The following is a 109,520-nucleotide window of genomic DNA, read 5'->3' as shown; positions in this document are numbered from 1 at the left end:
ATAGATGTCGGCATTGCCTTTCAGGCCCTCCGGGAACAGCAGGTTCGGCGGCACCTCGAACGGCAGGAACCAGCTCCAGATGCGTCCCGCCACCTGGATCGGCTCGCCAAGAAAAAAGGCGATCTGCTGGTTGCGCGACGCCAGGTGCCAGCCCACCAGGATGATCGCGAGCAGCACCAGTTGCCAGAAGCGCGCATTGCGTTCGTTCAGGCGCGGCATCATGCGGCCTTCCTCAGCTGCTGCGCATAGCCCTTGAGCACTTCGTCGCGCAGCACCTCCCAGATCTGGGTATGCAGCTCGACGAAGCGTGGCTGCGTGCGCACCTCGGCCACATCGCGTGGACGCGCCAGGTCGATGGCGAACTCGCCGATCGGATGCGTGGCCGGGCCGGCCGACAGCACGACCACGCGGTCGCTCATCGCAATCGCTTCGTCGAGATCGTGCGTGATGAAAAGCACCGCCTTCTTCTTTGCGCTCCAGAGTTCGAGCACCTCGTTTTCCATCAGCTGCCGCGTCTGGATGTCGAGCGCGCTGAAGGGTTCGTCCATGAGGATGATGTCGGGGTCGAGCACCAGCGTCTGCGCCAGCGCCACGCGCTTGCGCATGCCGCCCGAGAGCTGGTGCGGATAGCGGTCACCGAAACCGGAAAGGCCCACGCGCGAAAGCCAGGCCTCGGCCTGTTCGCGTGCATCGGCGTCAGGCACGCCGCGGTACTGCAGCCCCACCATCACGTTGTCGATGGCGCTGCGCCACGGCATCAGCGCTTCGGTCTGGAACATGTAGCCCGCGCGTGCGTTCACGCCCGCCAGTGTCTGGCCGAAGACCTTGATGGTGCCCGACGAAGGCGCGAGCAAGCCGGCGCCCACGTTCAGCAAGGTCGATTTGCCGCAACCCGTGGGGCCCACCACCGAGACGAACTCCCCTGCCCTCACGCGCAGCGTGGTGTCGGCCACCGCGGTGTAGCGCTGGCCCGGGTCGTCCTTCGAATGGAAGGTGCAGCTGATGGAGAGAAGTTCGAGTGCGTAGTCGGACATGTCTGGCAGGATTTCTGGCAACGGCCGCCACAAGAAAAAACCCGGCCGAGGCCGGGTCGCGGGGACGTTCGGAGTCAGGCTTTGAACCTGTCTTTCGCGCGCCTAGCAAAATCGTTGGTGTAGGTTTTCATGAGATCAATCTTGTCGGCCTTCACGGCCGTGTCGAAGCTCGAGATAGCGGTGAGCGCCGTCTTCGGACCGTCGGCCGGCACGAGGCCGTCGGTGGCGATCGATTCGCGCACCTTGTCGAAAGACGCAAGGTACAGCGCACGGTCGCCGAGCAGGTAGGTTTCGGGCACCGTCTTGATGATGTCGCCGGGCCCGGCCGTCTGCAGCCACTTGAGGCCGTGGACGATGGCATTGGCCAGCGCCTGGCAGGTGTTGGGGTTCTTCTGGATGAAGTCGACCGGCGCGTAGAGGCAGGCTGCGGGCATCGGTCCGCCAAACACCTGCTGCGTACCCTTGAGCGTGCGCGTGTCGCTGATGATCTTCACGTCGCCCTTCTGCTCGAGCATGGTCATGACGGGGTCGGTGTTGCTGATGGCGTCGATCTGGCCCGAGCGCAGCGCCGTGAGCGCGCCGGCCGCCACGCCCACGCCGATGTAGCTCACGTCGCTGGCCTTGAGGCCGCCGCGCGACAGCACGAGATTGGCCACCATGTTGGTCGAGGAGCCCGGCGCCGAGACACCGATCTTCTTGCCCTTGAGATCCGGAATGCCCGTGTAGCCCGCCATGTTCTTGGTCGACACACCCACCGCGATCTGCGGCGCGCGGCCCTGGAGCACGAAGGCCTGGAAGAACTGGTTCTTGGCCTGCAGGTTGATGGTGTGCTCGTAGGCACCGGAGCACACGTCCGCCGATCCGCCCACCACGGCCTGCAGCGCGCGTGCGCCGCCTGCGAAATCGGAGATCTCGACGTCGAGGCCTTCGGCCTTGAAATAACCGAGCTGTTCGGAAATGGTGAGCGGCAAATAGTAGAACGCCGCCTTGCCCCCCACCGCGATGGAAATCTTCGTCTTCTCGAGCTTGGCTTGCGCAAAGACCCGCGGCAACGCAATCGTTGCGGCAGCGACTGCGGAGACTGTCATGAGGGTTCTGCGGTGGAGCATGGAGCAATCCTGCGGGGCTCTTGATTCTGGTGAACTGAATCGAGCTTAGGGGTGCGCCCCTGTTGCCTGCATCGGGGTCATCCCGTGCGGGTTTCCACGTAAGCATGATGGCCTCCACGAGGCCTGTGTCGAACGGCCTGTTGCGCAGCGCCGCAGCGGCTGTTTGCGCTCTTATCGCGCGAGAAAAAGGATCGCGATATTGACCAGGAAACCGAGCGCCCAGACCGCGCTGCGCACGGAGCCGACGCCCTTGATGTAGACCGCGAGATAGATCACACGCAATACGACATAGGCCGCCGCCAGCATGTCGAGCCGCGCCTGATTGGCGCCGAGCTGATGCGCAATGATCACCGCGCCGATGAAGAACGGGAGGCCTTCGAAGCTGTTGGCTTGCGCGCTGTTGGCGCGCGCGCGCCAGCCGCTCTGCTTTGCGGCCCAGTCGCGCGGTTGCATGTTGTCGCGCGGGCCGAAACTGCCGGCCTTGGCGATCCATGCCGCGAGATACGGCAGGCCGCATGCGATGAACACGCACCAGTAGGCGACGGTGAGCAGGCAAAAAGTCATTTCGGGTTGTCTCCATCCGGCAGAGCGGCAGCAGCGGCCGCTGCTGCGCTATCGGCGGTCCACCAGGGCATGCGCGATGGTGCCGAGATCCACGTATTCGAGTTCGCTGCCGGCGGGCACGCCGCGCGCAAGGCGCGTCACGTTGAGGCCGCGCTGCCTGAGCGCTTCGCCGATCACGTGCGCGGTGGCTTCGCCCTCTGCCGTGAAGTTGGTGGCCAGGATGACTTCGCTCACGGTGCCGTCCAGGGCCCGGTCGAAGAGCTTCTGCAGGCCGATGTCCTTGGGCCCGATGCCGTCGAGCGGACTGAGCTTGCCCATCAGCACGAAGTAGTAGCCGCGGAAAACCCCGGTGCGCTCGAGCGCCGCCTGGTCGGCAGGCGTTTCGACCACGCAGAGCTTGCCTGCGTCACGGCGCGTGTCGAGGCACACGCTGCAGACCGGCGCTTCGGTGAAAGTGTTGCAGCGCTCGCAATGCCGCACGTTGCCGGCCGCCTGCTGCAAGGCGCGCGCGAGCAGCTGCGCGCCCTCGCGGTCGTGCTGCAGCAAATGGAACGCCATGCGCGAGGCCGACTTGACGCCGACACCGGGCAGGCGGCGCAAGGCATCGACCAACGCGTCGAGCGAACTGGCGTCGGCCATCAATGGCTCAGAACGGCAGCTTCATGCCGGGCGGGAGGCCCGGCATGCCGGCAGTGAGCTTGCCCATCTTCTGTTCGCTGGTTTCCTCGGCCTTGCGCACCGCGGCATTGAAGGCAGCGGCCACGAGGTCTTCGAGCATGTCCTTGTCGTCGGCCAGCAGGCTCGGGTCGATGGTGATGCGCTTCACGTCGTGCTTGCAGGTCATCACGACCTTGACCAGGCCTGCGCCCGACTCGCCTTCGACCTCGATGGTGGCCAGTTCTTCCTGGGCCTTCTTGAGGTTGTCCTGCATCGCCTGCGCCTGCTTCATGAGGCCGGCCAGTTGTCCTTTGTTGAACATCGTTGGTCCTGATTGGTTGGAAATGGGGGAAGGATAAGAGAGATGGCGGTCGATGCCGAATGCCGCAAGAGCCGGCACGGGTTTTCAGTGGCGTTCCGTCAGGCCGGCTTCAGTGTTCCAGGCACGATCTTCGCATCGAATTCCCGCATCAGCATCTGCACTTCGGGATCGCTGCGAATGGCCTCCTCAGCCAGGCGCTGGCGCTCGTCGGCAGCCTGCTTGTTGCGGCGCGCGGGGCTGTCGACCACGCCGCCGATTTCAATGGCGAGCTTCACGCCATGGCCCAGCGCGGCCAATGCATCGGTGAGCTTTTCGCGGGCAGAAGGCTGGTTGAGCAATTCGCGTTCCACGCGAAGTATCCACTGGTCGACATCGCGCGCCACCAGCTGCGACTGGAGCGCAAGTTCGCGCGCCAGGGCGTTGATGCTCTCGGCCGCGATCATCTGCGTGACCGTGGCGTGCCAGAAGTCGCCGTCCTCGCTGGGCGGAATGGGTGGCGCCGGACCGCGCTGCTCGTCGGATCGCGGCGCGTCCCGCTGGCTCGGCGGCGGCTGGACGCGCATGGGAACGGCAAGCACCCTGGGCGCCTCGGCAGCCGCCGAGGGCCCGGCCGCGGCAGAAGGCCTGGGCCCACCCGGCCGCACGGGCTCGCTGACCACGGCCAGACGCTGGCCTGCCGGCGCCGGGGTGGGTTGAGGCACCGGTGCGGCGACCGAAACCGAAGCCGGCGATGCGGGGATCTCCGTCGTGCCCCGGGCCGGCGCTGCGGCCACCGGGACCGAAACCGCCCTGGAGGCTTCATTCAGAGTTTTTTTTTCCGTGGAGGCCGGGGAGGCGGCCGCGTTGGAAGGCTTGAAGGCCAAAAGCCGCAACAGCACCATGGTCAGCGCGGCGTACTCATCGGGCGCCAGGCCCAGTTCGCCACGCCCGTGCAGGCACAGACTGTAGAGCAGGTGGGTTTCATCGGCAGGCATCAGCGACGCGAGGCGCGCCGTATCGGCCGCGTCGGGGTCGGTGGCGGAATCGGCCGACTCCACCCGCGAGGGCACCGCCTGCAGCACGGCCATGGCCTGCAGCACCGCCGTCATTTCTTCCAGCGTGGAAGCGGCCGACATGCCGTCGCGCCGCAGCGCCTCGGAGGTGTCGACCACCGTCTTGCCGTCGCCCTGCGCCAGCGCCTCTATCAGCTTGAACACATGGCCGCGGTCCACGCTGCCGAGCATCTGGCGCACGCCGGTTTCGAGCAGTTCGCCGTTGCCGAACGCAATGGCCTGGTCGGTGAGCGAGAGGGCGTCGCGCATCGAGCCGCGCGCCGCGCGCGCCAGCAAGCGCAGCGCCTGCGGTTCGGCCGGTACCTGTTCGGTCTGCAGCACGCTCGTGAGGTGCTCCAGCACCGTCTCGGGCGCCATCGGCCGCAGGTTGAACTGCAGGCAGCGCGACAGCACCGTGACCGGCACCTTCTGCGGATCGGTGGTGGCGAGAACGAACTTGAGGTATTCCGGCGGCTCTTCGAGCGTCTTCAGCATCGCGTTGAACGCGGTGTTGGTGAGCATGTGCACTTCGTCGATCATGAAGACCTTGAAGCGCCCCTGCACCGGCTTGTAGACCGCCTGCTCGAGCAGAGACTGCACCTCGTCCACGCCGCGGTTCGATGCCGCGTCCAGCTCGGTGTAGTCGACGAAGCGGCCCGAATCGATGTCCTTGCAGGCCTGGCACACCCCGCACGGCGTGGCAGTGATACCGCCCTGCCCGTCCGGGCCCTGGCAGTTGAGCGACTTGGCCAGAATGCGGGAGACGGTGGTCTTGCCCACGCCCCGCGTTCCGGTGAAAAGATAGGCGTGATGCAGGCGCTGCGTGGTCAGTGCGTTCTCGAGCGCCTGCACCACGTGCCCCTGACCGACCATCTCACCGAAGGTTTTCGGACGGAACTTGCGAGCGAGCACGAGATAAGACATTGCGGGCATTCTAAAAGGCGCGGCACCGGTCCTCGGCCCCACCCCGCAATCAAAAAAAGCCCTGTCTTTTTGCGGGATATCGCGGAACCGGCATTGCCGGGCCGCTGGTATCGCCCCCAGCAGGGGGGTGGGCGAAGCGACACGAAGTGCGCGCAGCCTGGGGGGTTACAATGCGGGCTGACGGGCCTCCCTGCATGGTGAAGTGGCCAACCGGGTCAGGTGGGGAACCAAGCAGCCCTAACTGCGTAGTCAGTGCCAGGGGTAAGGCTCGTCAACCTAACATCGAAAAGCCGTGAGTTCTCAAGAACTCACGCGCCAAAAATAGGGTCGCGAGCCTCACTTGCTTCCGGCACCGACCAGCATCTCGCATGGCCCGACGAAGCCTTCGCTGCTTTCGAACTGCCGCAGCGCCTCTTCGATCGCATCCCAGGTGCTCGCGCGCTCGGCCTCGTCAAGCCGGACCATCATCTGGTGCAGCGCTCCGAAGGACTCGCGTTCGAAGCGCACGCATTCGGCTGCGCTCGCCAGCCGCACCGGCGACGGCACCCGGCGCACCTCGATGTCACGCAAGCCGGCCTTGGCAAACGCGGCCTCGAGCGCGCCCTCGGCACCGAGCGAAAAGGGCCCGGGCTGGCCCGGCAGCGGCGCGGGAAGCTGGGCGCGTTCGCGGATGATCCTTACGGGGATCGAGAAAAAGGCATTGCGCTCGGGGGTCGAGTAGACGACCGCCGACACCCGCCCGCCCGGACGCAAGGCCCGCCGCATGCCGGCGAGCGCGCGCTGCTGGTCGGGAAAGTAGATCAGGCCCACGCGGCTGATTGCCGCGTCGAAGCTTTCGGCGGGCAGCGTGTCGAGCGCCTCGCCGTCGAGTTCAAGGGTCTCGAGGTTCGACAGCCCGACGGCCCTGGCATCCGCAGCAGCGCGCTCGAGCAGGGCCGGCGCGATGTCGGTCGCGAGCACGCGGCCGCTGGCGCCTGCGCGCCGCGCTGCACCGATCGACTGCTCGCCCGCGCCGGCTGCGACGTCGAGTACCCGGGAGCCTGGTCCGATGTGCGCCAGCTCGAACATCGTCTCCGTCGCATCGCCCAGCCAGCGGCCGAGAAACGGTCCCCAGCGATGCCAGGCCTCGGCGGCAGCCTGCCACTGCGCGCGGGTGGTGGTCTTGAAGGCGACGGCGTCGAATGCCGGCGCTGCTGTGGCTGTGGCTGTGGTCATGGTGTGTCTCCATCGAGTGAGGGGACGCCAAGGATGGCAGCGCGGCTACGGGTCCGCCAGTCCAGAATCTGTACTGGCCTCAATCCGCTCCAGGGACTAAATTGGCGCCATGATCGACTACGGCCAGTTCTGTACCGTGGCGCGCGGCGCCGAGGTGCTTTGCGAGCGCTGGACCCCCCTGGTGGTGCGCGAACTGTTGTGCGGCAGCACGCGCTTCAACGACATCCGGCGCGGCGTGCCGCGCATGTCGGGCTCGCTGCTGACGCAGCGCCTGCGCAAGCTCGAGGAAGCAGGTGTCGTCAAGCGGATACGGGGCGACGGCAGCACGGCCCAGTACCACCTGACCGCAGCAGGTGAAGAATTGCGCCCGATCGTGATGGCACTGGGCCACTGGGGTGCGCGCTGGATCGGCAGCCGCCTCAAGCGCGACCAGCTGGATGCCGGCTTCCTGATGTGGGACATCCGCCGTTTCATGCGGGTCGACGAGTGCCCGCTCGGGCGCTGCATCGTGATCCACTTCCGCTTCACCGATGCGCCTGAAGGCGAGCGGCGCTGGTGGCTGGTGGTCGACCATGGCAGCGCCGACCTCTGCCGCGACAATCCCGGCGAGGAGCCAACGCTGATTGTCGAATCGAACATGCTGACCCTGACGGAGATCTGGACCGGCGACCTCGATGCCGAGGCCGCGCTGCGCGAGCGGCGCCTGCGCGTCATCGGCGCGGCATCCGATATCCAGAACCTCTGGCGCTGGATGGGACGCAGCGCTTTCGCCGATGCCCGAACCGCAGCGCGGCTCTGAGGCATTCCCCGCCGCAGACACGCGAAACGGGCATTGCCTCGGCAGAACATCGAACGCCGCGGGGTCCCTCAGAGGCCCAGCTGCTTGATCGCGCCGCGCGCCGCGGCCGCCCCACTGGCCATCGACGCCGTCAGCAGGTAGCCGCCGGTCGGCGCCTCCCAATCGAGCATTTCCCCCGCAACGAACACGCCCGGCACCGCGCTCGCCATGAGCCGTTCGTCGAGCGCCTCGAAGCGCACACCGCCTGCGGTGCTGATGGCTTCGTCGACAGGCCGGGTTGCGACCAGCCGCAGCGGCACGGCCTTGATCGTCGCTGCCAACTGCGCGGGTTCTTGCATCGCTTCGCGGCTCAGCGTCTCGTGCAGCACGCCGGCCTTGATGCCTTCCAGCCCGAGCCGGCTCTTCAGGTGGCTGCTGAGCGACCGGGCGCCGCGCGGATGCTTGACGGCGGCCAGCACCTGCTCGGCGCTGCGGTCGGGCAGCAGATCGAGCAGCAGCGTCGCGCTGCCATGCGCGGCGATCTCGTCGCGCAGCAATGCCGAAGCGGCATAGATCAGGCTGCCCTCGATGCCGGTGGCGGTTGCAACGAATTCGCCCTTGCGCGCAAAGCGGCGCCCCTGGCTGTCGGTGAACGAAATCGCGACCGACTTGAACGGCTGGCCCGCAAAACGGCTCGCGAAATGCTCGCTCCACCCTGCCCCGTCGAAGCCGCAGTTGGCAGGCAGCAGCGGCGCGACATCGATACCGCACTCTTGCAGCCACGGCGCCCATGCGCCATCGGAGCCCAGCCGCGCCCAACTCGCCCCCCCCAATGCGAGCACCGCCGCATCGGCCTTCACGATGGCCTCGCCCGTCGGAGTGGCGAACCGCAACGAGGCGGCGCCGGGTGATGCGTTGCCAAGCCAGCGGTGGCGCATATGAAACTGCACGCCTGCCGCACGCAGCCGGTGCAGCCAGGCGCGCAGCAGCGGCGCGGCTTTCATGTCGGTCGGAAACACGCGGCCCGAAGTGCCCACGAAGGTCTCGATGCCGAGGCCCGCCGCCCATTCGCGCACCTGCTGCGGACCGAAGCGGGCGAGCATCGGTTCGAGCTGCGCACGGCGCTCGCCAAACCGGGTCATGAACACATCGAAGGGCTCCGAGTGCGTGAGGTTCAGCCCGCCGCGGCCGGCCAGCAGGAACTTGCGGCCCACCGAGGGCATGGCGTCGTAAACGTACACCTGCACGCCGGACGCACTCAGGACTTCAGCCGCCATGAGGCCGGCCGGTCCGCCGCCGATCACGGCGACGGTATGGGAAAGAGTCATTCGAGATTTACCAGTTCGCCCTGCCCGGTCAGGAACGCGACGCGCACCGAGGCACCGGGATAGGCATGTTGCACCGCCGCGCGGTAGCGCTGCATCTGTGCGATCAATTCCGCGTCCCGTTCGGGACGCGCAGCGGATTTGTAGTCGAGGATCCACCAGGCACCGCTGGCGCGCTCGCGCACCAGCCGGTCGATGCGCAGCGTCTCGCCTTCATGGACCAGCGTCACTTCGTTGCCGTGCCAGTCGATCATGCGCTCATCCCACGCCCATGCGCCGGCCCCCGCGCGAATGCGCTCGGCCAGCACGGCCGCGCCGCGCGCCTGTTGCGCGTCGAGCATGAACTCACGGGCCGCGGCGCGCACATGCGCGGGCGGCAGCGCCTCGCCCGGCAGGGCCCATTCGAGCAGCCGGTGCATCGCCTGGCCGAAGGCTGCAGCCCGCGCGTCGACGGTAGCGCCAGCAGCTTTCCTGATGGCTGGTGATTCCTTGGCCGCAGGTGCGAGGACGGGCATCTTCTTCATCGAGAAACTGCCGGCCCCGGTCTCCACCGGCAGCGCGAGCAGCGGCTCATCGGCTTCGACAGGCTCGCACATCGATTCGAGCCGCGACCACCAGCTGCCCTCGTTGGCCCGGGCCGGCTGCACCGACGACAGCACGAGGCGCTCGCGCGCCCGCGTGGTCGCGACGTAGAGGCCGTTGAGCTCCTCGCGATGGCGCGCGCGCTGCTCTTCCTCGAGCAGCGTAGCCGCACAGCCCGGCGGGGTCTTCTCGCTTGCCAGGAACACGAAGCGGGTGGGCGCGCTGTCGCTGCCTTTCCATTCGACCAGCACGCCCATGGTCTGGGCTCGCGGCGGTGGTGCGTCGCAGTCGAGCATGAGCACGGTGTCTGCCTCGAGGCCCTTGGCGCCGTGCACGGTCAGGAGCTGCACCGCATCGGGCACGGCGACGGATGGCGCCCTGACGCCGCCCGCACGCAGCGCGCGCACCAGCGCATAGGGCGTGACAAAGCGCGCACCCTCGATGTCGAGCGAGGCCGCCAGCAGCCCGCGCAGATTGGCCAGCGCGCTCTGGCGCATGGCGGAGGGCATGGCGGCGCCGAACCTGGCCAGCACATCGCCGTCGTGGAAGATCGCATCGAGCGCGTCGTGCGGCGGCAATGCGGCGAGCCAGCTCTGCCATTGCTTGAGCCTGGTGCCGGCCTGGACCAGTTCCGCCGGCAGGCCCTCGCCTTTCTGGATCAACGCGAACCAGCTCGACGAAGGTTGTTCGCGCTGGCGCAGCGCCAGTTGCACCAGCGCCTCATCGCCGATGCCGAACAGGGGCGACTTGAGCGCGCGCGCCAGCGAGAGGTCGTGCGCGGGGGACACCAGCGCATCGATCAACGCCACCACGTCCTGCACTTCGGGTGCATCGTGCAGCTCGTTCTTCTCGGGCTGCTGCACCGGGATGTGGCGCTGGCGCAGCGCGTCCTGCATGGCGGACAGCCGGCTGCGGCGGCGCGCCAGCACCATGATCTGGCGCGGCGGCGTGCCATCGGCAATGCGCTGCGCGACCCAGCGCGCGGCCTGCTCGCATTCCTTTTGCAGCAACTGCTCTTCGGGCAGCACCCGCGGGGTGACGAGGCTGTCGCGCCAGTGCAGCATGCCGTCGTCCGCGGGCGCGGCCTCCGCTGTCGTATCGATGGCGCCGCGATCGATGGGCGGGAGCTTGAGCAGCTCGCCTTCGTCGTTGCGCTCGGTGGTGTGCGCGCGGTAGCCGTCGAACTCGTCGGCATCCTGCGCGGCCAGCATCGCCTGGTTGACCAGGCCGACCACCGCGCGCGCGTTGCGGTGGGTGTGATCGCAATTGAGCAGCTCACCGCCCAGCCCTTCGCGCACGAATTTCTTCGCGGCGATGAACACCTGCGGCTCGGCGCGGCGGAAGCGGTAGATGCTCTGCTTCGGGTCGCCCACGATGAAGACGCGCGGTGCCTTGCCGCCCGCGCCGCTGTAGGCGCTGAGCCAGCCGTAGAGCGCCTGCCATTGCAGCGGATTGGTGTCCTGGAACTCGTCGATCAGCAGGTGCGCGATGCGTGCATCGAGCCGTTCCTGCACCCAGCCCGACAGCGCCGACTGGCCCAGCAGCAATTGCGCGGCCTGTTCGACGTCGTTCATGTCGACCCAGCCATGGGCGCGCTTGACCTCTGCGAAGGCGGAGATCAGGAGGCGCGTGAGGCGCGTCATGCGCTGCTGGTAGAGCCAGGCCGCGTGCTGGGCCTGCGCGGCGCAGAGCGTCTGGAGCTCGGCCTCGGCTTCTTGCGCGGCGGGATATTTCTGCAGGTTCTTGTTGAGGCGGTCTTCGGTGGCGACGAAGAAGTTCTTGCGCAGGTGCGCCAGCGCGGCAGCGAGCGACTCCTGCGGCGGTTCGCCAACACCGAACACGTCGATGATCGCCTCGGCCGCTTTCTGCGGCGTCTTGTTGGCTTCGCGGCCGAGTGCGGCGGCACGGTCCAGCCAGCGGCGCCGGACCTGCTCGCCGCGCAGTGCGCCGGTCGGTTCGTCCAGTCCCTCGAGCGAAGGATGAAGCACGCTGAAGTGCTGCACCGCCGACGCCGGGTCGGACAGCGAGAACTCGACCCGGCGCGTGAGCGCTTCGCCGAGAGCCTTGGCGGTCTGCGAACGGCCATAGGTGGCGACCACGGCGTAGTAGTCGGCCAGAGCCTCCTTGTCGGCCGTCACGGCCTCGAAGAAGGGGCGCCAGGTGCGCAGCCGCGCCTCGGCATCGTCTTCGAGAAGCTCATAGTTCGCGGGCAGGCCGAGTTCGCGCAGCACCGCCAGCGGCGCGTTGCGCAGCAGGCCCGCAAACCAGGCGTGGAAGGTGCGGAACTGCACCGGCCTGCCGCCTTCGAGCAAGCGCCTGTAGAGGCCTTGCAGGCGCGGCACGGCAGCGAGCGCGGCTGCGGGCTCGACACCGCGAACGACGAGTTCGCGCACCAGCTCCCCGGGGCTGCGCTCGGCGAACTGCTCGAGCCACTGGTCGAGCCGCTCGCGCATCTCGCCGGCGGCTTTCTTGGTGAAGGTGATGGCCAGGATCTCGTGCGGCTCGCACGCGGACTCGCCCTCTTCGAGCAGCGCGCGCAAGATGCGCGACACCAGCATCCAGGTCTTGCCCGCGCCGGCGCAGGCTTCGACGGCCACCGAGCGCCGCGGATCGCAGGCGACGGTGTAGAAGGCCTCGCGCGCGACGTGCCGGCCGTTGTGCTCGTAGGCGGCGCCGTTCATTGCGCAGGCCCTCCCTCGGTCGGAGACGAAAGTACAGGCTGTTCGATCTCCCAGAAATCTTTTCTGCAAAGCCCGCGCGCTGCGCAGTAGTCGCAGATAGCGCCCTCTCCCAGCGGCGGCAGCGCCGCACCCTGGGCGATGCGGGTGAAGTCGTCGAGGATGCCCGCCACCAGCGCATCGCGTGCCTCCACCACCACCGGCTGCTCGACGGTCTGCGTGCCGGACGATTTCTCGCCGACGTTGACGTAGGCCGCGCGCAGCGTGTCGTCGGCCACCAGCGCGGCATAGAAGGCAAGCTGCGTGTCCTCGGTCGGGTCTTTCACACGCTCCTTGGTCACGGCAGCCGATTCGGTCTTGTAGTCGATCACGAAGGCCTGGCCGTCCGGCATGCGGTCGATGCGGTCCAGCCGGCCGACCAGTTGCAGGCTGCCCAGCGGCTGCTCCATCCACGGTTCGGATTCGGCAAAGACGGCGCCGCTCGCCTCGTGTCCGGCAAGCCATTGAAGGTAGCCGTCTCGCACTGCTGGCCATGCCGCGGCGAACGGCAGGAACTCGGCATCGGACAATCCGAACTCGCGCGTGGCGCGCTCGGCCGCCGCGCTGATGTACGCCACGCGCTCGGCGACATCGCGGGTTGGCGCCCCTTTCAGCGCCTCGTGAAAATGGCCCAGCACGGCATGCAGCCAGTTGCCGAAGTCGCGCTTATCGACCTCGGCGTCGAGCTCGTCGGCACTGCGCAAGCCCAGTTGCCGCAGCGCGAAGAAACGGTAGGGGCAGCGGCGCAGGTCTTCGTAGACGCTGGTGGAGATGTTGCGCAGTGGCAGCAGCGCCCCAGACGGAGTCGGGTAGGCGGTCGGCTGCAGCGCCACCTCGCGCGCCGTGCGCGGGTCCGCCGCCATCTGCAAGGCGTGGTCGAGCTGCAGCGCCTGCACCAGCGGGCTGGGGCGCACCGGCTCGCCACTCGCATCGGACTGGCGCCACAGCACTTCGCAGCATGGATTGCACAAGGCCGCGGCCCAGGCCGAGCGTTGCGCGGCCTCGAGCGTTTCGCGCACGGGCAGGCCCAGCTCGGCGCGCTGGGCGGCGCTCCAGTTGCCGGGCGGCTCGGGCGACGCGGGCAGGCGCCGGTCGTCGCAACCGGGTATGACCACGGCGCCGAACGCGCGGCCCAGCAATTGATGCAGCGGCAGCACCACCACCTGCGGCGCCTCGCTGCCGGCGGGCGGCACGAAGCTCGCATCTTCGAGCACGTCGCGCACCCAGGCCGTGAACTCGGCCAGCGTGTGGCGTCCGCCGGGAAATTCATCGTCGTCGCCATGGGCATCGGCATCGAGCCACAACGCGCCGATCACCTTGGCGCCGGCCATGTCGGCTGCGAGCGGTTCCCATTGCTCCCCGGCCTCCAGCAATTCGCGCAGGGCGCGCAGCCAGTCGGCCAGGGGCCGCGAGCGGGCCATGGCCATGCGGCGGCCTTCGACGGCTTCGGTGAAAGGCAGCAGCGCGATGTCCTGCGGCTTTTCGCTGCGCGCGGCCTGGCCGCACCAGGCGGACCACTCGCGCACACCTTCGCGCCGCAGCCGGGCCTCGAGCGCCTGGGTGGCGAGCGCATCGCCGTCGGCGCCGCTCTTGAGCCATTCGAGCACCTGGTCGCTGCCGGCGTCGTGCGCACAGGCGCGCAATGCGCTCATCACGGCGGCGGCGGCGCGCGTGGTGGAAAGCTTCCAGCCGGTTTCGTCGTGCGCCGTGACACCCTGCGCCTGGAGCTGCGCGCCGATGCGCCGCGTGAGCGCCCGGTCGGTCGCGATCAGCGCCACCGGCGCGCGGCCTGCGGCCAGGTGCCGCAGCACGCAGGCGGCCGCCAGTTCCGCTTCGTCCTCGGGGTCGGCGGCGACATGCGCGCCTGCCGTGGTGGCCGCAGGGTTTGCGGGCACCAGAGAGAGATGGATGGCGCGATCGCCCCACAAGGTGCAGAGCGTCTGGGTGAGTGGATCGGCTTGGAAGCCTCCGAGCACGATCAGCGCATCGACCTGCGCACGCACGGCGTCGCGCAGCAGGACATCGGTGGCGTAGCCCGAATTGGCGGCCCAGGCCACCGCGACACGGATCAGCGCGCTTTCGATGCGGAACCATTCCGACTCGCTGCCCGCTTCGGCGACGTGGGCCGCCCGCTGTGCCCATTCGCTGCCGCGCACTTCAGGCAAGGCAGCAGCCGCGAGGGGGGCCAATTGGTAAGCCAGCTCGACCACGCGCCCGGCGAGCGCGAAGCGCTCCGCGGCAAAGCCGGCCTGCGACAGCAGCGCCTGGGCCGTGACCAGGTCGCGCGCCATGTCGAATGCGATGTCGTACCCCGTGGGCAGGAAGCCGCCCGCGCTGCGGGCCCAGTTGCGCGTGGTTTCGAAGCGCGGCGCGAAGCCCGGGCCGCCGCAGCGCGACCACATGTCGTGGGCCACACCCATCAATTGCGCATACGGCACCAGCACCACGGTGCGCGCCGCGTGCAGCCCGCGCTGCGCGATGGCGCCGGCGATGCGCGCGACGACGCCGTCGGCGGGGTCGCACCACAGGGCCTGGACGGGGTGGCCTTCGTTCATGTTCTATCGAGGGGTTGGAGAGCGGGGAGGCGCGACGCGCAAAGGGCTTTTGCTATCGGTGTCATAGCGTTCCCGCATGGCACCCCACCCCTTGGTTTCTGTCACAATGACCAGCACTTTAGCTGCACCGAAACTCTCTGCGCACAAGGACACATCACATGGCCAGCGACCTGATCAAACACATCTCCGATTCCTCCTTCGAAGCCGACGTGCTCAAGTCCAGCCAGCCGGTGCTGGTCGACTACTGGGCCGAATGGTGCGGCCCCTGCAAGATGATCGCACCCATCCTCGACGAAGTGTCGACCGCCTACGAAGGCAAGCTGCAGATCGCCAAGCTCAACGTCGACGAGAACCGCGACATCCCGGCCAAGTTCGGCATCCGCGGCATCCCCACGCTCATGCTGTTCAAGGACGGCCAGCTGGCCGCCACCAAGGTCGGCGCCATGAGCAAGGCGCAACTCACGGCCTTCATCGACCAGCAGCTCGCCTGAGGCATTTCAACCGGCCAGCGCGCAATGCGTTGGCCGGACGGTTTTTTGCTGTCATAATCTCCCACAGATCACCGGGCCCTTCGAGGTAACCGGTTCGAGTTCCCCGGTTTGTGAGGCAGCTCTCGCCTCACATCAAACCTCCCCCGTTTTTCCGATCGATTGCCCCGCAAGGGGTCATTCCATGCACTTAAACGAACTCAAGGCACTCCACGTGTCTGAAGTCCTCAAGCAGGCTGAAGCGCTTGAGATCGAAAACGTCGGCCGCATGCGCAAGCAGGAGCTGATGTTCGCGATCATCAAGAAGCGCGCCAAGGCCGGCGAACAGGTCTTTGCCGACGGTGTGCTCGAAATCCTGCCTGACGGCTTCGGCTTCCTGCGCAGTCCCGACACCAGCTTCACGGCCAGCACGGACGACATCTACATCTCGCCGAGCCAGGTGCGCCGCTTCAACCTGCACACCGGCGACATGATCGAAGGCGAAGTGCGCACGCCCAAGGACGGCGAGCGCTACTTCGCGCTGACCAAGCTCGACAAGGTCAACGACGGTCCGCCCGAGCAGAACAAGCACAAGGTGATGTTCGAGAACCTGACTCCGCTGTTCCCCAAGGAACAGATGAAGCTGGAACGCGACGGCGTCAAGAGCGACGAGAACATCACGGGCCGGATCATCGACATCATCGCCCCCATCGGCAAGGGCCAGCGCGCCCTGCTGGTGGCGCCGCCCAAGAGCGGCAAGACGGTGATGATGCAGCACATCGCCCACGCAATCAGCGCCAACTACCCCGAAGTGCACATGATGGTGCTGCTGGTGGACGAGCGGCCTGAAGAAGTGACCGAAATGCAGCGCACCGTGAAGGGCGAGGTCATTGCCTCGACCTTCGACGAGCCCGCGGCGCGCCACGTGCACGTGGCCGAAATGGTGATCGAGCGCGCCAAGCGACTGGTCGAGCTCAAGAAGGACGTGGTGATCCTGCTCGACTCGATCACCCGCCTCGCCCGTGCCTACAACAACGTCGTGCCCTCGTCGGGCAAGGTGCTGACTGGCGGCGTCGACTCCAACGCGCTGCAGCGCCCCAAGCGCTTCCTGGGCGCCGCGCGCAACGTGGAAGAAGGCGGTTCGCTGACCATCATCGGCACCGCGCTGATCGACACCGGCAGCCGCATGGACGAAGTGATCTTCGAAGAGTTCAAGGGCACCGGCAACTCCGAAATCCACCTCGACCGCCGCCTGTACGAAAAGCGCGTGTTCCCGTCGATCCAGCTCAACCGCAGCGGCACCCGCCGCGAAGAACTGCTGCTGGCGCCCGAGATCCTGCAGAAGACCCGCATCCTGCGCCAGCTCATGTACAACATGGACGAGATCGAGTCGATGGAGCTCATGCTCAAGAACATGAAGGCGACCAAGACCAATGTCGAGTTCTTCGACATGATGCGTCGCGGCGGCTGAGCACCACGCTCGCCGCAAAAGCGCGTTGGCCCTCGGGTCAACGCGCTTTTTTCATGGGCGTTCGACGATGCGGATCGCCCGGCCTTCGGCGGCGCTCTGCTGGCCGATGTCGAGCAGTTCCATCAGCGCGACGGCCTGCTCGGGAGGCACTGGGTTCGGACCGTTGCCCAGGATCGCATCCCGCACCGCGACGTAGTACTCGAGGTAGTTGCCGGCCCGCGTGGGCCATATCCGGCGCTGCGGCTCGCCGCCGTCGCTGCCGGGCACCACGAGTTCGCCGTCTTGCGGGTCGGCGCCCCACCCTGCAATCGGCGGCCGCTGGCCAGCGCGCAGCGCGTCTTCCTGCGGATCGACACCGTGCTTGATGTAGCTGCCGCGCGTGCCGTGCACGATGTAGCGCGGCGCGGCATGGGCCGCGAGCGTCGTGGCGTGCAGCACCACGCGCAGCGGCGCATGCGGGCCGCTTTCGTAGCGCAGCACGGCGTGAAAATAGTCTTCGACCTGCGCCCCGTCGCGCAAGGCCGCGGTGTCGAGCTGCAGCGTGTCGGGCATTCCGAACAGCTGGACCGCCTGGTCGACCAGATGGGAGCCCAGGTCGACCCAGAGGCCCGCGCCCGGGACCTTCTGTTCGCGCCAGCGGTCGCGCACCTCGGGGCGAAAACGGTCGAAATGCGACTCCAGGTACACCAGCCGGCCGAGTTCTCCACTGGCCAGTACGTCCTTGAGCGTGAGGTAATCGGCGTCGAAACGCCGGTTCTGATAGACGGCCAGCACGCGATTGTTGCGCCGAGCCAACAGTTCGAGTTCCCTGGCTTCGGCCACGTCGAGCGTGAACGGCTTGTCCACCACCACGTGCTTGCCGGCCTCCAGGGCCGCCTTGGCGACCGGATGGTGCTGGGCGTTGGGGGTGGCCACCACCACCAGGTCGATGTCCGACCGGCCTACGAGCGCGGCGGCGTCGGGCACCACCGCCACGCCGGGCCAGTCGGCGTGGACCTTGTGCGGACGGGAACTCGCCACGGCCGCCAGTTCGAGCCCCGGCACGGCCGAAAGCACCGGCGCATGGAAGGTCTGGCCGGCAAAGCCATAGCCGACGAGGCCGGCGCGCAAGGTTCTCGAAGTCATCTGGAGGGCCGTCCTTCGCTCAAAACGAGACAGTATGCGATAATCGACGGCTCCGCGAAAAGTGCAGCCGGGCGTCTTGCCCAGCGATTTCCTCACCGGAACGGCTTGCCCCTGTTGGGCACGCTTGTGGCTCTCGCATCGACCCCAAAGGAAAGACCATGGCAAAAGAAGGCATCCACCCGAATTACCGCGAAATTCTGTTCGTCGACATGTCGAACGGCTTCAAGTTCGTGACCCGTTCGTGCGCGAACACCAAGGAAATGGGCAAGACCGACGACGGCCGTGAACTGCCGCTGTTCAAGCTCGACACCACGAGCGAATCGCACCCGTTCTACACGGGCACGCAAAAGTCGGTCGACAACATGGGCGGTCGCGTCGAGAAGTTCCGCAACCGCTTCGGCAAGACCACCGGCGCTGCTTCCAAGTAAAGCACGCGCTTTCGCATCGAGGGCAGCCCGGTTTACCGCGCTGCCCTTTTTTTCTTTCCCAAGACCGACGCTCCTTCTCTCCCTGTGAATCAGCCCACTCCCGCGATCGTTGCCCAGAGCGCCGTGCGCCGATTGCCGCGCCTGGCACTGCTGCTGCTGTGCGCCGCCTACCTCCTGCCGGGCCTGATGGGGCGCGGCCCCTGGAAGAGCGCCGACATCACCTCCTTCGGCTACATGGCCGAACTGGCACGCAACACCGAAGGCATCGCTCGCTGGTTCGATCCCATGCTGCTGGGCCTGCGGCCCGAAACGCCGGCGCTCATTCCCTACTGGATCGGCGCCTGGGCCATCAAGATCGCACCGTCCTGGGTGCATCCCGACCTGGCGGTGCGCATTGTCTTTGCGCTGCTGCTCTGGGGCACTTTCACCGCCACGTGGTACGCCGTCTACTACCTCGCGCGCACCTCGCGGGCCCAGCCGGTGGCCTTCGCCTTCGGCGGCGAGGCACGGCCCACCGACTACGCCCGCGCCATCGCCGACGGCGGACTGCTGGCGCTGATCGCCTGCCTGGGCCTGGCCCAGCTGGGCCACGAAACCACGCCGGCGCTGGCGCAGCTGTATTTCGCATCGCATCTCTTCTATGGCGTGGCGGCATTGCCCTACCGCCGCGCCGGTCCGGTCATTGCATTGCTGGTCGGGACCATCGGCATGACCTTGAGCGGCGGTCCCACGGTCGGCCTGGCACTGGCGGTGGGCAGCGCGCTCTTCATCGCCTACGAGCGGCGCACCGCCGATGCCACGTCCGACGAAAGCCCCGGCTATACCCGGGGTGCGCTCGCCACGATGATCGCGGCCGCGCTGGTGGCCGCCGCGCTGGCCATCGGGCTGGGTTTGCTGCAGTGGAAGATCCAGTTGCCGGGCCATCATCCGAGCAGCACCTCGGTGCTGGGCGATCTACGCAGCCAGGCCAAGCTGCTGGTGTGGTTCACCTGGCCGGTCTGGCCGCTCGCGATCTGGACGCTGTGGCGCTGGCGCCGCCAGCTCACCGCGCGCCATGTGGCGCTGCCGTTCTGGTTCGCGCTGGTGCCGCTGGCCGCGACCTGGACCACCGACTATTCAGACCGTTCGCTGCTGCTGGCACTGCCCGCACTCGCCACGCTGGCCGCCTTTGCCCTGCCGACTTTCCGGCGTAGCGCGGCGGCGCTGATCGACTGGTTCAACGTGCTGTTCTTCAGCGGGCTGGCCGTGCTGGGATGGATCTACTGGATCGCGATGCAGACCGGCGTGCCGCCCAAGCCGGCGGCCAGCGTGGCGCGGCTGGTACCCGGGTTCGTGCCCGAGTTCTCGGCCATCCCGTTCGTCCTGGCGCTGGCTGCAACCATCACCTGGTGCTGGGTGGTGCGCTGGCGCACCGGGCGCCATAGGGCGGCGCTCTGGAAAACGCTGGTGCTGCCGGCCGGCGGCACCGCGCTGTGCTGGATGCTGCTGATGACGCTGTGGCTGCCTTCCATCGACTACGCGCGCAGCTATGCACCACAGGTGCGGGCGGTGGCCGAGCGGGTCGGGCAGCCGAGCTGCATTGCCGAGCTTGCGTTGAGCCGGGCGCACATCGCGGCACTGCGGCATCACGGCCAGTTCAACCTGCAGCCGCTGCTGCTCGGCACCGATTGCCCCTGGCTGCTGGTCAGCCCCGAAACCATCGAGCGGCTGCACACCATCATTCGCCTGGAGCACTGGCGTTTCAGCGGCACCCTGCGGCGGCCCAGCAGCGCGACCGACGACCTGTTGCTCTACCAGAAGATTGCGCCGTAGCAAGTGATCGGCGAACGAAGCCTGATTGCGCGGCACGCCGGCACGGTGCTGGTGGGCCAGCTGGCGGTGATGGCATTCGGCGTGACGGACACCATCGTGGCCGGCCGCTATTCCGAGAACGCGCTCGCCGCGCTGTCGGTGGGCGCGGCCGTCTTCATCAGCGTGTTCGTCTCGCTCATGGGCGTGCTGCAGGCGCTGCTGCCGGTCTGGGCAGAGCTGCACGGCGCGGACCGAAGAAGCGAAGTCGGCCGCTCCGTGCGGCAGTCGCTTTACCTGAGTGCCATCACCATCGCGATCGGCATGGCCGTGCTGCTGCTGCCGGGCGCGGTGCTGCGCTGGACCCAGGTGCCGCCCGCCATGCGCGGCGAAGTGGAAACGTACCTGGCGGTGCTCGCCTTCGCATTGCCGCCGGCCCTGCTGTTTCGCCTGTTCAGCACCCTGAACCAGAGCCTGGGCAAGCCGCAGGTCGTGACCTGGCTCCAGCTGGGCTCGCTGTGCGTGAAGCTGCCGTTGTCGATCTGGTTCGCCTTTGGCGGCGCCGGCTTGCCGGCCATGGGCCTGGTGGGTTGCGCCTGGGCCACGCTGTGCGTGAACTGGGCCATGCTGGCCTGCGCCGTGTGGCTGCTGCGCAGCAGCACCTTCTACCGCAACTACCGGCTCTGGGAACGCATCGAGGCGCCCGACTGGCGCCAGATCCGCCAGTTCGCGAGCCTGGGCATACCCGGCGGCCTGGCCGTGCTGGTCGAGGTGACCTCGTTCACCTTGATGGCACTGTTCATTGCGCGCCTCGGCACGGCCGCGGCCGCCGCGCACCAGATTGCCTCGAACCTGCTGGCGGTGGCCTACATGGTGCCGCTCTCGCTGGCCATTGCCACCAGCGCGCGCGTGAGCTTCTGGCTCGGCGCCGGGAATGCGGCCAAGGCCCGCCGCGCCTGCCGCATGGGCTTCGAACTCACCGCCCTTTGCGCATTGTTCTTCGCAGGTGTCATGGTGGCGCTGCGCTTCAGGCTGGCCCACGTGTATTCCGACAACCCGGCAGTGATAGCGCTCGCCGCGGCGCTGCTGCTGGTGGTGGCGACCTATCACTTTGCCGATGCGCTGCAGACGCTGTGCGTGTTCGTGCTGCGCAGCTACCGCGTCACGCTGGTGCCGCTGGTCGTCTATTGCACGCTGCTCTGGGGCTTTGGCCTTGGCGGCAGCTACCTGCTGGCCTACCGCGGCCTGGGGCCGTGGCCCGCAATGCAGTCGCCGCTGGCGTTCTGGCTCATGAGCGCGGGCGCGCTCGCGGTCACGGCCTTGCTGTTCGGCGCGCTGCTGCGCTGGACGATGCGCCGCTCGCTTCGCTAGCAGCCGCGCTCAGCCGCGCTTCCCGCACGCGGGTCGCCGGGAACACCAGTGCGAAACGCGAGCCCTTGCCCACCGTGCTCTCGATCCGCAGCTCGGTCCCATGCCGCTGCGCAATGTGCTTCACAATGGCCAGGCCCAGGCCGGTGCCGCCCGTTTCCCTGGAGCGGCTGCGATCGATGCGATAGAAGCGCTCGGTCAATCGCGGAATGTGCTCGGCGGCAATGCCGGGGCCGGTATCGCGCACCGCGTATTCGCCACGCCCGTCGGGCAGCAGACGCCAGCTCACCGCGACCTCGCCGCCGCCGGGCGTGTAGCGGATGGCGTTGCTCAGCAGGTTCGACATCGCGCTTTGCAACTCGGTCGGCGCGCCCGAAATCTCGGATTCGGCGTCGATGCTGAAGGAAAGGCGGTGGCCCTGCGGCGCGAGCCGGCCCGACAGCCCCCGTCCCTCGTCTTCACACTGCGCGAGCAGCGCACGGATGCGGATCCACTGGTTGCCCGATGGCGCCGCGCTGCCCTCGAGCCGCGAGAGCGTCAGCAGGTCGTTGACCAGGGTTTCCATGCGATGCGACTGCTGGCTCATGAGCGAGAGATAGCGCGCACGCTCGTCCGCATCGAGCGGCAGGTTTTGCAGGGTTTCGACAAAACCCGCCAGCACGGTGAGCGGCGTCCGGATCTCATGCGACACGTTGGCGACGAAGTCGCGCCGCATGGCTTCCGCCTGCTCGACCGCCGTGATGTCGCGCGTCAGCAGCATGCGGCGATTGCCCGCATAAGGATGCACCTGCACCGACAGGCGCACCGGATGGCTGCGCTGGTGTCCCTGCCCCGGGCCGGAGGCATCGATGACCACGTCGCGGCTGTAGTTCCACGACGCCAGGTAGGCCACGAAGGCGGGGTCGCGGACCAGGTTCGCAAGATGCTGCAGCAGATCCCGCTCGGCGTCGATGCCGAACTGGCTGGCCGCCGTCTGGTTGCACCACTCGATGCGGCCCTGCTCGTCGAGCAGGATCACGCCGTTGGGAGACGCCTGGATGGCGGCCAGGAATTCCTGCAGGCGGTCTTCGGCTTGCCGGGTCTGCTGTTCGCGGTCGCGCAGCAGCTTGCGAATGCGCTCCGAGAGCTCGCCCCACACGCCGGCGCCGCGTGTCGGCAGGCCCGCCGCATTGTTGCGCAGCACCTTGAGCAGGCGCTCGGCCCGCCACGCATCGAGCGCGAGCCACAGCACGGCGCCCAGCCAGGCGCCCAGCCATCCGAATTTCCAGCCGAAAATGGCTGCAGCGCCCGCTCCTATCGCAAGGGACGCTATTAGAAATGTAGCAATACGGAAAGGCATGGCGGGCGATTATCCGCGCCCGCGGCCCGTGAAAGCAGCGGGACTCAAACCGTGACTTGGGCCGTCAGGCGATAACCCGCGCCGCGCACCGTCTCGACCATCGGCGAGGCGGCACCCAGCGATTCGCGCAGGCGCTTGACGTGCACGTCGACCGTGCGTTCCTCGATGTAGACGTGGTCGCCCCAGACCTTGTCGAGCAGTTGCGCCCGGCTGTGCACGCGCTCCGCGTGCTGCATCAGGTAGGCCAGCAGCTTGAACTCGGTCGGCCCCACCTTGAGCGCGTTGCCCTGCCAGGTGACGCGGTGCGTGGCGGTGTCGAGCGCGAGCTCGCCGATTTCGACCCGTTCTGTGACCACCTCGGGCGCGCGGCGGCGCAGCACGGCGCGGATGCGCGCGAGCATTTCCTGGGTCGAGAACGGCTTGGTGATGTAGTCGTCGGCGCCCGCGTCGAGGCCGGCCACCTTGTCGGGCTCGTCGCCGCGCGCGGTGAGCATCAGGATCGGAACAGCCTTGGTACGCGGATCCTTGCGCCACTGGCGCGCGAGCTGCAGGCCGCTCTGGCCCGGCAGCATCCAGTCGAGCAGGATCAGGTCCGGCAGGAAGGCGTCGATCTCGCGTTGCGCTGCCGCGCCGTCTTCCGACCAGATCGGCTCGAAGCCGTTGTGGCGCAGGTTGACGGCGATCAGCTCGGCGATCGAGGACTCGTCTTCGACGATCAGGACTCGGGGTTTCTTCATGCTTTCTTGAGAGACTTGCGCTCGCTCTGTTACTGCAGCGCCGATTCGATCTCTTGCATCGAAGTGTGCCGCACATCGGCGCCCTTGACGATGTAGATGATGAACTCGGCGATGTTCTTGGCGTGGTCGCCGATGCGTTCGATGGCCTTGGCCAGGAACAGCAGGTCGAGGCTGGCCGAGATCGTGCGCGGGTCTTCCATCATGTAGGTGACCAGCTTGCGTACGAAGCCGTCGAACTCCTTGTCGATCAGGTCGTCGTCCTTCAGGATCGACAGCGCCGCGGCCGTGTCCAGCCGCGCGAAGGCGTCGAGCGCGGTGCGCAGCAGGCCCGAGGCCAGGTCGGCCGCGATGCGCAGCTCGTTCGAGGGCAGCGCGCGGGCCGAACCGCTCTCGATGATCGACTTGACCATGCGCGCGATCTTGTTGGCCTCGTCGCCCACGCGCTCGAGGTTGGCCGTGGTCTTGGAGATGGCGATCAGGAGGCGCAGGTCGCGCGCCGTCGGCTGGCGTCGCGCGATGATCGACGACAGCTCGCGGTCGATCTCGATCTCCATGGCATTGACGCGCGTCTCTGTTTCCATCACGCGGTCGGCAGCCTCGGGGTCGAACTGCAGCAGCGCGTAGACCGCCTGGTGGATCTGCGCCTCGACCATGCCGCCGAGCTCCATCACGCGCGACGAAACGCCGTTGAGTTCGCTGTCGAACTGGGTGGAGAGATGTTTTTCAGTCATGTGAGCTCCTTGGCATCAGCCGAAACGGCCGGTGATGTAGTCCTCGGTTTCCTTGCGCTGCGGCTTGAAGAACATCTGCTCCGTCGCGCCGAATTCGATCAGGTCGCCCAGGTACATGTACGCGGTGTAGTCGCTGCACCGTGCAGCCTGCTGCATGTTGTGCGTCACGATGACCACGGTGTACTCGTTTTTCAGCTCGGCAATCAACTCTTCGATCTTTGCGGTCGAGATCGGGTCGAGTGCGGAGCAGGGTTCGTCGAGCAGCAGCACTTCGGGCTTGATGGCAATGCCGCGTGCGATGCACAGGCGCTGCTGCTGGCCGCCCGAGAGGCCCGAGCCGCTTTGCTGCAGCTTGTCGCGCACTTCGGTCCACAGCGCCGCCTTCTTGAGCGCCCACTCCACGCGGTCGTCCATTTCGCTCGCGCTCAGATTCTCGAACAGCTTCACGCCGAAGGCAATGTTGTCGTAGATCGACATCGGGAACGGCGTGGGCTTCTGGAACACCATGCCGACCTTGGCGCGGATCAGCGCCACGTCCTGCTTGGACGTGAGCAGGTTCTCGCCGTCCAGCGCGATGGTGCCCTCGGCGCGCTGCTCGGGGTAGAGCTCGAACATGCGGTTGAAGGTGCGCAGCAGGGTCGACTTGCCGCAGCCCGACGGGCCGATGAAGGCCGTCACCTTGTTCTCGGGGATCTCGAGGTTGATGCCCTTGAGCGCATGGAACTTGCCATAGTAGAAGTTCAGGTCCTTGACCGAGATCTTCGAGCGCGACGGTTGTGCGACGGTGTTTGGCATGGTTGCTACTTCTTCTTGAATCAGAGTTTGTTGCGCGTGAGGACCCGCGCCAGGATGTTGAGGGCAAGCACGGCCACGGTGATCAGGAACACGCCGGCCCAGGCCAGCTGTTGCCAGTTTTCGTACGGGCTCATCGCGAACTTGAAGATCGTCACCGGCAGGCTGGCCATCGGTTGCGTGACATCGGAGGTCCAGAACTGGTTGCTCAGCGCCGTGAACAGCAGCGGCGCGGTTTCGCCCGCGATGCGTGCCACCGCCAGCAGGATGCCGGTCACCACACCCGCGCGTGCAGCCTTCAGCGTGATGCTGATGATGACTTTCCACTTCGGCGTGCCGAGCGCATAGGCCGCCTCACGCAGCCCCGGCGGCACCAGTTGCAGCATGTTCTCGGTCGTGCGGATCACCACCGGAATCACGATCAGCGCGAGCGACAGCGCGCCGGCCAGGCCCGAGAAGCTCTTGAACTGTGAGACCACCACCGCGTAGACGAACAACCCGATCACGATCGATGGTGCCGACAGCAGAATGTCGTTCACGAAACGCGTGATGCTCGAGAGCATTCCCTTCGGGTTGTACTCGGCCAGATAGATGCCGGCCATGATGCCGATGGGCGTGCCCACGAAGGTGGCCATGGCCACCATCACCAGCGAACCGAAGATCGCGTTGGCGATGCCGCCCGATTCGTTCGGCGGCGGTGTCATTTCGGTGAACGTGGCAATCGCCAATCCGCCAACGCCCAGGCGCAGGGTTTCCCACAGAATCCAGACAAGCCAGAACACGCCGAACGCCATGGCGGCGAGCGACAGAGTCAGCGCGATGATGTTCACGCGCTTGCGGCTCGCAAACTTGGCCGCCCGGGTTTCATCGAGCGCCTGGGCGCTCAGCAAACGTTCGGCAGTGGTCATGATTTCGTGCCCTCGCTCTTCTTCATCTTCGCCAGCAGGACCTTCGACAGCGACAGCACCACGAAGGTGATGAAGAACAGCACCAGGCCGAGATACATCAGCGACGCCTGGTGCAAGCCCTCGGCCGCTTCTGCGAACTCGTTGGCGAGAACCGAGGTAATGCTGTTGGCCGCCTCGAACATGGAGAGCGAGTTGAGCTGGTTGGTGTTGCCGATCACGAAGGTCACGGCCATCGTCTCGCCGAGCGCGCGGCCGAGGCCGAGCATGATTCCGCCGATCACGCCGGCCTTGGTGTACGGCAATACCACCTTGGAGACGACCTCCCAGGTGGTCGAGCCCAGGCCGTAGGCCGACTCCTTCAGCAGTGGCGGCGTGACCTCGAACACGTCGCGCATCACCGATGCGATGAACGGAATGATCATGATCGCGAGGATGATGCCGGCCGACAGGATGCCGATGCCCACCGGTGGGCCAGACACCAGCGCGCCCAGATAGGGCACGCCTTCAAACAGTTTTTGCAGCGGCTGCTGCACATAGGTCGACAGGATCGGGCCGAAAACGAGCAAGCCCCACATGCCGTAGACGATGGACGGCACCGCCGCGAGCAATTCGATGGCGGTGCCGAGCGGGCGCTTCAGCCACGCAGGCGACATTTCGGTCAGGAACAGCGCGATCCCGAAACTCACGGGCACCGCAATCACCAGCGCGATGATCGACGTGGCGATCGTGCCGTAGATCATGACAAGGCCGCCGTACTCGTTCTGCACCGGGTCCCAGACGCTGCTGGTGAGAAAACCGAGGCCGAACTTCGAGATGGCAGGCCAGGCGCCGGCCAGCAGCGACAGCAGGATGCCGACCAGAAGGCCCAGGGTCAACAACGCTGCCCCCATGGCAGCCCAGCCAAAGAGGCGATCGGTGCCCGCGCCGGTGCGAGGACGCTTCGCCGGCGGCGGATTGATGGACGCGCGAGCGCGCTCGACCGAGAGATCGAGCGCGGAATTGTTGGCGGGAAAGGTGGATGACACAGGTCGCTCCGTAGCCGTTTCAGCGGGCGCGCTGCCCAGTGGTGTGCTGCTCATGCGCGCCCTGCCGCTTTACTTGAATGCGACGGGCTTGCCCGAAGCGTCCTTGATCTCGCCCCACGCCTTGGCGATGGTGCCCTTGACGGTGTCGGGCATCGGCACGTAGTCGAGGTCGTCGGCGGTCTTGTCGCCGTTCTTGTAGGCCCAGTCGAAGAACTTGAGCGCGGCGGTTGCCTGGGCCGGCTTGTCTTGCGACTTGTGCATCATGATGAACGTTGCACCCGAAATCGGCCATGCGTCCTTGCCGGCCTGGTTCGTGAGAATCTGATAGAAGCTCTTGCTCCAATCGGCACCTGCGGCGGCGGCCTTGAACGCGACATCCTCGGGCGCAACGAAGTTGCCCGCGACGTTCTGCATCTGGGCGTACACCATCTTGTTCTGCTTCACGTAGGCGTACTCGACGTAGCCGATCGAATTGGGCAGGCGGTTCACGAAAGCTGCAACGCCTTCGTTGCCCTTGCCGCCGGCACCCGTGGGCCAGTTGACTGCAGTGCCCTCACCCGCCTTGGCTTTCCATTCGGGGCTGACCTTGCTCAGGTAGTTCGTGAAGATGAAGGTGGTGCCGGAGCCGTCGGCGCGGCGCACCGGAGAAATCGCGGCATCGGGCAGGCTCAGCGAACCGTTCAGCGCCTTGATCGCCGGATCGTTCCATTTCGTGATCTTGCCAAGGTAGATGTCGGCCAGCACGGTGCCATTGAGCTTGAGTTCGCCGGGCTTGATGCCGGGGACGTTGATCACCGGCACCACGCCGCCGATCACGGTCGGAAATTGCATCAGGCCCTTGGTCTGGAGTTCCTCGTCCTTCAGCGGCATGTCGGAAGCACCGAAATCGACCGTCTTGGAGTCGATCTGCTTGAGGCCGGCACCCGAGCCGACCGACTGGTAGTTGATCTTGACGCCTGTGGCCTTGTTGTAGTCACCCGCCCACTTGGCGTAGAGCGGCGCCGGGAAGGTCGCGCCAGCGCCGGTCACGTCTTGTGCGAAGGCGGGAACATGGGCGAAGGCTGCGGCCACGAGGCCGGCGGCTGCAAATTTGAACGTCGTTTTCATGAAAGCTTCCTTTAGAAGTAAGAAGTAGTCCCTTTCGGGCTTGGAACGGACTCTAGAAAGCTTGTGTGACATCGGTGTGACACTCCGCTGTCGAGGGAAAATGGCGCTGTTTCCCCCATGGCTTGTGTGACGTTGTCACACAACCGTCATTCGCCGCGCCTAGCCTTCCGAGCCTCGCCACCGGCGATTCGGGAGGCCGCGCGCCCGCCACGGCGCTACGATCAAAGACACCGCCTTCTTCACGACAACTACATGCAAAACGGCACCCGCCTCGCCGCAGTCGATCTCGGCTCGAACAGCTTCAGGCTGGAAATCGGACAGGTCGACCACGGCCAGATCCACCGCACCGAGTATCTGAAGGAAACGGTGCGCCAGGGCAACGGCCTCGACAGCGCCCGCAACCTCACGGCCGAGGCCATGCAGCGGGGTTGGGACGCGCTCGCGCGTTTCGGCGAACGGCTGGCCGGTTTCAAGCGCTCACAGGTGCGCGCCGTCGCCACCCAGACACTGCGCGAGGCACGCAACCGCGAAGAGTTCCTGCTGCGCGCGCGCACCATCCTGGGGTTTGGCATCGACGTGATCCCGGGCCGGGAAGAAGCCCGCCTCATCTACCAGGGCGTGTCGCACATGCTGCCGCACACCGACGCCTCCGACCGCGAACGCCGGCTGGTGGTCGACATCGGCGGGCGCTCCACCGAAATGATCATCGGCCGCGCACTGGACGCCGAGCTGATGGAGTCGTACCGCGTCGGCAGCGTCGCTTGGTCGATGAAACATTTTGCGGAAGGCCTCTTTACCCAGAGCGCGTTCCGCGCCGCCGAGGTGGCCGCCAAGGCGGTGCTCGACGACGCGCTGTCCAGCTACACCCGCGACCAGTGGGACGTGGCCTACGGCGCCTCCGGCACCATCGGCGCCGTGGGCGACGTGCTGGCCGCGGCGGGCGGCGAGCCGGGGCTCATCACCCGCGACGGCCTCGACTGGCTGGTCGACCGCCTCCTGAAGGCCGGCAGCACCGACAAGCTGCGCATCGACGGCATGCGCGAAGATCGCAAGCCCGTCATCGGCGGCGGCGTGAGCGTGCTGCGCGCGGTGTTCGACCTGCTCGACATCGAGGAAATGAGAGTCGCCCAGGGCGCGCTTCGCCACGGCGTGCTCTATGAACTGCTGGAGCGCGACGAGAGCGTGGCCGACATGCGCACGGCCACCGTGGCGCGGCTGGCGAGCCGGTTCGCGGTTGATGCGACGCAGGCCAGGCGGGTGGGCGAAACCGCGGCGGCCCTGTTCGTGCAGCTCACTCCCGCAGCGCGCGGCGGCAGCCCCGGCAGCCGCGCCGGGCGGGCGCTGCGCAAGCTCGGCTGGGCGGCCCAGCTGCACGAGATCGGCACGCTGGTCTCGCACAGCGACTATCACAAGCACGGCGCCTACATCCTCGACAACACCGACGCCCCCGGCTTTGCCGTCAACGAACTGCACGCGCTCGGCCAGCTGGTGCTGGGCCAGCGCGGAAAGCTGCGCAAGCTCGACGCCGCGCTCGAGGACGAGACCTTCGTGATGCAGCTGCTGTCGCTGCGCCTGGCGGTGATCCTGTGCCATGCGCGCCGCGATCCCGATCCGCGGGCGCTGCATCTTGCGGCGCTGGGCGCCAGGGCCTTCACGATCGCCTGCGCGCCCGACTGGGCCGAGGCCTATCCGCAGTCCGCGCACCTGCTGCGCGAGGAAGTGCTGGCCTGGCAGAAGACCAGCAGCTGGCGCGTGGAGCTCAGCGGGGCCTGAGCCGCGTCACTTCGCGTCGAGGCCGGCGGTCCGGGTGGTTTCCGCAGAGACCGTGCGTGGCTGGTCGCCCCCGAACATGCCGGCGTAGGCAGGCTGCACGACCCGGTCCAGCCCCTGCTTCAGCCCCTTGTGAGCCACCGCGGTGTCCTTGAGCAGGCCCTCGTAGCTGAAATAGGTGGGCTCGCTCACGTCGGCGGTATGGGCCGTCTGGTGCACGACGGACTGCCGCTCGTCCCTGAGCAGCTGCTCCACCGAGATGAAGGGCTTGAAGCTCGAGGTCGCATCGGCTGCGCCGTACGCCGTGGTGATCCGCAGGATCAAGGTGCTGTAGCCGGGCGTGGGCTGGAGTTCCGGCACCTTCATCTCGCTAGCCGCTCCGGTGGCGCGCATGAAAGGCGTCAGCTTCACTTCGCGGCCGCTCTCCCGCAGGCGCGCCGCCAGCTGCTCCGCGAACTGCCTGTTGAGTGCCATGGTCGCGCCGCTGTTTCTCACTGCGGCCGTGAACTCCTTGCTGCGCTGGTCGGTCCGGGCGGCCATCGTCATCCGGCTGTTGGTGTCGATGGTGAGAGCCAACAGTGCGCCAATGGGCCCCAGAAGCAGCCCGGCGAAGCCTGTCAGCCCCGAACCGCCGCCATCCGTGACGATCAGCTGGTCGTCCTCGTTGTAGATGAGTTCGACCTTCGCAGCCGACCGGGTGGCGTCCTGGCGGGCCTGCAGCGTGGGCTGGGACGTGTTTGCCGCGCACCCTGCCAGAAAGGCTGCAGCGACAAACAGGGGAGTCAGCTTTGTCAACGACGTGCGCGCGTCTTCGCGCAGCAGGTTCACGACGCTTCTTGGCAGCGGGTTGAGAAGTTTCATGCGTGTTCCCCAGTGATGTGGCCGATCGGCACCGCTTCTTTTCCCTCATCGGGCCAAGGCGTCTTGCCGTGGAGTCACTGTAGGAATCGAGCCGCCAGCGCACATGAGCGGTGCGCACTTTCTCCAGGGAGACAAGCGCCCCGCCGCCTCTGCCCGCGGCCATGACAAAGCGCCTGCCCGAAAGTGTCGGGTGCGGCTATCCGAGCCGCTTCACTTCGCGTCGAGGCCGGCGGTCCGGGTGGTTTCCGCACCGGCCAGGCGGGACGGCGCGTCTTCACCGAACATGCCGGCATAGGCCGGCTGGACGATCCGGAAAAGCCCTTGCCGCAGGCCGTCCTGGGCCTTCGCCGTGTCCTGCAGCAGGCCGTCGTATGCCAGGTAGGCCGGCTCCTCCAGGTCGGAGGTATGGGTGGTCTGGTGGAGAACGGCCTGCTGCTCGTCCCGGAGCGACTGCTCGATCGCCACGAAGGGCCTGAAGCTCGATGTCATGTCGGGCGCTCCGTAGGTCGTGGTGACCCGCACGATCAATGTGCTGTAGCCGGGGGTGGACTGAAATCCAGGTACCTGCATCCGGGCGAGCTCGCCGTCAACGCGCGCAGCGGGTGTCAGCTTCACTTCGCGGCCGCTGGTCCGCAGGCGCGCCGCCAGTTGCTCCGCGAATTGCCTGTTGAGCGGCATCGCCCCGCTGTTTTTCACGGCGGCCGTGAACTCCTTGCTGCGCCGCTCGATGCGGCTGGCCATCGTCACCCGGGTGCCGACCTCGACGCCAAGGGCCACCAGCGTGCCTACAGGTCCGAAAACCCCGGCCCAGCCCACGATGGCGGAGCCGCCGCCATCCATCACGGACAGCTGGTCCTGCGCGTTGTAGACGAGTTCGATCTTCGTGATCGACCGGGTGGCGTCGTGGCGAACCTGCGGCGCAGGCTCGGGCGTGTTCGTGGCGCATCCAGCCAGAAGGGCTGCAGCAGCCAGCAGGGAAACAAGCGTTTTCATGGGGCATCCGCGGTGAAGACGGCGGCAACAGCACCCGACACCCGTCGCCCGGAATTCCGCGGCACACAAGGCAACTTGCTGTGCAATCGCCTTGTGGTTGTAAGTTATCAATGCATTTGTGACCAAATGCATCTGGCGCAGCCATTGTGCCTACATATCGCAGCCGCGCCCCTCGGTTTACGTCAATTAGTTTACAAATCCGGGCAAATTTTCAACCCGGATCGCGCTTCAAAGAAGCTCGGGCGACTGCACCGTGACCACCACGGTCTGCACGTCGCCATCGCGTTCGCGCGTGCGGATCCACCAGAGCGAACCCTTGCGCACCGGACAGCTGTCCTGCTTCAGGCCAAGAAGGAGCGAAATCGCCTGCCCTACCGAAGGCTGGTGCCCGACCATCAGCACCACCGACTTGCCATTCGGCCAGCCGGCCGCGGCCAGCATCGCTTCGGCCGTGGTGTCGGGTGCGAGTTCGGCGCGCAGCTTGTATTTGCGGCCGAGCGCGAGCGCGGTCTGCTCGCAGCGCCGCGCGGGGCTGCAGATGATGCGCGTGCCGTCCGGCAGTTGCCGGTCGAGCCAGCTTGCCATGCGCTTGGCCTGCTTCTCGCCGCGCGCAGTGAGAGAACGCTGCAGGTCGTCGCAGCCTTCGGTCCAGTCCTCGGCTTCGGCATGGCGCCAGAAGATCAAGTCCATGGTTATCGTCTTTCGATCGTCAGTTGCTGGATGCATCGGGGTGATGGCCTCGCGATGCATATCGGTTCATGAGTGCGGCCTGCGCGCCGTGCGACTCGACGACGGGTGACGCGCCCGCGTCGCCGGAGTGGGTGTCATGGTCGACGCGCGTGTAGATGCCGTCGCCGCCCAGGTCCCAGGCGTCGCGGCCGTCGTGCAGGTAGGCGACCAGGCATTCGTCGATCAGGCGCTGGCGAAGGCTGGGGTCAGTCACCGGCCAGGCCAGCTCGATGCGCCGCATCATGTTGCGGTTCATCCAGTCGGCGCTCGACAGGTAGAGCGACTCTTCCTCGCCATTGCGAAAGTAGAAGACACGCGAGTGTTCGAGAAAGCGCCCGATCACCGACCGCACGCGGATGTGGTCCGTCAGGCCCGGCACCTGCGCGGGCAGCGTGCATGCGCCGCGCACGATGAGGTCGATCTTCACGCCGTTCTGGCCCGCGCGCATGAGCGCGGCGACCAGCTGTTCGTCGGTCAGCGCATTCATCTTGGCAACGATGCGCGCGGGCACGCCGGTGGCAGCGGCCAGGCTCAGCGCGTCGATCTGCGCGATGAGGTTCTTGTGCAGGTCGAACGGCGCCAGCCACATGCGATTGAGCTTGGGCAGCCGGCTCTGGCTTGCCAGATGCACGAACACCGCCTCCATGTCGGCCGTCAGCAGCGGGTCGGCCGTCAGGTGGCTGATGTCCGTGTAGAGCCTGGCGGTACGCGGGTTGTAGTTGCCGGTGGAGAGATGGCCGTAGCGGCGCATCTGCTTGCCCTCGCGGCGTGTCACCAGCAGCATCTTGGCGTGCGTCTTCAGGCCCACCACGCCATACACCACCTGCGCGCCGATCGACTCGAGCATTTCGGCCCAGTTGATGTTGGCCTCTTCGTCGAAGCGGGCCTTGAGCTCCACAACCACCGTCACTTCCTTGCCGCGGCGCACCGCTTCGCGCAGCAGGTCCATCAACTCCGAATCGGTGCCGGTGCGGTAGATGGTCTGCTTGATGGCCAGCACCTGCGGGTCCAGCACGGCCTCGCGCAGGAACGCGAGCACGCCGTCGAAGCTCTCGAAGGGCTGGTGGATCAGCACGTCGCCGAACTGCAGCCGCTCGAAAAACGACTGCGCCGGCGACAGCGTGACGGGATAAGAGGCAGCGTACGGCGGAAAAAGCAGCTGCGGCTCCTCCAGCAGATCGATCAGCTGGGTCAGGCGGGCCAGGTTGACGGGGCCGTGCACGCGGTAGAGCGCCTGCGCGGGCAGATTGAATTGCGCCAGCAGGAAGCTTGCGAGCGACTCGGCGCAGCTGGCCGAAACCTCGAGCCGCACGGCCTGTCCGTAGTGCCGGTGCTGCAGCCCCTGGCGCAATGCGGTGCGCAAGTTCTTGACGTCTTCCTCGTCGACCGCCAGATCGGAATGTCGCGTGACGCGGAACTGCGAGAAATCGCCCACCTCCCGCCCGGGGAACATGCCGGGCAGATGCGCCCGCACCACGCTCGAAAGCGCAACGAACAGCGTCTTGCCGTCGGACACCTTGGCCGGCATGCGGATCACGCGCGGCAGCACGCGCGGCACCTTCACGATCTGGATCGGGTTCTCGCGCCCGAAGGCATCCTTGCCACCGAGCCGCACGATGAAGTTGAGCGACTTGTTGGCCACCTGCGGAAACGGGTGCGCCGGGTCCAGCCCGACCGGAATCAGCAGCGGGCGCACTTCGCGCTCGAAATATTCGCTGACCCACTTGCGCTGCGCCGGATTGCGTTCGCCGTGCGAAATGATGTGGATGCCGTGCTTTGCAAAGGTCGGCATCAGCTCGTCGTTGTACAGCGCGTACTGGCGCGCCACCAACGTATGGGCGGCCTCGGCCAGCCGCTCGAACGATTCGATCGTGTAGCTGCCCTTCTGCTCGCCGGCGCTGCTGGCAATCAGGTGTGGCGCGGCACGGACTTCGAAGAACTCGTCGAGGTTCGACGAAACGATGCAAAGATACCGCAGGCGCTCGATCAGCGGCACTTCGGGCCTGCGGGCCCAGTCGAGCACGCGCTCATTGAAAGACAGGATGCTGTGATCGCGGTCGAGCAGCGCGGGTGCCGCGGCCGCAAGCGCCCGGTCAGCGGGGGCAGGTTGCATGGGCACTGATTCTGGAGCAAGCGGCACGGGAGCACATGAAGGCTGAAATATGACAGTGTCACCCTCATTTGTGACGCTTTCATGACGACTCTGTGACGCCCGAGGGCCGCCTTTTGTCGGCCCCGCCTCGGGCAATGAGGCGAATGGCCCGGCACCGGGCCGGGCGGCCGCCGGCTTCATGCGCCGAGGAAGTGCTTGCGGTAGCGCGCCGGCAGGTCGTCGATGCGCATCAGCATCGGCAGGTCCGCCGTGTTGAAGTCCGGGTCCCAGGCCGGAGCGCCCAGCACCTTGGCACCCAGGCGCAGGTAGCCCTTGATGAGCGCGGGCGGCTCCACGTCGAGTCCGCCGTCGAGCCGTTCGACCGGCAGCGGCAGGCGCGGCTGCACCTGGTATTGGATCGGCGCCATGTGACTGGCCGACAGCTGACGCCAGATGCTGGCCGCCGCATCGCCGCTGGTCACGCCGTTGTGCGACATGGGAATGCTCGCGCAGCCGATCATGGTGTCGAGCTTGTTGCGATGCATGAAGCCCGCCAGCGCGCCCCACAGCGCGAGGATCACGCCGCCCTGTCGATGGTCGGGATGCACGCAACTGCGGCCCAGCTCGACCATGCGCTCGCGCAGGTCGCGCAGCCGGGTCAGGTCGAACTCGGTGTCGCTGTAGGTGCTGCCCACACGCCGGGCCTGGGCCGGCGTGAGCACGCGGTACGTACCGATCACCTGCTGGGTCAGTTCCTCGCGCACCAGCAGGTGCTCGCAGAAGTCGTCGAACAGGTCGATGTCGTGGCCTGCCAGCGGCGTGCTCACGCGGGCGCCCATTTCGCCGACGAACACCTCGTGGCGCAAGCGCTGCGCGGCGCGCACGTCGTCCAGGTGGCGCGCCCAGCTCACGGTGATGCCTTGCCTGGCATCGACGACCGGCGGCACCAGCACGGCAGCGGGTGCCTCTGGCACCGACGCGGGCGCGGTTGCAGGGGTGGGCCACAGGGCGGCGCGCAGTCCGATCTGCGACAGCGGAAACGTCGGGTTGGGCAGTTCTTTCATGGAGACCCTTTCTGCTGAGGGAGTCTCTGCACCCGCGGTGAAACCGGTATGTCAGCGGCATTGCATTTGCATGACGGTGTTACCGCTTGTTTTGGGCCCGCCTGGATGTCTAATGCGATGGGTCCGCGACATGGAGCTTTCTCAAATGGCCACAGCCGCAAGCAGCAATTTCGACAACCGCCTTCACCAGACCTTTCCCGTCCTGAGCGATACGGAAATCGCGCGCATCGCGCATTTCGGAACGGTACAGCGCTTCGAACGCGGGGAGAGGCTGTTCACCGCAGGCGAAACAAGCCCCGGCATGTTCGTTCTGCTCAAGGGCGTGGTGGCGGTCACGCAGCGCGACGGCCTCGGGCACGTGGTGCCCATCGTGCGCCAGGGCCCGGGCGAGTTCCTTGCCGAAGTGGGCCAGTTGAGCGGCCGCCCTGCCCTCGTCGACGGCCATGCCGAGGAAGAAGTGGAAGCGCTGATCGTGCCGCCCGCGCAATTGCGCGCGCTTCTGGTGGCGGAAGCCGACCTTGGCGAGCGCATCACCCGCGCATTGATCCTGCGGCGCGTGGCGCTGATCGAATCCGGGGCCAGCGGGCCGGTGCTGATCGGCCGGCCAGAGGCGCCGGACATGGCGCGGCTGGAGAACTTCCTGCGCCGCAACGGGCATCCCTACCACCTGGTCGATGCGGCCGAAGATCCCGGCGCCGCCGCGCTGCTCGAGCAGTACGGCACCTGCAAGCTGCTTGCCGTGTGCCCCGACGGCTCGGTGCTGGTCAACCCCGCCGAAGATGCGCTGGCCCGCTGCCTGGGCATGGTCGACACCGCGGAGCACAACGAACTGTTCGACGTGGCGGTGGTCGGCGCCGGCCCTGCCGGCCTCGCGACCGCGGTGTATGCGGCCTCCGAGGGCCTGCGCGTGATCGTGCTCGACTGCCGCGCGTTTGGCGGGCAGGCCGGCGCGAGTGCGCGCATCGAGAACTACCTCGGTTTTCCCACCGGCATCTCGGGGCAGGCGCTTGCGGGCCGGGCCTTCGTGCAGGCCCAGAAGTTCGGCGTGGAAATGCTGATTCCGGCCAAGGTCACGTCGCTGGACTGCACGCGCGACAACCCCATGGGCAGCCTGCGCATCGCCCTTGCCGACGGCCGCGCCATCAATGCACGCACGGTGGTGATTGCAAGCGGCGCACGCTACCGGCGGCCCGACGTGCCGAGGCTGTCCGAGTTCGAGGGCCGCGGCATCTGGTACTGGGCATCGGCCATCGAGGCCAAGCTCTGCGCGCAGCAGGAGGTTGCGCTCGTCGGCGGCGGCAACTCGGCAGGCCAAGCCGCGGTGTTCCTGTCGCGCCATGCGGCCAAGGTCAACGTGCTGGTGCGCGGCCCGTCGCTGGCAGCCAGCATGTCGCGCTACCTGATCGACCGCATCGAGGCCACGCCCAACATCGAACTGCACCCCCATACGCAGTTGGTGAAGCTCAACGGCGATTCCGGCGAAGGACTGACGGGTGCAAGGTGGCGCTGCCAGACCACGGGCAACGAACACGACTGCGCCGCACGCAACATCTTCCTCTTCGTTGGCGCCGAGCCCGAGACCAGCTGGCTCGAGGGCTGCGGCGTCTCGGTCGACAAGCATGGTTTCGTGCGGACGGGCGATGCGGCCAGCAGCGGCTTTCCGGCGCGGCCAGCCACTGCGCTGGAATCCAGCGTGCAGGGCGTCTTTGCCGTGGGCGACGTGCGCTCGGGTTCGGTCAAGCGCGTGGGCGGTGCCATCGGCGAAGGCGCTGCCGTGGTCGCGCTGATCCACCAGCACCTGTCGTCCACCTCGGCCGTTGCGTGAGCGTGCTGCCGCAAGGCAGCGAGCGTGCGTAATTCCCGGCGCTGCACGCGTCCGGATGGCCGCGTATATGCTGCCTCCCTCGCATCACAACCCCCAACATCGGAGCCCGCGACATGCCTGCATCGCCCATCGAGGTCTATTCCTGGCCCACGCCCAACGGCCACAAGATTCACATCATGCTGGAGGAGTGCGGCCTGCCGTACAACGCCCGTCCGATCAACATCGGCAAGGGCGACCAGTTCGCGCCCGAGTTCCTGCAGATCAGCTCCAACAACAAGATTCCCGCCATCACCGACCCGGACGGTCCGGACGGCAAGCCGATCTCGCTCTTCGAATCGGGCGCCATCCTCGTCTACCTGGCAGGCAAGACCGGCAAGCTGCTGCCCGGGACCGACCGCGAACGCTACGACGTTCTGCAGTGGCTCATGTTCCAGATGGGCGGTGTCGGCCCCATGCTCGGCCAGGCCCATCACTTCCGCATCTATGCCCCTGAAAAAATCAGCTACGCCATCGAGCGCTACAGCAACGAAGCCAAGCGCCTCTACGGCGTGATCGACAAGCAGTTGTCGAAAAACAAATTCATTGCCGGCAAGACCTATTCGATTGCCGACATCGCGATCTTTCCGTGGCTGCGCAGCTGGGAAAACCAGGGCATCACGCTCACCGACTACCCGCACCTGAAAGCCTGGTTCGACGGCATCGCCGCACGCCCCGCGGTTCAGCGCGGCGTGAAAGTGCTGGCCGACCTGCGCCAGCCGATCACCGGCGACAAGGAGCGCGAGATCCTTTTCGGCAAGACCCAATACGAGAAGCGCTGAGCACCCAGTTATTCGGGCTAGAATAGAAGGCTTGTCGGGGTGTAGCGCAGCCTGGTAGCGCATCTGGTTTGGGACCAGAGGGTCGAAGGTTCGAATCCTTTCGCCCCGACCAAAGAAAATTGAATGCCTGCAATGACTGACGTCGTTGCAGGCATTTTGTTTTGGGCTCCGGATTTCCAAAGACGGTAGCCACTTACAAGTGCAGTACATGCGCCATCGACCGTGCGGGCATAGTGATCCGGCACCGTCGTTAGCGTCTCGTCAACTCGCTTCCGACTCCTGATCCATGCCACTCCTCGGCACTTGCCGAGTGATCCATCGGAGCACAGATCGTGTCGTTTGGTGTTTCTGGGCAATTGGCATCGGAGAACCGGTCCCCGCAGGCGGGCCCGGAAAGAAATTCGGGACACGGGAAAGTAATACTTTTTTGTTATTTTCTCGTAACAACGATGGATCACTGGCCGCACGGCGGCGCGTTCCGGCAACGTCATGAAGGGGCCCATCATGCCCACCCGTCACATCATCTGCGTGTTGTTGTGCGCCGCGGCCATGCCCGCCGTTTCCGAGGAGCGGCTGTCAGCCGATGATCGGGTATTTCTCGGCAAGGCTGAAATCGAGAAGACCTTGATTGGCAGGGCCATCGTTTCAAGCAATCTTGCGACCGGAATGGTTTCGCGCTGGCAATTCCATGCGGACGGCCGCGTGGACTTTGTCAACCAAAGCGGCCCCGGCAGAGCGTCCGGCACATGGTTCCTCGATGCCGATGGCTTGATGTGCGTGACGATGGCCTTGAGAACCGGCTGCCGTTACTGGTTCAGAAAAGACGGCGCCATCGCGAATGCAAATACCAGGGAGCCGAATGCCCCGACGGTGGCCGAAATAAGGTTCGAATAGTGCCGCGAGCCTTGCCTCCTCAGCCGAAAACGATCCCAGGGGCGGATTCATCGCGTACAGTCGAAATTCAACATTCACTGACGCAGGCTTGTCCGTGCCCTACTACGAACTGAAGATTGGCAACCAGACCGGCCTGGTCCAGGTCACCCAGGACCTCGTCTCCTACACGGCTACCTTGTACTGGATGCCCAATCGCCGAGCCCCGCGTGCCACGGATGAGGTCAACTCCACCCCGCTGGCGCACCACCAGACCTTCGGCCAATCGGAAACCGAGGCGCTTGGGTTGCTCCGCGCGTGGGCCATCGAGAACTTCGATCCGGTCAGCGACTTCGTGCAGATCTGATCGCCTCCCGGCGCTCGGGCCTCAGACGTGGATGTGGGTAGAATCCGGCCTTCCCGGTCAAAAGCAGAGGCGACCAAGTCGTTGATCTGCCTGGTATGTCTCCCTGCCTGGGGGCCCGAGGGTCGAAGGTTCAAACCCTTTCGCGCCAACCCGGTTTTCTTCTGTCCGGCCCGGAATCTGCCCGTAGCTCAGTTGGATAGAGCACCTGCCTTCTAAGCAGGTTGTCGGGGGTTCGATCCCCTCCGGGCAGGCCATTTCTTTGCTCCACGTTCCTCCACAAAGAACCGCAAGCAGCCATTTCCCCTCTGTAGAAGCCAGCGTTTTGCTCCATGAGCAACCACGATGAACCGCTGAAATTCGTCGAATTTGGGGGAACAAACGGGGGAACGGGTACAGTTTCCGCTCCAGTCGCCGAAATTGTTCCCCCATGCTCACCGACACCGCCTGCAAGAAGACCCTCTGCCCTGCCGACAAGCTGCGGTTGCGCCTCGCGTCCGACAGCGGGACGAGCAGACGATTGCCGCAGTCTCCGCACTTGATGCGCGGCTTCTCGCACACCCCGGTGCGCCACTCATTCGCGCAAGCCGGCGCGTAGCCCGACTTGCCGGTGGTCTTGCTCTCCCATCGGACGGGAAACACATCGGTACGACCGCGGAAGAGCCGTCGGAAGATAGCGACCTTCTCGTCAGTGGACAGTCTCGATGGCTCGACGGGCGATGGGGACGGCTGCTGCCGCGTCCGCCATTCGATGCCGTGCGATTCGAGCAGCGCGATCAGCCGGCTGTTCTCCGCGCGCAGCTTGGTGAGTTCATCGCGGTCCGCCATCGAATCCACGCTCGGCCAACAGGTCGTCCATGTTGTCGCCAACGCCGTATCCCAGGTTGTGGCCGAGGCGTCGGACAGCGTCCAGGCGAGCCAACAATGCGGACCTGCGTCCTTCGGGCAAAGCGTCCATGACTTTCAACGCCTGCCCGAACATCCGCACCAGGGCGTTGAAGTAGCCTTCGTCCTGCACGCCGAGATCGTTGCTGAAGCCCACCGCCCGCTCGCAGAAGAACACCATCAGCTCGGCCAGGCTCTCCGGCTGGTCGACGGCCTTCTTGTAATCCGCGATGGCCCTCTTGGCCTTCGTGACCGAGGTGTCCTGGTTCTTAAACACGTCGGGCCACAGCCAGCGGTCGATGGTTGCCTTGTACGGTTTCAGCACATCGTCGCCGAGCCCGAAGCGCGCGTGCAGGAAGGCTTGGTTATCCTTGCTGGCGGCGTAGAGGTCCTGCACCAGGCCGATCAAGCCCGGGCGGTCGAAGTCGGCAAGCTTGTCCTTGACGTCGCTCCAACTCAGCGCTTTCCTCGTACCCATGCTCACGCATTCTCCGGCTTCAGCAGTTCCTTGGCGGCATCCTCCAGCGCCAGCACGCGGCCTCGTTCTGCACAAGCAAATGGCGGTAAAAATCGGCGTCAAGCCAGCAACGCCGGGTTGCCGTCAAGCATGTCGTCAGAAAGAAGCGCTGCATTCTTCGCCGATCACTTTTGGAAGAGTCTTGCTGCCACAAGAAGCCCATATCTTTCAAACAACTTAAAGGTTTCGAGAAGCACCATTGATGTCGTGCTCCCGAATATCGAAGCTCGATCGAGTCATTGATCGATACAAATAATATCCTGCCCCCTCCCCGCCCGACGAAATCCTCCACTGCTGTCTGTCTTTCTGTCCCGTCCTGGGCAACCTGGCCACGGCATGGGCCCGGCAACGCGATGGGCGGTCTCGCCGTCATCTTTGAATCGCATCCGCCGAACGGAAACACGAAAGCCCATGCCCTCCTCAACCAGTTCAGAGGCCAGGATTTCGCCGAGATCACCGGAGCGCGCGCGCTTCGACTGAGGCAGCAGTGCCCTCAGATTTCGGAGGCGCCGTCGTATCCGAGGGCGGGCGACATCGCCAGCGATCCGGTCAGCCTGGTCGTAGTGCGTCCTGACGGCTTCGCCCAGCTGCGTAAGAACGGCTGCACGGCCGCCACCTTTTTCCAAGTACGTTCGGAATGTCTTCTTCTTGCTTTTGTCCTCGGTGCCAGCGCACCAAGCCTTGAACAAAGCCATGTCTCCTCCTCAGTTTCTTTGTGAGTTCCGGTCAGACTAGAGCCAATACTGTTTAGATAAACAATTCTGTGCGACAATCCGATCCCGTCTCCACTACGGACGGAATCGATGGCACGAACAAGGAAGGCGCTACCGGCTCGAGTTGACACGGCGCACCTGATCAGCGCCGGGGTACTTGCGGCGGTGTGTCCGCGCCCGCTGATCGACGAGGTGCTGGCCGAGACGGGCAAGGCCAGCCAGCGCGAGCGGCTGCTGCCGGCTGCGGCGGTGGTGTACTACGTGATGGCGCTGGCTCTGTGGCGCGAGGCGCCGCTGGAGGAAGTGCTGCGCGTGGTGTGCGAGGGTCTGCACTGGCTGGGCGGCGGGCAGGCCGAGGCCGTGCAGGCCAGCAAGTCCGCGATCTCGCAGGCGCGCACCCGCCTGGGACCCGAAGTGATGCGTCGCCTGGCGCAGCGCGTGCTGCGCCCGCTGGCCGCGCCCGGCGCACCTGGGGCGTGGTATCGCGAGCAGCGCGTGATGGCGCTGGACGGCAGTTGCCTGGACGTGGCCGACGAGCAGGCCAATGCGCAGTTCTTCGGCTACCCCACGGCCGTGCGTGGGCAAAGCGCTTTCCCGCAAGCGCGCGTGCTCGGGCTGGTCGAATGCGGCACGCACGCCGTCGTGGCGGCGGACATCGCCTCGTACGCGCGCAGCGAGAAAGCGATGGCCGCCGAGGTGCTGCCCGACTGGTTGCACAAGGACATGCTGCTGCTGGCGGATCGGGGCTTTTACAGTTTCAAGCTGTGGCAATTGGCCGCGGGCAGCGGGGCTGCACTGCTGTGGCGCGTGAGCGCCACGATCAAGCTGCCAGCACAGCAGGTGCTGGCCGACGGTTCGTACCTGAGCACCGTCTACGACAGTGCCGACAGCGCTCGGCGTCACGGCACGACCGTGCGCGTCATTGAGTACGCGCTGCAGAACTCGGCCACCCCCACCAAAGACAGCTACCGATTGATCACCACCCTGCTCAACGCCGATCGAGCACCGGGCCTGGAGCTGGCAGCGCTGTACCACGAGCGCTGGGAAATCGAGGGTGTGTTCGATGAGTTCAAGACGCACTTGCGGGGCGCCAGCACGGTGCTGCGCAGCAAGACACCGGACCTGGTGCAGCAGGAGCTTTGGGGGCTGCTGCTGGCGCACTTCGCCGTGCGCCAGCTCATGGCGCAAGCGGCTTGGCAGCAGGAGCTCGATCCGGACCGCTTGAGCTTCATGCACGCCGTACGCGTGATCAAGCGAAAATTGCCGCAAGCAGCGGCCGTTCCCCCCTGAGCGCCTCGAAAGTTGGCGCGACGCGCTGCTCGCCGAGATCGCCCGCGGCCGCTGCGTGAGCAGCCGCGGGCGCTACAACCCGCGAGGGGTCAAGCGCAAGATGAGCAACTTCAAAGTGCGCCGTCGCGGCGCCGAGCTCCACCGCAGGCATGAGCCGACGCCGGCGTTGCGCGTGCTCCGTATCTGAACAGTATTGAGACTAGAGCTGCCCACCGACCCGCTCCGCTTGACTTCTCGTCCGTCATCCCGCCGCCTGCGCAGGCAGTTCAATTTCGTATGCTTGGGCGATACGGGCTACCAATTCGGCGACGGCGACGTTGCCGAGCTGCAGCGTTTTCGGGTCGATGGACGTGTCCGCAGCAACGGCAGCAAGGAATCGCGTCATGTCGGCGCTGATCTTTTCATCGACCGCGATGCGTGTGGCGGGCGCGAGCAGTTGTGAAAGGCGCAGAACATCGTTGAGGTGCTTGCGCACGTCCTTGGCGTCCACCTTGGCGCCCTGCTCTTTTCGCGCCGTGAGTTCCAGCCACGCGACGGCCTTGAGCGGGATCAGGCGGTCTTCGCCGACCCAGGGCAGGCCATCGACTTCGCGGCGCCCAGCCATGATGAATGCGTAGTAGATCTCGTCCAGCAAGATGGCAGACAAGCTGGAGACGGCTTCGTCGAGTGGTATCGGTGTCAGCTGACTGCCATCAGCCGGTTGCAATCCGTCGGGGGCTCTCGCGAACAGCTCGACCATCGCCGGGTAGCGAGCATCAGCGGGCTTCTGGAACCGATAGAAGATTGGTTTTCCGGTGTCGCTGGCCTGGCGGATTTCATAGCCACCGTCCCCGACGAATTTCCAGAAGGCCTCGCCAAATGCCGGGGTCAGCGCCTCCACATGCAGGACGATGTCCAGGTCTTTGGTGGCGCGGAATTCCAGCCCGGCCTCCTCCATCGTCAAGGTCGCGGCCGTGCCGCCAATCAGGACGTACTGGTCGACGTATGCCGCAAACCGCTCCCGGAAAATGTCCAAGCCTCTCACCATGGAAGTTGTCCTTTCAGTTCATCCAGTGCGAGCTGGATTCGGTCGTCGGCGTTCTCCTGCAGGCTGAGCGTCAGCGAGAGCGGGTCCACCGTGGTGGCGTCTGGCACCAACGCCGGGCTGTAACTCCACAGCTGCCATTCCTGGGCGCTCGCTTCAGGTTCAGGCAGCTCGCGAACGCCGGCATCCGTCGCAGCCTTCCAGTCAGCGGCGGTCAACGCAAACACCGGCCATTTCGGCTCGGTCAGCATGGAATAGCGCGCGAGCGCGCTCAGACCCGCGAGGCGGCTGGGCCGGTGTGCAACGATGCCATGGGCGGCCACCCAGACCGTACGCCTGACCGGCGTCCGCAGTGCGGGCTTCGCACGCTCCCAGACCTGCTCCGGCGGGAGTTCCATTCGCAGCCAGCGCGAGCGGCCGGTTGTGTATGCCGTAGCCAGCCCGGCCGCAGTCAGTTCCTTGACTGCGCGTGACAGTGTCATGGGCGTGTAGCCCAAGGCGACTGCGACCTTGGAGGGCTGCCAATCGGATTGCCACGGCTGGCGCAGCAAGGCGGTGATCAGCATGGCTTGCGCGGAAGGGCTCAGCACTTCCGTGGCCGGCGCGCGCTGCCGAAAATACTCGCGCAGGTCCAGCCCCAGGTCCGGCAGATAGAGTTGGTTGCCCGGCACGATAAACGGGACTTTTTGCTCGATCAAGCGTCGACGGTCGTAGGAGGCCAGTGCATCGGTGACGTAGACCGCCGGCTGACCGGCCAGGGCCTGAACCTTGTCCAGCCAGGTCCGGACTTCGCTGAGGGACTGCTTAGCCTCCGCGCGCCCTATCGCCAGGACAATGGGCTGCCCCAGCAGTTCGAGCTCGCTGAACTGGAAGGCATCGCGAAGGAAGTACGGCAGTTCGTTGGCACGCGCCCACGGCTTCACGGCTGGCGCTTCAATGCCCAGGACCTCATGGAGGTAGCGCAGAACGGCGGTCGCGAGGGTTGGCAAGGCTCATCCTGAATAACTTTAGTTCCGCACGATAACACATTCACTGTTATCGTGCAAACTGGCGTTATCATGGCGCTCTTGACTGTTCCCGGCCCCATGCCGAGCCGTCCGAGAAACCAGACATGATCGGAACGAGGACTCGCTATTCCCTCGCACAATTCCTGGACCAGCGGTTGCGCGTGGCAAACGTGCGACATGACGACAGGCCTCAGATTTTGTCGGTATTTTTGTAGGCACCCAGTGCCATCAGAACCGCCAGAAGCGAGCGCCCATGCGGTCTCTCGCCGAATATTCGATCCCCTCCGGGATCATCCGGGAAACTGCACCACCGGGCCGCCAGGCTTGGTACCCGGCGGAACAAAAGCGGGCGCCGGGTCACCGCCGCGGCCGAGCGAGCGGGTGTAGGCGTAGATGGCCTTCAAGTCCGCGTCGGTCATCGGGCGCACGTTGAACCATGGCATGGGCGGGCGCGGTGTCATGGTGCGTGCATGCTTCACCCATTGCTGCTTGCTCATGTCAGCCATGAGCAAGCGCAGATTGACCGGATATGTAGTGCCCCACGGGCCAGACCAGCCCAGGGCATCGCCAGTCAACCACAGCTTCTCATCGACCTCACCGTTCTTTGTGGCGTAACCGGGCGTGTGGCAATCGTTGCAGCCCGCGATCATCACCAGGTAGCGGCCGCGCTGAATCTCGCCCTTGTTCGCCTTCTGGCTGCTGCCTGTTTGCGCCCCTGCCAAGGCTGAGGACAGGAGGACGGTCAACACGGCGGCGGTGCGCGCGACGCGGCGAATCAGGTGAGCCGTCAGAGCGGCATGTGGACTCATGCGATTCTTCATTGGCTGGCTCCCAGGTTTGGCGTTCATGTCGAAGTGGACACGGCACCACGGTAGCGATCGGTTCTGAACCGCGCATGGGCGCTTTGACCCATTTCTGCCTAGGCGTTTTGTCATGGGTAGCGCAGCGGCGAATACAGACACAGACGTTCGGTGGCGTGGACCGCGCCGGTAACACCAAGGCCTATGCCGAACGTGGAATCGATAGGCTGCATCGACTGAGGTATCTTCCGAACCCGACCGGCGCGCCGATGAGGCGCGCCTGTGTCGCCCAATCCACCTCTGGTCGGGAGTCGTAACGTGGCGCATACGCTTTTCAAGCAGATCCTGACGACGCGGCTGCCAACGCGGTTCTACAGTCCGTCTGAAATAGATCAGCTCAAGGACCTGCGAGATGCCGGATACATCAAGGTGGCGTTCTCGCCGCAGCAAGGCGCGATGCCGCCCTTCGCAACGGTGCACGAGATCACGAATCTGGGACGCGCTGCCGCACGCTACTTCGGATCGACCTACGCGCCACTTCCCGAACTGCCTTCGGTCGCTTTCGTGCTTCCTTCCCAGCACAACCCGGCCGGTTGATCTTCCGACCCGGTATTGGCCGCGTTCGCCTACAGCACCGCCTCCAGAAACTCGAACCCCATCGTCCGCGCGTGATGGTGCAGCCCGCCGTCCTGAACGATCAGGAAGCGTGCACCCTTCAGGCCCGCGTTGTGATGCGAGTGCGGCGCGCCTGGCGGCGTGACGAGGGTCGCCCATGGCGCCCATGGGCAATGCACTCCGGCAACCATCGAATGGCATGCCTCGCCCTGCACCACCAGCGTGACGGCCGCGGAATTGTGGCGGTGCGATCGTTGATGCGTACACGGCTCCAGGGTGTTGAAGCTCAAGGTCAGCGTGGGCGTCAGGTTCCGCGCCGGCTCCTGCCGGTCGGACGAAAAAATCAGCGCACGACCCGAGGTCGCGTCGCTCGTGGCCATGGAAAAGATCAGCGCAAACTGTCGCTCGATCTCGTCGGCGGGATAGTGCACTGCATCGATGAGCGCGTTCGACGCCGCCGGCGGCTGCGATCCGTCGAAGGCCAGCTGCGGCTCGTTGCCCACGGTCCACAAGAGAGCGCCCGCGGAACCGGCGACGAGCCGGTGGTCCCGTGCCGCGGGCAACAAGAAGACGTCGCCCGCGCCAAATGCAAAGCCGTCGGCTGCGCCGACAAGCTCGCCGTTCCCTGAAATCACGTACCAGACCGAGCCGGTGGCGTGCACGTCGAGCGGCAGCGCCTCGCCGGGCGCAACGCGCATGTAGCGCGCGAGCATGAGCGGCGTGGTGGCCGCAAATCCGCAGCCCAGCGCATCGGACTGGTCGCAGCCGAACACGCCGAACGCATCTTCGCGCGGTGGCATGAAAAGCTGCGCGGGAACTTCGGGCAGCTTCACGTTGAATGCATTGCCGGAGTTGAAGAAACGCGCGCGGGCCTGCGCCGCGTTTGCGGGCACTGCGGGCCGCTGCGCCGGCAGGTCCGCCATGTCGGTGACCGGCTCGTTCGTCTTCAAGCGCCCTCCTCCCGAGCCGCATAAGGCAGCAACACGCGCAGCAGCACGTCCGCACCGGCCGCCACATGCGCCGGCTCGGCCCACTCGTGCTCCGCATGGCTCACGCCGCCGCGGCAGGGAATGAAGATCATCGCGCTCGGGCACAGCGCCGCCACGTGGCGCGCGTCGTGGCCCGCGGCGGAAAGAATGGGCATGTGTGGCTCGCCCAGCTGCTCCGCCGCGGCAGCAATGGCCGCCTGCAGCGCGGGATCGAAACCGTTGGATGGCGCATCGACCAGCCGGGTCGCAGTGGCCTTGCAAGGCGCGGCATGCATGCCGCACAGTGCAACCAGCCGTTGGCCCAGCAGGTCGAGCACCTCGTTGTCGGGATGGCGCAGATCGATGCGCAGCGTGACGCGCTCGGGCACCACCGAGGGCGCATTCGGCTCGACCTGGAGCCGCCCGATGGTGAACTTCACCGCGTCGTCATGGCCGCCGACCTCGCTGTACAGCGCCGCCGCGATGCGCGCGAAGGCGGCGAGCGCGTCGCGCCGGCCGGCCATGTCGAGCGTGCCGGCATGGCCTCTTTCGCCATCGATCACGACGTCGAATGTCTTCTTGCCCTGGATGCCGGTGACGACGCCGATCACCCGGCCTTCCGCCTCGAGCATGGGGCCCTGTTCGATGTGCGCTTCCACGTAGGCCTTCAATGGAAAACCGAGCGGCCTGCGCCGCAGCGACGGGAATGCGGCATGCAGGGCATCGAGTGCCTCGGCCACCGGGATGCCATCGGCATCGCGCGCCGCGCGCACGGCCTCCAGGGTGCGGACGCCGGCGAAAGCTTCGGAGCCCATCATCCCGGGCGCGAATCGCGAGCCCTCTTCGTTCATCCATGCCACGCAGACGATGTCCATCGGCGGGCGCACGCCCTGCTCCGCGAGCACGGTCAGCACCTCGAGCGCCGCGAGCACTCCGTACACACCGTCGAAGCGGCCGCCGCCGGGCTGGCTGTCGAGGTGGCTGCCCGCGAGCACCGGCGGTGCCTCTCGATCGAGGCCGGGCAGCGCGATGAAGAGATTGCCCGCCGCATCGGTCGCGGGCTCCAGCCCCGCCGCCCCGGCCCAGCCGATCATGACGTGCCAGGACTCGATCTCTTCCACGCTGAGCGCCTGCCGATCGACGCCGCCGCCGGCGGTGGCGCCACAACGCGCAAGCGCCATGAGCCGGTGCCAGAGACGGTCGGCATTGACGCCGCACGCGGCCGGTGCGCACTGCGACATTGCCTGCGCCATCAGTCGGTCTTCATGATCTGGCTGGGCAGCGCGCGCGGATCGCGCGGCTTCCACTGGCCGGCCTCGACCTGCGCGAAGAACTCCGCCAGCAAGGCATTGAACGCGGCCGGCTCTTCCAGGTTGAGCGTGTGGCCGGTCTTCGGCATCACGGCCAGGCCGCAGGCCGGAATGGTCTTCTTGAGGAAGATGCCGGGCTGCAGGCAATGGTCGTCCTCGTCGCCGACCACCACCAGCGAAGGCGCGCCCATCACGCGCAGTTCGGCCTCCAGGTCGTAGATCGACGGACGCCGTGCCTGCACGCCGCGCATGGTGTTGGCCGCCCCGACCGCGTCGTGCTGGCCGAGCCAGGTCGCAAATTCCTGCCAACCGCGCGGGTCCTTGTTCTGGAATTGCACGCGGCTTGCGCCCAGCGAATAGGTGCGTGCGAAACGCTCCGCGCCCTGCAGTTCGAACTGCTTCGCCACCTCCAGCGAGACGCCTCGGAAATATTCCTCGTGTTCCTTCTCGGCGCCGTAGCCCGCGCCGGCAATCACCAGCGAAGCCGCGCGCCCGCTGTGGCGCAGGCCGAAGTGCAGCGTCGCGAAGCCGCCCATCGACAGGCCGACGATGTGCGCGCGCGGCAGTTGCAGCGCGTCCATCACGGCGGCGATGTCGTCCGCGGCAATGGCCTGCGAGTAGCGTTCCATGTCCTTCGGCACATCCGATGGCGGATAGCCGCGCGCGCCGAAAGTCACGCATTGGTGGCGGCGCGCAAAGTAGCGCATCTGCGGCTCCCAGCTGCGATGGTCGCCGCCGAACTCGTGCACGAACACGATGGGCGTGCCGCTGCCGGCGGTTTCGTAGTACAGGCGGATACCGTCCGCGGTGGTGGCGAAACTCATGGTCGTTCCTCAGAAAAGCGCCGCGGTGGCGGGCAGGCTGCGCGCACGCTCCACGGCTTGCGGCAGCACGTCGCACAGGGCCTGCGCCCAGGCCTTGGGCACGGTGGTCGAGATCTTCACGAAGCGATGGCCGAAGCGCGGCGTGTGGTACGTGCCTTGGCGCACCATGATGTCGTGCTCGCCCAGCGCGGTCACCAGCGCCTCGGGCGTCACGCCTGCGCCGCTGCACTCGACCACGATGAAGTTGGCCTGCGACGGGAACACCGGCACCTCGAAGCCGGGCAGTTCTGCGAAGGCCTCGACGATCATTCGCTGGTTCTCGCGCTGCTGCGCAATGACCTCGGCCATCCACTGATCCTTCACGGCAAGGCCTGCGATGGCTGCGCGCTGCGCGAGCACGCTGGCGCCCAGCGGCGCCTGCGAGTGCGGCAGGATGCGCGCGAGCAATTCAGGCGACGCAACGAGCGCGCCCAGCCGCAGTCCGGCCAGGCCCAGCCACTTCGAGAAGCTCACGATGGTCACCGTGCCTTCGGGATAGAAGCGCGAAGCCAGCGTGTGGCTGTCGGCGAAGTCGCGGTAGGTGCAGTCGTGGATCAGCACGGCACCGACTTCTCGGGCACGCATTGCGAAGGCACGGATCTCGTCTTCGGTGTAGGTGGTGCCGAGCGGGTTGTTCGGATCCACCAGGTAGATCACCGCGGTGTTCTCGTCGGTCGATGCAGCGAGCGCGTCGGCCGAGAGCTTGAAGCCGTACTCGGGCCCGTAGATCGGAATTTCGGTGACCACCGAGCCGGCCTTGGCCGCAAACTGCAGCGGCCACTTCCAGCCGGGGTCGGTGGTGACGAAGCCCTTGCCTTCCTTGCAGAAAGCACGGCAGGCCAGCGCCAGCGCAGACACCGCGCCGTCGGTCACCACCGCCGATTGATCCGGCACGCCCAGGTCGGCCACGATGGCCGCGCGCAGCGCTTCCATGCCCAGCGGCGGTGCGTAGGCGTGAAAGCTCTCGTCGTCGATGGCGTCGTGCAGCGCCTTGCGGACGGCAGGATGCAGCGGAAAGTGGTTGGTGTTCTGGCCCAGCCACATCAGGTCCGGGTTGGTGAAGAGGCGGTCGAAGTACTGGTTGCGGGTTTCGGCGTCGCTGGTCACGGAAGGCACGGCCGCCACGGGGTTCAGCGCCGCATTCATGCCGCGATCCTGCGGGCCTGCTCGGCCTCGATGACCTTCTTGCTGGTCTTGATGATCGAGCCGCGCGCCGCAATGCCGCCGTCGATGGTCACCACCGTGCCGGTGATGTAGCCCGCGCGCGGCGAAGCCAGGAACACCATCAGTTCCGCGACCTCCTCGGGTGTGGCCGGCCGGCCGCCGGGGTAGTTGTCGAACAGCTCCTCCCAGCGGCCTTCGTCTCCGTGGGTGTCGAGCGCGCGGCGCTTCATGAGCTTGACCATGCGGTCGGTCGCCACCGGGCCGGGGTTCACGCCCACCACGCGGATGCCGTCGTCCAGGCTCACGCCGCCGAGCGCGCGGGTGAAGGCCATGACGGCCGCATTGCCGGTGGAGCCGGCGATGTAGTTGGCGTCCCAGTTCTCGCCGGAGTTGCCGATGTCGTTGACGATGACGCCGCCGCCCGCGGCCTTCATGCGGGCGTAGTAGATCTGGCTCAGCTCCATGTAGCCCAGCACCTTGAGCTGGAAGCCGCGCCGCACGGCCGCGAAGTCGAGCGACTCGATCGGGCCCGAGGGAATGTCGCCCGCATTGTTCACGAGGATGTCGACGTGGCCCGCCGCCTCGGCAAGCAGGTTCATGGCGCCGGCCGCCGCCAGATCCATCGGATGGACCTTCACGTTGATCGGATAGATCTTCTCGATCTCTTCCTTCGCGGCCGCGAGTGCGACGCCGTCGCGCGCCGCCAGGTGCAGGTGGCAGCCTTCGGCGGCGAATGCGTGCGCGGCCGCAAGGCCAATGCCCTTGGAGGCGCCGGTGATGAGAACGGTCTTGCCTTCGAGTTCGAGTTTCATGGATTCGGGTCCTGGGATGCGATCAGAGAAATTGGTTGGGAAAATGGATCAGCTCGCGCCGGCGTCCTGCTCGGACAGCGCCGCGATCAGGTCGACGATGTCGTCCTCGAGCAGGCTCACGTGATCGATGGCGGCGTTGAAAGCGGCCTTCGGGTCGTTGCGGCGGATCGCGTCGAGGATGGCGCCGTGCTCGCCGATGGTGGCCGTCATGCGGCCGGGCTGGAAGGTCACGTAGCGCCGGTAGACGCGCACGCGCTTTCTCAGTGCGCGCGTCTGCTCGGCCAGGTAGTGGGTGTTGGAGGCCTCGTACAGCGCGTCGTGGAAATCCTGGTTCACGTCGTAGAAGCGCGAGTGGTCGCCCGAGGCAAGAATGCTCGTGAGCTCGTCGTGCAGCGCGCCCATGCGCGCCTTCTGCGCCTCGGTGGCGCGGCGCGCCGCGAACTTGGCGCACAGGCCTTCCATCACCGCCATCATCTGGAACATCTCGATCAGCATCGGCAGCGAGATGCGCGCCACGCACACGCCGCCCTGGCGGCTGCGCAGGTCTACCAGGCCAGTGGCGGCCAGCGCCTTGAGCGCCTCGCGCACCGGCGTGCGCGACACCTTGAAGCGCTCCGACAGCTCGGCCTCGTCGAGCCGTGTTCCGGGCTTGAGCACGCCGCTCACGATCAAGTCTTCGAGCGTGTCCTTGAGCTCGTCGGACAGCGTGGCGCCGCCCTTCACGCGCTGCCGGTCGCGGCCGCGCAGCGCCGCGGGCTGGGGGGTATCGGATTCGTCGGGTTCCATGCTTCTCATGTCTTCTTTCTTGTGGTTGTCGTCGGGAGAGGCCGCCGGACCGCTTGCCATCGCCGGCTTCAGAAGGGACGGTCGCCGGCCACGGTGGTGCGGTGCATCACGCGGCGGTAGGCCGTGTCGTCGTAGGGTGTGGCACGGTGCATGGTGCAGCGGTTGTCCCAGATCAGCAGGTCGCCGGCGAGCCACTTGTGGCGATAGCTGAACTCGGGCGAGATGGCGTGGGCATTGAGCTCGGCCAGCAGCGCGGCGCTTTCCTCCGGCAGCAAGCCGTCGATCTGCTTGACCACGTCCTCGCCCACGTAGAGCGACAGGCGGCCCGTCTCGGGATGCGTGCGCACCAGCGGATGCACCACGTCGGGCGTGGCGGCAAGCTGCTCGGGCGTGAGCGGGTTGCGGTCTGCAAAGGCCTTGCCGTAGTAGTTGGCGTAGCTGTGCGTGGCAGTGAGGTGGCGGATGCGCGCCTTCATGTCGTCGTCGAGCGCGTCGTAGGCGGCGTGCATCGAGGCGAAGAAGGTGTCGCCCTCCACGGGCGGCACTTCAAGCGCGTAGAGCAGCGCGCCCATCGAGGGCTCGGCCTTGTACGAGAGGTCGGAATGCCAGTTCCAGCCTTCCTTGTGGTTGCCGATGGGCTTGCCGTTCTCCGACACGTTGGACAGCACGTACACCTCGGGATGCTCCTTCTTCAGGAACTGGGTGAGCACATGGCCCAGCAGCGGGCCGAAGCGGCGCGAGAACGCGACGTGCTGCGCCTCGTTGATGCGCTGACCGCGGAACAGCAGCAGCGAGCGCTGGTTGAGCGCATCGCGCAGCACGGCAAAGTCGCTGTCGCCCACCGGCTCGCGCAGGTCGATGCCCTTCACTTCGGTGCCGATGAATGAGGTGAGATTCTCGAGTTGCATGGGAAGAAAAGTGTCTCGGGGATTGAAGAAAGGAAGGAACAGGCCTCAGAGCCTGTAGTTGGGCTGGGTGCGCTCCAGCATGCGAAGGAACGCAGGCCATTCGCGCGTGCCGGGCGGCAGGATGTCGCCCGCAAATTCGGTGAACTGGCGTGCGGCCAGCGCGCTCACTTCGGGCTGCGGAAGCACCAGCGCTTCGCCGGGCGCGAGTCCACCCTGGGCCAGCAGCTGCACCTTGGCGGCCTTCTCGAAGTAGTACATGAGGATGAAGGCCTCCGGGATCGTGCGGCCCACCGTCAGGATGCCGTGGTTGCGCAGCACCAGCGTGTGGTGCGGGCCCAGGTCGCGCACCAGCCGCTCGCGCTCGCCGGTCTCCAGCGCCACGCCTTCGTAGTCGTGGAAGGCCGTGTGGCCCTGGTAGCGCATCGCGAACTGGCTCAGCGGCGCCAGGCCGTTGGGCATCGCCGCGATCGCGGTGCCGGCGTCGGAGTGGGTGTGCAGCACGCACAGCGCGTCGGGCCGTCCCGCGTGGATGGCGCTGTGGATCACGAAGCCGGCCTGGTTGACCTCTGCATCGGTATCGTCCACCTTGTTGCCGTCGAGATCGATCTTCACCAGCGAGGAGGCGGTCACTTCCGAGAACAGCAGTCCGTAGGGATTGATGAGGAAGTGGTGCGCCGGCCCCGGCACGCGCGCCGAGATGTGGTTGTAGATGAGGTCGTCCATGCCGAAGTGCGCCACCAGCCGGTAGCACGCCGCGAGCTGCACGCGCAGTGCGGCTTCGGTCGTCGGATACGCCGCGGGATTTGTCTTCGTCATCATCACCGCCACCACACCAGTTTCTGATCGATCCAGACGAGCACGCCATAGAAGACCATGCTCGCCACCGAAGCGACCAGCACCGCCGACCACACGCTCAGCAGGTCGACCTGTTGGGTCGATTCATAGATCATTCGCCCGAGCCCCGCATAGGCGCCGAGCATCTCGCCGACGATGGCCACGATCATGCTGCGCGGCACGCCGATGCGCAGCGCCGTGACCACCGACGGCATCGCCACAGGCAGGCGCAGCCGCCACACGATCTTGAGCGGCCCCGCGCCGAAGCTGCGCATCAGGTTCACGGCGGCCAGGTCGGCCTGCTTGAGTCCGTGCAGCGCGTTGACCAGCATCGTGAAGCCGACAGCCAGCGCCACCAGTGCAATCTTCGATGCGGCGCCAAGGCCGAACCAGATCAGGAACAGCGGCGCATAGGCCACGGTCGGCACCGCGTTCACGGCCACGGCCAGCGGCATCACGACGCGCTCGAGCGGCGGCGCGAGCAGCAGCACCACCGCCACCAGCAGGCCGAGCACGCTGCCCAGCGCATAGCCGCCAAGCGCCTCGCCGAGCGTGGCCAGCAACGCCGCCATGAGACGGCCGGTGTCGGTGAAGGCATGCTGCACGATCGCGCCCAGGCTCGGCAGCACGAAGGGCGGAATCCTGAAGAGCAGGATCGCGCCTTCCCACACCGCGAGCAGCACGATGACGCTCAGCACCACCGGCACCACGGGCGATGCGCTCAGCTTTCGCTTCGCCACCATACGAGCCTCCTTTCCACGAAGGTGAGCAGCCCGTAGAGCAGCGCACCCATCAGCCCGCAGGCAAACATCACGACCCACAGGCGCAGCACCAGGTCGGCGTTCATCGCCTCCATCAGCATCACGCCCAGGCCCACGGTCTCTCCGAACCATTCGCCCACCACCGAGCCGATCAGGCTCAGGCCGATGGCCACGCGCAGGCCCACCATGATCTGCGGCAGCGCCGAGGGCACGGCCAGCTTGAAGAACATGACGAGGCGGCCGGCGCCGAAACTCTTCATCAGCGCGATGCGCTGCGGGTCGCACGACTTGAGGCCGCGCAAGGTGTTCACCGTCACCGGGAAGAAAGTGAGGAAGAACGCGGTCATCACCTTCGCGAGCAGCGAGTTGCCGAACCAGATGACGATCAGCGCGCCGAAGGCCACCACCGGCACGGTCTGCGACACCACGAACAGCGGGAACACCGAACGCTCCATCCAGCGCGAGTAGGTGAACACGGTGCCGCAGAGGCAGCCGAACACCGCGCCCATCGCGAAGCCCAGCACGGTTTCGAGCAGCGTGCGGCCGAAGCCGCGCATGAGCTGCGGCCACACCGACCACGCATCCTGCGCAATCGCACTCAGCGCCGGCAGGTAGCGAGGCGACGGCGCGAAGGCATGCACCGCGATCTCCCACACGATGGCGAGCCCGACGAAGGCCAGCACGGGCGAGCGCAGCATGCGTTGCGTCGGCGAGCTCACGAGGCGCGCTCCTCCTGGGCGAAGGTCTTGCGGCTTTCCTCCTCGATCTCCGCGAGCAGGCGCTGCTTGAGGCCGATGAACTCCGGTGACAGCACGATCGACGGATCGCGCGGGCGCGGCAGGTCGACCACCGTCTCGCTCTTCACCGTGCCAGGCCGCGCCGTCATCACCAGCACCCTGTCGCCGAGCACGATGGCTTCGTCGATGTCGTGCGTGATGAAGAGCACCGTGCGGCGGTGGCGCGCCCAGATCTCGAGCAGCCAGTGCTGCATGCGGCTGCGCGTGAGCGCGTCGAGCGCGCCGAAGGGTTCGTCGAGCAGCAGCAGATCGCGCTCGAACAGGAAGGTGCGCATCAGCGCCACGCGCTGGCGCATGCCGCCCGAGAGCTGGTGCGGATAGTGGTCGGCAAAACCGGCGAGGCCGAACTCCGGCAGCATGGCGCGCGCACGGTCGCGCGCCTCCTTGCGCGGCACACCCTCCACTTCGAGCGCGAGGATGGCGTTGTCCAGCACGGTGCGCCACGGAAACAGCAGGTCGCGCTGCGGCATGAACGACACCTTGCCCAGCAGCTGGCCGTCGCGCTGCGGCGCGCCGCCGAACAGCAGCGAGCCGTCGTCGTCGGGCGGCAGCAGCCCCGCAATCATGTTGAAGAGCGTCGACTTGCCGCAACCCGAGGGGCCCACGAGCGTGACGAACTCGCTCTTCGCAATCCGCAGGTCGACGCCGGACACCGCCACCGTCTGCGCCTGGCCGTCGCCGAAGCGCTTCCACACGTTGACGAGCTCGAGCATCGGCGGTGCGGGCGTGCCGGCGGCGGGCGGCATCACTTCGTGAGGCATGAACTTCATGATCGCGCGGCGGCTCAGAACTTCTTGTCGGTGGCCGGCACCTGGGTCCAGAAGCTCGGGTCGTAGGCCTTCGACAGGTCGGCCGGCGCCTTCAGCGCCTTGTAGCCCACCAGCTGGGCCTGCATCTTCTCGACCGTCGGCAGGTCGATGGCGAGGATGCCGTCGGTCGTGCCCTTGCCGGCCTTCACGAGCTTCTCGAACTCGTCGAGCATCGCTTCCTGGTGCGCGCGGTTCAGGCTGGGCGATGCGGCCATGACGATGTCGATGGCTTCCTTCTTGTTCTGCAACGCGTACTTCCAGCCCTTGATGGTGGCGTTCATGAAGGCCTGCACCTGCTGCGGCTTCTCGTTGCGGTACTTCTCGGACACGAGCACCGTGTCCTGCTGCACGATCACGCCGTAGTCGTCGGGCTTGATGAGCGTGAGCCTGTCGCCCAGGCCCTGCGCCTTGAGCACGTTGAGCTCGTTGTAGTAGGTGGCGGCGGCGACGTCGAACTGCTTCTCGACGAAGGGCGCCATCGAACCCGACTGCGGCACGATGGTCAGGTCGCCCTGCTTCATGCCGGCCGAAGCGAGCATCGAATAGAGCGTGTACTGCGTGCCGGTGAACCACGTGGCCACCTTCTTGCCCGCGAAGTCCTTCACCTGGGTGATGCCCGAATCCTTGTAGGCGACATAGGTGAAGGGCGTGGTCTGCACCGTGACGCCGATGCACACCAGCGGCAGGCCCTTCTCGCGCGCCAGCAGCACCGTCTCCGTGCCGCCGGCGAGGCCGAAGGTGTCGTTGCCCGAGGCGACGAGGGTCTCGACATTGAGGTTGGGCCCACCCGGATTGATCGTCAGGTCGAGGCCACCCTGGTCGTAGAAGCCCTTGGCCTTGGCCACGTAGAAGCCGGCGAACTGCGCCTGCGCCAGCCATTTGAGGCGCAGCGACACCTTCTCCGCAGCGGATGCGGGCAGGCTCGCAAGAAGCGCCATCGACGCTGCGGCGAGAGTCAGGAAACGCAAGGGCTTGAAAGACATTTGGAAGGCCTCATGGATACAAAAAATTCTTTAAGCAGTATCCATGCCATGTCATTTCAGGCGGTTTTACGGCTTTCGGGGCGGCGAATTGGCCCGGAACATGCACTCCCGCATGGCCCCTGCCCCAACTTGAATCCTCCATGAACCGAATCCATGCGCTTACCGATCTCTCCGCCCGCGAGGCCGCCGAGCAGATGGCGCGAGGCGACCTCCGCACCGCGGACTATGTGGACGCGCTGTTGCAGCGCAGTGCCACAGCCGCCTCCCTCGGCGGCCTGCTGCACCAGGACGCGGAGCGCCTTCGCAGCGAAGCCACGGCCCTCGACACGGCGCCCCGGCCCGCCGCGGGCACGCGCCCTCTGCATGGCGTGCCGCTCGCGTTCAAGGACAACATCGACGTGGTCGACTTTCCCACCACCGCCGGCAGCCCGTGGATGGCGGACCACCGTCCGCGCCGCGCGGCAGGCGTGACGCAGCGCCTGCAGGCCGCGGGTGCGCTGGTGTTCGGCAAGACGAACCTGCACGAGTGGTCGCAAGGCGTCACCGGCCACAACCACGCTTTCGGCCCGTCGCGCAACCCCTTCGATCCCTCGCGCATTTCAGGCGGCTCGAGCGGTGGCAACGCAACATTGCTCGGCATGCGCGCCGTTCCCGCGGCCATCGGCACCGACACGGGCGGCTCGGTCCGGGTGCCCGCCGCGCTGTGCGGCCTGGTCGGCTTCAGGCCCTCCATCGGCCGCTGGCCCGGGGACGGACTGGTGCCCATCTCGCCCACCTTCGACACCGCAGGCGCCATGGCGCGCAACGTGGACGATTGCGTGCTGATCGACCATGCCGTCGCCGATGGGCCTCTCCGGCTGGCGCCGGCGCCGCTCGCCGGCGTGCGCCTGGGCGTGCCCCAGCGCTACTTCTGGGACGAGATCGATCCGCCGGTGGCCGCATTGGCGCAAGACGCGCTCGAGCGGCTGCGGGGCGCCGGCGCGGTGCTGGTGCCCTGCGATCTGGGCGAAGCCGGCGCACTGTTCCAGCAGGGCTCGATGTCGATCTCCCTCTACGAGATCCTGCCTGCGCTGCAGGCCTATTTCGCGCGCCACGAGCGCCCCTTCGATGCCCGCGCACTCGCCGATGCCGTCGTGAGCCCCGACGTCCGGCCGCTGTTCGAGCGCCTGTTCGGACCGGGCGCGATCGGCACGCCGGCCTACCGCCACGCGCTCGGCGTGCTGCGCCCGCGCATGCAGCAAGCGTATCGCCGCTGCTTCGCGCAGAACGCCGTCGCCGCGCTGGTGTTCCCGACCAGTCCGCTCTGCGCGGCGCGCATCGGCGAAGACGTGGAGGTCATGCTGTGCGGCCGGCCGGTATCGGCCTTCTCCGCCTACATCCGCAACACGGGTCCGGCCGGCATGGCGGGACTGCCCGCGCTGAGCCTGCCGATGGGCCTCGCGCGCGGCGGCCTGCCCGCGGGAATGGAACTGACAGGCCCGGCCGGATCGGACAGCGCGCTGCTCGCGCTGGCGCTCGCCATCGAAGCCGTTCTTCCGCCCGCGCCGGTGGCGCCCGCCGTCGCCTGAAGGCTTACATCGCTTCGCGCGAGCGGCTGTCGCGGCATGCCACGACCCTCTGCCATCGTTGTGACATGCACACCATGGACACCCGACCGATCTTTCCTTCCTGGTGGCGCGTCGGCGCACTCGCCTATACGGCCGCGGGCGTGGTGTGCGTCGCCTCGAGCGCGGCCTTTCCCGACAGCGAGATGGCCATGCTGGCGGCGATCGCAGGGGCCTTGCCGTGGTCGCTGGCCTTGCTGACGCTCGACCTGGCGCCGGGCGTGGCGCAGACCGCGGTTCTCCTGCTTGCCGGAAGCTGGGCCGTCAACGCGGGGCTGCTCTGGTGGCTGGCGCTGCGGCGCCCTGCGCATCGGCTGCCAGCGCACGACGACTGACGAAGCATCGCCGAAGGCCTTTCGGTGCGATCATTTCGCCATTCGTTCATCGCGCCCGACGTGCGCGCCCCGCACTCAGACCCCGAAGGTTCTTCCATGCTTCCCGACACGCAAGTCAACAAACCGCTGATCGGCATTGCCGGCGGCCGGCAATCGCTCGATACGCCGGCGCTCCTGCTCGACCTTGGCGCCATGACGCGCAACATCGAGCGCATGGCCGCCTTTGCCAAGGCGCGCGGCGTCGGCCTGCGGCCGCACGTCAAGACGCACAAGTCGGTGGAGATCGCCCGCCGCCAGGTGGCTGCGGGTGCCATCGGCGTGAGTTGCGTCACGCTGGGCGAGGCCGAGGTGATGGTCAAGGCCGGCATTCCGGACGTTCTGATCACCTCGCCGGCCGTCACCCCGAGCAAGATCGCGCGCGTGGTCAAGCTGGCCAGGCTGGCCGGTCCCGGCGGAATGATGGTGGTGGTGGACGACCCGCGCAATGCCGCGGACCTGGCCGCCGCCACGCTCGGCCTGCCGCATCCACTCGAAGTGCTGGTCGACCACGGTGCCGGCTACAACCGCACGGGCGCAGCCAGCGCAGCGCAGGTGCTCGAGCTCGCACGCTACGTCGCGGCCGAGCCGCGCCTGAAGCTGCGCGGGCTGCAGGCCTATGCCGGCAATCTGCAGCACATCGCCGACCGGCAGCAGCGCAGCGTTGCCGCGGCCAGCCTGCGCGAAACCATCGCGCGCATCGTCGCGCAAGCCAGGCGCAGCGGGATTCACTTCGACATCGTCACGGGCGCGGGCACCGGCACGCACGATCTCGACGCGCAGCGGGATGCCTTCACCGAATTGCAGGCCGGCTCCTATGTGTTCATGGATGCGGAATATGCACAGGTGCTGCAGGGCCCGGGGCAGCCCTCGCCCTTTGAGGTGTCCCTGTTCGTGCAGACGGCGGTGGTGAGCACCAACGCGGCGGAGTGGGTCACGGTCGACGGCGGCACCAAGTGCTTTGCGACCGACAGCGGCGTGCCGCTGGTGGCACGCGGCGCCGATCCGGCGAGCTGCTACGCCTTCTTCGGCGACGAGCACGGCAAGCTGCTGTTCGCCGGGCAGCGGCCAGCGCTCGGAGACCGGGTGGAGTTCATCACGCCGCATTGCGACCCGACCGTCAACCTGCACGATGCCTACCACGTGGTCGACGGCGACACGCTGGTCGCCATCTGGCCGGTGGACGCGCGCGGCAGGCACTGAAAAACCCGCATCCGGCCTGCGGGCCGGGGCCCCGCGCTCTTCAGGCGCGCGGCAAGGCCGCGAGAAAGGTCGATACGACGATGGCGGCCGCGCGGTCCAGTTGCAGGACATCGGCCACCTCGAAGCTGTGCGGCACCGTGCGTGCGCTCCCGCCGACCGGCTCGCGGATTTCCATCAGGACTTCTGCCGCCAATTCGCGATCGCTGCGCGGCTGTCCGTCGGGATGCATCACCCACTCGTCCACCTGGTCGAACGGAATGCTGCGGAAGACCGCAACGATGGGTATGTACTTGTAGCGATCCTCGCCGACCAGCACGGGCAAACTGAGATTGCAGAAAAAAGTGGTCGACATGCGGATCGCCGTCGCAATCAAAAGGATTAATTGTTAGTGAATGTGACCAAGACATCCACCTTTCCCGGCCCTTTTTCCTTTGCAAGGTGTGACCTTCCTCACACAAAGAGAAGCTTTGTCGTGAAGGATCGAGACTCCAACAAGGATACTTAATTCTTACATATTGCAGGACAGTTGCGGCGGTTTGCCTGTTGTTCGCTCCCGACAGGCCAAAAAAAGGCCGGAATCCGGCCTTTTGCACGTCTTTCGGGGCCGCTCAGGCCGGTGCGCTGAATCGCGGAGGGCGCCTTTCGATGTTGGCCTGCACGGCTTCGATCTGGTTCGCGCTTCCGATCAAGGCCTGCTGCTCCACCGATTCGGCGATCAGCAGATCGGCCGCGCCGTGCGACAGCGCCGCATTGAGCAGGCGTTTGCCCGCCCGGATGGCGTCGGGGCTCTTGGCCGCGATGTCGTGCGCCAGTTGAAGCGCTTCTGCCAGCGGATCGTCCGCCAGCCGCGTGGCAAAGCCGAACTGCAGCGCTTCCTCGCCCGAGAAGATGCGGCCCGTGAAGGTGAGTTCGCGCACCACGTCGCTGCGGGCGAGTTCGCGCATCAGCACCATGCCGCCCATGTCGGGCACCAGGCCCCACTTGATTTCCATCACCGACAGCCTGGTGCCGGGCGCCACGATGCGGATGTCTGCCCCCAGGGCCACCTGGAAGCCGCCGCCGAAAGCCACGCCATGCACGGCGGCAATGACGGGCACCGGCACCTCGCGCCAGGCCATTGCCACGTACTGCGCCGCATTCGAGATGCCGTGCGTGCGCGCGGACAGATCGGTGCCGCCCGCGGCCGCGCCCAGCACCGCGCTGGCGGCGCCCTGTCCCATGCGTTCGAAAGAGGCCATGTCGAGGCCGGCGCAAAAGGCCTTGCCCTGGCCCGAGACGACCACCGCGCGCACCGCGGCGTCGCCGCGCAGGGCTTCGCCCGCTTCGATCAGTGCGTCGAACATCGCGGGATCGAGCGCGTTCATCTTGTCCGCACGTGCAAGCTGCAGTTCCACCACGCCGTCGGGGTGGCGGGTCCATTCGATTCGCTCGGCCATGGCAATGTCTCCTTCGGTTCTGGCGCCAGTATCGCCCGGCACGGGCGCTCGGCGATGATGGCGCCTGTCGCCGACCCAACACCCCTGGACCCATGCCCCTGGACCGCCGGATCTTTCTGCAATCGGGTGCCGCCGCCGTGGTGGCACTGCTTCAGCCCCACGGTGCCAGCGCATCCGCTGCCCCGCCCCAAGACGGGCGGCCCGTGCTCGGCTTCACCGCGGTGCCGGCGTCGCTGCGCGATGCGGTGGTGGTGCCGCCCGAATATGAATGGCAGCTGCTCTATCCCTGGGGCACGCCCACCGGCATCGCGGGGCATCCCATGCCGGCCTTCGCGCCCGACGGCAGCAACAGCGCGGCCGACCAGGCGCTGCAGGCCGGCATGCATCACGACGGCATGCACTTCTTTCCGCTCGCGTCGCCGGACCGCGGCCTGCTGGTGATGAACCACGAGTACACCGACGAGCAACTGCTCCATGCCGACGGCAGCAAGGAATGGAACGCCGAGAAGGTGCACAAGTCGCTGCATGCGATGGGCGTCTCGGTCATCGAGATCCGCCGCACGCGCGATGGCTGGCGCCAGGTGCGGCCCTCGCCCTACGCACGGCGCGTGCACGGGCAGACACCCATGCGCATCGCAGGCCCCGCCGCGGGCGCGGCACCGATGCGCACCGCCGCCGATCCGGCCGGCGACGAAGTGCTCGGCACCTTCGCCAACTGCGCGATGGGCGTCACGCCCTGGGGCACCTACCTGACCTGCGAAGAAAATTTCCATGGCTACTTCGGCGGCCCGAAGGAATCGGCGAAGGACACCACACCCGCGCAGCGCCGCTACGGCACGGTGCCGGGCTCGCAATGGGTGGAGTACTGGCGCTTCGAGGAACGCTTCGACATCAGCCGGCATCCGAACGAGCCCCACCGCTTCGGCTGGGTGGTGGAAATCGATCCCTTCGACCCCGCGGCCAAGCCGATCAAGCGCACGGCGCTCGGGCGCAAGCGCCAGGAAAGCGCGACCTGCACGCTCGCCAGGGATGGGCGTGTCGTCGTCTACATGGGCGACGACGCCAGGTTCGAATACATCTACAAGTTCGTCAGCCACGGCAAGGTCTCGATGGCCGGCGACGGCTCCCGCGCCTGCGCCAACAGCCGCCTGCTCGACGAAGGCACGCTCCACGCCGCACGCTTCGATGCCGACGGCCGCGGCCGGTGGCTCGAACTCGTGCATGGCCGCAACGGCCTCGACGCGGGCAGCGGCTTCGCCGACCAGGCCGAGGTGCTGATCCACGCCAGGCTGGCCGCCGACGCGGTGGGCGCCACGAAGATGGACCGCCCCGAATGGATCGCTGTCCATCCGCAGACCGGCGAGGTGTACGTCACGCTCACCAACAACAGCCAGCGCGGCGACCCGGGCAAGCCCGCGCCCGATGCCGCCAACCCGCGCGCCGGCAACCGCTTCGGCGGCATCCTGCGCTGGCGCGAGGACGACGGCGACGCAGGCAGCGCGGGCTTCGGCTGGGACCACTTCGCGCTCGCCGGCGACCCCTCGCAGACGGACAGCGGCGCGCGCTATCCATCGGACGATGCCGACGTCTTCGGCAGCCCCGACGGCCTGCACTTCGACGGCGGCGGCCTGCTCTGGATCCAGACCGACATGAGCGGCCAGCTCATCGGCAAGCCGCCCTGTGCCTCGCTCGGCAACAACCAGATGCTGTGCGCCGATCCGGCAACGGGCCGCATCAAGCGCTTCCTGACGGCGCCCGCCGGCAGCGAGGTCACGGGCTGCGTGGTGACGCCGGACCGGCGCACGCTGTTCGTCAACATCCAGCACCCGGGCGAATCGCGCGACGACGGCAGTGCGACACCCAACAGCGCATGGCCTGACGGCGCGGCGCCCGGCAGCGCGCGGCCGCGCTCGGCGACGCTTGCGATCCGCCGGCGCGACGGCGGTATCGTCGGCACCTGAAAAGCCCGAAGAATGGAAAAGGAGATCCGGCATGAGCATCCGCATCGTTCGCCTCGGCACGCCGCGCACGACCGGCGAGGGCCTGCGCATCGGCACCGTGCGCCGCCCGCCGCGCGGGGTCCCGAAGACCGAGTTCGCATCGCAGGACTGGTATGACGTGTGGTACCCGAATCTCGCGCCTTCCGCGGAGACCATGAAGCTGGGCCAGGAAGCGGAAACGCCCGCGCAATGGAACGCCTTCATGCGCAAGTACAAGGCCGAGATGGCCGAGGCCGACGCGAGCCGCAGCATCGACCTGCTGGCCGCGCTGTCGCACTCTGCAGCGTTTTCGGTCGGCTGCTACTGCGAAGACGAGTCGCGCTGCCACCGCTCGCTGCTGCGCGGCCTCCTGGCCGAGCGCGGGGCGGACATCGCGAACTGATTCAATCAGACCGGCGGCAGGGCCAAGAAGGCCGGCAGCTTTTCCGCGTCGGCTGCAAAGGCTGCGAGCGAGGGGCAGTCGGCCGGCGCGACAAGCTCGGGAAGCATCATTTGCGTGAAGCCCCACGCGACGGCGCTGGTCAGACCAGCCTGCCCGATGCCGGCTTCGCCGGCCGCCGCGGGCAGTTCCGGGATCTCGGCCTCGAGCCCGGCATAGGCGGCAGCCAGCTGGCCCCGCACCCTGTCGACCCACGGCGCATGCTGCTTCTCGGGCGGGCGCAGCTTGCGCTCATAGACGATCTGCACCGTCTTCTCGCAGGCCGCGAGCGCGAGCCCCAGCACCCGCAGCGCATGCAGCCGCTCGGCGCCGCGGGGCGGCATGAGGCTGCGGCCCACGATGGTTTCCGCGTGGTCGATGATCAGCGTGGAATCCATCAGCAGCGTGCCGTCGTCGCACACCAGCGTCGGCGCCTTGACCACGGGATTGATCGCCCGAAACTGTTCGAAGGTGCTGAAGACCGAGACCGACCGGTGTTCGAACCCAAGCCCCAGCAGGCGCAGCGAAATGGCCGCGCGGCGCACGTACGGGGAGTCGAGCATGCCTATGAGTTGCATCTGTTTTTTCCTGAGGGATGACGCGCAACGATACCGCGTGTCAGCGCTGTGCCTTGTCCTTCTGGTTCTGCGCCTCGATGCGTTCGCGCGCGGCCTGCCAGTCGTCGTCGCTCCACTGCCGCAGCTCGTAGAAGTTGCCGCCCGTGGCCAGTGCGTTGCCGCCGTCCATCATGATGCTCTGGCCGGTGAGCCAGTCGCACTGGCCCGGCGCCATGAGGAAGGCCGCCAGGTTCTGCAGCTCGCTCATGCGGCCGGTGCGCGCCATCGGGTTGGTCTTCTTGCTGCGCGCGCCGGGCTCCTCGCCGGGATTGAGGCGCTTGCTCATGCCTTCGGTCGGAATCTCGCCCGGCCCGACGGCGTTCAGGCGGATGCCATGGCGCGCCCATTCCACCGCGAGCGACTTGGTCATGACCTCGATCCCGGCCTTGCTCATGGCCGACGGCACCACGTAGGGGCTGCCGTTGTCGACCCAGGTCACGATGATGCTCATCACGCTGCGCATTGCATCGCCCTGCTTCCACTTGCCGGCTTTCGCTTCGGCCACCCAGCGCTTGCCCACGGCCTGCGTGACGTAGAAGCTGCCATGGAAGACGATGTTCGCAATGGCGTCGAAGGCGCGCGGCGAGAGGCTTTCGGTCGGCGCGACGAAATTGCCGGCGGCGTTGTTGACGAGCCCCGTGAGCCCGCCGCTGTGGAACAGGCTCTCGACCATCTCGTCGACGTTCTGCGCAATGCGGATGTCGACGCCGAAGGTGTCGATGCGGCGCCCGGGAAACTGCTGCCGCCACTCGGCCGCGGTTTCCTCGCAGACCGACTGGCGCCGGCCGCAGATGGCCACGTCGGCGCCCAGGCCCAGAAAGCGCTCGGCCATCGCGCGGCCAAGGCCGGTGCCGCCGCCGGTCACGAGAATGCGCTGGCCGCTCATGAGAGAAGGTTCGAACATGGTGAGTCTCCTTGGTCGTTGCGGCAGCGGCAAGGCAGGGAGCGCCGCCATGGCACATGCTACGCGCGCTGCCGGTGCCGCGGCTTGCGAAATCTGGCTCCCCGCGCCAAGTCAGAATGGCAGCCGACCTGTTCTCTGGACATCCGCCCATGCCAACTTCCAAAGCCTCCTCCTTCCAGCCGCTTGCGGGCGTGCGCGTGCTGAGCCTTGCGCTCAACCTCCCAGGCCCCGCGGCGCTGCTGCGCTGCCGGGCCATGGGCGCTGCCTGCGTGAAGCTCGAGCCGCCCGCCGGCGACCCGATGGCGCACTACAACAAGACCGCGTACGCTGCGCTGCACGAGGGCGTCGCCGTTCGCACCGCCGACCTCAAGACCGAGGCCGGGCAGGAGCAGCTGCATGCCGAACTCGCGCAGACGGACGTGCTGCTGACCTCGTTCCGTCCTTCGGCCCTGGCCAAGCTCAAGCTCGACTGGGCCTCGCTGCAGGAACGGCACCCCCGGCTGTCGCAAGTGGCGATCGTCGGCGCACCCGGTGCGCGCGCCGAGGAGCCGGGGCACGACCTGACCTACCTCGCCGAGAGCGGCCTCGTCACCGGCACCGAGCTGCCGCCCACGCTCTTTGCGGACATGGGCGGCGCGCTGCTCGCGAGCGAAGCCGTGCTGCAGGCCACCCTGCATGCGCGGTCCTCGGCCGGCGTGAACGGGCTGTACCTCGAAGTGGCGCTCAATGCCTCGGCCGACTGGCTGGCGCTGCCGCGCACCTGGGGCCTCACGCAGCCCACGGGCGCAGTCGGCGGTGCCCATGCGGGCTACCGTGTCTACCGCTGCGCCGACGGCCGCGTGGCGGTGGCGGCGCTGGAGCCGCACTTCGCGGCCCGCCTCTGCGAGGCCGCGGGCGTGTCGCCGCCGGACATGATGGCCGCGGCCACGCATGAAGCCCTGGCCGGCTGGCTGGCCACGCGCACGCGCGCGGAGCTCGACGCCATGGGCCGCGAACGCGACGTGCCGCTGCTCACGCTGGCCGGCTGACGACGGCCGGCCAGCGCGGCCGGCGTCCTCAGGACGCCGGCAGGCGCAGTTCGCCGAGCTTGCGGTCGAGCTTGATGAGCCAGATGCGCGTCGGCCGCTCCAGGTCGGAGCCGCGCGTGATGCGCGCGCCGGTGGCACCCGCGGGGCAGCCGCTGAGCACGCCGCTGGCGTCGGCCGTGCAGTCCTCGACGCTGCCGGCCACGGTCTTGCCGTCGGCATCGAGCAGCACCGTACCCAAGCCGAAGTCGTTGTCGTTCACCAGCGCCAGCGTCTGGTCGTCCACGATCGTCAGGCCCTCGGCCTTCTCGGCCAGCCAGCCCAGTGCGTTCAGGTCGAGCAGCTCGGTCTTGCGCATCGTCACCACGCTCGCGTAGTCGGCGGCACCCGATGGCGCCTGCGTGATGCTGCTGATCTCCAGGTTGTGGTCGAAGGCCTTGATGTCCGTCGCGTTGGCCGGCAGCTCCACCAGCATCAGCTTGTTGAACACCTTGCCGTCGCCCTTGCGCGCGCCCTGCTCGATCACGATGAAGCGGCCGTTGCCCAGGCTCACCACGTCGCCGAGCTTGGCGTTGCCGGTGCGGTCCTTGTCGTACTGGCTGCCGTCGATCGGGTAGGCGTAGAGCTTCGAGGTTTCCGTGGCCGGGTCGAAGGCCAGCCAGCGCGTGAACTTCGCGATGTGGCGCACGTCGGTGTTGCTGCCGCCCGGCGGCCTGGCCTTGATCGACTTGCCGCTGCCATCGCGCGGGTCGATCGGGCTCTGCAGGAAGCCGTGCAGAACGCCGCTCGCGGCATCGATCGTCAACCCTTCCATGCCGCGGTTCGGGCGGCGCTGGGCCAGCACCAGCGGCAGGTCGGCGGCGCCGCTGCCCGGTGCGTATTTCTTCTCGATCACACCGGTTGCCATGTGGATGCGGGCGATGAAGGGGCCGTACTCGTCGCTGGTCCACAGCACGTTGCGCGCCTTGTCGAGCACCAGCGTCTCCGGGTCGAGCCCGTTGGCATCGAAGTTGGCCTTGGCGGCGTCGAACACGTAGCGGTCGGTCAGCGGCGTCTCGCCGGTCGAGCCCACGCCCGATTGCGGCGGCAGGCCGGTGATCTTCTTGCCGGCATCGAGCTTGAGCGGCAGGCTCGAGGCGAGCACGGCACCCGTCTTGCCGACGCGCACGATGCCGAAGCTCGGTGCGAACGACGGCGCCGGAAACACCTTGCTGATGCTGGTGGCGCCATTGCCGCCGGGCACGGGCGCGGTCGGGCCGTCGCCGTTCGGACCGCGGTCGGTGATCGCATAGAACTCGAGCGTGCCGTCGTCCGCCTTGCCCTTGAACGCGAGCCCCGAGCCGTAGGCCGGCAGGAAGCCTTGGGGAAAGTCGGCCTTGGTGCTGGCGTTGTCGCCTTCATAGGGTACGTTGAAAGCGGTGTCGGCCTGCAGTTGGTAGCGCGTCACGCCGATGCCGACGGCGCCGAGCTGGTTGGTCTGCGTGGCGGTTTCGGTCACGGGGGCGGCCAGGCGCGAGGCCAGGGTGTCCTCGAAGTGCTCGCGCGCCAGCATGCGGCGGGCGGCGTCGACCGTGCGCGTGGCGTACGGCGCGGGCAGCGCGGCGAGCACGGCATTGAGCGCGGTGTCGAAGGCGTCGGCCGAGGCGCTGAAGTCGAGCGCGCCCGCCGTCAGGGCGGCCTTGAGCGCAGGGGTCAGTCGGATGCCGTTCGAGGGGTCGCGGTCCTCGTCGAGGCTCTGCAGCGCGAGCAGGCGGTTGACGACCGCATCGGCCTTCACGTCGCTGCCGCCGGCCAGGGTCAGCGGCGTGATCGCGTCACCGCAGGCGGCACTGCCGAGCGCCAGCGCGCCGACGCTGAAAACGACGGTCTCGCCATCCTTGCAGATGAATTCGCCCTTGGCGCTGGTGGTGGCCCTGGCAGCGCTGCCGGCGACGTAGTCGAGGCCCTCGACCGCCGCGTCGAGAAAGGTGCCGGTCTTCGACTGGGCGGCCGGCGGATTCGTCGCGCCGCCACCGCCCGCTACTGGAGGAAATGCCCACCCTCCTCCACCACCACCGCCGCTGCCGCCACCGCAGGCGGCAACCAGCGCACCGGCACCCGCGAGTGCCAGCCAACCCATCCTCGATCCTCTTGTCTTCTTCATCACTTGTCCTTGTCGTGCGCCTGCGCAACAGGCACAGGCCCGGCGATTAGCGCCGCGGCATGTGACAAGCCGGTGAAACCAGGAAGACGAGGCCGTGCTCAGCGGCCGGCGCCGTCGCGCTGCCGATCCTCGCGCTTGATCGCGAGGTAGGTGTCCAGTTCGATCTCGTGCAGCTGCCGCGGATACTGCTCGGCCGCGGCAAACCAGGAGCGCTCACGCCGCTCGGCCGACGCGCCGGCTTCCGAAGAGAGATAGGCGTCGAGCGTGAGGAAGTAGCGCATCGCATTGCGCTCCACCAGCCCGCGCGGGCCGCGAATGTATTCGGGCTGCCCGTCGGCATCCCTGCCCACCACGGTGAAGCCCACCTTGTTGCGGCCGAAGGTGGCCAAGTACGCCTGGGTGGCCATGCGCACCATCATGTTGTGGTCGTAGCTGTAGCCGAAATGCAGGAAGCTCCTGCGCCCGTCGAGCGCCACCGCTTCGAACGTGACGCGGTAGTTGCTGGTTCCGAGCGGTCCGTTGGTCGCATTCATCTCGATCGACAGGTGCTCCGGCGTCGCGCTTGCCAGGCGATAGGCAAAGGGCAGCTGGAAAGCCTGCTCGACCGGCTTGTCGTAGCGCCGCACGACGAACAGCGTCAGCATCTCGCCCCCCTGCAGCGTGGTACCCATGCGGCAGCGGCGATTGTTGACGTGCAGCATGAGCAGCTCGCACCAGCGGGACGGCTCCTTGAGTGCGGCGCTGATCTCCGGCAGCGGATGGTCCACCACCGCATAGATGTCGCCCTGCAGTCCGTTCGGCGTCTCCATCGAGTCGAGCTGGATGGGCCGCCCGAAACCGCTCTGCGCGAGCTTGGGGCCCATGCGCTGGTGGGTGGCGCGCAGCGCCTGCGCTGCGGCCGAGGCGGGCGCGGAGTCGGGCGACGCCCCCGGGGCATGGGCCGCAGCCGCGAGCAGGACGGCGCCCGCCAGTGTGCGCATCCATGAAGCCGGCAAGGAGAACGGACTGCTCATGGGACCACACCATACACAACGGGCGGCCGTCGCCCGGGCAAGGGAGAATCGCGGCCATGTGCCCTCCTCTTTCCCGCACGCCATGAAGCGCCAAGGCCGGCTCGTCCGCTGGGAGGCCGAACGGGGTTTCGGCTTCATTCGAAGCCCTGAAGTCTCAGCCGATGTGTTCGTGCATCTGCGCGACTTTCTCGACCGGCAACTGAAGCCGCAGGTCGGCATGGAACTGAGCTTCGACGAGATCCATGTGGGCGGCAAGGGACCGCGCGCGATGGTGGTCCACGCCGTGGGTGCCGCTCAGCCCCGGGCGCGGCGGCCCTCCGTGTCGCCGCAGGCACGACGCACCGCCGCCGACCCGGGCCGGCGCCGCGAGACGGTGGCCCCCTCTTCCTTTTCCTCTTCCTCGTCGTCGATGCTGCCCATCGGCGTGCTGATCCTGGGCTATGCGGGGCTGCTCGGGTATGGCGTATGGACCGCGCGCCTGCCGCCCATTGCCCTGGGCGTGCTCCTGCTGGTCAGCCTGCTGACCTTCGCCGTCTACGGTTTCGACAAGAGCGCCGCGCAGGCCGGCCGCTGGCGCACCGCGGAAAGCACGCTGCACCTGCTGTCGCTGGCGGGGGGATGGCCGGGCGCGTGGTGTGCGCAGCGGCTCTTTCGCCACAAGTCGCGCAAGGCGAGCTTCATGGCGGCGTACTGGGCCACCGTGCTGCTGAATATCGCCGCGCTGGCCGCCTGGGTCGGCAAGCTGCTGCCGGCGAGCCTGCTCGCGAACTGAACTCAGCGCGGCTTGCGGATGCCGCCGCGCACCGGGCCGGCTGCGGCCTTGCGCGGCGGCGCCGAACCGTTGTCCCGCGGCGGCAGCCCGGTGTGCTGCGTGAGGATGCGCCCCTTCGAGGGCTTCACCGGCGCCAGCCTGACCGGTGCCGCGGTCTTGGCAACCGGCGCGGTGGTGGAGTTCTTGCGCCGCGCGCTCGTGTAGCCGCCATCGGTCAGTGGCTGCCACGTCGGGATCAGGTGGTGCTTGCCGTTGCCGATCAGGTCGGCGCGGCCCATGCTCTTCAAGGCCTCGCGCAGCAGAGGCCAGTTGTTGGCGTCGTGGTAGCGCAGGAAGGCCTTGTGCAGGCGGCGGCGCTTGTCGCCGCGCACGATGTCCACCGTCTCGCTCTCGCGCGTGATCTTGCGCAGCGGGTTCTTGTTGGTGTGGTACATCGTGGTGGCCGTGGCCATCGGGCTCGGATAGAAGGTCTGCACCTGGTCGGCGCGGAAGCCGTTCTTCTTGAGCCAGATCGCGAGGTTCATCATGTCCTCGTCGCTGGTGCCCGGGTGCGCGGCAATGAAGTACGGAATCAGGTACTGCTTCTTGCCCGCCTCGGCCGAGAACTTCTCGAACATCTGCTTGAACTTGTCGTAGCTGCCGATGCCGGGCTTCATCATCTTGGTGAGCGGGCCCTGCTCGGTGTGCTCGGGCGCGATCTTCAGATAGCCGCCGACGTGGTGCTGCACCAGCTCCTTCACGTACTCGGGCGACTGCACGGCCAGGTCGTAGCGCAGGCCGGAACCGATCAGGATCTTCTTGATGCCCTTGAGCGCACGGGCCCGGCGGTAGATCTTGATCAGCGGATCGTGGTTGGTGCCCAGGTTCGGACAGATGCCGGGGTACACGCAGCTGGGCTTGCGGCACGCCGACTCGATCTCGGGGCTCTTGCATCCCAGGCGGTACATGTTGGCCGTGGGACCGCCGAGGTCGGAGATGGTGCCGGTGAAGCCGCTCACGCTGTCGCGGATGGCCTCGACTTCCTTGATGATCGATTCTTCCGAGCGGCTCTGGATGATGCGGCCCTCGTGCTCGGTGATCGAGCAGAAGGTGCAGCCGCCGAAGCAGCCGCGCATGATGTTCACGCTGAAGCGGATCATTTCCCACGCGGGGATCTTGGTGGTGCCGTCGTGGCCGCCGTTCTCGTCGGCGTAGCGCGGATGCGGGCTGCGCGCATACGGCAGGTCGAACACGTGGTCCATCTCGGCCGTGGTGAGCGGAATGGGCGGCGGGTTGATCCACACGTCGCGCGCCGTGGCGCCCTCGCCGTGCGCCTGCACCAGCGCGCGGGCGTTGCCGGGGTTGGTCTCCAGGTGCAGCACGCGGTTGGCGTGGGCATAGAGCACCGGGTCGGCGCGCACCTGCTCGTACGACGGCAGGCGGATCACGCTGCGGTCGCGCGGCGGCACCTTGATCCTTGCGCGCGGCTGGAGCGCGGGGTTCGGCACGAAGGTCAGCGGCTTGATGGCCGGGTTCACCGGGTTCGCCGCCGCAGCACCTGCCTCGGCGGCCTGCGCCACGGCCTGGGCCTCGTCTTCCTTGGCGCAGGTGGCGCCGTTGGCCTTGGCCTGCTCGGACACCATCAGGTACGGATTGACGTGGGCCTCGACGCGGCCGGGTTCGTCCACGCTGGTGGAGTTGATCTCGAACCAGTCCGCGGGTGTGTCGCGCCGCACGAACGCGGTGCCGCGCACGTCGGTGATCTCGTGCACCGGTTCGCGCGCCGCCAGCCGGTGTGCGATCTCGACGATGGCGCGCTCGGCGTTGCCGTACAGCAGCAGGTCGCACTTCGAGTCGACCACGATCGAGCGGCGGACCTTGTCCTGCCAGTAGTCGTAGTGGGCGATGCGGCGCAGCGAGCCTTCGATGCCGCCGAGGATGATCGGCACGTCGTTCCAGGCTTCCTTGCAGCGCTGCGAATACACGATGGCCGCGCGGTCGGGCCGCGCGCCGCCGACGTCGCCGGGCGTGTAGGCGTCGTCGCTGCGGATCTTGCGGTCCGCCGTGTAGCGGTTGATCATCGAATCCATGTTGCCGGCGGTCACGCCGAAGAACAGGTTCGGCTTGCCCAGCACCTTGAAAGGCTCGGCGCTCTGCCAGTCGGGCTGGGCAATGATGCCCACGCGGAAGCCCTGCGCCTCGAGCATGCGGCCGATCACGGCCATGCCGAAGCTCGGGTGGTCGACGTAGGCGTCGCCCGTCACCACGATGATGTCGCAGCTGTCCCAGCCGAGCGCGTCCATTTCCTTGCGCGTGGTCGGCAGGAATTTGGCCGTGCCGAAACGGGCCGCCCAGTACTTGCGGTAGCTGGTCAGCGGCTTGGCGGCACGCGCAAAAAAGGAGACGTCGACGGGGGCGTTCATCAGTGGGGAAGTTGGCAGCGAGCGGCTTGGCGGGCACGGCGCAGCAGTGGGCAACCTGCAATTTTAGGGTTTTCCACCACTTCTGTCGCGTTGGCACCTGTTGACGCGCCTGAAGCAAGGCCTTTAAATAGTTGCTTCGGTCAACCATCAACATGACAACAGCAACCATTTCAGGCAATTCGCCCGCGCCCGATGCCGCCGCCGTCAAGGCAATCCGGCGCTTCAACCGCTTCTACACGAGCCGCATCGGCGTGCTCGACCCCTACCTTGGCAGCGACATGTCGCTGACCGATGTCCGGGTGCTGTACGAGCTGGCCCACCGGGAAACGACCGTGGCCAGCGAGATCGGCCGCGACCTTCGGCTCGACGCCGGCTACATGAGCCGCATCCTGCGCCGCTTCGAGGCCGCCGGCTGGCTCACGCGCGCGCCCCACCCGCGCGACGCGCGGCAAAGCGTGCTGCAGCTCACCGAAGCCGGGCACGCCGCATTTGCGCCGCTGCAACAGAAATCGCGCGACGAGGCGGCCGCCCTGCTTGCGCCGATGCCTCCGCACGAGCGCCAGCAGGTGATCGATGCCATGGCCCGCATCGAGCGCGTGCTCGATCCGGCCGCGGCCCCTGCGGCGCGCACGCGCACCATCGTGCTGCGCGACCCGCTGCCCGGCGACATGGGCTGGGTGGTGCAGCAGCATGGCGAGCTGTATGCGCGCGAGTACGGCTGGAACAGCGAGTTCGAGGCGCTGGTGGCCGACATCGTGGCCCAGTTCGTGCGCAAGTTCCAGCCCACGTGGGAGAAGTGCTGGATCGCCGAACTCGACGGTGAACGCGTGGGTGCGATCTTCGTGGTGCGCAAGTCGGCCACCACGGCCCGGCTGCGCCTGCTGCTGCTCTCGCCGTCGGCACGCGGCCTGGGCCTGGGCGCACGCCTGACCGACGAGTGCATTGCCTTCGCGCGTGCCAAGGGCTATCGAAAGATGGTGCTCTGGACCAACAGCTGCCTGGCGGCCGCGCGCGCCATCTACGCCAGGCGGGGCTTCAGGCTCGACAAGGCCGAGCCCTACGAAGGCTTCGGCCAGCAGCTCGTGGGCGAGACCTGGTCGCTCAAGCTGCAGTAGACGACGCGGTGCGCCGCCCCCTGAGCCACAGCTTCCTGAGCAAGGGGGCGAGCCACACCAGCAGCACCACGGCCGCCAGCGAAGCGGCAATCGGCCGCGCCACGAAGCCGGCCAGGTTGCCGTCCGACTTGATCATCGAGGTGATGAAGTTCTCCTCGAGCATGCCGCCGAGCACCACGCCGAGGATCGCCGGCGCAATCGGAAAGCCGTTCTCCTCGAGCAGGTAGGCCACGATGCCGGCCGCGAGCATCACGCCCACGTCGAACAGCGAGTTGTTGATGGCGAACGCGCCGACGATGCAGAACAGCAGGATCAGCGGCATCAGCACGTTGCGCGGCACCCGCAGGATGCGCTTGGCCACCTTGATGCAGAGGATGCCCAGCGGAATCATGATGATGTTGGCAATGATGAACAGCATGAACACCGCATAGATGTTCTGCGGGTTGGTGGTGAACAGCGTCGGTCCCGGATTGAGGTTCTTCATGTAGAGCACGCCGATCACGATGGCGGTGATCGAGTCGCCCGGAATGCCGAACACCAGCGCCGGAATCCACGCGCCGGCCAGCGCGCTGTTGTTGGCCGAACCCGATTCGACAATGCCCTCGACATGGCCCGTGCCGAACTTCTCGGGCTCCTTCGAGAACTTCTTGCTCATGGCGTACGACATCCACGCCGCAATGTCGGCACCCGCGCCGGGCAGCGCCCCCACCGCGGTGCCCAGCACGCTGCCGCGCAGTATCTGCACCGGATACTTCTTGGCCAGCGCCCACTGGCCCGAGAGCACGCTCCCCACTTTCTCGACCACCACCTCGCCTGGCGGCAGCGTGTCGACCGCGAAGCGGATCACCTCCGAGATGGCGAACATGCCGATCATCATCGGGATCATGCCGATGCCGCCGGTCATCTCGGCATTGCCGAAGGTGAAGCGCGGAAAGCCCGCCGGGTTGCCGAGGCCCACGCACGCCACGAGCAGGCCGAGCAGCAGCGTGATCATTCCCTTCAGCGGCCGGTCGGAGGTGATGAACACCGCGCAGGTCAGGCCCAGCAGCACGAGCCAGAAGTACTCGAAGGAACTGAAGTTGAGCGCGAAGTCGGCCAGCGCGGGCGCCGCCACGATCAGCACCACCGTGCCGAAAAGACCGCCCACCGCCGAGAACACGAGCCCCGCGCCCAGTGCCGTCTCGGCCATGCCCTTGCGCGTCATCGCAAAGGCCTCGTCGGTGTAGGCGGCGGATGCGGGTGTGCCCGGAATGCGCAGCAGGCAGCCCGGGATGTCGCCGGAGAAGATGGCCATGGCGGTGGCCGTCACCATGGCCGCGATGGCCGGAATCGGCTGCATGAAGAAGGTGACCGGCACCAGCAGCGCCACCGCCATGGTGGCGGACAGCCCCGGGACCGCGCCGACGAACAGGCCATAGAGCGAGGCCAGCACCATCACGAGGATGGTGTAGGGCTCGAAGACCATCGAGAAAGCCTGCAAGAGTGCTGCCGACATGAGTGGAAGTTTCCGGTTACCAGGCGATGGGTGTCAGGACGCCCCAGGGAAGCGGTACGCGCAGCAGCTTGTAGAACGCGGTATGGATCACCAGCGTGGCAATCAGCGCAATCAGCAGTGCGCGGCCCGGCGGCACGCGCATGGCGAGCATCAGCGCCAGCAGCGAGATTGCCGCCGTCGGCAGGAAGCCGAGCCGCTCGGAGGCGAAGATGTAGAACAGCACCGCGCCGATGACCAGCGCGGCGGCCAGCACGTGGCGCGGCGAAGCGGCCCAGTCGCCGAGCCGCACCCAGGCCACGGCGTGGCGCTCGCGCCCGCCCTTGGCCAGCAGCATCGCGCCGCAGATGCACAGCCCGATGGCAAGCAGCCCCGGAAACAGCGCCGGCCCCACCTGCTGGCCCGGTATGCCGGGGTAGCCCTGCACCACGGCAAGCACCACGATACCGAGCGCCAGCAGGATCGCACCGAAGATCGCGTCGTTGAATTTCATCGCGCCGCCCCCCCGCCGGGCACGTGCGCACGCCCTTCGGCGTTCACTTGACGATACCCACGGCCTTCATGGTTGCGCCGAGTTCGGCGTCGGACTTGGCCATGTAGGCGGCGAAGTCGTCGGGGCCCGCATAGATCACCCCAAAGCCGCGCGAGGCCATGAAGTCGGTGTATTCCTTGCTCGCCACCACTTTCTTGAGCGCGCCCGCGAGCTTGTCGCGCACGTCGGCGGGCAGGCCCTTGGGCGCGACGATGCCGCGCCAGGCCGCCATCGACCAGTCGCTGCCGATGGCAGCCTTGAGCGTGGGCACGTTGGGATAGAGGGCCGAGGGCTTGTCGCTCATGATCGCAAGGCTCTTGACCTTGCCCGCATCGATCAGCGAACGCGCCTCGGGCAGCGAGACCGGCGCGATCTCGACACCGCCCGCCACCACGTCCTGCAGGCCCGGCGCGGCACCATTGCTCGGCACCCAGGGCACGGCCGCGGGGTCGATCTTCTGGTCGCGCAGCAGGCCCGCGATGGCCAGGTGCCAGATACCGCCCTGCCCCGTGCCGGAGGCCTTGAGCTTGCCGGGACTGGCCTTGATGGCCGCCAGCAGTTCGGCGACAGTCTTGTAGGGCGCGTCGGCGCGCACCTGGATGCCGGCCGGGTCGAGATTGGCGAGGCCGATCGGCGTGTACGAGGCGCTGGTCAGCGGCGTCAGCCCCTGCCAGTGCATCATGCCGATCTCGACCGTGGCCATGCCGATGGTGTAGCCGTCGGGCGGCGCGGCGGCAATGGCCGCATGGCCCACCACGCCGTTGCCGCCGGTGCGGTTCACCACCGTCATCGGCTGGCCGAGTTCCTTTTCGAGCAGGCTCGCGATGATGCGCGCCGTGGCATCGGTGCCGCCGCCCGCACCCCATGGAACGATCAGCGTGACGGGCCGGCTGGGATACCCCTGGGCAGCCGCGGGCGCTGCCGCGGCGAACATGGCGAGCCCCGCTGCGACGCCTGCGGCATGGGCCACGAAGGAGCGGCGCGAAAAGAAGCCGGCTGAACGAACACGCATGGTTTTTGTCTCCTGGCGAAAGTCATTGGTATGACGATTGAACGGCAAACAGGTTTTTCTCACAGTTCGCTCGCCAGAGACATTAGGGTGAACCATCGTGCGCCGCGCGAAGCGGCGTCTTTTTCGCTACTGCATGAACCAGCCGTGGCTCACCACCAGCGATTGGCCGGTCAGCGCATTGGTCGGGAAGGCCGCGAACAGCAGCGCCACGCGCGCCACGTCGTCGGTGGTGGTGAACTCGCCATCGACCGTTTCCTTCAGCATCACGTTCCTGACGACCTGTTCCTCGGTGATGCCGAGCGTCTTCGCCTGCTCGGGAATCTGCTTCTCGACCAGCGGCGTGCGCACGAAGCCCGGGCAGATCACGTTGGCGCGCACGCCGTGCTTCGCGCCTTCCTTCGCCACTGTCTTGGCCAGGCCGATGAGGCCGTGCTTGGCGGTGACGTAGGGCGCCTTCAGCAGCGAAGCTTCCTTGGAGTGCACCGATCCCATGTAGATCACGCTGCCGCCACGGCCCTGGGCGTACATGTGCTTGAGGCAGGCCTTGGTGGTGAGAAAGGCGCCGTCGAGGTGGATCGCGAGCATCTTCTTCCAGTCGGCAAAACTGAATTCCTCGACCGGATGAACGATCTGCACGCCCGCGTTGCTGACCAGGATGTCGATGCCACCGAAGGCCTTGGCCGCCTCCTCGACCGAGGCGTCGACCTGGTCTTCGCGGGTCACGTCCACCGCCACGCCCATGGCCTGCGCGCCCGTCGCCTGGAGTTCGGCCGCGGTGGCGTCGGCAGCCTGCTTGTTGAGGTCGGCAATGACGACCTTGGCGCCCTCGCGCGCAAACAGAATGGCAATCTCCTTGCCGATGCCGCTGGCCGAACCGGTGATGTAGGCGACCTTGTCCTTGAGTTGCATGGTGAATGTCCTTGAGGGTTGGAGGAAAAAAACGGATTGCAGGATTCAGGCGAGCGCGGCCGCCATCGCGGCTCGCATTCAGCGCGACAGCCCGGGACGCTTGACGCGCTCCACGCCGGGCTCGCCGAGGTCGAAGGTGGTCACGCCGTTCACGGTGGCGTCGCTGCGCAGCGTTTCGGGGTGCGCCAGCGTCCGCCGCATGTCGCGCGCGCCGGCCTCCCAATGCTCTTCGACGGCAGCGCGCGAGAACTCGTAGTCCTTCGATTCGACCTCGTAGGGCTTGTCGCGGTAGATCAGGTGGAAGATGTCGATCGGATGGTGCGTGAGCTCGGCCTGCACCGCCAGCACCGAAGGGTCGTTGCGCAGGTGCGCCGGCAGCTTGGAGATCAGGTCCGCGATGGCCTGCTGCAGGTTCAGGTTGGCGGCCAATGCATCGGTGTTCATGCGGGTGCGGCTCGAATAGGTGATGTCCTTCTGCCGCTCCATCACGCCCGACAGCGTGCGCGGCATCTCGCCGCGTGCATTGAAAAGGTCGACCTGCAGCACCACCAGCGGCTCGGAGCGCGGATGGATGTCGAGCACGTACTGCAGCGGCGTGTTCGAGACGATGCCGCCGTCCCAGTAGTCGTCGCCGTCGATGCTGACGGGCGCAAAGCCCGGCGGCAGCGCGCCGCTGGCCATGATGTGCTCCGGGCCGATGCGCTGGCGCGTGTTGTCGAAGTACACCGAGTTGCCGGTGCGCACGTCGACCGCGCCCACGCTGAAGCGCGCCTCGCACGCGTTGATGCGGTCGAAGTCGATCAGGCGCTCGAGCGTGAGCCTGAGCGGCGTGGTGTCGTAGTAGCTCAGGAGCGGCGCCGCGGCGCCCATCAGCAGCGCGGGCGAATAGCGCGGCTCGAAGAAGCCCGGAATGCCCACCAGCATCGCCATGCTGGCGCTCCACTGGTTCTGCGTGGCGCGGTCGCCCAGCCATGAAGGCAGGCGCTGCGCCGGTCCGGAAGACACCAGGTGCCAGAACTCCCGCAGCCGGTCGACCCGCTTCCCGGGCGCATTGCCCGCGATCAGCGCCGCATTGATGGCGCCGATCGAGACGCCGGCAATCCAGTGCGGCTGCAGGTCGGTCTCGCTGAGCGCGGCATACACGCCGGCCTGGTAGGCGCCAAGGGCACCGCCGCCCTGCAGCACCAGCGCCTTGCGCGCGGCGCGCATGTCTTCGCGGCGCGCCTCGAAGGTGTTGGGGGCCTTGCCTGCCGTCCGGGGCTTCCGGGGCGTCTTCTGCGTCGTCGTCATGGGGTGTCATTTGACACCAGCCCCACGACGGCAAGCTGACCGGGCGCCCTTACATCTTGGGCAGCATCTGTCCCCGGATTTCGCCGGCCGGATTGGCGGCGGTGTGGATGTTGGCGTACCACTTGCCTGCGATCAGGTCGGCCGCCTGCGCCGGCGTGAGCGTGGCCTGGCCCTCGATCGGGCTGGCCGCATTGGCAAAGGGCAGCACCACGCCGGCATTGGCGCCCGCTGCCGCGGGGCCGTGGAAGTGCGCGGCCGTGGCCGGGCCGCTCAGGCCGTTGTAGGTGATCTTGTACTTCAGGACATTGGTGTCCTTGTTGAGCCAGGCTTCCGCCATGCCACTGCCGCGCGTCATGTTGGGCGGCACTTCGCTGGCGGCGTTCATCGCGCCGCTGAAGTTCGCGGTGTTCGACCTGGACATCATCCCGCAGCCGGCCAGCGCGGCAGTGGCCACGCCGGCGATGAGGGTTGCGCGCAAAAAGCTGCCATATCGGGTCATGAGCTTGATCTCCTGAGTTATGAAACCGCTACAGCATAGGCAGGCCTTGCGCTTCGCCTTGTCGGCCACCACCGCGACTTTGCCGGCCGGGCGCGCGCTGAAAGAGAATGCGGCGATGCATCCTGCCGACCTCCCCACTGCCCGCGACATCGTCGACTTCTGGCGCAACGCCGGACCCGAACGATGGTTTGCCAAGAACGAAGCTTTCGATGCGCAGTTCCGCGAACGCTTCCTCCCCGTCCACCAGGCAGCCGCGCGCGGCGAACTCGACCATTGGGCGCACGACCCCGAGGGCGCCCTGGCGTTGCTGGTGCTGCTCGACCAGTTTCCGCGCAACACCTGGCGCGGCGACGCCCGCATGCTGGCCACCGATGCCAGGGCCCTGGCCATCGCCCGCCAGGCGATCGCAGCCGGCATCGACCTGAAGACCGACGAAGACCTGCGGCGTTTTTTCTACCTGCCCTTCATGCACTCCGAGTCGCTGGCCGATCAGGAACGCTCGGTCGAGCTCAACGCGGCGCTCGATGCCAACACCCAGCGCTTCGCGGTGCTGCACCGCGACATCATTGCGCGCTTCGGCCGCTTTCCGCACCGCAACAGGCTGCTCGGGCGCACCAGCAGCGCGGAGGAACAGCGCTTCCTGGACGAAGGCGGCTTCTCCGGCTAGCTAGCGCTGCGGCAGCGGGTCCGAGCGCGTCGGTGAAGGATTGGTCGCGTCGCCGGGGTCCTTGACATGCCTGAGGGAGCCATAGGTCCTGGCATACACCCAGGTGAACTCGGCCCCGAGCAGGAAGATCTGCGCCGAGTAGTACACCCACACCAGCACCACCACCAGCGAGCCCGCGGCGCCGTAGCCGGAGGCCACGCTGCTCTTGCCGATGTACAGGCCGATGAGGTGCTTGCCGATGGTGAAGAGCAGCGCCGTGACCGCCGCCCCCACCCACACGTCGCGCCACTGCACCCTGGCGCGCGGCATGATCTTGTAGATCATCGCGAAGATCACCGTCACCATCGCGAAGCTGAAGACGAAGTTCACCGCCTGCGCCAGCGTGGCCCAGCCGCCGAACACCGGCGCCCACCACTTGCTCAGCGCCGCGAGCGCCGCGCTTGCCACCAGCGACACCATGAGCAGGAAGCCGATGGCCATGATCATGCTGAACGACAGCAGCCGCACGCGCAGCAATTTGAAGAGGCCCTTGCTCTTGGCACGCGCCGGTGCCCGCCAGATGCGGTCGAGCGCATCCTGCAGTTCGCCGAAGACGGTGGTTGCGCCCACCACCAGCAGGCCGATGCCGACCACCGTGGCCACGATGCCTTCGGCCGGCTTGTTGACCGCCTGCAGCATGCCCTGCACTGCCGCCGCACCCTGCTCGCCCATGAGGCCGGAGAGCTGCGCGAAGATCTCGCCGCGCGCGGCCTCCTGGCCGAACACCAGCCCCGCCACCGAGATCACGATCAGCAGCAGCGGCGCGATCGAGAACACCGTGTAGTAGGCCAGTGCGGCGCCCATGCTCGGGGCGTAGTCGTTGGACCAGGAGGCGACGGCCTGCCTGCAGAGATCGAAGAGCGCGCGGATTTGCATGGCGGTGGAGTCTCCCGTCGAGTGATGCAGGGGCATGTCAGCCCGATGCCCGGCATGTTGCAGGCCTGGCTACGATAATCGCACCCACATGCATCCGTCTCCTCCAGGCGCGGCGGCGCCGTCCGCCCATCCGCAACCGAAGTCGCCACGCGACCTTTTTGTTTCGTTCACCTGGCTTGCGCTGCAGGGATTCGGTGGCGTGCTGGCCATCGTCCAGCGCGAGATGGTGGAGAAGAAGCGCTGGCTCACGCCCGAGCAGTTTCTCGAAGACTGGGCCGTGGCCCAGGTGATGCCGGGGCCGAACGTGATCAACCTCGCCCTGATGATCGGCGACCGCTACTTCGGCCTGCGCGGCGCCGTTGCCGCGGTGGCCGGCATGCTCGCGATACCACTCGTCGTCATCCTCGTGCTGGCCGTGCTCTATGCCCACTACGCCGCCAACCCGCAGGTGGCCGCCGCGCTGCGCGGGATGGGCGCGGTGTCGGGCGGGCTGATCGCCGCCACCGGCGTCAAGCTGATTCCGCAACTGCGCAAGCATCCGCTGGGCTTTGCCACCTGCCTGGCCTTCGTCGCGCTGGTGTTCGGCGCCATCGCCCTGTTCAAGCTGCCGCTGGGCTGGGTGTTGCTGGCGGTCGGCGGCGTGGCCTGTGCGTGGACCTGGCGCAGGATTGCCGCATGAGCCAGATGACCATCGCGATGCAATGGCACGACTGGCTGGCGCTTTTCGGCCAGTACCTGCTGCTGTCGCTGCTGTCGATCAGCGGCGCCATCACCACCGTCCCCGACATGCACCGCTACCTCGTCACGCAGCACGGCTGGCTCACCGATGCGCAGTTCAGTTCCTCCGTGGCCATCGCCCAGGCCGCGCCGGGCCCGAACGTGCTCTTCGTCGCGCTGATGGGCTGGAACGTCGGGCTCAACGCGGGCGGTGGCATCGGCGCGGGCCCGGGCGCCTGGCTGCTCGGCTTCTTCGGGCTCCTGGTCACCATGGTCGGCATCATGCTGCCGAGCACCACCCTCACCTACCTTGCCACGCGCTGGGGACACCGCAACCGCGACCGGCGCGGCGTGCGCGCCTTCAAGCAGGGCATGGCGCCTGTGGTGGTGGGCCTGCTGATCGCCACCGGCTGGGTGCTGGCGGCGGGTAACCATGCCGGCGACGCGCCCGCATGGCATCTGTGGCTGCTGACCGCGGTGGCCGCGCTTATCGTCTGGCGCACGCGCATCCACCTGCTCTGGCTGCTGGGTGCGGGTGCGCTGCTCGGTGCCGTGGGCTTCGTCTGATCCTCGTTCTCTATCTCAGGAAACAAACTCATGTCGCAACTCCGCTCGCTCGGCCGCTCCGGCCTCCTGGTTTCACCGCTTGCCTTCGGCGGCAACGTGTTCGGCTGGACGGCGGACGAGGCCACCTCGTTCCGCCTGCTCGATGCCTGGGTCGACGCGGGGTTCAACTTCGTCGACACGGCCGACGTCTACTCGAGCTGGGTGCCGGGCCACACCGGCGGCGAGTCCGAGACCATCATCGGCAAGTGGCTCAAGCAGAGCGGCAAGCGCAACCGCGTGGTGCTGGCCACCAAGGTCGGCAAGCCCATGGGCGAAGGCAAGTCGGGCCTCTCGCCGGCCTACATCCGCGAAGCGGTGGAAGCCTCGCTCAAGCGCCTGCAGACGGACTTCATCGACCTGTACCAGTCGCACGACGACGATGCCGCCACCCCGCTCGAGGATTCGCTGCAGGCCTTCGACGACCTGATCAAGGCCGGCAAGGTGCGCGCCATCGGCGCCTCCAACTACAGCGCGCCGCGGCTGGCCGAGGCACTCGACGTGTCGGAGCGGCTGGGCATCGCGCGCTACGAAAGCCTGCAGCCGCTCTACAACCTCTACGACCGCGCCGTGTTCGAAGACGAGCTCGAACCGCTGTGCCTGAAGCGCGAGGTGGGCGTGATCAACTTCTATGCGCTGGCGGCCGGCTTCCTGACCGGCAAGTACCGCACCGAGGCCGACGCCTCCAAGAGCGCGCGCGGCGCCAACACCACCAAGAAGTACCTGAACCCGCGAGGCCTGCGCATTCTCGAGGCGCTCGACAAGGTGGCGCAGCAGTACAACGCCAAGCCGGGCCAGGTGGCCATTGCGTGGCAGATCGCGCGCCCCTCCATCACGGCGCCGATCGCCAGCGCCACCTCGATTGCCCAGCTGGAAGAGCTGGTCGTGGCCACCCAGCTGAAGCTCGACGCCGGCACCATCCAGATGCTGGACCGGGCGAGCGCCGAAGACCCGGCCTGAGTCCCATCGCCTAGCCGTCGACCGGATTCAGCGGCGTCGAGAGAATGCGCTGGTAGAAGGCCACGTCGAGCCAGCGGCCGAACTTGAACCCGGCCTGCCTCACGGTGCCGGCATGCTCGAAACCCAGGCGCTCGTGCAGCCCGATGCTGCCGGCGTTCGCGGCATCGATGGCACCGACCATGACGTGCACGTCGCGCGCAACGGCTTCGGCAATGATCGCCTCCATGAGCGTGCGGCCGAGGCCCGCACCGCGGTGGCCTGCCTCGACATACACCGAGTGCTCCACCGTGTACTTGTAGGCCGGGAAGGCGCGAAACGTGCCGTAGCTCGCAAAACCCAGCAGCTTGCCGCTCTCGTCTTCCGCGCCGATCACGGGAAAGCCGTTGGCGCGCTTGGTGGCGAACCACGCCACCATGCTCTCGGGCGTGCGCGGCCTGTAGTCGTACAGGGCCGTCGAATTGGCAATGGCCTCGTTGAGGATGGCAAGGATGGCGCCCGCGTGGGCTTCCTCGGTACAGGGGACCAGGCGCATGGTCGTTCCTTTCAGTCTGTCCAATATAGGAGAATAATAATCTCATATGAGAAACAATTCATCTCCGCCCGCCGAGCCCTCCGCCATCGACTCGCTCATTGCCCGCCGGCTCCTCGCGCTGCGCCAGGCCAAGGCGCTGAGCCTGGCCGAGCTGGCCGAGCTCTCCGGGGTCAGCAAGGCCATGATCTCGAAGGTGGAGCGCGCGGAGAGCAGCCCGACGGCCGTGCTGCTGGGCCGGCTGGCCGCCGGCCTGGGTGTGCCGCTCGCGCAGTTGCTGACGGAGGACAAGGGCTCGCCGCGCCGGCTGCGCACCCGGGCCGAACAGGAAGTCTGGCGCGATCCCGAGGCGGGCTACCTGCGGCGGCAGGTTGTCGAGCGCGGTACGGGCAGCGGCGTCGAAATGGTCGAGATCGAACTGCCGCGCTCGGCGCAGGTCGGCTACCCCCGGTGGAGCGGCAAGCCGTACCGGCAGTGCCTGTGGATGCTCGAAGGCGCGCTGCGGGTGGACTACGGCGACGAGCGTTTCGAGCTGGCGCCCGGCGATTGCCTGGATTTCGGCGTCGACCGCCCGCTTGTCTTCAAGACGCTCGGACGCACGGGATGCCGTTACCTGCTGGTCGCGTCCCCGGCATAAAGGCACAGGAGTAGTAGGCAAGTTCCCACAGCGACTGGAGACGACGGCCTGTGCCGCCGAGGGGGCCGGCCGGGATACTCCAAGGCATCCAAAGCTTCCGGGGGAACAAGCATGTCCTTTGCGCTCTACATGATCGGTTTTCTGATCTTCCTCGCCGGCGTCGCCTGGGGCGCCTCGGTGGCCGGCGTGCCGACGCTCTACATCGGGATCGGTGCGCTGATCATCCTGGGCATCGGCATCTTCAGCGCCGTGGCTCGCACGCGCAGCAAAGACCCCTCCTGATTCGAGAGCCGCGCTCCGGTCCAGGGGCCGGTGGCCCTGCGTCAGGCGCTGCGCTGCCGCAGGGCCTCGTAGAGGCACACGCCGCTGGCCACGGAAACGTTCAGGCTCTCGACCGCGCCTGCCATGGGAATGCTCACGAGTTCGTCGCAGGTCTTGCGGGTGAGCTGGCGCATGCCCTCGCCCTCGGCGCCGAGCACCAGCGCCAATGGCCGCTTGAAGTCGCTCTGGTAGAGGGTGCCGGGCGCATCGTCGCTCGTGCCGACGCACCAGATGCTGCGTTCCTTGAGTTCGTTCAGCGTGCGCGCCAGGTTGGTCACCATGAAGTACGGCACCGTCTCGGCGGCGCCGCTCGCCACCTTGGCCACGGTGGCGTTGATGCCGGCCGCGTGGTCCTTGGGGGCGATCACCGCATGCGCCCCGGCGCCATCGGCCACGCGCAGGCAGGCGCCCAGGTTGTGCGGATCGGTCACGCCGTCGAGCACCAGCAGCAGCGGCACGGTGCCGGCCTCCTCGAGGCCTTCGAGCAGTTCGTCGAGCGAACGCACCTGCGCGATGGGTTCGACCCGCGCCACCACGCCCTGGTGGCCATGGCTGCCGCTGAGCTTGGCGAGCCGCAGCCCGTCGGCCTCGACCAGCCGCACGCCGGCTTCCTGCGCGCGTGCGATGAACTGTTTCATGCGCGCATCGCGCCGGCTGGTGTCGAACATCACTTCGAGCACCGATTTCGGCGCGGTCTTGATGCGCACGCCCACGGCATGGAAGCCGAAGATCACTTTGGGGGAAGACATCCCCCGATTATCGAGGCCTGCGTGCCCCGTCCTTCAGGCAATCGGCAATCCGCTGTGCGCGCGGGTGCGTTCGTCGTGCAGTTCCTGCACGGCCAGCGCATTCGGATGCACCCGCGCGCTGTTGCCGACGCTTTCCAGGTACTGGCAGGCGGCATGGCCCGCGGCGGCCTTTTCATAGCGCGCCACCCAGGCATCGCGCAGCGGCAGCTTCTCGGGCGACACGGGCCACACGCCTGGCCGCGGCCGCAGGTGCTCTCCGATGCCGATGCGCCAGGGCTTGGCGCTCAGGCGGGCGCGAAAGCAGTTCTGGTTGCGGCACATGCGCGCATAGACCTGGTCGACGCCCAGCGCGTGGAAGCAGTCGGCCACCGCCATGTCGGCCGGGCTGAAGACGTCATGCATCGCCAGCACCCGGAAGCCGGCCGGCGTGCGGTAGATGCGCAGGTGCCAGTCGGGGTGCTGGTGGACGAAGCGCCCGATGCGCTCGGCCGCGCGCTTCTCGGGCACGGGGTTGCCGCTGGCCTCGCCGCGCTTCCTGGCCAGGCCGATCCGGTAGGCGACGGCAAAGACCACGATGGCCGCGATCAGCCCGCCCAGCCAGGTCTTGGCAGTCCAGCCGCCGACGATGCCCGCGATCAGCGCGGGCGCCAGCGCAAAGCCGAACACGCTGCCGCGCAGGGGTTCGTCGAAGTCGATGTCGACGAACAGCACGTCGGGCGTGTTGAGGCAGCGCGCGCCATAGCTGTTGCGGGTGATGACGGTGTCGCCCTGCCGCTCGACGATTTCCTCGCGGATGGGCACGCCTTCGGCCCCGTTGTAGGCCAGCTTGCGCTCGCGGCGGTTGAGCTGTTCGCCCGCGGCGATGCGCTCGAACGCCTCCCGCGTGCGCTGGTCGGCATGCGCCTGCGCGGCGATCGGGCTCTCGTCGGACCAGCCGTAGCGCCGCACCGTGATCTGCTTGCCCGCCAGCCGCTCCTGGATGCGGCCCTCGGCCCAGAACCGGGGAACGATCATGCTTCCAGCGAGGCCACCAGGACAGGCGTCGACTCGTTGAGCGCCATGCGCCCGGCCTCGATGGTGATGCGGCGCTCGCACTGGGCTGCAATGCCGCGGTCATGGGTGACGAGCACGAGCGTGGTGCCGAGCTCGCGGTTGAGGTCGAACATCAGCCGCATGACCTGTTCGCCGGTCGCGAAATCGAGGCTGCCGGTGGGTTCGTCGGCCAGCAGCAGCGCCGGCTGCACCACGAAGGCCCTGGCCAGCGCCACGCGCTGCTGCTCGCCGCCCGAGAGCACCTTGGGATAGTGGCCGAGGCGCTGCCCGAGTCCGACGCGCCCGAGCATCTCGGTGGCGGCCTTGCGCGCGTCCTTGCGGTCGGCCAGTTCGAGCGGCAGCATCACGTTCTCGAGCGCGCTCAGGTTGCCCAGCAGCTGGAAACTCTGGAACACGAAGCCCACGCGCTGGGCACGCAGCGCGGCGCGCTCGTCCTCGTCGATGGCGAAGATGTCATCGCCCGCGAGCCTGACGGTGCCGCGCGTGGGCGTGTCGAGCCCGGCGATGATCGACAGCAAGGTGCTCTTGCCCGAACCCGAGGCACCGACGATGGCGGCGGTTTCCCGCGCGCCCAGGGTGAAATCGATGTTCTGCAAAATGTCGAGCGTACCGGTCGAGTCGGTCACCGACTTGAACACATGCTCGACAGCGACAATGGCATCAGACGGGGGTTGGGACATGGAAAGGCTTTTCGTTTTGAAACGACGTGACTTTATCTTGAGCGCCGCCGCACTCGGCAGCGCAGGGACATGGACGGCGGGCCACGCCCAGACCGCGCAGGCCGCGGCGCCCCGCAAGCCCGTGATCCTGGTGCTTGGCGATTCGCTGAGCGCCGAATACGGCCTGAAGCGCGGCGAAGGCTGGGTGCCCCTGCTCGAGAAGCGGCTCGCACAGCAGAAGATCCCGGCCACGGTGGTCAATGCCAGCATCAGCGGCGACACCAGCTCGGGCGGACGGGCCCGCTTTGCCTCGCTGCTGGCGCAGCACAAGCCCAGCCACGTGGTGGTCGAGCTGGGTGCCAACGACGCCCTGCGCGGCCTGCCGCTGCAGAACACCGAGGACAACCTGCTGCAGATCACCAAGGCCGCGCAGGCGGCCGGCGCCAAGGTGCTGATCGTCGGCATCCAGGTGCCGCCCAACTACGGCGGCGACTACACGCGGCGCTTCGAGGCCGTGTTCGGCAAGGTGGCCAGCACCACCAAGGCAGCGCTGGTGCCCTTCCTGCTCAAGGGCGTGGCCGATGCGCCCGACGCGCTGGCGCTGTTCCAGGCCGATCGCATTCATCCGACCGCCGCCGCGCAGCCGCAACTGCTCGACAACGTCTGGCCGGAGCTGCGCAAGCTGCTTGCGGCCAAGTAGGCCAGCGGCCACAAAAAAGCCGCTCCGGGCCCGGAGGCCCGCAGCGGCTTTGTTGTCGAGAGCCTTGATTTGGGATCAGCCGTTCTTGGTCGGCAGATCGGGCACCGTCGGCGGATCGCGTTCGAGCGAGGCCACGTCGGTTTCCGGGTCACCCGGGGCCAGGCCGTCGCTGCTCGGGGAGAGCTTGCGATTGGCCTTTTCGCGGAGCTTCTCTTCCTTTTTCTTCTTCTTGGCCAGCTCCTTCTGGCGCTTTTCGTAGCCGTAATTGGGTGTTGCCACTGTTCTCTCCTTGAACGAGGCAGTCAAAGCGACTGCGTGTCATCCAACTGTAAGCGATAACGGTGCACCCGAAGCCCGTGGAGCGGCGGGGCCCCTGCATCCGGAAAACTTCTCTTACATCCGCGCGAGCGCCTGCTGCAGGTCGGCCCGCAGGTCTTCCACGTCTTCCAGCCCGACCGAGAAGCGCACCAGCGTTCCCTTGTGGGGCCAGCGCGCCACGCTGGCATCGCGCATCAGGCCGATGTCGTAGGGCACGACCAGGCTCACCGGCCCGCCCCACGAATAGCCGAGGCGGAACAGGTTCAGGCTGTCGCAGAAGCGGTCGACCTGCTCGGTGCTGTAGCGCTCGTCGAACACGATCGAGAACAGTCCGGCGGCCAGGTCGGCGCCGCCGCACAGCGCACGCCAGTTCGCGTGGCCGGGCGACCCCTCGAGCGCCGGATGGAGCACCTGCGCGATCTCTTCGCGGCCGGCGAGCCAGCGCGCCAGCTCGCGCGCCGAACGGTCGTGCGCGGCATAGCGCAGCCCGATGCTCGGCAGCGAGCGCAGCAGCGTTTCCACGTCGCCGACGCCGACGCCGAATCCCGTGCGCATGTGGGTGAGCTTGAGCGCGCGATGCAGCCGCTCGTCGCGCGTGACGACGCTGCCCATCAGCACGTCGCCGCCGCCGCTCGGGTATTTGGTGAGCGCGTGCACCGAAATGTCCACGCCCTGGCCGCTGCCGTTGAAATCGAAGGGCGCGAATGCCAGGCCCGCGCCCCAGGTGTTGTCCAGCGCCGTCACCACGCCGCGCGCGCGGCAGGCTTTCACGAGTGCCGGCAGGTCGGGAAACTCCATCGTCACCGAGCCCGCCGCCTCGAGCCACACCAGCCGCGTGCGGTCCGAGAGCTTGGCGGCCAGATCGGATGGGTTCATCGCGTCGTACAGGCGGTGCGTGATGCCGAAGTTGGCCAGTTCGCCGGTCGCCAGCGCCTTGTTGGGGCCGTAGGCGTTGTCGGGAATCAGCACCTCGTCGCCGCTCTTCAGGAAGGCAAAGGAAACCAGCGAAATGGCGGCCAGGCCGCTCGGCACCAGCAGGCACTCGGTGCCGCCTTCGAGGGTGGCCAGGCGCTCCTCGAGCGTGAAGGTGGTGGGCGTGCCGTGCAGGCCGTAGGTGTAGCCGGCCTTGGTCTTCCAGTCGCGCGCGCGCATCGCGGCCACGTCGGCGAAAAATACCGTCGAGGCCTTGTAGATGCCGGGCTGCGGCGCGGCGAAGTTGGCGGGCGGCGTGTAGGGGTGGTGAATCAGGGTCGTGGAGGGCTTGCTCATGGCCCCGATGCTAGCGCGGCATTCCGCCGCACAATGCGCCGATGGGCAACTGCCTGTTTTCCTCGAGAGCCACGCCGTGCCGCAGCTGACGAGACTCCCCTCCCCTTGCCTGCGGCCCTACGTGCGGCTGATGTGGGCCTCGGCCCCCGCGGGCGCGGCCGCCGAGCGGCCGGGCGCGCGCGAGCATGTGCTGCCCACGGGCGGCATGCACCTGGTGTTCCGGCTCGCCGGACCGCCGCTGCGCCTGTTCCGCAACGATGCCGACACGCACGGCTACACGGTGGGCTACGCCATGGTGGGCGGGACCCGCTGCGCGTTTTTCGTGCGTGACGTGTCGGTCGAGACGCGCTCGGTCGGCGTGATGCTGCAACCGGGCGCGGCCAGGGCGCTGCTCGGCGCACCGGAAGACGCACTGGCCGGGTGCCACACGCCGCTCGAAGCGCTCTGGGGTGCGGACGCGGGCTTCGCACTCGAGCAGCTCCACGGCACCGGCTCCCTGGCGCGCCAGCTCGCGATCCTCGATGCCCTGCTGAGTGCGCGCCTGTCCGCCTGCGCGACGCATGGCCTGCACCCCGCGGTGGCGCACGCGCTGGCCGGCCTGTCCGGCGCCGGCGGCAGCCCGAAAGCCGGCGCGATCCGCGAACTGGTGAAGCAAAGCGGCTACAGCCACCGGCGCTTCATCGCGCTCTTTCGCGGCATGACCGGCATCGCACCCAAGCAGTACGCACGCATGCTGCGCTTCGACCGCGTGATCGGGCAGTTCGCACTGGATCCGACCCAGCCCTGGGTCGAGCTGGCGCTGGATGCCGGCTACAGCGACCAGGCGCACTTCAGCCGCGAATTCCTTGCGATCACCGGCATGTCGCCCGAGGCCTACCGGCGCGCGGCCCCGACGTCCTCGCGCCACGTGCGGGTCTGAGCGCCTGCCGGCAGGTCAATTTTGTTCAAGACGACGCCTGCCGCGGCAGCCAAAATCGCCGGCATCCCATCAACCCGAGCGGACACCGACATGGCCATCCACGAACTGTTTCCGTATCTCTGCGTCGACGATGCCGGCGCGGCCATCGACTTCTATTGCAAGGTCTTCGAAGTCAAGGAGATCTTCCGGCTCACCGAGCCAAGCGGCCGCATCGGCCATGCGGAGCTCGACTTCCACAACGGCGCAATCCTGATGATCTCGGACGAGTTCGCCGAATACGGCATCCCCAGCGCCAGGACCCTGGGCGGCACCGCAGTGACGCTGCACCTGCACGTGGACGATGCCGACGCCGTGGTGGCGCGTGCCGTGGCAGCCGGCGCCACGCTGGACATGGCGCCGCAGGACCAGTTCTACGGCGAGCGATCCGGCGTGTTCCGCGACCCGTTCGGCCACCGCTGGAACGTGGGCCACAGCATCGAGAAGCTGACGCCGGAGGAAATGCAGCGGCGCTACACCGCGATGTTCGATTCCGACGGTGCGGAACGACGCTGATCGCAGGCGGTTGCCCTCTTCCCAGGTCGTCAGGCCGCGGGCTTTGGGACTTGCCTGCGCACCGGTGGGCGCCGATGTTCACGCTCCCTCGCTTCTCCCACCTCTTTCGAAATGGACGAGACCACGGCGGCCCATTCCTCGGCCGTGAGCAGCAGTGCGGTTTGCGAATGCAGAAGCGTGTCTTCCTTGTCCAAATGCACGTACATGAACTGCCGGTGCTGTTGCAACAGCGCGTCGGCCTCCACGGCTGCGCTCGCATTGCCGGCCTCGGCACGCTCCAGGACGGTCTTTGCCTGTGAGAGGAGGCCGCTGCAGCATTCACTCTCCGAGTCAAGCTGGTCGAGAAGCCTGTCAGCTTCGCTCGACCTGCCACGCAGCATGTTCAGCATCACAACGCCTTTGGGGCGGTGCGTTGTTTCTTCGAAGGCCTGAAGACGTTCAATGACTTCGATGGCAGCCCTTGCCCGTTGCTGGACGCTCGCCTCGCCCCTTGCCTTCATCGCCGTTTCGAGGCGAGCCAGCAACTCCCGGGTGCGAACGTGCTCGGCGCGCAAGATGGCCCACGCGCATTCGGCCGCTAACATGCGTCACTCCTTCGGAGCCGCGAACGGTTCCAAGCTTGCCTGTGAACTCGAGCCTTTGACGCCAAGGTTCTACATCGTTGCGGCGGCTGCTGCAAGCCACGCCAACGCATATGCGCGCTGCGCCTACAGCCTGGCGGTCCGAATGCCGATGAGGCGCTGCCGCAAGCGCCGCCAGGTCAGACCGACCACTTCTCCAGCAGCTTCTCGGCACCGAGCGAGTCATAGCCCTCGAAGGGCTGGTGGATCCACGGATTCGTCGCCAGGTACTCGACCGAGTAGTCGGGCGTGAAGGTCGACAGCGCCTTGGTCCAGAGTACCGCACTGCGCAGCTCGGTGATCGGCTTGTAGTTGTTGCGCAGCATGTCCATCACCGCATGCAGCGTGTGGCCCGAGTCGGCCAGGTCGTCCACCAGCAGCACCTTGCCGGCGATCTCGCCCTTGGGCGTGGTGATGAAGCGGGCGATGTCCAGGTGGCCCTGCACCGTGCCGGCGTCGGCGCGGTACGAGCTGGTCGACATGATCGCCAGCGGCTTGTCGAAGATGCGCGAAAGCACGTCGCCGGGACGCATGCCGCCGCGCGCGAGGCACAGGATCGTGTCGAACTCCCAGCCCGACTGGTGCACCTTGATCGCGAGCTTCTCGATCAGGTTGTGGTACTCGTCGTAGCTGACGTAGAGATGCTTGCCGTCTTCGGTCAACATGGTCTGGTTCGTTCCTGTTCAGTCGGCAAGATAGGGGTGGCGCATCATGATCGTGTGGTCGCGATCAGGGCTCGTGGAAACCATGTGGATCGGCACGCCGGTGATCTGCTCGATGCGCTGCAGGTAGAGCCGTGCATTCACGGGCAGCTTGTCGTACTGCGTGACGCCGACGGTGCTCTCGCTCCAGCCTTCGAGGGTTTCGTAGATGGGCGTGCAGCGCTCGATTTCATCCGCGCCCATCGGCAGGATGTCCGTGGTCTCGCCGTCGAGCTCGTAGCCGGTGCACAGCTCGAGCTTTTCGAGTCCGTCGAGCACGTCGAGCTTGGTGATGCACAGGCCCGACAGGCCGTTGACCTGCGCCGAGCGCTTGAGCAGCGCGGCATCGAACCAGCCGCAACGGCGGCTGCGGCCCGTGGTGACGCCCTTTTCGGCGCCCACGGTGCTCATGTGGTAGCCCGGCGTGCCCGGCGTGGCCCAGTCGAGTTCCGTGGGGAACGGACCGCCGCCCACGCGCGTGCAGTAGGCCTTGGTGATGCCGAGGATGTAGTGCAGCATGCCCGGGCCCACGCCCGAACCCGCGGCGGCATTGCCGGCCACGCAGTTGCTCGATGTGACGTACGGATAGGTGCCGTGGTCGACGTCGAGCAGCGTGCCCTGCGCGCCTTCGAACAGCAGGTTGGCGCCGGCCTTGTGCGCGTCGTTCAACTCGCGCGACACGTCGGCCATCATCGGCTTGAGCAGCACCGCGTGGCGCATGGCCTCGTCGAACACCAGGTCGAAGTCGATGGCAGGAGCGCCGAGCACCTGCGTCAGCACGTGGTTGTGCAGGTCGAGCAGCACGCGCAGCTTGGTCGCAAAACGCTCCGGGTGCTTCAGGTCCTGCACGCGCAGCGCACGGCGCGCGATCTTGTCTTCGTAGGCCGGGCCGATACCGCGGCCGGTGGTGCCGATCTTCTCGACGCCGCCCTTTTCGCGGTAGGTCTCGCGCGCGATGTCGAGCGCCGCGTGGAAAGGCAGGATCAGCGGGCAGGCCTCGCTGATGCGCAGGCGCGAACGCACCTCGACGCCGGCCTTTTCGAGCCCTTCGATTTCCTCGAACAGCTTGGCAGCCGAAAGCACCACGCCGTTGCCGATGTAGCACTTGACGCCGGGCCGCATGATTCCGCTGGGAATGAGGTGCAACGCGGTCTTCACGCCGTTGATGACCAGCGTGTGGCCCGCGTTGTGGCCGCCCTGGAAGCGGACCACGCCCTGGGCACTTTCCGTCAGCCAGTCGACCAGCTTGCCTTTGCCTTCATCGCCCCATTGGGTGCCGACGACGACCACGTTTCTTCCGGTGGTTACGCTCATGCTCGTTCCATTGCTTCAAAAATTCAGATAGCTCGGACTTGCCACTGCCCTGCGTGCTCGACGAGCTCGCGGTCGCAATGGAATTCATCGATTTCGCTGCCGTGGCCCGGCAGCACGCAGACCACGATCTCGCCGGCCCTGCGCAGCCCGGCAATGGCATCTCGCAGGCCGGCCGCATCGCTCCAGGGCGCGCGGATGGCCGCGCGCAGCGGACGCGCCGGCAGCACGCCGACCAGCTCGCGCACGTCAAGGCTGAAGCCGACCGCCGGCCGGTTGCGGCCGAACACGGCGCCGACCTCGTCGTAGCGGCCGCCGCGCACCAGCGCGTCGGCCGCGCCCGGCACGTAGATGCCGAAGCGCATGCCGCTGTAGTAGGCGTAGCCGCGCAGGTCGGCCAGGTCGAAACTGATCTGCCGCGCCGAATCGGCGCCGAGGCTCTCGGCCAGCTGCTTCAGTCCGGCCAGCGCCGCGCGCACGGCCGGCGTGCCCTTGAGGGCCTTGGCGGCCTCGTCGAGCACCGACGCATCGCCATACAGCTGGACCAGCGCGCGCAGCCCGTCGCGCGACGACGCCGGGAAATTGCGCGTGAGCGCATGCAGTTCGCTCGCGTCCTTGGCAACCAGCGCCGCATGCACGCGCGCCAGCATGGCGGCGTCGACCGGCACGCCGGCAAACAGCGCCCGCACGATGCGCGCGTCGGCCAGGTCGACGATCACGCCGTCCTTCAGGCCCGACGCATGCAGGCAATCGAGCGCGAGCAGCAGCACTTCGGTATCGGCCTCGAGCCCCGCATGGCCATAGATTTCGGCCCCGAACTGCAGGGGCTCGCGCGTGGCGTGCGGCCGGTCGGGGCGGGTGTGCAGCACCGGTCCGCAGTAGCACAGCCGCGCCACGCCTTCGCGGTTCAACAGGTGGGCATCGATGCGCGCCACCTGGGGCGTGGTGTCGGCCCGGAGGCCCATGCTGCGGCCCGAGAGCTGATCGACCAGCTTGAAGGTTTGGAGGTCGAGCGCCTCGCCGGTGCCGGACAGCAGCGACTCGAGGTGCTCGAGCAGCGGCGGCATTACCAGCTCGTAGCCATAGCCACGGGCGGTATCGAGCAGCTGGCGTCGAAGTTCTTCGATGTGGCGCGCCTCGGAAGGCAGCACATCGGCAATGTGATCCGGGAGGACCCAGGCGGACATGGGGATCGGGGGCGTGGTTAAACCGGGATTCTACCGGGCCGCGCTACCCCAGCAGCCAAAGAAGGGCCAAACCCATCAAGATGCTGCAGAGTCCGAAGAAGCGCAGCTGGCCGTCGCGCAGCTGCATGAGCTGCCCGAAACCGCGCCGCCACCCGCCCGGCGAGACAAAAGGCAGGATGCCTTCGATCACCAGGACCAGCGCCAGCGCGCTCCAGAAGATTTCGGCGCTCACGGGCGGCCCGGCGCCGGATCAGCGGCGTGGAGGAGCGTTGCCTGCGGGCGTGCCGGCGCTCTGCATGGCGCGGAAGAAGTCCGACGACGGGTCGAGCACCATCACGTCGCTCTTCTTGTTGAAGCTCTGCTTGTAGGCGTCGAGGCTGCGGTAGAACTGCGCGAACTGCGGGTCGCGGCCGAAGGCCTCGCTGTAGGCGGCGGCGGCCTGGGCATCGCCCTCGCCCTTGATCTTCTGGGCATCGCGGTAGGCGTTCGCCACGGTCACCTCGCGCTGGCGGTCGGCGTCGGCGCGGATCTTTTCGCCCTCGGCATAGCCGGTCGAACGCAATTCATTGGCCACGCGCTTGCGCTCTGCCTCCATCCGGCGGTAGACCGATTCGGTGATGGCTTCCACATAGTCGACACGCGTGATGCGCACGTCGATGACGTCAACGCCCCAGGGCTTGGCACCCTTCACCACGGCCAGCACCTCGCGCTGGACGTCGGCCATCAGCGCCTCGCGGCGCACCGAGATCAGGTCGCGCACGGTGCGCTTGTTGATGTTTTCCTGGAAGGCATTGCGCACCACGCGGTTGAGCTGCGTGGCACCCGCGTTTTCGTCGAGGCCCACGTTGCGGATGTAGGCCTGCGGATCGATGATGCGCCAGCGCACGTACCAGTCGATCACCACGCGCTGCTTCTCGGCCGTGAGCATGGGCTCGGTGTCGAGGCTGGAGAGCGTGAGCAGCCGCTTGTCGATGTACGACACGTTCTGGAACGGCGGCGGCAGCTTGAAGTTCAGGCCAGGCTCGGTGATGACCTGCTTGATCTGGCCGAGGGCATACACCACGCCGAACTGGCGCTGGTCGACGACGAAGAGCGTCGAGCTCAGCAGCACCAGCAGCACGAGGATCGACGAAGCGATGAATCCGATTCTGTTCATGTTCTTACTGGCCTTTTCAACGCACGTCGCGATCACGCGAACGGCCATCGCGGGCGCGGCTCTCGCTCGATGGCGGCGCCACCGGAATCACCGACGACTGGGCTGGCGCGGTACCCGCCACGCTGGGGCTGGCCGCATCGACCGGCGTTGCGGCCGGGTTGTTGCCGCTCTGCTGCATGAGCTTGTCCAGCGGCAAGTACAGCAGGTTGGAGCCTTGCTTGGTATCGACCAGCACCTTGGTGGTGCTGGCGTAGATCTGCTGCATGGCGTCGGTATACATGCGGTCGCGCGTCACCTGCGGCGCCTTCTGGTACTCGGCCAGCACCGCACCAAAGCGACCGGCGTCACCCTGCGCCTGCGCAACGATGCGCGCCTTGTAGGCTTCGGACTCTTCCTTGAGGCGCGATGCGGTACCCGTTGCGCGCGGCACCACGTCGTTGGCATAGGCCTGGGCCTCGTTCTTGGCGCGCTCGCGCTCCTGGCCGGCCTTGAGCACGTCGTCGAAGGCGGCCTGCACCTGCTCGGGCGGACGCACGCCACCCTGCTGCAGGTTGATGTTGACGACTTCGACGCCGACCTTGTAGCGGTCGAGGATGGTCTGCATCAGCGTGCGCACGCGAGGTGCGATCTGGTCGCGCTCCTCGGCAAGGGCCGCATCCATCTTCATCTTGCCGACCACCTCGCGCACGGCGGTTTCCGCCACCTGCACCACGGTTTCGGAGGGCGACTTGCTTTCGTACAGATAGGCGCGCGCATCGCTCAGGCGGTATTGCACGGCGAACTTGATCTCGACGATGTTCTCGTCTTCGGTCAGCATGGCCGATTCGCGCAGGCCGGTCGAACGCACGATGGCATCGCGGCCGACGTCGGTCGAGCGGATCTGCGTGACCACGACCACTTCGTGGCGCTGGATGGGATACGGCAGTCGCCAGTTGAAGCCCGCGCCCACGGTCGACTTGTAGCGGCCGAACTGGGTCACCACGGCCTGCTGGCCTTCATTCACGATGAAGAAGCCGGTACCGAGCCAGATGAGAACGGCAACCGCCGCCACCAGTCCGAGCCCGAAGCCTGCATTCTTCATGTCCGGCCGATAGCCATTGCCGCCACCGCCGTTGCCGGTGGGGCGATTGCCGCCGCCCTTGCCGCCGAAGAAGCCCCCCAGCTTGCGATTGAGGTCGCGCCAGAGTTCGTCAAGGTCGGGCGGCCCCTGGTTCGGGCCTTGGCCGCGGGGGCGGTTGCCGTTGTTGTTGCCCGAGGGCGGTGGCGTCGGCGCGCCCGGCGGGTCTGCGTCGGGAGGCCGGTTGCCGGTCGGGCGGTCGCCGTTGGAGGCCGGCTCGTCGCCACGGCCCCATCGGCCATCGTTCAGGTTGAACATGCCCAGAAACCCTCTCCACGCTGGCTTTGCATTCATTCGCTTCGTTCTCTTGTCAGTGGCGGGATTGTGCCCAATCAATTGGCGGTATCGTGCAATTCAGTGTCGGCCTCTGGGGTCATCGTATCGCCCAGGGAACCCGACCGGCGGGCCAGCTCGGCCCGTAAAAGTGGCAGGCCCTCGCCGCTGCGCGCGCTGAGGAAGATGCGCGGAACCTGTACGCCGTCGATTTCCATGTCGTCCTGCAGATGCAGCGGATGTTGTGCGGTTTCAAGGGCGTCGAGCTTGTTGAACACCAGAAGCTGGGGAACGGTGTCGGCACCGATGTCGCGAAGAACGGACTGCACTTCGGCCATCTGCTCCGGGTAATGCGGATTGGAGGCATCCACCACGTGCAGCAGCAGGTCGGCATCGACGGCCTCCTGCAGCGTGGCCTTGAAAGCATCGACCAGGCCGTGCGGCAGCTCGCGAATGAAGCCGACGGTGTCGGAAATCGAGACCTGCCTGCGGGCGTCGCCCAGGTAGAGGTTGCGCGTGGTGGTGTCGAGGGTGGCAAAGAGCTGGTCGGCCGCATAGGCGCGGGCCTTGACCAGCGCGTTGAACAGCGACGACTTGCCGGCATTGGTATAGCCCACGAGCGAGATGTTGAAGGTCTCGCGGCGCTCGCGCTGGCGGCGCTGCGTGCCGCGCTGCTTCTGCACTTTGGCCAGGCGCTCGCGCGTGCGCTTGATCGATTCGCTGATCATCCGGCGGTCGAGCTCGATCTGCTTTTCACCGGGACCGCCGCGCACGCCCGCACCGCCCGTCTGGCGCTCGAGGTGGGACCAGCGGCGAACCAGGCGCGTGCTCAGATACTGCAGGCGGGCCAGCTCGACCTGCAGCTTGCCCTCATGGGAGCGTGCGCGCTGGGCAAAGATTTCGAGGATGAGGAAGGTGCGGTCGTACACCGCGATGTCGAGCTGGCGCTCGAGGTTGCGCTGCTGCGCCGGGCTCAGCGACTGGTCGAAGATGACCTCGCTGGCTTGGTGCAGTGCGGCCAGTTCCTTGATTTCTTCGGCCTTGCCGCTTCCGACGAAAAGTGCCGCGTCGGGCGCCTTGCGCTTGCATACGAGGCGCGCGACAGGCTCCAGGCCCGCGGTCTGCGCAAGCAGGCCGAGTTCCTCGAGTTCGCTGTCGAAATGGGGCAGCCCGAAATCGACGCCGACGAGAACGGCGGCGCCTTCCTGGCGGGGGTTCAGTTCAGACAAGCGGGATCAATATGGAAAAAGCGCGGCGGGGTTGCCGCCGCGCTCCGCGCGATCAGGCTGCGGCGTCGTCGTTCTCGGCAGCCGAGAAGTTGACGGCACGACCCGGCACGATGGTGGAGATGGCGTGCTTGTAGACCATTTGCGTCACCGTGTTGCGAAGCAACACGACGTACTGGTCGAAAGACTCGATCTGGCCCTGCAGCTTGATACCGTTCACCAGATAAATGGAGACCGGCACATGCTCGCGACGCAGGGTGTTCAGAAACGGGTCTTGTAGAAGTTGCCCTTTATTGCTCACGATATTCTCCGTGTTCAAGAGTAGTTGTTGGAGAGATGACCTTAACACAGGGTTTCTGCGCTGCAGCAATCGGGGTCAAAAGCCTTTGAAAAATAACGTCTCTCAAAAGGCGGAACTTTCGACCCGGCCATGGCTCATCGGCCGCCATCGGCGGCCAAGCGCACTCAATCGTCCTTGTCCGCAAAGGGATTTTGCGAGCTTTTGAACTGGATGCGCAAGGGCGTGCCCACAAGATCGAACTCCTTGCGGAAGCGCCCTTCGAGAAAGCGCTTGTAGGCCTCGGTGACGTGCTCCAGCGAATTGCCGTGGATGATGATCACCGGAGGATTCATGCCGCCCTGGTGCGCATAGCGCAGCTTGGGCCGGAACATGCCCGCGCGCTTGGGCGACTGGAATTGCACGGCTTCCAGCAGCAGCCGGGTCAGCACGGGCGTCGACATCTTCCGCGTGGCCGACTTGTGGGCCTGCGCAATGGCCTGCCACACCGGGCCCAGGCCCTGGCGCTTGATGGCCGAGATGAAATGCAGCGAGGCGAACTTGAGGAACGGCAGCCGGGTCTCGATCTGGCGCTGGATCTGCTCGCGCTGATAGCTGTCGACCGCGTCCCACTTGTTGATGGCAATCACCACCGCGCGGCCGCTTTCGAGGATGTAGCCGGCAATGTGCGCGTCCTGGTCGGTCACGCCCTGCGTGGCATCGAGCAGGAGCAGCACGACGTTGGCCGACTCGATGGCCTGCAGCGTCTTGACCACCGAGAACTTCTCGATCGCCTCGAACACCTTGCCCTTGCGGCGCAGGCCGGCCGTGTCGATCAGTTCGAAGCGCTGGCCGTTGCGCTCGAACGGCACCGAGATGGCGTCGCGCGTGGTGCCCGGCAAGTCGAAAGCCACCAGGCGCTCTTCGCCGAGCCAGGTGTTGATCAGCGTGGACTTGCCGACGTTCGGCCGTCCGGCCACCGCCAGCTTGATGGGCTTGTTGACGTCATCCTCGTCCGCCTCGTCGTCCGGATCGGGCAGGTTCAGCGGTGCGAGCGCCAGTTCGACCAGATCGCGCATGCCCTGCCCGTGCGCCGCGGACACGCCGTGCACGTCGCCGAAGCCGAGTTCGTAGAAATCGACCAGCTTGGTGCCGTCGTGCATGCCTTCGGCCTTGTTGGCCGCCAGCACGCAGGGCTTGCCGAGACGGCGCAGCTCGTTGGCAATGTCGTGGTCCTGCGCCGAAAGGCCTTCGCGGGCATCGACCACGAAGATCACCACGTCGGCTTCGGCCACGGCCTGCCGCGTCTGCTTGGCCATTTCCTTGTAGATGCCGCTGCCCGCATCGGGCTCGAAGCCGCCGGTGTCGATCACGATGAACTCGTGCTTGCCCAGGCGGCCATTGCCATAGTGGCGGTCGCGCGTGAGCCCGGCAAAGTCGGCGACGATGGCGTCGCGCGTCTGCGTCAGGCGGTTGAAAAGGGTCGACTTGCCAACGTTGGGCCGCCCGACCAGGGCCACGACCGGCTTCATGGCCGGCCTTTCACGGGCGCGGTTTTCATGGTCGGGCCTTGCAGAGAGTTATTCAGGGCGATATCCAAAAACACCGCCGTTGGCGGTCACCACGACCACCGTGTTGCCGGCCATCACCGGGGTGACGCCAATGGCGGAGCCATCGGGCGTGACGCGATTGAGAAGCGCACCGTCCTCGCGTGAAACGAAGTGCAGCGTTCCCGTGCTTTCGCCGATGACCAGCGAACGGCCCACCGCGAGCGGCCCGGTCAGGACGCGGTTCTTGAAACGGGTCGATTGCCAGGCGCGCTCGCCGTCGGAGCGGCGCCAGGCCGTGACGCTGCCATCGGCCTCGGTGCCGTAGACGAAACCCTCATCGCCACTGACGCCCTCGGCGCCCACGGCAGGCTTGCTCCAGAGCAGCTGGCCGCGCAGCGTGTCGACGCAGCCAACGTTGGCGTAATAGGCGCGGGCACACACGGTGTCGCCGACACGGCTCACGCTGCCGGTCAGGTCGACCAGGCGCTCCACGTCGTTGGTGCCGCGCGGGGCTGCAATAGGCGCCTCCCAGCGCGAGGTGCCATTGGCCGGATTGATGCCGACCAGCCGGCCGCCGATGCCCGAAATCAGCGTGTCGCCCACGGCGATCAGGACGCCCGACTTCTTGAGCACGAGGTTCTCGGCCGTGCGTTGCTGCAGCCAGAGGCGACGGCCGCTCTGGCCGTCCCAGGCGCTGATGCTGCGGTCGGCGGTCTGCACGAACACGCGGCGGCCGGCCACCAGTGGCGCAGTGAAGGCCTGGGCCGAGAGCCGCTGCTTCCACAGGACCTTGCCGCCTTCCATGGCCACGAGTTCGTTGTCGGTGGTCACGACCGCGGCCAGCGAACCGTCGCTGCCGACGCCGGCAGCGAGCTTGGCGCCCGCGTTCGCGCGCCAGGTTTCGCGGCCGGCACGCGCATCGATCGCCACCACGGTGCCGTCGGCGCCGGCCACGGTGACGATGTCGCCGCTGACGTCGGTGGCCAGCGGGAAGCTCACGGCCGGGATGCGCACGCTCCAGGCCTGGCGCACGCCGAACAACGCGGGGTTGGTGGGCAGTTCGGCCGGCTTGGGCTTGCCGGGACCCGAGCAGGCGGCCAGCATTGCGACCAAGACAATAGCCGAACCTGCACGCAGGGCGGACGACTCAGGCATGAAACGCTTGAAATTCATAGTGCGATCAGGAATTTTTGGGGGCTGCTGGCGTGACCGTGATCACAGGTGCCAGGCTCTTCGGATCGACGCCGGCGGCGTTGAGCTTGAATTCGACCAGTCGCCGGTAATCGGACGTCGCGCCAAGGCCGGTCCAGGCCTTGCGGTATTCGGCCTGCGCTTCGGCGCGTTTGCCCTGGGCCATGTAGATGTCGCCCTTGCGGTCGGCCACGAGCGGTTCGAATTCCTTGGGCACGTCGCCCGAAAGCTGCTTGAGCGCTTCGTCGTACGACTTGCTGTCGAGCAGTTCGGCTGCCAGCCGAAGCTTGGCGACCGCCTTGTAGCCCGGATCGACGGCGCTTTGCGCAACCCAGCCGAGCGCCGCCCGCGAAGCCTCGAGGTTGCCCTTCTCGTACAGCGCCTTGGCGGCCAGCAGGCCGGCCTGCTGTGCATAGGCGGTGCCGGCGAAGCGTTCCTTCATGTCGCCCAGCACGCGCTGGATGCGCTCCACGTCGCCGGACTGCGTGCTGCGCTCGACCTCGTCGTAGAGGGCCGCGGCCTGCGCCGCCTTGTTGCGCTGGAAATATTGCCAGCCGTTCCAGGCCACGAAGGCCCCGGCCACGAGCAACACCACCCAGGTGATCAGGGTGCCGTAGGTGTTCCAGAAATGCTTGAGCTGGTCGAGCTGTTCCTGTTCGTCGAGATCGAGATGGGTTGCCATGCGTGTCAGATGTTGGAAGCCGGCGATTGTAGGGTGGCGGCCCAGGTGGCCACCTCGGCGAGCGGCCGCGCCACCTGTTCGCCACCGCCCTCGCGCAGCGATTTGACGGTGACTTCGCCACGCGACAGCTCGTCCTCGCCAAAGATCAGCGCATAGCGCGCTCCGCTCGCGTCGGCCTTCTTGAACTGCGCCTTCATGCTGCCGCCGCCCGCATGCTGCAGCACGCTCACGCCGGCGGCGCGCAACTGCTCGAGCACGACCATGACCTGCGGCAGCGCGGCGGCCGACGGCACGACGGCGTAGGCCGCGGGCGCCGCGGCGGGGACCGGCAGGCGGAGTTCCTGGACCAGCAGCAACAGCCGCTCGATGCCCAGGCCGAAGCCTACGGCCGGTGCAGGCTTGCCGCCCATCTGGCCGATGAGGCCGTCATAGCGCCCTCCTCCACAGACGGTGCCCTGAGAGCCGAGCTGGTCGGTGACCCATTCGAAGACGGTCAGGTTGTAATAGTCCATCCCGCGCACCAGGCGCGGGTTGATGCGGTAGGCCAGCCCTGCGGCATCGAGCACATCGCACACCGCATCGAAGTGTGCACGCGACTCCTCGCCGAGGAAGTCCATCAGTTGGGGCGCGGCCTCCACCACGGCCTGCATGGCGGGATTCTTGGTATCGAGGATACGCAGCGGATTGCTGTGCAGGCGCCGCTGCGCATCGGCATCGAGCACGTCGGCATGCGCCTCGAAATGGCGGATCAGCGCTTCGCGGTGCGCCTGGCGCTCGGCCGGCTGGCCCAGGCTGTTGATCTCCAGGCGCACGTGCTCGCCCTCGACCAGCCCGAGCTCGCGCCACAGCGCCCGCACCATGAGGATCAGCTCGGCGTCCACGTCCGGACCATGAAAGCCCAACGCCTCGACGTCGAGCTGGTGGAACTGGCGGTACCGGCCCTTCTGGGGACGCTCGTGGCGGAACATCGGCCCCATCGTCCACAGGCGCAGCGGGCCGTTGTAGAGCGCGTTGTGCTCGACCATGGCGCGCACGATGCCGGCGGTGGCCTCGGGGCGAAGCGTGAGCTTGTCGCCGTTCATCGCGTCGGTGAAGGAGTACATCTCCTTCTCGACGATATCGGTCACCTCGCCCAGTCCGCGCACGAACAGCGCCGTGGGTTCGACCACCGGCGTCAGCATGTACTGGTAGCCGTAGCGGACCAGGAGCCCGCGCACCGTCTGCTCGAACCACGACCAGAGGGCCGAATCGGGCAGGCGGTCGATGCGCGGCACGCTCGCCGGCAATATGTCGTTCATGCCTTTGACGGCATTGATCTTGTCAGCCATGGGAGGAAGTGGTCAGGCGACGTCGGCAGCCTGGTGCTGGCCGAAGCGCTTTTGAATGTAGGTTTCGACGAGCTGGTGAAACTCGTTGGCGATATTGTCGCCGCGCAGCGTGAGTGCCTTTTCGCCGTCGATGAAGACCGGGGCGGCGGGCGCCTCGCCGGTGCCGGGCAGGCTGATGCCGATGTCGGCGTGCTTGCTCTCGCCGGGGCCGTTGACGATGCAGCCCATCACGGCCACCTTCAGCGTCTCGACACCCGGATACTTCTTGCGCCAGACCGGCATCTGCATGCGCAGGTAGTCGTCGATCTGCTTGGCCAGTTCCTGGAAGGTGGTGCTGGTCGTGCGGCCGCAGCCCGGGCAGGCGGTGACGCTCGGCACGAACACGCGCAGGCCCAGCGCCTGCAGGATCTCGTTGGCGATCAGCACTTCCTGCGTGCGCGACTCGCCCGGCTGGGGCGTGAGCGACACGCGAATGGTGTCGCCGATGCCCTCTTGCAGCAGGATGGAAAGCGCCGTGGCCGATGCCACCGTGCCCTTGGTACCCATGCCGGCTTCGGTGAGCCCCAGGTGCAGCGGATAGTCGCAGCGCTTGGCGAGCTCGCGGTAGACCGAGATCAGGTCCTGCACGCCGCTCACCTTGCACGACAGGATGACCTGGTTGCCGGCCATGCCCATCGATTCGGCCAGCCTGGCGGATTCGATGGCCGAGGTGATCAGCGCCTCGTACATCACCTGCTTGGCATCCCAGGGCTCGGCGCGCTGGCTGTTGATGTCCATCAGGCTGGCAAGCAGTTCCTGGTCGAGGCTGCCCCAGTTGACGCCGATGCGAACGGGCTTGTTCCAGCGCATGGCCGCATCGATCATCTGGCCGAACTGGCGGTCGCGCTTGTCGCCCTTGCCGACGTTGCCGGGATTGATGCGGTACTTGCTCAGCGCCTCGGCGCAGGCCGGATAGTCGGTGAGCAGGCGGTGGCCGTTGTAGTGGAAGTCGCCGATCAGCGGCACGTCGATGCCCATGCGGTCAAGCTGCTCGCGGATGTACGGCACCTGGGCAGCCGCCTCCGGCGTGTTGACGGTGATGCGCACCATCTCCGAACCGGCAATGGCGAGTTCCTTCACCTGGATGGCCGTGCCGACGGCATCGACGGTGTCGGTGTTGGTCATGGACTGCACCCGCACGGGCGCATCGCCGCCCACCGTCACGGTGCGCGGTCCCCAGACCACCTGGGCCTGGCGCGAACGGCGCGCCTTGGGGGCCGCCGAGTCAATGGGTTGGGGAGTGCAGTCGGTCACGATGCCACCTCGAAACGGGCCACGCCGCCGCCGCGCGTGACAGGCTTCAGATCGTAGGGCTTTCCGTGCACCTGCACATCGACCGCCGATGCGCGCCCCACCACCACCGACAACGGCAGCGCGCCCGACAACGCCACCGTTTCGCCGGCCTTCAGGCTACGGCGCAGCAATTGCTTGCCGCCGGCTTCGGCGACCGTGATCCAGCATTCCTCGCGCGCGACGAAAACCAGCTGCTGGCTGTTGGCAGGTGCCGCAGCGGCTGCAGAGGTCGAAGCAACCGCCGCAGCGGTAGCGTTGCCCACCGGCAAGGCTGCGGAGGGAGTGCCCGAGGTCACGGGTGCCGCAGGTGCCACGGGCGACACCGGCGCGCTCTCGACGACGACGGACGACCCGCCCGAAGCCGGCGCAGCCGCCGGCGCCTCGGCCACCGAACCGCTGTCGCTGCGCGACGTCCAGCGCGACACGGAGGCCCCGACCTGATCGAACACCGACTGGGGCAGCCAGAACAGCACGGCCGCGCCGACCAGAAGCAGCCCCACGACCGTCAACACTGCGCGCGACGGAAGGCCGCTGGAGCGCCCGCCGTTCCAGCGCGGCGTTCCGGAAACGATATTGCTCTTGAGCGTGCGATCGGCCAGTGCCAGCGCCGCGCGCTGCGCGCCCGGCAGCTTCGCGAGCACCGGCGCGGGATCGATGCGCAGGGCGCGGCAGACGCTGCTGGCCAGGGCCCGGGCAAAGACCGGATCGGGCAGCGAGGCGATGTCGTCCGCCTCGAGCGCAATGAGCTTCTGCGGCGGCACCTTGAGGGCCGCGGCCACCATTTCGATGTGCAACCCGTGCGCCTCGCGCGCTTCGCGCAGCATGTCGCCGGCCGTCTTGTGCGTGATGTCGCCTTCCTCGAGCGGCAGTACCGCGGAAGTGCCGAACTCCGAAACCCGTTCAGTCATTGAAATTCCCGCGCTCGTACGCTATTGCCTCCCGGGACTGCGGAAAGCGCCGCTGCAGCTGCCCTCCCAACTGCGCCACTGCTTCGCGGTTGTTGAGCCGTCGTTCGATCTTGATGCCGAGCCAGAGCGTCTCGGCGCTGGCCGAAGGGCTGTTGTTGACGCGGCGGATGTAGAACTGCGCACGCGACCACTCTTCGCGCTGCACCAGCAGCGAAGCCAGGTTGAATCCGACCACCGGATTTCCGGCGTCGATCTCGTAGGCCTTCATGAGGCTGCGCTCCGCCTCGGCACGCTGGCCCGCCCTGAGCTGGCAGACGCCCTGGGTCATGAGCGTCTTGGCACGGTCGGTGTAGCTCGGCACCGCCAGTGCCTCGGTGAACTGCTGGGCCGCATCGCCATAGCGGTTCTGCTGGCACAGCAGCCAGCCGTAGTTGTGCCGCACGTTGGGATCGCGCGGATTGATGGCAATGGCGCGGCGGAAGCTGTCTTCTGCCATCCCGGCATCCTCGAGCCGCATGTAGACCAGGCCGCGCAGGTTGTAGGCGTCCGCGTAGTTGGGGTCGGCAACCAGCGCCTGCTTGATCTCGTCGAGCGCGACGGTGGTCTGGCCGTGCTCGAAGTAGCCGGCGGCGAGCTCCATGCGCAGGCGCGCGCGGCGTTGCCGGCTGCTTTCGTCGGATTCGGTCACCATCTCGGCGCCCTTGCCCGAGCTGGTGTCGGCCAGGCTGGTGGTGGTGGTTCGGGTGTTGACGCAGCCCGCGAGCAGAAACGCCACGGCGACGCCGGCAAAGCCTGCAGCCATCAGCCGCTGCGCGCTCGCGGTCGTCATCGGAAAGGCCATCCTCATTAGGTCAATGCTCCTGGGGGGCGGTCTTGCGAACCGGATGCAAAACAACGGTGCGCTCCGAGCCACGGCGCTGGGCCATGCGTTCCGCCGCGCGGGTGCGGTCCTTGACGTCGCCGGCCAGCTGTCCGCAGGCCGCATCGATGTCGTCACCGCGCGTCTTGCGCACGGTGGTCACGAGACCGGCCTCGCTCAGCGTCTTGGCAAAGGCCAGCACCCGCGGCTGCGGCGAGCGCAGAAGGCCCGAAGCCGGAAACGGATTGAACGGAATCAGGTTGAACTTGCACGAGATGTTGTGGCTGCGCACGAGTTCCACCAGTTGACGCGCATGCTCGGGCTGGTCGTTGACGCCGTCGAGCATGCAGTATTCGAACGTGATGAAGTCGCGCGGCGCGTGCGCCAGGTAGCGCTTGCAGGCCTCGAGCAGTTCGGCAATCGGATACTTGCGATTGAGCGGCACGAGATCGTCGCGCAGCGCATCGTTGGGCGCATGAAGCGACACGGCCATGGCCACCGGGCAGTCGGCGCCCAGGCGATCGATCATCGGCACGACGCCGGAGGTCGACACGGTCACCCGGCGGCGCGACAGGCCGTAGGCGTTGTCGTCGAGCATGGTGCGCAGCGCGGGCACCAGCGCCGTGTAGTTCTGCAGCGGCTCGCCCATGCCCATCATCACCACGTTGGAGATGACGCGATCGTCGCGTTTCAGGTGCTTGCGCAGGAAGTGCTCGGCAAACCACAGCTGGGCGACGATTTCGCCCGTGCTCAGGTTGCGGCTGAAGCCCTGGTGCCCCGTGGAGCAGAAGCGGCAACCCACCGCACAGCCGGCTTGAGACGACACGCACAGCGTGCCGCGGTCGTCTTCGGGAATGAATACGGCTTCGACGGCATTGCCGTCGCCGACGTCGAACAGCCACTTGATCGTGCCGTCCTTGGATTCGTGCTGCGTGATGACCGGCAGGGCCTCGACGCGAGCGGTGGTGGCGAGCTTTTCGCGCAGCGACTTGGCCAGATCGGTCATCTGGGCAAAGTCGCTGGCGCCACGCTGGTGGATCCAGCGGAACAGCTGCGTGGCGCGGAATCGCTTCTCGCCGAGCTTTTCGCAGAACGCAGCCAGCCCCTCGAGATCGAATTCGAGCAGGTTGGCCGTGGTCATGAAATCAGCTGGCGTACGGCTTCAGCGCGCGTAGACGTTGAGGCCGGCGAAGAAGAACGCCACTTCGTTGGCGGCGGTTTCGGGAGCGTCCGAACCGTGCACGGCGTTGGCGTCGATGCTGTCGGCGAAGTCGGCGCGGATGGTGCCGGGGGCCGCCTTCTTGGGGTCCGTGGCACCCATCAGGTCGCGGTTCTTGGCGATGGCGTTCTCGCCTTCGAGCACTTGCACGAACACGGGGCCGGAGATCATGAAATCGACCAGGTCCTTGAAGAACGGACGTTCCTTGTGGACCGCGTAGAACTGCTCGGCTTCGTTGCGCGACAGATGCACCAGCTTGGCGGCAACGATCTTGAGGCCGGCAGCTTCGAAGCGGGAAACGATCTTGCCGATGACGTTCTTGGCGACGGCGTCGGGCTTGATGATGGAAAGGGTACGTTCGATAGCCATTGAAGTGCTTCCTGAGCTTTGATTTTGAAGTGATTTGTCACAACTGCAACGAATATGTTGCATCGTAAGTCGACAAAGCCTCTGATTTTAACCGGCGCAGCCTCCGGGTTTGGTGAAAACCCCGAGAAAGGCTGCGCTGGAGAACTGGCTTTCAGCGCCCGCGGCGCCGATTTCCGCCGGGGCCGCCCTGCCCGCCAAAGCCGCCACCCGCCGGACCGCCGCCGCGGCGCCCCGGCCCCTGGCGCTGCTCCTTGCGCTGACGGGAAAAGCTGTCGGCACCGATGTAGCCGAGCGAGGTCTTCATCGGATCGGGCTGGTTCGCGCCGCTCGGCGGCCGCTCCTCGCCCTGGCGGTTGCCCCGGTTGTTGTTATTGCCACGACGCCCTTGCGGCGGCAGGCCTGCATTGCCGCCGGCGCCCCGGTTGCCACGACCCCCGCGCTCGCCGCGCGGCGGACGGCCTTCGCCCAGCGGATTCGGAATGGGCGCCTCGCGGCCATCGTCGCGTGGATCGCGCAGGTCGCGCGGCTGCTGCTGTCCGCCGCCGGCGTTGCGATTGC

General features: G+C 67.1%; 111 protein-coding genes, 2 tRNA genes, 1 other RNA gene and 1 pseudogene (2 of these 115 cut by a window edge). 35 read left to right on the top strand and 80 right to left on the bottom strand.

From position 1 onward, the window contains the following. The 7 genes from VAPA_RS12180 to dnaX all read right to left on the bottom strand — a co-directional run. A protein-coding gene (locus tag VAPA_RS12180; protein WP_012747446.1) for an ABC transporter permease crosses the window boundary here: on the bottom strand, positions 1-222 show its start. The gene continues 612 nt to the left of window position 1, outside the view; only the first 222 of its 834 coding nucleotides appear in the window; the start codon lies at positions 220-222; its stop codon lies off the left edge, out of view. After that, complete coding sequence (locus tag VAPA_RS12175; RefSeq protein ID WP_021007073.1) at positions 219-1,034, bottom strand: ABC transporter ATP-binding protein; 816 nt, start codon at positions 1,032-1,034, stop codon at positions 219-221. The genes VAPA_RS12180 and VAPA_RS12175 overlap by 4 nt, the downstream gene beginning before the upstream one ends. 74 nt (positions 1,035-1,108) lie before the next feature. Then, positions 1,109-2,143, bottom strand: a complete 1,035-nt coding sequence (locus tag VAPA_RS12170) for an ABC transporter substrate-binding protein (RefSeq protein WP_021007072.1) — start codon at positions 2,141-2,143, stop codon at positions 1,109-1,111. A 171-nt stretch (positions 2,144-2,314) separates the two neighbouring features. Beyond that, positions 2,315-2,707, bottom strand: coding sequence for an MAPEG family protein (locus VAPA_RS12165; protein ID WP_021007071.1), 393 nt, complete (start codon positions 2,705-2,707; stop codon positions 2,315-2,317). A gap of 48 nt (positions 2,708-2,755) precedes the next feature. Next, positions 2,756-3,346, bottom strand: coding sequence for a recombination mediator RecR (gene recR / locus VAPA_RS12160; RefSeq protein ID WP_021007070.1), 591 nt, complete (start codon positions 3,344-3,346; stop codon positions 2,756-2,758). Between the two features lie 7 nt (positions 3,347-3,353). Continuing rightward, on the bottom strand, positions 3,354-3,686 hold the full coding sequence (locus VAPA_RS12155) for a YbaB/EbfC family nucleoid-associated protein (protein WP_012747441.1): 333 nt from the start codon (positions 3,684-3,686) through the stop codon (positions 3,354-3,356). 98 nt (positions 3,687-3,784) lie between these two features. Next, on the bottom strand, positions 3,785-5,641 hold the full coding sequence (gene dnaX, locus VAPA_RS12150; RefSeq protein ID WP_021007069.1) for a DNA polymerase III subunit gamma/tau: 1,857 nt from the start codon (positions 5,639-5,641) through the stop codon (positions 3,785-3,787). Positions 5,642-5,820: 179 nt separating this feature from the next. Here dnaX and ffs point away from each other — a divergent pair. Next, an RNA gene (gene ffs / locus VAPA_RS33880) (signal recognition particle sRNA small type) lies at positions 5,821-5,917 on the top strand. Between the two features lie 60 nt (positions 5,918-5,977). Here ffs and VAPA_RS12145 read toward each other — a convergent pair. Continuing rightward, positions 5,978-6,856 (bottom strand): class I SAM-dependent methyltransferase, encoded by an 879-nt coding sequence (locus VAPA_RS12145; protein ID WP_021007068.1) that lies wholly within the window; start codon positions 6,854-6,856, stop codon positions 5,978-5,980. Positions 6,857-6,965: 109 nt separating this feature from the next. On the opposite strand from VAPA_RS12145, the gene VAPA_RS12140 reads away from it, so the two are divergent. Further along, positions 6,966-7,655: a winged helix-turn-helix transcriptional regulator gene (locus VAPA_RS12140; protein WP_021007067.1), complete on the top strand. Its 690-nt coding sequence runs from the start codon at positions 6,966-6,968 to the stop codon at positions 7,653-7,655. Between the two features lie 68 nt (positions 7,656-7,723). Here VAPA_RS12140 and VAPA_RS12135 read toward each other — a convergent pair whose 3' ends face one another. Genes VAPA_RS12135 through VAPA_RS12125 form a run of 3 tightly spaced genes read right to left on the bottom strand, consistent with a single transcriptional unit; the run spans position 7,724 to position 14,813 of the window. Further along, positions 7,724-8,962 carry a TIGR03862 family flavoprotein gene (locus VAPA_RS12135; RefSeq protein ID WP_021007066.1) on the bottom strand — a complete coding sequence of 413 codons (1,239 nt, stop codon included), beginning with the start codon at positions 8,960-8,962 and terminating at the stop codon, positions 7,724-7,726. After that, entirely contained in the window at positions 8,959-12,222 is a 3,264-nt protein-coding gene (locus VAPA_RS12130) for a UvrD-helicase domain-containing protein (RefSeq protein ID WP_021007065.1), read from the bottom strand. The genes VAPA_RS12135 and VAPA_RS12130 overlap by 4 nt, the downstream gene beginning before the upstream one ends. Further along, positions 12,219-14,813, bottom strand: a complete 2,595-nt coding sequence (locus VAPA_RS12125; RefSeq protein ID WP_021007064.1) for a PD-(D/E)XK nuclease family protein — start codon at positions 14,811-14,813, stop codon at positions 12,219-12,221. The genes VAPA_RS12130 and VAPA_RS12125 overlap by 4 nt, the downstream gene beginning before the upstream one ends. A gap of 158 nt (positions 14,814-14,971) precedes the next feature. Here VAPA_RS12125 and trxA point away from each other — a divergent pair, with 158 nt between their 5' ends. Together trxA and rho are read left to right on the top strand one after the other, a co-directional pair. After that, a complete protein-coding gene (gene trxA / locus VAPA_RS12120) occupies positions 14,972-15,304 on the top strand; it encodes a thioredoxin TrxA (RefSeq protein WP_012747433.1) in 333 nt (110 codons plus the stop codon). Between the two features lie 181 nt (positions 15,305-15,485). Further along, positions 15,486-16,751: a transcription termination factor Rho gene (rho, locus tag VAPA_RS12115; RefSeq protein ID WP_021007063.1), complete on the top strand. Its 1,266-nt coding sequence runs from the start codon at positions 15,486-15,488 to the stop codon at positions 16,749-16,751. Between the two features lie 51 nt (positions 16,752-16,802). Here the strand turns inward: rho and VAPA_RS12110 are convergent, their stop codons facing one another. Beyond that, positions 16,803-17,876, bottom strand: coding sequence for an oxidoreductase (locus VAPA_RS12110; RefSeq protein ID WP_021007062.1), 1,074 nt, complete (start codon positions 17,874-17,876; stop codon positions 16,803-16,805). 158 nt (positions 17,877-18,034) lie between these two features. Between VAPA_RS12110 and VAPA_RS12105 the strand changes: the two genes are divergently transcribed. The 3 genes from VAPA_RS12105 to VAPA_RS12095 all read left to right on the top strand — a co-directional run bounded on the left by VAPA_RS12105 (position 18,035) and on the right by VAPA_RS12095 (position 21,463). Then, a complete protein-coding gene (locus tag VAPA_RS12105) occupies positions 18,035-18,304 on the top strand; it encodes a type B 50S ribosomal protein L31 (protein WP_007836661.1) in 270 nt (89 codons plus the stop codon). 84 nt (positions 18,305-18,388) lie between these two features. Then, positions 18,389-20,116 (top strand): hypothetical protein, encoded by a 1,728-nt coding sequence (locus tag VAPA_RS12100; protein WP_021007061.1) that lies wholly within the window; start codon positions 18,389-18,391, stop codon positions 20,114-20,116. A gap of 3 nt (positions 20,117-20,119) precedes the next feature. Then, the gene (locus VAPA_RS12095) at positions 20,120-21,463 is read left to right on the top strand and encodes an MATE family efflux transporter (RefSeq protein ID WP_021007060.1); all 1,344 of its coding nucleotides are present in this window, start codon (positions 20,120-20,122) and stop codon (positions 21,461-21,463) included. Here the strand turns inward: VAPA_RS12095 and phoR are convergent. Genes phoR through pstS form a run of 7 tightly spaced genes read right to left on the bottom strand, consistent with a single transcriptional unit; the run spans position 21,405 to position 28,099 of the window. Continuing rightward, positions 21,405-22,799, bottom strand: a complete 1,395-nt coding sequence (gene phoR, locus VAPA_RS12090; RefSeq protein ID WP_021007059.1) for a phosphate regulon sensor histidine kinase PhoR — start codon at positions 22,797-22,799, stop codon at positions 21,405-21,407. The genes VAPA_RS12095 and phoR overlap by 59 nt on opposite strands. 44 nt (positions 22,800-22,843) lie before the next feature. Beyond that, positions 22,844-23,536, bottom strand: coding sequence for a phosphate regulon transcriptional regulator PhoB (gene phoB, locus VAPA_RS12085; protein ID WP_021007058.1), 693 nt, complete (start codon positions 23,534-23,536; stop codon positions 22,844-22,846). A 29-nt stretch (positions 23,537-23,565) separates the two neighbouring features. Beyond that, positions 23,566-24,267, bottom strand: a complete 702-nt coding sequence (gene phoU, locus VAPA_RS12080) for a phosphate signaling complex protein PhoU (protein WP_021007057.1) — start codon at positions 24,265-24,267, stop codon at positions 23,566-23,568. 15 nt (positions 24,268-24,282) lie between these two features. Further along, positions 24,283-25,062 carry a phosphate ABC transporter ATP-binding protein PstB gene (gene pstB / locus VAPA_RS12075; RefSeq protein ID WP_021007056.1) on the bottom strand — a complete coding sequence of 260 codons (780 nt, stop codon included), beginning with the start codon at positions 25,060-25,062 and terminating at the stop codon, positions 24,283-24,285. A 20-nt stretch (positions 25,063-25,082) separates the two neighbouring features. Further along, positions 25,083-25,967: a phosphate ABC transporter permease PstA gene (pstA, locus tag VAPA_RS12070; RefSeq protein ID WP_021007055.1), complete on the bottom strand. Its 885-nt coding sequence runs from the start codon at positions 25,965-25,967 to the stop codon at positions 25,083-25,085. Then, a complete protein-coding gene (gene pstC, locus VAPA_RS12065) occupies positions 25,964-27,046 on the bottom strand; it encodes a phosphate ABC transporter permease subunit PstC (protein WP_021007054.1) in 1,083 nt (360 codons plus the stop codon). The genes pstA and pstC overlap by 4 nt, the downstream gene beginning before the upstream one ends. A gap of 15 nt (positions 27,047-27,061) precedes the next feature. Continuing rightward, a complete protein-coding gene (gene pstS, locus VAPA_RS12060) occupies positions 27,062-28,099 on the bottom strand; it encodes a phosphate ABC transporter substrate-binding protein PstS (protein ID WP_021007053.1) in 1,038 nt (345 codons plus the stop codon). A gap of 252 nt (positions 28,100-28,351) precedes the next feature. Between pstS and VAPA_RS12055 the strand changes: the two genes are divergently transcribed. After that, positions 28,352-29,872: a Ppx/GppA phosphatase family protein gene (locus VAPA_RS12055; protein WP_021007052.1), complete on the top strand. Its 1,521-nt coding sequence runs from the start codon at positions 28,352-28,354 to the stop codon at positions 29,870-29,872. A 6-nt stretch (positions 29,873-29,878) separates the two neighbouring features. On the opposite strand, the gene VAPA_RS12050 is transcribed toward VAPA_RS12055, so the two are convergent. The 5 genes from VAPA_RS12050 to VAPA_RS12030 form a co-directional block, all read right to left on the bottom strand. Beyond that, positions 29,879-30,730 carry a hypothetical protein gene (locus VAPA_RS12050; RefSeq protein WP_021007051.1) on the bottom strand — a complete coding sequence of 284 codons (852 nt, stop codon included), beginning with the start codon at positions 30,728-30,730 and terminating at the stop codon, positions 29,879-29,881. A gap of 210 nt (positions 30,731-30,940) precedes the next feature. Beyond that, positions 30,941-31,723: a hypothetical protein gene (locus VAPA_RS12045; protein ID WP_021007050.1), complete on the bottom strand. Its 783-nt coding sequence runs from the start codon at positions 31,721-31,723 to the stop codon at positions 30,941-30,943. 228 nt (positions 31,724-31,951) lie between these two features. Then, positions 31,952-32,413: a SixA phosphatase family protein gene (locus VAPA_RS12040; protein WP_018906136.1), complete on the bottom strand. Its 462-nt coding sequence runs from the start codon at positions 32,411-32,413 to the stop codon at positions 31,952-31,954. Positions 32,414-32,432: 19 nt separating this feature from the next. After that, a complete protein-coding gene (ppk1, locus tag VAPA_RS12035) occupies positions 32,433-34,745 on the bottom strand; it encodes a polyphosphate kinase 1 (protein ID WP_041946097.1) in 2,313 nt (770 codons plus the stop codon). After that, positions 34,742-35,608: a GNAT family N-acetyltransferase gene (locus tag VAPA_RS12030; protein ID WP_021007048.1), complete on the bottom strand. Its 867-nt coding sequence runs from the start codon at positions 35,606-35,608 to the stop codon at positions 34,742-34,744. Before VAPA_RS12030 ends, ppk1 begins: the two co-directional genes overlap by 4 nt. 145 nt (positions 35,609-35,753) lie before the next feature. Between VAPA_RS12030 and VAPA_RS12025 the strand changes: the two genes are divergently transcribed. From VAPA_RS12025 to VAPA_RS34475, 7 genes are all read left to right on the top strand, one after another. Next, positions 35,754-37,433, top strand: a complete 1,680-nt coding sequence (locus VAPA_RS12025) for an FAD-dependent oxidoreductase (protein WP_021007047.1) — start codon at positions 35,754-35,756, stop codon at positions 37,431-37,433. A 113-nt stretch (positions 37,434-37,546) separates the two neighbouring features. Further along, a complete protein-coding gene (locus VAPA_RS12020) occupies positions 37,547-38,251 on the top strand; it encodes a glutathione binding-like protein (RefSeq protein ID WP_021007046.1) in 705 nt (234 codons plus the stop codon). A 35-nt stretch (positions 38,252-38,286) separates the two neighbouring features. Further along, a tRNA-Pro gene (locus VAPA_RS12015) sits at positions 38,287-38,363 on the top strand. Between the two features lie 392 nt (positions 38,364-38,755). Continuing rightward, positions 38,756-39,145, top strand: coding sequence for a hypothetical protein (locus VAPA_RS12010; RefSeq protein ID WP_021007045.1), 390 nt, complete (start codon positions 38,756-38,758; stop codon positions 39,143-39,145). A 94-nt stretch (positions 39,146-39,239) separates the two neighbouring features. Then, positions 39,240-39,488 (top strand): hypothetical protein, encoded by a 249-nt coding sequence (locus tag VAPA_RS12005; protein WP_155248071.1) that lies wholly within the window; start codon positions 39,240-39,242, stop codon positions 39,486-39,488. Positions 39,489-39,665: 177 nt separating this feature from the next. Next, positions 39,666-39,742 (top strand) — tRNA-Arg (locus VAPA_RS12000). A 173-nt stretch (positions 39,743-39,915) separates the two neighbouring features. Beyond that, a complete protein-coding gene (locus VAPA_RS34475; RefSeq protein ID WP_021007043.1) occupies positions 39,916-40,083 on the top strand; it encodes a hypothetical protein in 168 nt (55 codons plus the stop codon). On the opposite strand, the pseudogene VAPA_RS35615 reads toward VAPA_RS34475, so the two are convergent. Both VAPA_RS35615 and VAPA_RS11995 read right to left on the bottom strand, forming a co-directional pair. Next, positions 40,014-40,313: pseudogene (locus tag VAPA_RS35615) on the bottom strand (TOTE conflict system archaeo-eukaryotic primase domain-containing protein); the annotation flags it as partial. The gene VAPA_RS34475 and the pseudogene VAPA_RS35615 overlap by 70 nt on opposite strands. Beyond that, positions 40,297-40,848: a hypothetical protein gene (locus VAPA_RS11995; protein ID WP_021007042.1), complete on the bottom strand. Its 552-nt coding sequence runs from the start codon at positions 40,846-40,848 to the stop codon at positions 40,297-40,299. The gene VAPA_RS11995 and the pseudogene VAPA_RS35615, both read right to left, overlap by 17 nt. A 392-nt stretch (positions 40,849-41,240) precedes the next feature. Between VAPA_RS11995 and VAPA_RS34470 the strand changes: the two genes are divergently transcribed. Then, positions 41,241-41,606, top strand: coding sequence for a hypothetical protein (locus tag VAPA_RS34470; protein ID WP_155248070.1), 366 nt, complete (start codon positions 41,241-41,243; stop codon positions 41,604-41,606). Positions 41,607-41,690: 84 nt separating this feature from the next. After that, positions 41,691-42,890, top strand: coding sequence for an IS4 family transposase (locus tag VAPA_RS11990; RefSeq protein WP_021005809.1), 1,200 nt, complete (start codon positions 41,691-41,693; stop codon positions 42,888-42,890). 241 nt (positions 42,891-43,131) lie between these two features. Here VAPA_RS11990 and VAPA_RS11985 read toward each other — a convergent pair whose 3' ends face one another. The 3 genes from VAPA_RS11985 to VAPA_RS11975 all read right to left on the bottom strand — a co-directional run bounded on the left by VAPA_RS11985 (position 43,132) and on the right by VAPA_RS11975 (position 45,742). After that, entirely contained in the window at positions 43,132-43,917 is a 786-nt protein-coding gene (locus tag VAPA_RS11985) for a hypothetical protein (RefSeq protein WP_021007039.1), read from the bottom strand. Continuing rightward, the gene (locus tag VAPA_RS11980; RefSeq protein WP_021007038.1) at positions 43,911-44,903 is read right to left on the bottom strand and encodes a hypothetical protein; all 993 of its coding nucleotides are present in this window, start codon (positions 44,901-44,903) and stop codon (positions 43,911-43,913) included. The genes VAPA_RS11985 and VAPA_RS11980 overlap by 7 nt, the downstream gene beginning before the upstream one ends. 308 nt (positions 44,904-45,211) lie before the next feature. Beyond that, positions 45,212-45,742 (bottom strand): cytochrome c domain-containing protein, encoded by a 531-nt coding sequence (locus VAPA_RS11975; protein WP_021007037.1) that lies wholly within the window; start codon positions 45,740-45,742, stop codon positions 45,212-45,214. A gap of 297 nt (positions 45,743-46,039) precedes the next feature. On the opposite strand from VAPA_RS11975, the gene VAPA_RS11970 reads away from it, so the two are divergent. Continuing rightward, complete coding sequence (locus VAPA_RS11970) at positions 46,040-46,318, top strand: hypothetical protein (protein WP_021007036.1); 279 nt, start codon at positions 46,040-46,042, stop codon at positions 46,316-46,318. A gap of 29 nt (positions 46,319-46,347) precedes the next feature. Here the strand turns inward: VAPA_RS11970 and VAPA_RS11965 are convergent, their stop codons facing one another. From VAPA_RS11965 to VAPA_RS11910, 12 genes are read right to left on the bottom strand one after another with little or no spacing between them, the layout of a single operon-like run. Continuing rightward, a complete protein-coding gene (locus VAPA_RS11965) occupies positions 46,348-47,286 on the bottom strand; it encodes a cupin domain-containing protein (protein ID WP_021007035.1) in 939 nt (312 codons plus the stop codon). Next, positions 47,283-48,557 (bottom strand): hydantoinase/carbamoylase family amidase, encoded by a 1,275-nt coding sequence (locus VAPA_RS11960; protein WP_021007034.1) that lies wholly within the window; start codon positions 48,555-48,557, stop codon positions 47,283-47,285. Before VAPA_RS11960 ends, VAPA_RS11965 begins: the two co-directional genes overlap by 4 nt. Then, the gene (locus tag VAPA_RS11955) at positions 48,557-49,438 is read right to left on the bottom strand and encodes an alpha/beta fold hydrolase (protein ID WP_021007033.1); all 882 of its coding nucleotides are present in this window, start codon (positions 49,436-49,438) and stop codon (positions 48,557-48,559) included. Before VAPA_RS11955 ends, VAPA_RS11960 begins: the two co-directional genes overlap by 1 nt. 9 nt (positions 49,439-49,447) lie before the next feature. After that, positions 49,448-50,623 carry a pyridoxal phosphate-dependent aminotransferase gene (locus VAPA_RS11950; RefSeq protein ID WP_021007032.1) on the bottom strand — a complete coding sequence of 392 codons (1,176 nt, stop codon included), beginning with the start codon at positions 50,621-50,623 and terminating at the stop codon, positions 49,448-49,450. Beyond that, a complete protein-coding gene (locus VAPA_RS11945) occupies positions 50,620-51,453 on the bottom strand; it encodes an SDR family oxidoreductase (protein WP_021007031.1) in 834 nt (277 codons plus the stop codon). The genes VAPA_RS11950 and VAPA_RS11945 overlap by 4 nt, the downstream gene beginning before the upstream one ends. A 48-nt stretch (positions 51,454-51,501) precedes the next feature. After that, positions 51,502-52,248: a GntR family transcriptional regulator gene (locus tag VAPA_RS11940; RefSeq protein ID WP_021007030.1), complete on the bottom strand. Its 747-nt coding sequence runs from the start codon at positions 52,246-52,248 to the stop codon at positions 51,502-51,504. Between the two features lie 59 nt (positions 52,249-52,307). Continuing rightward, positions 52,308-53,147, bottom strand: coding sequence for a TauD/TfdA dioxygenase family protein (locus VAPA_RS11935; protein ID WP_021007029.1), 840 nt, complete (start codon positions 53,145-53,147; stop codon positions 52,308-52,310). 45 nt (positions 53,148-53,192) lie between these two features. Beyond that, positions 53,193-53,963, bottom strand: a complete 771-nt coding sequence (locus VAPA_RS11930) for a class II aldolase/adducin family protein (protein WP_041946426.1) — start codon at positions 53,961-53,963, stop codon at positions 53,193-53,195. Between the two features lie 2 nt (positions 53,964-53,965). Continuing rightward, complete coding sequence (locus VAPA_RS11925; RefSeq protein WP_021007027.1) at positions 53,966-54,724, bottom strand: ABC transporter permease; 759 nt, start codon at positions 54,722-54,724, stop codon at positions 53,966-53,968. Beyond that, positions 54,703-55,461, bottom strand: coding sequence for an ABC transporter permease (locus tag VAPA_RS11920; protein ID WP_021007026.1), 759 nt, complete (start codon positions 55,459-55,461; stop codon positions 54,703-54,705). The genes VAPA_RS11925 and VAPA_RS11920 overlap by 22 nt, the downstream gene beginning before the upstream one ends. Continuing rightward, positions 55,458-56,309, bottom strand: coding sequence for an ABC transporter ATP-binding protein (locus tag VAPA_RS11915; protein ID WP_047785039.1), 852 nt, complete (start codon positions 56,307-56,309; stop codon positions 55,458-55,460). Before VAPA_RS11915 ends, VAPA_RS11920 begins: the two co-directional genes overlap by 4 nt. Before the next feature lie 14 nt (positions 56,310-56,323). Then, positions 56,324-57,331: an ABC transporter substrate-binding protein gene (locus tag VAPA_RS11910; RefSeq protein WP_021007024.1), complete on the bottom strand. Its 1,008-nt coding sequence runs from the start codon at positions 57,329-57,331 to the stop codon at positions 56,324-56,326. A 140-nt stretch (positions 57,332-57,471) separates the two neighbouring features. Here VAPA_RS11910 and iaaH point away from each other — a divergent pair, with 140 nt between their 5' ends. The 3 genes from iaaH (at position 57,472) to VAPA_RS11895 (ending at position 60,509) form a co-directional block, all read left to right on the top strand. Then, complete coding sequence (gene iaaH / locus VAPA_RS11905) at positions 57,472-58,899, top strand: indoleacetamide hydrolase (RefSeq protein ID WP_021007023.1); 1,428 nt, start codon at positions 57,472-57,474, stop codon at positions 58,897-58,899. Positions 58,900-58,973: 74 nt separating this feature from the next. Beyond that, positions 58,974-59,270 (top strand): hypothetical protein, encoded by a 297-nt coding sequence (locus VAPA_RS11900; protein WP_021007022.1) that lies wholly within the window; start codon positions 58,974-58,976, stop codon positions 59,268-59,270. Positions 59,271-59,366: 96 nt separating this feature from the next. Continuing rightward, positions 59,367-60,509: a DSD1 family PLP-dependent enzyme gene (locus VAPA_RS11895; RefSeq protein ID WP_021007021.1), complete on the top strand. Its 1,143-nt coding sequence runs from the start codon at positions 59,367-59,369 to the stop codon at positions 60,507-60,509. Between the two features lie 40 nt (positions 60,510-60,549). Here VAPA_RS11895 and VAPA_RS11890 read toward each other — a convergent pair whose 3' ends face one another. Both VAPA_RS11890 and VAPA_RS11885 read right to left on the bottom strand, forming a co-directional pair. After that, positions 60,550-60,861, bottom strand: a complete 312-nt coding sequence (locus VAPA_RS11890; RefSeq protein WP_021007020.1) for a hypothetical protein — start codon at positions 60,859-60,861, stop codon at positions 60,550-60,552. Positions 60,862-61,117: 256 nt separating this feature from the next. After that, complete coding sequence (locus VAPA_RS11885) at positions 61,118-61,945, bottom strand: crotonase/enoyl-CoA hydratase family protein (RefSeq protein ID WP_021007019.1); 828 nt, start codon at positions 61,943-61,945, stop codon at positions 61,118-61,120. 92 nt (positions 61,946-62,037) lie between these two features. Between VAPA_RS11885 and VAPA_RS11880 the strand changes: the two genes are divergently transcribed. Then, entirely contained in the window at positions 62,038-63,906 is a 1,869-nt protein-coding gene (locus VAPA_RS11880; RefSeq protein WP_021007018.1) for a PhoX family protein, read from the top strand. Positions 63,907-63,937: 31 nt separating this feature from the next. Further along, a complete protein-coding gene (locus VAPA_RS11875) occupies positions 63,938-64,327 on the top strand; it encodes a DUF488 domain-containing protein (RefSeq protein WP_021007017.1) in 390 nt (129 codons plus the stop codon). 5 nt (positions 64,328-64,332) lie between these two features. Here the strand turns inward: VAPA_RS11875 and VAPA_RS11870 are convergent, their stop codons facing one another. Together VAPA_RS11870 and VAPA_RS11865 are read right to left on the bottom strand one after the other, a co-directional pair. Beyond that, positions 64,333-64,941 carry a glutathione S-transferase gene (locus VAPA_RS11870; RefSeq protein ID WP_021007016.1) on the bottom strand — a complete coding sequence of 203 codons (609 nt, stop codon included), beginning with the start codon at positions 64,939-64,941 and terminating at the stop codon, positions 64,333-64,335. 40 nt (positions 64,942-64,981) lie between these two features. Beyond that, complete coding sequence (locus VAPA_RS11865; RefSeq protein WP_021007015.1) at positions 64,982-65,884, bottom strand: SDR family oxidoreductase; 903 nt, start codon at positions 65,882-65,884, stop codon at positions 64,982-64,984. 149 nt (positions 65,885-66,033) lie between these two features. On the opposite strand from VAPA_RS11865, the gene VAPA_RS11860 reads away from it, so the two are divergent. Continuing rightward, positions 66,034-66,912: a CoA transferase gene (locus VAPA_RS11860; RefSeq protein ID WP_041946095.1), complete on the top strand. Its 879-nt coding sequence runs from the start codon at positions 66,034-66,036 to the stop codon at positions 66,910-66,912. A 28-nt stretch (positions 66,913-66,940) separates the two neighbouring features. On the opposite strand, the gene VAPA_RS11855 is transcribed toward VAPA_RS11860, so the two are convergent. Together VAPA_RS11855 and VAPA_RS11850 are read right to left on the bottom strand one after the other, a co-directional pair. Next, entirely contained in the window at positions 66,941-69,052 is a 2,112-nt protein-coding gene (locus VAPA_RS11855) for an esterase-like activity of phytase family protein (RefSeq protein ID WP_230558996.1), read from the bottom strand. Between the two features lie 98 nt (positions 69,053-69,150). Continuing rightward, positions 69,151-70,065: a hypothetical protein gene (locus VAPA_RS11850; RefSeq protein ID WP_041946094.1), complete on the bottom strand. Its 915-nt coding sequence runs from the start codon at positions 70,063-70,065 to the stop codon at positions 69,151-69,153. Between the two features lie 82 nt (positions 70,066-70,147). Between VAPA_RS11850 and VAPA_RS11845 the strand changes: the two genes are divergently transcribed. Then, positions 70,148-70,837, top strand: a complete 690-nt coding sequence (locus tag VAPA_RS11845; protein WP_021007011.1) for a DUF1294 domain-containing protein — start codon at positions 70,148-70,150, stop codon at positions 70,835-70,837. A gap of 2 nt (positions 70,838-70,839) precedes the next feature. Here VAPA_RS11845 and VAPA_RS11840 read toward each other — a convergent pair whose 3' ends face one another. Then, positions 70,840-73,239 (bottom strand): YgiQ family radical SAM protein, encoded by a 2,400-nt coding sequence (locus VAPA_RS11840; RefSeq protein WP_021007010.1) that lies wholly within the window; start codon positions 73,237-73,239, stop codon positions 70,840-70,842. 152 nt (positions 73,240-73,391) lie between these two features. On the opposite strand from VAPA_RS11840, the gene VAPA_RS11835 reads away from it, so the two are divergent. Next, positions 73,392-74,354 (top strand): bifunctional helix-turn-helix transcriptional regulator/GNAT family N-acetyltransferase, encoded by a 963-nt coding sequence (locus tag VAPA_RS11835; protein ID WP_021007009.1) that lies wholly within the window; start codon positions 73,392-73,394, stop codon positions 74,352-74,354. On the opposite strand, the gene VAPA_RS11830 is transcribed toward VAPA_RS11835, so the two are convergent. The 6 genes from VAPA_RS11830 to VAPA_RS11805 all read right to left on the bottom strand — a co-directional run bounded on the left by VAPA_RS11830 (position 74,341) and on the right by VAPA_RS11805 (position 80,088). Next, on the bottom strand, positions 74,341-75,849 hold the full coding sequence (locus tag VAPA_RS11830; protein ID WP_021007008.1) for a tripartite tricarboxylate transporter permease: 1,509 nt from the start codon (positions 75,847-75,849) through the stop codon (positions 74,341-74,343). The two genes, VAPA_RS11835 and VAPA_RS11830, sit on opposite strands and share 14 nt — an antisense overlap. A gap of 16 nt (positions 75,850-75,865) precedes the next feature. Beyond that, on the bottom strand, positions 75,866-76,339 hold the full coding sequence (locus VAPA_RS11825) for a tripartite tricarboxylate transporter TctB family protein (RefSeq protein ID WP_021007007.1): 474 nt from the start codon (positions 76,337-76,339) through the stop codon (positions 75,866-75,868). Between the two features lie 43 nt (positions 76,340-76,382). Further along, complete coding sequence (locus VAPA_RS11820; protein ID WP_021007006.1) at positions 76,383-77,390, bottom strand: tripartite tricarboxylate transporter substrate binding protein; 1,008 nt, start codon at positions 77,388-77,390, stop codon at positions 76,383-76,385. Between the two features lie 126 nt (positions 77,391-77,516). Then, on the bottom strand, positions 77,517-78,299 hold the full coding sequence (locus tag VAPA_RS11815; protein ID WP_021007005.1) for a 3-hydroxybutyrate dehydrogenase: 783 nt from the start codon (positions 78,297-78,299) through the stop codon (positions 77,517-77,519). Between the two features lie 78 nt (positions 78,300-78,377). After that, positions 78,378-79,589, bottom strand: coding sequence for a patatin-like phospholipase family protein (locus VAPA_RS11810; RefSeq protein WP_021007004.1), 1,212 nt, complete (start codon positions 79,587-79,589; stop codon positions 78,378-78,380). A gap of 49 nt (positions 79,590-79,638) precedes the next feature. Beyond that, a complete protein-coding gene (locus tag VAPA_RS11805) occupies positions 79,639-80,088 on the bottom strand; it encodes a CHRD domain-containing protein (protein ID WP_021007003.1) in 450 nt (149 codons plus the stop codon). Positions 80,089-80,203: 115 nt separating this feature from the next. Between VAPA_RS11805 and VAPA_RS11800 the strand changes: the two genes are divergently transcribed. Then, positions 80,204-80,755 (top strand): DUF924 family protein, encoded by a 552-nt coding sequence (locus VAPA_RS11800; protein ID WP_021007002.1) that lies wholly within the window; start codon positions 80,204-80,206, stop codon positions 80,753-80,755. Here VAPA_RS11800 and VAPA_RS11795 read toward each other — a convergent pair whose 3' ends face one another. After that, on the bottom strand, positions 80,756-81,670 hold the full coding sequence (locus VAPA_RS11795) for a YihY/virulence factor BrkB family protein (RefSeq protein WP_021007001.1): 915 nt from the start codon (positions 81,668-81,670) through the stop codon (positions 80,756-80,758). It lies immediately after the preceding gene. Positions 81,671-81,758: 88 nt separating this feature from the next. On the opposite strand from VAPA_RS11795, the gene VAPA_RS11790 reads away from it, so the two are divergent. From VAPA_RS11790 to VAPA_RS11780, 3 genes are read left to right on the top strand one after another with little or no spacing between them, the layout of a single operon-like run. Next, positions 81,759-82,349: a chromate transporter gene (locus VAPA_RS11790; RefSeq protein ID WP_021007000.1), complete on the top strand. Its 591-nt coding sequence runs from the start codon at positions 81,759-81,761 to the stop codon at positions 82,347-82,349. Beyond that, complete coding sequence (locus VAPA_RS11785) at positions 82,346-82,954, top strand: chromate transporter (RefSeq protein WP_021006999.1); 609 nt, start codon at positions 82,346-82,348, stop codon at positions 82,952-82,954. The genes VAPA_RS11790 and VAPA_RS11785 overlap by 4 nt, the downstream gene beginning before the upstream one ends. A gap of 30 nt (positions 82,955-82,984) precedes the next feature. Further along, positions 82,985-83,950 (top strand): aldo/keto reductase, encoded by a 966-nt coding sequence (locus VAPA_RS11780; RefSeq protein WP_021006998.1) that lies wholly within the window; start codon positions 82,985-82,987, stop codon positions 83,948-83,950. Positions 83,951-83,960: 10 nt separating this feature from the next. Here VAPA_RS11780 and VAPA_RS11775 read toward each other — a convergent pair whose 3' ends face one another. Beyond that, positions 83,961-84,482, bottom strand: coding sequence for a GNAT family N-acetyltransferase (locus tag VAPA_RS11775; RefSeq protein ID WP_021006997.1), 522 nt, complete (start codon positions 84,480-84,482; stop codon positions 83,961-83,963). A gap of 46 nt (positions 84,483-84,528) precedes the next feature. On the opposite strand from VAPA_RS11775, the gene VAPA_RS11770 reads away from it, so the two are divergent. Beyond that, positions 84,529-85,116: a helix-turn-helix domain-containing protein gene (locus tag VAPA_RS11770; protein WP_021006996.1), complete on the top strand. Its 588-nt coding sequence runs from the start codon at positions 84,529-84,531 to the stop codon at positions 85,114-85,116. A 111-nt stretch (positions 85,117-85,227) separates the two neighbouring features. Then, complete coding sequence (locus tag VAPA_RS34855) at positions 85,228-85,398, top strand: hypothetical protein (protein WP_021006995.1); 171 nt, start codon at positions 85,228-85,230, stop codon at positions 85,396-85,398. A gap of 41 nt (positions 85,399-85,439) precedes the next feature. Here the strand turns inward: VAPA_RS34855 and rlmB are convergent, their stop codons facing one another. Genes rlmB through VAPA_RS11750 form a run of 3 tightly spaced genes read right to left on the bottom strand, consistent with a single transcriptional unit; the run spans position 85,440 to position 87,919 of the window. Beyond that, complete coding sequence (rlmB, locus tag VAPA_RS11760) at positions 85,440-86,186, bottom strand: 23S rRNA (guanosine(2251)-2'-O)-methyltransferase RlmB (RefSeq protein ID WP_021006994.1); 747 nt, start codon at positions 86,184-86,186, stop codon at positions 85,440-85,442. Between the two features lie 33 nt (positions 86,187-86,219). Beyond that, complete coding sequence (locus tag VAPA_RS11755) at positions 86,220-87,200, bottom strand: hypothetical protein (RefSeq protein ID WP_021006993.1); 981 nt, start codon at positions 87,198-87,200, stop codon at positions 86,220-86,222. Further along, a complete protein-coding gene (locus VAPA_RS11750) occupies positions 87,197-87,919 on the bottom strand; it encodes an ABC transporter ATP-binding protein (RefSeq protein ID WP_021006992.1) in 723 nt (240 codons plus the stop codon). Before VAPA_RS11750 ends, VAPA_RS11755 begins: the two co-directional genes overlap by 4 nt. On the opposite strand from VAPA_RS11750, the gene VAPA_RS11745 reads away from it, so the two are divergent. Next, positions 87,918-88,598, top strand: a complete 681-nt coding sequence (locus tag VAPA_RS11745) for an arylesterase (RefSeq protein WP_021006991.1) — start codon at positions 87,918-87,920, stop codon at positions 88,596-88,598. The two genes, VAPA_RS11750 and VAPA_RS11745, sit on opposite strands and share 2 nt — an antisense overlap. 75 nt (positions 88,599-88,673) lie before the next feature. Here VAPA_RS11745 and VAPA_RS11740 read toward each other — a convergent pair whose 3' ends face one another. After that, the gene (locus tag VAPA_RS11740; RefSeq protein WP_012747323.1) at positions 88,674-88,877 is read right to left on the bottom strand and encodes a hypothetical protein; all 204 of its coding nucleotides are present in this window, start codon (positions 88,875-88,877) and stop codon (positions 88,674-88,676) included. A 114-nt stretch (positions 88,878-88,991) separates the two neighbouring features. Continuing rightward, positions 88,992-90,185, bottom strand: coding sequence for a cystathionine beta-lyase (locus tag VAPA_RS11735; protein WP_021006990.1), 1,194 nt, complete (start codon positions 90,183-90,185; stop codon positions 88,992-88,994). 76 nt (positions 90,186-90,261) lie between these two features. Here VAPA_RS11735 and VAPA_RS11730 point away from each other — a divergent pair, with 76 nt between their 5' ends. Together VAPA_RS11730 and VAPA_RS11725 are read left to right on the top strand one after the other, a co-directional pair. After that, the gene (locus VAPA_RS11730; protein WP_021006989.1) at positions 90,262-91,104 is read left to right on the top strand and encodes an AraC family transcriptional regulator; all 843 of its coding nucleotides are present in this window, start codon (positions 90,262-90,264) and stop codon (positions 91,102-91,104) included. 90 nt (positions 91,105-91,194) lie between these two features. After that, positions 91,195-91,656 carry a VOC family protein gene (locus tag VAPA_RS11725; protein WP_021006988.1) on the top strand — a complete coding sequence of 154 codons (462 nt, stop codon included), beginning with the start codon at positions 91,195-91,197 and terminating at the stop codon, positions 91,654-91,656. 29 nt (positions 91,657-91,685) lie between these two features. Here the strand turns inward: VAPA_RS11725 and VAPA_RS11720 are convergent, their stop codons facing one another. The 19 genes from VAPA_RS11720 to VAPA_RS11630 form a co-directional block, all read right to left on the bottom strand. Next, complete coding sequence (locus VAPA_RS11720; protein WP_021006987.1) at positions 91,686-92,240, bottom strand: hemerythrin domain-containing protein; 555 nt, start codon at positions 92,238-92,240, stop codon at positions 91,686-91,688. Between the two features lie 176 nt (positions 92,241-92,416). After that, positions 92,417-92,941, bottom strand: a complete 525-nt coding sequence (locus VAPA_RS11715; RefSeq protein WP_021006986.1) for a phosphoribosyltransferase — start codon at positions 92,939-92,941, stop codon at positions 92,417-92,419. 18 nt (positions 92,942-92,959) lie between these two features. Continuing rightward, complete coding sequence (locus VAPA_RS11710) at positions 92,960-94,291, bottom strand: adenylosuccinate synthase (protein ID WP_021006985.1); 1,332 nt, start codon at positions 94,289-94,291, stop codon at positions 92,960-92,962. Positions 94,292-94,314: 23 nt separating this feature from the next. Beyond that, positions 94,315-95,475 carry an ATP phosphoribosyltransferase regulatory subunit gene (locus VAPA_RS11705; protein WP_021006984.1) on the bottom strand — a complete coding sequence of 387 codons (1,161 nt, stop codon included), beginning with the start codon at positions 95,473-95,475 and terminating at the stop codon, positions 94,315-94,317. Positions 95,476-95,518: 43 nt separating this feature from the next. Next, entirely contained in the window at positions 95,519-95,707 is a 189-nt protein-coding gene (locus VAPA_RS11700; protein WP_021006983.1) for a DUF2065 domain-containing protein, read from the bottom strand. Between the two features lie 18 nt (positions 95,708-95,725). Beyond that, on the bottom strand, positions 95,726-96,631 hold the full coding sequence (hflC, locus tag VAPA_RS11695) for a protease modulator HflC (RefSeq protein WP_021006982.1): 906 nt from the start codon (positions 96,629-96,631) through the stop codon (positions 95,726-95,728). A gap of 16 nt (positions 96,632-96,647) precedes the next feature. After that, positions 96,648-98,006 (bottom strand): FtsH protease activity modulator HflK, encoded by a 1,359-nt coding sequence (gene hflK / locus VAPA_RS11690; protein WP_041946093.1) that lies wholly within the window; start codon positions 98,004-98,006, stop codon positions 96,648-96,650. Between the two features lie 74 nt (positions 98,007-98,080). Then, positions 98,081-99,250, bottom strand: a complete 1,170-nt coding sequence (gene hflX, locus VAPA_RS11685; protein WP_021006980.1) for a GTPase HflX — start codon at positions 99,248-99,250, stop codon at positions 98,081-98,083. 52 nt (positions 99,251-99,302) lie between these two features. Further along, complete coding sequence (hfq, locus tag VAPA_RS11680) at positions 99,303-99,548, bottom strand: RNA chaperone Hfq (protein ID WP_012747311.1); 246 nt, start codon at positions 99,546-99,548, stop codon at positions 99,303-99,305. 164 nt (positions 99,549-99,712) lie between these two features. Beyond that, positions 99,713-101,056 (bottom strand): ribosome biogenesis GTPase Der, encoded by a 1,344-nt coding sequence (der, locus tag VAPA_RS11675; RefSeq protein WP_018902785.1) that lies wholly within the window; start codon positions 101,054-101,056, stop codon positions 99,713-99,715. A 48-nt stretch (positions 101,057-101,104) separates the two neighbouring features. Further along, positions 101,105-102,247, bottom strand: a complete 1,143-nt coding sequence (bamB, locus tag VAPA_RS11670) for an outer membrane protein assembly factor BamB (protein WP_021006979.1) — start codon at positions 102,245-102,247, stop codon at positions 101,105-101,107. A gap of 7 nt (positions 102,248-102,254) precedes the next feature. Next, positions 102,255-102,947, bottom strand: coding sequence for a YfgM family protein (locus VAPA_RS11665; protein WP_021006978.1), 693 nt, complete (start codon positions 102,945-102,947; stop codon positions 102,255-102,257). A gap of 5 nt (positions 102,948-102,952) precedes the next feature. Then, the gene (gene hisS / locus VAPA_RS11660; protein WP_021006977.1) at positions 102,953-104,275 is read right to left on the bottom strand and encodes a histidine--tRNA ligase; all 1,323 of its coding nucleotides are present in this window, start codon (positions 104,273-104,275) and stop codon (positions 102,953-102,955) included. A 12-nt stretch (positions 104,276-104,287) separates the two neighbouring features. After that, on the bottom strand, positions 104,288-105,568 hold the full coding sequence (ispG, locus tag VAPA_RS11655; RefSeq protein WP_021006976.1) for a flavodoxin-dependent (E)-4-hydroxy-3-methylbut-2-enyl-diphosphate synthase: 1,281 nt from the start codon (positions 105,566-105,568) through the stop codon (positions 104,288-104,290). Then, a complete protein-coding gene (locus VAPA_RS11650; RefSeq protein WP_021006975.1) occupies positions 105,565-106,515 on the bottom strand; it encodes a helix-turn-helix domain-containing protein in 951 nt (316 codons plus the stop codon). The genes ispG and VAPA_RS11650 overlap by 4 nt, the downstream gene beginning before the upstream one ends. Continuing rightward, positions 106,508-107,362: a type IV pilus biogenesis/stability protein PilW gene (pilW, locus tag VAPA_RS11645; protein WP_021006974.1), complete on the bottom strand. Its 855-nt coding sequence runs from the start codon at positions 107,360-107,362 to the stop codon at positions 106,508-106,510. Before pilW ends, VAPA_RS11650 begins: the two co-directional genes overlap by 8 nt. A 4-nt stretch (positions 107,363-107,366) precedes the next feature. Next, positions 107,367-108,515, bottom strand: a complete 1,149-nt coding sequence (gene rlmN / locus VAPA_RS11640) for a dual-specificity RNA methyltransferase RlmN (protein WP_021006973.1) — start codon at positions 108,513-108,515, stop codon at positions 107,367-107,369. Positions 108,516-108,536: 21 nt separating this feature from the next. Beyond that, a complete protein-coding gene (ndk, locus tag VAPA_RS11635; protein ID WP_021006972.1) occupies positions 108,537-108,962 on the bottom strand; it encodes a nucleoside-diphosphate kinase in 426 nt (141 codons plus the stop codon). A gap of 151 nt (positions 108,963-109,113) precedes the next feature. Further along, positions 109,114-109,520: the final stretch of a pseudouridine synthase gene (locus tag VAPA_RS11630; RefSeq protein WP_021006971.1), read on the bottom strand. 1,414 nt of this gene lie beyond the right edge of the window; 407 of the gene's 1,821 nt are visible here — the last part of the coding sequence; the start codon falls outside the window, past its right edge — the gene reads right to left on this strand; the stop codon is at positions 109,114-109,116.

Origin of the sequence: Variovorax paradoxus B4, from assembly GCF_000463015.1 — a bacterium.
Classification (GTDB): domain Bacteria; phylum Pseudomonadota; class Gammaproteobacteria; order Burkholderiales; family Burkholderiaceae_C; genus Variovorax; species Variovorax paradoxus_E.
Note: the sequence above shows the minus strand (reverse complement) of the source record. Positions and strands in the feature narration are given on the sequence as shown.

What these genes read in the sequence shown, in the direction of transcription:
- VAPA_RS12175 (WP_021007073.1), bottom strand. Translation starts at nt 1,034, where the DNA reads ATGTCCGACTACGCACTCGAACTTCTCTCCATCAGCTGCACCTTCCAT.
- VAPA_RS12170 (WP_021007072.1), bottom strand. Translation starts at nt 2,143, where the DNA reads ATGCTCCACCGCAGAACCCTCATGACAGTCTCCGCAGTCGCTGCCGCA.
- VAPA_RS12165 (WP_021007071.1), bottom strand. Translation starts at nt 2,707, where the DNA reads ATGACTTTTTGCCTGCTCACCGTCGCCTACTGGTGCGTGTTCATCGCA.
- recR (WP_021007070.1), bottom strand. Translation starts at nt 3,346, where the DNA reads ATGGCCGACGCCAGTTCGCTCGACGCGTTGGTCGATGCCTTGCGCCGC.
- VAPA_RS12155 (WP_012747441.1), bottom strand. Translation starts at nt 3,686, where the DNA reads ATGTTCAACAAAGGACAACTGGCCGGCCTCATGAAGCAGGCGCAGGCG.
- dnaX (WP_021007069.1), bottom strand. Translation starts at nt 5,641, where the DNA reads ATGTCTTATCTCGTGCTCGCTCGCAAGTTCCGTCCGAAAACCTTCGGT.
- VAPA_RS12145 (WP_021007068.1), bottom strand. Translation starts at nt 6,856, where the DNA reads ATGACCACAGCCACAGCCACAGCAGCGCCGGCATTCGACGCCGTCGCC.
- VAPA_RS12140 (WP_021007067.1), top strand. Translation starts at nt 6,966, where the DNA reads ATGATCGACTACGGCCAGTTCTGTACCGTGGCGCGCGGCGCCGAGGTG.
- VAPA_RS12135 (WP_021007066.1), bottom strand. Translation starts at nt 8,962, where the DNA reads ATGACTCTTTCCCATACCGTCGCCGTGATCGGCGGCGGACCGGCCGGC.
- VAPA_RS12130 (WP_021007065.1), bottom strand. Translation starts at nt 12,222, where the DNA reads ATGAACGGCGCCGCCTACGAGCACAACGGCCGGCACGTCGCGCGCGAG.
- VAPA_RS12125 (WP_021007064.1), bottom strand. Translation starts at nt 14,813, where the DNA reads ATGAACGAAGGCCACCCCGTCCAGGCCCTGTGGTGCGACCCCGCCGAC.
- trxA (WP_012747433.1), top strand. Translation starts at nt 14,972, where the DNA reads ATGGCCAGCGACCTGATCAAACACATCTCCGATTCCTCCTTCGAAGCC.
- rho (WP_021007063.1), top strand. Translation starts at nt 15,486, where the DNA reads ATGCACTTAAACGAACTCAAGGCACTCCACGTGTCTGAAGTCCTCAAG.
- VAPA_RS12110 (WP_021007062.1), bottom strand. Translation starts at nt 17,876, where the DNA reads ATGACTTCGAGAACCTTGCGCGCCGGCCTCGTCGGCTATGGCTTTGCC.
- VAPA_RS12105 (WP_007836661.1), top strand. Translation starts at nt 18,035, where the DNA reads ATGGCAAAAGAAGGCATCCACCCGAATTACCGCGAAATTCTGTTCGTC.
- phoR (WP_021007059.1), bottom strand. Translation starts at nt 22,799, where the DNA reads ATGCCTTTCCGTATTGCTACATTTCTAATAGCGTCCCTTGCGATAGGA.
- phoB (WP_021007058.1), bottom strand. Translation starts at nt 23,536, where the DNA reads ATGAAGAAACCCCGAGTCCTGATCGTCGAAGACGAGTCCTCGATCGCC.
- phoU (WP_021007057.1), bottom strand. Translation starts at nt 24,267, where the DNA reads ATGACTGAAAAACATCTCTCCACCCAGTTCGACAGCGAACTCAACGGC.
- pstB (WP_021007056.1), bottom strand. Translation starts at nt 25,062, where the DNA reads ATGCCAAACACCGTCGCACAACCGTCGCGCTCGAAGATCTCGGTCAAG.
- pstA (WP_021007055.1), bottom strand. Translation starts at nt 25,967, where the DNA reads ATGACCACTGCCGAACGTTTGCTGAGCGCCCAGGCGCTCGATGAAACC.
- pstC (WP_021007054.1), bottom strand. Translation starts at nt 27,046, where the DNA reads ATGAGCAGCACACCACTGGGCAGCGCGCCCGCTGAAACGGCTACGGAG.
- pstS (WP_021007053.1), bottom strand. Translation starts at nt 28,099, where the DNA reads ATGAAAACGACGTTCAAATTTGCAGCCGCCGGCCTCGTGGCCGCAGCC.
- VAPA_RS12055 (WP_021007052.1), top strand. Translation starts at nt 28,352, where the DNA reads ATGCAAAACGGCACCCGCCTCGCCGCAGTCGATCTCGGCTCGAACAGC.
- VAPA_RS12050 (WP_021007051.1), bottom strand. Translation starts at nt 30,730, where the DNA reads ATGAAACTTCTCAACCCGCTGCCAAGAAGCGTCGTGAACCTGCTGCGC.
- VAPA_RS12045 (WP_021007050.1), bottom strand. Translation starts at nt 31,723, where the DNA reads ATGAAAACGCTTGTTTCCCTGCTGGCTGCTGCAGCCCTTCTGGCTGGA.
- VAPA_RS12040 (WP_018906136.1), bottom strand. Translation starts at nt 32,413, where the DNA reads ATGGACTTGATCTTCTGGCGCCATGCCGAAGCCGAGGACTGGACCGAA.
- ppk1 (WP_041946097.1), bottom strand. Translation starts at nt 34,745, where the DNA reads ATGAAGCCGGCGGCCGCCCGGCCCGGTGCCGGGCCATTCGCCTCATTG.
- VAPA_RS12030 (WP_021007048.1), bottom strand. Translation starts at nt 35,608, where the DNA reads ATGAAAGAACTGCCCAACCCGACGTTTCCGCTGTCGCAGATCGGACTG.
- VAPA_RS12025 (WP_021007047.1), top strand. Translation starts at nt 35,754, where the DNA reads ATGGCCACAGCCGCAAGCAGCAATTTCGACAACCGCCTTCACCAGACC.
- VAPA_RS12020 (WP_021007046.1), top strand. Translation starts at nt 37,547, where the DNA reads ATGCCTGCATCGCCCATCGAGGTCTATTCCTGGCCCACGCCCAACGGC.
- VAPA_RS12010 (WP_021007045.1), top strand. Translation starts at nt 38,756, where the DNA reads ATGCCCACCCGTCACATCATCTGCGTGTTGTTGTGCGCCGCGGCCATG.
- VAPA_RS34475 (WP_021007043.1), top strand. Translation starts at nt 39,916, where the DNA reads ATGCTCACCGACACCGCCTGCAAGAAGACCCTCTGCCCTGCCGACAAG.
- VAPA_RS11995 (WP_021007042.1), bottom strand. Translation starts at nt 40,848, where the DNA reads ATGGGTACGAGGAAAGCGCTGAGTTGGAGCGACGTCAAGGACAAGCTT.
- VAPA_RS34470 (WP_155248070.1), top strand. Translation starts at nt 41,241, where the DNA reads ATGGGCGGTCTCGCCGTCATCTTTGAATCGCATCCGCCGAACGGAAAC.
- VAPA_RS11990 (WP_021005809.1), top strand. Translation starts at nt 41,691, where the DNA reads ATGGCACGAACAAGGAAGGCGCTACCGGCTCGAGTTGACACGGCGCAC.
- VAPA_RS11985 (WP_021007039.1), bottom strand. Translation starts at nt 43,917, where the DNA reads ATGGTGAGAGGCTTGGACATTTTCCGGGAGCGGTTTGCGGCATACGTC.
- VAPA_RS11975 (WP_021007037.1), bottom strand. Translation starts at nt 45,742, where the DNA reads ATGAAGAATCGCATGAGTCCACATGCCGCTCTGACGGCTCACCTGATT.
- VAPA_RS11960 (WP_021007034.1), bottom strand. Translation starts at nt 48,557, where the DNA reads ATGGCGCAGGCAATGTCGCAGTGCGCACCGGCCGCGTGCGGCGTCAAT.
- VAPA_RS11955 (WP_021007033.1), bottom strand. Translation starts at nt 49,438, where the DNA reads ATGAGTTTCGCCACCACCGCGGACGGTATCCGCCTGTACTACGAAACC.
- VAPA_RS11950 (WP_021007032.1), bottom strand. Translation starts at nt 50,623, where the DNA reads ATGAATGCGGCGCTGAACCCCGTGGCGGCCGTGCCTTCCGTGACCAGC.
- VAPA_RS11945 (WP_021007031.1), bottom strand. Translation starts at nt 51,453, where the DNA reads ATGAAACTCGAACTCGAAGGCAAGACCGTTCTCATCACCGGCGCCTCC.
- VAPA_RS11940 (WP_021007030.1), bottom strand. Translation starts at nt 52,248, where the DNA reads ATGAGAAGCATGGAACCCGACGAATCCGATACCCCCCAGCCCGCGGCG.
- VAPA_RS11935 (WP_021007029.1), bottom strand. Translation starts at nt 53,147, where the DNA reads ATGCAACTCGAGAATCTCACCTCATTCATCGGCACCGAAGTGAAGGGC.
- VAPA_RS11930 (WP_041946426.1), bottom strand. Translation starts at nt 53,963, where the DNA reads ATGACGAAGACAAATCCCGCGGCGTATCCGACGACCGAAGCCGCACTG.
- VAPA_RS11925 (WP_021007027.1), bottom strand. Translation starts at nt 54,724, where the DNA reads ATGGTGGCGAAGCGAAAGCTGAGCGCATCGCCCGTGGTGCCGGTGGTG.
- VAPA_RS11915 (WP_047785039.1), bottom strand. Translation starts at nt 56,309, where the DNA reads ATGAAGTTCATGCCTCACGAAGTGATGCCGCCCGCCGCCGGCACGCCC.
- VAPA_RS11910 (WP_021007024.1), bottom strand. Translation starts at nt 57,331, where the DNA reads ATGTCTTTCAAGCCCTTGCGTTTCCTGACTCTCGCCGCAGCGTCGATG.
- iaaH (WP_021007023.1), top strand. Translation starts at nt 57,472, where the DNA reads ATGAACCGAATCCATGCGCTTACCGATCTCTCCGCCCGCGAGGCCGCC.
- VAPA_RS11900 (WP_021007022.1), top strand. Translation starts at nt 58,974, where the DNA reads ATGGACACCCGACCGATCTTTCCTTCCTGGTGGCGCGTCGGCGCACTC.
- VAPA_RS11895 (WP_021007021.1), top strand. Translation starts at nt 59,367, where the DNA reads ATGCTTCCCGACACGCAAGTCAACAAACCGCTGATCGGCATTGCCGGC.
- VAPA_RS11890 (WP_021007020.1), bottom strand. Translation starts at nt 60,861, where the DNA reads ATGTCGACCACTTTTTTCTGCAATCTCAGTTTGCCCGTGCTGGTCGGC.
- VAPA_RS11885 (WP_021007019.1), bottom strand. Translation starts at nt 61,945, where the DNA reads ATGGCCGAGCGAATCGAATGGACCCGCCACCCCGACGGCGTGGTGGAA.
- VAPA_RS11880 (WP_021007018.1), top strand. Translation starts at nt 62,038, where the DNA reads ATGCCCCTGGACCGCCGGATCTTTCTGCAATCGGGTGCCGCCGCCGTG.
- VAPA_RS11875 (WP_021007017.1), top strand. Translation starts at nt 63,938, where the DNA reads ATGAGCATCCGCATCGTTCGCCTCGGCACGCCGCGCACGACCGGCGAG.
- VAPA_RS11870 (WP_021007016.1), bottom strand. Translation starts at nt 64,941, where the DNA reads ATGCAACTCATAGGCATGCTCGACTCCCCGTACGTGCGCCGCGCGGCC.
- VAPA_RS11865 (WP_021007015.1), bottom strand. Translation starts at nt 65,884, where the DNA reads ATGTTCGAACCTTCTCTCATGAGCGGCCAGCGCATTCTCGTGACCGGC.
- VAPA_RS11860 (WP_041946095.1), top strand. Translation starts at nt 66,034, where the DNA reads ATGCCAACTTCCAAAGCCTCCTCCTTCCAGCCGCTTGCGGGCGTGCGC.
- VAPA_RS11855 (WP_230558996.1), bottom strand. Translation starts at nt 69,052, where the DNA reads ATGAAGAAGACAAGAGGATCGAGGATGGGTTGGCTGGCACTCGCGGGT.
- VAPA_RS11850 (WP_041946094.1), bottom strand. Translation starts at nt 70,065, where the DNA reads ATGAGCAGTCCGTTCTCCTTGCCGGCTTCATGGATGCGCACACTGGCG.
- VAPA_RS11845 (WP_021007011.1), top strand. Translation starts at nt 70,148, where the DNA reads ATGAAGCGCCAAGGCCGGCTCGTCCGCTGGGAGGCCGAACGGGGTTTC.
- VAPA_RS11840 (WP_021007010.1), bottom strand. Translation starts at nt 73,239, where the DNA reads ATGAACGCCCCCGTCGACGTCTCCTTTTTTGCGCGTGCCGCCAAGCCG.
- VAPA_RS11835 (WP_021007009.1), top strand. Translation starts at nt 73,392, where the DNA reads ATGACAACAGCAACCATTTCAGGCAATTCGCCCGCGCCCGATGCCGCC.
- VAPA_RS11830 (WP_021007008.1), bottom strand. Translation starts at nt 75,849, where the DNA reads ATGTCGGCAGCACTCTTGCAGGCTTTCTCGATGGTCTTCGAGCCCTAC.
- VAPA_RS11825 (WP_021007007.1), bottom strand. Translation starts at nt 76,339, where the DNA reads ATGAAATTCAACGACGCGATCTTCGGTGCGATCCTGCTGGCGCTCGGT.
- VAPA_RS11820 (WP_021007006.1), bottom strand. Translation starts at nt 77,390, where the DNA reads ATGCGTGTTCGTTCAGCCGGCTTCTTTTCGCGCCGCTCCTTCGTGGCC.
- VAPA_RS11815 (WP_021007005.1), bottom strand. Translation starts at nt 78,299, where the DNA reads ATGCAACTCAAGGACAAGGTCGCCTACATCACCGGTTCGGCCAGCGGC.
- VAPA_RS11810 (WP_021007004.1), bottom strand. Translation starts at nt 79,589, where the DNA reads ATGACGACGACGCAGAAGACGCCCCGGAAGCCCCGGACGGCAGGCAAG.
- VAPA_RS11805 (WP_021007003.1), bottom strand. Translation starts at nt 80,088, where the DNA reads ATGACCCGATATGGCAGCTTTTTGCGCGCAACCCTCATCGCCGGCGTG.
- VAPA_RS11800 (WP_021007002.1), top strand. Translation starts at nt 80,204, where the DNA reads ATGCATCCTGCCGACCTCCCCACTGCCCGCGACATCGTCGACTTCTGG.
- VAPA_RS11795 (WP_021007001.1), bottom strand. Translation starts at nt 81,670, where the DNA reads ATGCAAATCCGCGCGCTCTTCGATCTCTGCAGGCAGGCCGTCGCCTCC.
- VAPA_RS11790 (WP_021007000.1), top strand. Translation starts at nt 81,759, where the DNA reads ATGCATCCGTCTCCTCCAGGCGCGGCGGCGCCGTCCGCCCATCCGCAA.
- VAPA_RS11785 (WP_021006999.1), top strand. Translation starts at nt 82,346, where the DNA reads ATGAGCCAGATGACCATCGCGATGCAATGGCACGACTGGCTGGCGCTT.
- VAPA_RS11780 (WP_021006998.1), top strand. Translation starts at nt 82,985, where the DNA reads ATGTCGCAACTCCGCTCGCTCGGCCGCTCCGGCCTCCTGGTTTCACCG.
- VAPA_RS11775 (WP_021006997.1), bottom strand. Translation starts at nt 84,482, where the DNA reads ATGCGCCTGGTCCCCTGTACCGAGGAAGCCCACGCGGGCGCCATCCTT.
- VAPA_RS11770 (WP_021006996.1), top strand. Translation starts at nt 84,529, where the DNA reads ATGAGAAACAATTCATCTCCGCCCGCCGAGCCCTCCGCCATCGACTCG.
- VAPA_RS34855 (WP_021006995.1), top strand. Translation starts at nt 85,228, where the DNA reads ATGTCCTTTGCGCTCTACATGATCGGTTTTCTGATCTTCCTCGCCGGC.
- rlmB (WP_021006994.1), bottom strand. Translation starts at nt 86,186, where the DNA reads ATGTCTTCCCCCAAAGTGATCTTCGGCTTCCATGCCGTGGGCGTGCGC.
- VAPA_RS11755 (WP_021006993.1), bottom strand. Translation starts at nt 87,200, where the DNA reads ATGATCGTTCCCCGGTTCTGGGCCGAGGGCCGCATCCAGGAGCGGCTG.
- VAPA_RS11745 (WP_021006991.1), top strand. Translation starts at nt 87,918, where the DNA reads ATGGAAAGGCTTTTCGTTTTGAAACGACGTGACTTTATCTTGAGCGCC.
- VAPA_RS11750 (WP_021006992.1), bottom strand. Translation starts at nt 87,919, where the DNA reads ATGTCCCAACCCCCGTCTGATGCCATTGTCGCTGTCGAGCATGTGTTC.
- VAPA_RS11735 (WP_021006990.1), bottom strand. Translation starts at nt 90,185, where the DNA reads ATGAGCAAGCCCTCCACGACCCTGATTCACCACCCCTACACGCCGCCC.
- VAPA_RS11725 (WP_021006988.1), top strand. Translation starts at nt 91,195, where the DNA reads ATGGCCATCCACGAACTGTTTCCGTATCTCTGCGTCGACGATGCCGGC.
- VAPA_RS11720 (WP_021006987.1), bottom strand. Translation starts at nt 92,240, where the DNA reads ATGTTAGCGGCCGAATGCGCGTGGGCCATCTTGCGCGCCGAGCACGTT.
- VAPA_RS11715 (WP_021006986.1), bottom strand. Translation starts at nt 92,941, where the DNA reads ATGTTGACCGAAGACGGCAAGCATCTCTACGTCAGCTACGACGAGTAC.
- VAPA_RS11710 (WP_021006985.1), bottom strand. Translation starts at nt 94,291, where the DNA reads ATGAGCGTAACCACCGGAAGAAACGTGGTCGTCGTCGGCACCCAATGG.
- VAPA_RS11705 (WP_021006984.1), bottom strand. Translation starts at nt 95,475, where the DNA reads ATGTCCGCCTGGGTCCTCCCGGATCACATTGCCGATGTGCTGCCTTCC.
- hflC (WP_021006982.1), bottom strand. Translation starts at nt 96,631, where the DNA reads ATGAACAGAATCGGATTCATCGCTTCGTCGATCCTCGTGCTGCTGGTG.
- hflK (WP_041946093.1), bottom strand. Translation starts at nt 98,006, where the DNA reads ATGTTCAACCTGAACGATGGCCGATGGGGCCGTGGCGACGAGCCGGCC.
- der (WP_018902785.1), bottom strand. Translation starts at nt 101,056, where the DNA reads ATGAAGCCGGTCGTGGCCCTGGTCGGGCGGCCCAACGTTGGCAAGTCG.
- bamB (WP_021006979.1), bottom strand. Translation starts at nt 102,247, where the DNA reads ATGAATTTCAAGCGTTTCATGCCTGAGTCGTCCGCCCTGCGTGCAGGT.
- VAPA_RS11665 (WP_021006978.1), bottom strand. Translation starts at nt 102,947, where the DNA reads ATGGCAACCCATCTCGATCTCGACGAACAGGAACAGCTCGACCAGCTC.
- hisS (WP_021006977.1), bottom strand. Translation starts at nt 104,275, where the DNA reads ATGGCTGACAAGATCAATGCCGTCAAAGGCATGAACGACATATTGCCG.
- VAPA_RS11650 (WP_021006975.1), bottom strand. Translation starts at nt 106,515, where the DNA reads ATGACTGAACGGGTTTCGGAGTTCGGCACTTCCGCGGTACTGCCGCTC.
- pilW (WP_021006974.1), bottom strand. Translation starts at nt 107,362, where the DNA reads ATGAGGATGGCCTTTCCGATGACGACCGCGAGCGCGCAGCGGCTGATG.
- rlmN (WP_021006973.1), bottom strand. Translation starts at nt 108,515, where the DNA reads ATGACCACGGCCAACCTGCTCGAATTCGATCTCGAGGGGCTGGCTGCG.
- ndk (WP_021006972.1), bottom strand. Translation starts at nt 108,962, where the DNA reads ATGGCTATCGAACGTACCCTTTCCATCATCAAGCCCGACGCCGTCGCC.